The organism is Bacillus cihuensis (assembly GCF_000504145.1).
GTDB lineage: Bacteria > Bacillota > Bacilli > Bacillales > DSM-1321 > Peribacillus > Peribacillus huizhouensis.
In genome coordinates, this window is the sequence record NZ_KI632495.1 from 918714 (window position 1) to 1034056 (window position 115343).

A 115343-nucleotide genomic window follows, 5' to 3' on the forward strand; every position below is an offset into this window, starting at 1 on the left:
GCCCTCGTCAGCGCTTTCATCGGCACTTTCATCTACACTTTCTTCGGCACCTTCATATTCGCCCTCGTCGGCGCTTTCATCTACACTTTCTTCGGCACCTTCATACTCGCTCTCATCGGCACTTTCATACTCACTTTCGTCGGCACTTTCATACACGCTCTCGTTCAAACTTTCATCCCCACTTTCGTCTTCACTTTCGTCGGCACTTTCATACTCACTTTCGTCGGCACCTTCGTCGGCACTTTCGTCTCCGCTTTCGTCGGCACTTTCGTATTCACTTTCGTCGGCACCTTCGTCGGCACCTTCGTCGGCACTTTCGTCTCCGCTTTCGTCAGCACTTTCGTCTCCGCTTTCGTCGGCACTTTCGTCTCCGCTTTCGTCGGCACTTTCGTCAGCGCTTTCGTCGGCACTTTCGTCGGCACTTTCGTCTCCGCTTTCGTCGGCACCATCATCTCCACTATCCTCGGTACCTACATCCCCTTTATCGTCTAGTCCTTCATCTCCACTTTCGTTTAAGATCTCGTCTAAGATTTCGTCTTCAAGTACAGAATCTTCTACATCTAACTCTTGTGCTTCAGCTTTACTTTTAAATATATTTATTAGTTGCGAAAGTGCTCCTTCGTTAAATAAATTATTATCTATAGTAATCCTTTGTTCGAGAAATCTTTTTATTATTTCTTTCCTTTCAGCATTCATACTCATCCCTCCTTCTGTATTACAAAGTATTCAAAAATTGACTTCTTGTTATAATGAAATAGTGGATATTTACAAAGTTAGTTGACCTACATAAAAGTATGATAATTTCCTATTTATAGTTTATTTTACCTACGAATAAATACTACATCAGAGAACAAGAATTGAATCATTGAGGTTACTATCTCAATTACTATTCCATAAATATAAACAGCAAGTAATTGACCATGATTTGTCCACATTAAAGCTTCTTCCTCTATATTCACGTAACATACTCTTTTCCAACATTCTCAATTTGATGAACGAGCTTCCCCATAAAACTATTAATATTTTATATACATGCATAATCTGGTTCAATTAACAAAAAACTAACAGTATCTTAAATTTAATAGAAAGGATTATTTAGCATTTTAAAAAAACATAAAGGAGAATGTATCATGAATAAATTACTCATTGCTGTTTTGACCATTACTTTCGTAACCTTTAACTTTGAAATCACGGCATTAGCTGAGACCGATAAACAAGAACCACAAATAGTGTTTACCGAGAAACAGCAAGAAGAACTTGCAGTCTTGCATAAGGAAATACTGGAAAAGAAAAAAGAAATTGTACAAAAGTATGTAGAATATGGGGTAATTTCTAAAGAAAAAGCGGCAATGATTGTTAAACATATGGAGAGACATTATCAAAAAATTGAAGAAAACAAATTTCAACCATACCAACCTCATCACAAAAAAAAACCAGCAGAATAATACAATAGCATCATATTATGTCTTGCCACTTTTAGGGTCTTATCTCTAATAAAGCGGCAAGGCTTTCTTCAAGACGTCCTAATTCATTTTCCACTTCATTACAATTGATATTTTCACTAACAAACGATTAAGAAAAAGTTTCCTTGATATTTGTCGAATCAACAATCGCTTGTTAGAATTAGTTTCGTAGTGCAAAAAGAAAGGATGAATATATTGGGTAATAAAGGTATCTTAGCAGGAGATTTATTTGACTTAAAATCTGTCACCGATCCTCAGCTTTCGCCTGATGGTAGTATGGTCGCCTATATCGAGACCTCTGTGGATAAGGAAGATGAGAGATACATTTCAAATATATTTATATATAATTTTATAATGAAACAAACTATTCAATGGACATACGGACTTCATCGCCAGTTTTCACCAAGATGGTCACCTGACGGACTCCATCTTGCGTTTTTATCAAACCGTTCTGGAAAAAATCAAATATACATAATGAATACAACTGGTGGCGAAGCAAATCAGCTAACAGATTTTGCTCAAGGGGCTACAACGCCTATATGGGCGCCTGATTCACGTAAAATACTTACATCAACACGTATAAAAGCTGGATACACTATAGATGAGAAAGAAAACGAGCTGGTAAAAAAACGCGGAGAAGCAATTGAATATGACCGAATTAAATATAAATCAGACGGAAGCGGCTATTTAGATCAGTCATTTTCTCAGCTCATACTCTTAGATTTACCCTCCGGTAGGGCTGAACAATTGACTTCAGGGGAACAGTCCTATATCCCCTCATCATGGGCACCTAACAGCAAAGAATTTGCATATGTAAGCAATAACATAGAGGCTGCTGATTATAACCTCGCTTCCGATGTGTTTATTTTCCAATTAGAAGCTCGATCATCAAGAAAAATAACGGCAACTAATGGGCTTTTTTATCTTCCTAAATGGTCGCCTGATGGCAATTATTTAACCTTAATAGGGCATGAACGTGAATATGAAGGGGCAACAATATCAAAAATCTGGTTATACACACTAGCAACCAATTCCCTTACATGTCTAACTGCAGATTGGGATGTTGAAGTTAGTGATGTAGTAGCAAGCGATTTTCATATTGAAGCGGTCAATCCGGGGATCCTTTGGACAAATGACAGTCAAGGTTTTTATTTTTTAATAAGTGACCATGGTAACACTGGTGTATATTACGGAACTATTGAAGGGGCTATGTATCCGTCACTTCTTGAAAAACAGCATGTTTATGGATTAACTATTGATCCCCAAACACATATGGCTATTGTAGCGATCAGTACACCTACTCATCCTGGAGACTTATACTCCTTTAATTTAACAAATGGCGAAATTGAGCAAATTACATTTGTAAATGATGAATTTCTAAATGAGAAAACCTTATCTAAAGCTGAATCGATTACTTTTTCCTCCAAAGATGATCTCGAAATACATGGTTGGATTATGAAACCAATAAATCTTGAACTAGGTAAAAAATATCCATTGGTTCTTGAAATTCATGGCGGACCACATGCAATGTATGCTAATACGTATGTTCATGAGTTTCAAACACTTGTTGCACAAGGATATTCAATCCTATTCACAAATCCACGAGGAAGTGCAGGCTATGGGCAAGAATTCGCCAACTCTGTACGAGGAGATTATGGAGGCATGGATTATGAGGATTTAATGGCCGCAGTTGATTACGTTCTTTTAGAGTTTGATTTCGTTGATAAACAGCGTTTAGGTGTAACAGGTGGAAGCTACGGCGGTTTTATGACGAACTGGATTATTGGGCATACAGATCGTTTTAAAGCAGCTGTTACACAGCGCTGTATTTCAAATTGGCTCAGCTTCTATGGTGTGAGCGATATTGGCTATTCCTTTACTGAATGGGAATTAGGCGGCAACATTATTGAATCCCCTGAAAAACTGTGGGAGCACTCTCCTCTTAAATATGTAAAGAATATTACAACACCTTTGTTGTTATTGCATGGAGATAAAGATTATCGTTGTCCAATTGAACAAGCAGAACAATTATTCGTTGCATTAAAACGGCAGAAAAAAGAAGCCGTACTTGTTGTCTTTCCAAACCAGACCCATGAAGTATCAAGAAGCGGAGCTCCAAGGCTGCGCATGCAGCATACAGAGCAAATATGCAATTGGTTTGCCAAACATATTAATTAAGAAAAGAGCAAAAATCAGAATGTGCAAAAAGATCAAACCGTTATACTCTATACCGAATATTAATAGTATAGAGTATGACAGCTTTGACCCTTTCATTTAATAGTCTCTTATTTTATTTGTCTGTTTTATTATACTTTGCTGCTTTTAAATAATTTACACTACTATCTTGGGCTAATTCCGTTACAGGTACTCACTATTTGCGGGCGGTCTCAGGAGCCACCTCAGTGCTTAGCACGTACGGTATCTCCCTCAACGCACTTCTCTAATCAGGAGTCTCTCACCTTCCACTACAATCAACATCTGCTCGAATTGGTTTCTAGCTAAAAAAAACAATCTTTACGAAAAAAATCTTTTATTTTGACATTGATCCTTACCTTTGAATTCTTCAATGTTGAATATGTTGATTTTCCGATATTTCAGTAAGTGCATGTGCAGCAGCCATATTTGTGTCTTTATGAACGGCTAGATCTCCTAAGGAAACAACTCCGATGAGAGAATCTTGTTCAACAACGAATAGACGACGAATCTGTTTTTCTGCCATCAAATCCTCTGCTTCTGAGACTGAAGTTTCTGGTGATATCGTAATTGGTACTTTTGTCATCACATCGGTAATTTTCGTGGAACCTGGTTTCTTCCCAGCAACGCAACGGATTGCAATATCTCGATCGGTCAGAACACCGACTAATTTACTTTCCTGGCAAATCGGGATAGCCCCGACATCCCCTTCAGCCATTTTGACAGCTGCTTCATACACATTGTCAAGGGTTGTACAGTAATCTACATTAGTTGTCATGATTTCTCTAATAGATTTCAAAACAATCCCCCCTTACTCTGTTTTGTTTTCTTGATGATTGATCAGCTGATCTACCGTTCCGGAAAAGAAATGGTCACTCACTTGTTCATGGGTTTCTGCAAAGCCGGATGAAATTTGATCATTCTTCTCCATATCTTCAACTTGATAATGTCTACCGGCAATTTCTGATTGTTTTTTATTTTCGTTTGTCATCATGTGTACCCTCCCTATATTCTTATTACCCAAAAATAAGATTTGTAACTCCTTTTAATATAAGACTAACGGCTTGGAAAACATTTTTTTATTAGAATAATCATCCAAGCTTCACACTTCTATTGGTTAGTATTTACACCACACAATGAATTATGCCACCGAATATCGATCTAGTTTTTTTGCAGTCCAAAAAAACCAACAAGCTCGCTTGCTGGTTTAAATCGGTATTCTTTTAATAAACATCTTGACGGGTAAAAACAATGAATGAGAGAATTAACGCTACAGCCCACCAGACGAGGAGAACTAGCATAGAAGAAAGTAAAGTCATACCTTGAATCGGTGGTGAAATACCGTTTAAATAATTAGTCAATTTTAAGTTAACCATAAACAAATATTTGGCCGATTCCCATGAAGACACCATATTGTTTAAAATAGCTCCTGATATAAGCGAAGCAAGCATAACTCCCATACTTTGAGCTGTACTTCTTATTAATACAGAGAGCATAAACGTTAAAGTTCCAACTACAACAGCTACAAACCAAACAAGTCCAAAATCCATCAACAAAAACTTCCATTGACTAATTAATTTAATTCGACTTGTATCTACATTGCCTCCTTCTACAACAAAGCCTGTAATTATTGGTGCATTCCAACCATGATAGCCGAAGACAATCCCTGATAAAACGTACGATATCAGACCGGTCATTGCAACAATAAATGATGTGGCCAATAGTAAAGTTATATATTTACTTAGTAATATCCTCCATCGTTTTACAGGCCTTGTTAAAAGTAATTTTACCGAACCTAAAGTGTGCTCAGAAGAAACAAGATCGCTTGCTACAATCATGATTAGCAGTGGAATGAACAAATCAGTAGAATTTTCGATGAACATTCGAACAAAAGAAACGGCCCCTGGTTCGTTTGGGTTAATATCTTGATCTAGATAGAATTGCAATTGCTGAACACTTACTTGAATCTGTTCACGCCAGTCATCTGATATTCGGTTTGACCCAAGCCTGTTTTGCATATCAATAATTTGCTGTTGAAGAGAATCGCGCCAATCATCCGTCCCTAACCTTTCCCGCTGTGTTTGCACTTCCTTATACTGTGCAAAAGTAAACAAGATCACTAAGATTCCCACAATTGCCCCAATTACTATCAATCGCTTTCTCGCAACAAGCTTCATCATTTCGTTAGCAATTAGTTTATTCAATATGGGCACCTCCTGTATCCGTCAATTGCAGGAATAAATCCTCCAGTACAGGGGTCTTTCTATTTAGTTGAAGCACTTGTACTCCTGCATGAACCAAAGCAGCATTCCACTTAGGAATCTGGAAGGAATCATATACTGTTACGATACAACCATCATCTAGTGTAGTTACTTCAGTTAGACTTTCCAAGATTTCTTTTCCTTTAACGGACGGCTCGAGTTGCCAAATGGCTTGCTCCTGACTCGACAGCAAAGATTCGACTGTATCAACAGTAATGATGTTTCCTTTTGTAATAATAGCAACTCGATCGCATAATAACTGAATTTCACTTAATAAATGACTCGATACAAGTACACTTAATCCTTCATTTTCGGCAAGTTCACGAATAAAGACCCTCATTTCGCGAATTCCTGCAGGATCTAGTCCGTTTGTCGGTTCGTCTAAAACAAGTACCTTTGGTCGATTCAGTAAAGCTTGAGCAATGCCAAGCCTTTGTCTCATACCGAGCGAATATGTTTTCACCTTATCATCAATTCGTTCTGTTAACTTTACCATTTCAACAACTTCCGCAATTCGTTTGGCATCAATCGATGGAAGCATTCTTGCAAAATGAAGTAAATTTTCTCTGCCGCTTAAATAAGGATATAACTCAGGATTTTCAACAATACACCCAAGATTCTCCATCGCTTTGGTGAAATTTTTCTTCACATCATAGCCACATATTTCAATCGTCCCAGAAGTCGGTCTTATTAGGCCTACTAGCATCCGAATCGTCGTAGTCTTGCCTGCTCCATTTGGTCCTAGAAAGCCAAAAACCTCTCCCTCCTTTAAATCAAAGCTAATTCCTTTTATGATTTTGTGTCTTTTTATCGTCTTCGTTAAATTTCTGACAGAAAGAGTCGTAGCACTCATTTGCCTTCCCCCTCCCATTTAATGAACGGAGAAATTCTATTCGCTATTAATCGATACCCCTGTTGATTTGGATGGAATTTATCACTATATAAATAATCATTTACAAATAACTGAAAGATGTCAAAGGTAGGTACAAAGACAATTCTAGGATCGCTTGAGCTCATATCCTCAGCAGTTCGGTTCCAGTCATGTACAGTTGGACTCGTAACCCCTGTATGATCAGCTTCAAAAAAAGGATTATAAAGCCCGACAAAAAAGATAGGTGCATCCGAATTCACCTTACGAATATCGGCAAAAATTATTCTCATGTTGTCAATAAAATTCTGTTTAATGATTTTTATAGCAGCTGAATCAAAATTCTCCAATGTTCTCCCTTGCTGAAATAAATCATTTGCACCAATCGATAAGAAAATGGTATCTGCAAAAGCAAGCTGTCTTTGTATATTCTGTTGTTTAACTTGTTCTTTCAATTGACTTGATACTTGCCCATTAATGGCTAAATTATGGACAATGACATGACCATTAAATCGCTGTTTCAAATCATCGATTACATAGCCTACATAGCCTTTGCCAGAATCATCACCGGTCCCCCTTGTTAAAGAATCACCTAGTGCAACTATTGTAAAAGCCTGATCTTTATTTTCTATTGTTTTAGGATTGACCTGTTTTTTTATTTCATTGTTTGATGCACCCGCATAATAATTTTGAATGGCCCACCCAAAACTTAATAACCAAAGAATTGAAAAGGTCGTAGCAATAATCGTTATGTAACGTACACTTTTTTTGCCCAGTACAATCACACTCCTTCTCTTTTTCTTTCTATTAAATCACACTCTTTGTTCTTTTAAAAATCAGAAGGTTCAATATTAAAGAATAATTACACTTACCTAAAACATTCAAAAAAGCTTGGTTTCTTTTTTATTATAGAAACCAAGCTTTCTTTATTAATAATTAGGCTGTTTTAATTTATTTCTTCATCGACAATGAGTCGATTGGTGAATAGAACACCGATTCAAGTCAAATTCCGAAAAATAAATTCAAATTTAAACAGTAATAGCGGGAAGCTTTATGATAAATGTTGAACCTTTATTCACTTCACTATCTACTTCAATTTTTCCTTTATGACCTTCAATAATCTGATAGCTCACCATCAATCCCAATCCATTCCCCTTTTCTTTCGTTGTAAAAAATGGCTCTCCTAGGTGAGCCAGCTTATCAGCAGGAATTCCTATTCCAGTATCTCTAATGCGAATAATTACTTTGCCACCTCGCTGCATAACATTCACATACAAGGCTCCTCCAGATGGCATGGCTTCTATTCCGTTTTTCGCGAAGTTTAAAATCACTTGCTTCAAACGATTTTCATCACATTTCACTAAAATTTCTTGATTATTATTTTCAAAATGAACTTGTACATTTTTATTTTTTGCTTCGAAACCAATTAAAGAAAGTACATCTTGGACGATCGGGATGATGTTTTTCAATTCAAGATGAACTGTTTGCGGTTTCGCTAATACCATAAACTCTTCTACAATCGCATTCACTCGTTCTATTTCATCCAAAACAATATCAAAGTATTCCAATCTTTCTGGGTCCGTCTCATCCAATTGAAGAAATTCTGCAAAACCTCTGATTGATGTTAACGGATTTCGAATTTCATGAGCAACACCTGCAGCTAATTGACCAACCGCAGCTAGTTTATCCTGACGATGAAGTAACTGCTCAGATTGTTTTCGTTCTGTAATATCATTTCGGACGGAGACAAACTGGTAAGGTTTTCCCTTTTTATTAATAAAAGGTACAATTGTCGTTGAAACCCAATACAAGCTTCCATCCTTCGCTTGATTACATATTTCTCCTTTCCATGTCTTTCCTGATAGGATCGTATGCCACAAATCCTGAAAAAACTCTTTAGAATGATAGCCAGAATTAACGATTGAATGATTCTTCCCTAGTAGTTCCTCTTCCGTATACTGCGATATTTCCGTAAAATTCTCGTTCACATAAATGATCTTTCCTTTTGAATCCGTAACTGCCACTATGGAAGCTTGATCCAGTGCATATCGATAGTCTTGTAAATATTTATCACTATTTTGCAAACGTTTCGTAATAATGGAGCTTGAAGTAATCAGGCCACCAACAATTAATAAAAATACAAACAATACAAGAAAAGGTACAAAGGAAGTATCATAGACCAGTTCATTTACATTTTCAACCGATTGTTTAACAGGCAGTGCACGCACTAACATGAAGTGACCTTGGATAATCGCAGCAGAGACGATAAATGTACTCGTCGGCTTTAACCAGATGAGTGTTTCTTTTTGCCGATAATTCGAATAAAAAAATAACAAAAATGCGATAACAAAAATAACTAAAGTAATCATTACAGTAACGATTAACAAAACTGTATGAATCTTAATTGAAAGATTCAAGGCATATAAGCCAATTATATAGTTAGATAATAAGGAGACGGTCAAAAGTGTGCTGCAATGAACAATGTTAATAAATGAGAGCTTCTTAATCGTTAATGCAAGAAATCCCATCGATGCAAGTGCCACTCCAAGAACGATTGAGAGCACCATCACAGATAAATTGTAAGTAACTACGCTGTTCTTCTCAAAAGCCAAAATACCAAAAAAATTAAACGTCCATATCGCAATCCCCATTGAAAAGCTTCCGCCGAATAACAAAAACTTTTTGTGGTTTGCAGAGCTTCTAAGCAATGCTAGTAAATCTAAACTCGTATAAGCTGCCATAAAAGTCAATATTAATGCGACTAATAAAAGAATCGGATTTGATGATACTAAATATTGCTCCAATCCATGCACTTCCTTATCTAGAAAAAGTAATCTTAGTTATGTATTTATCTCACTTAACAGGGAGCAAGAACCCATCTCAAGATTCTGAACATGCAAAATTACATTAGTTAGGGGTCAACTGCCCATAAAGATTCGATAGGTCAGATACAGTGAAACTTACCGAAACTTACGCAGAGGATTAGCTGAAATCGAGCTCGTAGTGTCTCTTTATCTTTACTGCGCGAAGCTATTAGCGACACTAGAACGGGACTAACAATAAAAAAGTGTGAGACCCCTCCCCCTTATGAAAGTTTCACTTAATTATCAGTGTATAGTAATCAACTCATACAGAAAAGACATTTCTTAACTTTTCATGTCAATATATGAATAATGGATAGACTTCATACAATTTTTATCTATAAATAAATGCCGTAAAATCTTTTGCAATTATTAGATCCAATAGCTAGACAAGATAAATCTTCCTTTTGTATCTTCGTTCGTCATAACAGTTTTATCTTACTATTTATAAATAATGATGTTCAGCTCCAAAAATGTTACTTAAATCCCATTAGGTTTTTATAGTGAAACTTCAATCAGTAGAGGTCTTACTACCCGTTAAAGAAATATAAACTGTTTTTTTTGAAAATTTAATGAATAATAATATTTTTATGATTAAGTAGACTGTATAATAATTAATGAAGACTATACTATTTATGTCAAGTACGTATTTAGACAGAAAGAGAGGGGTCTCTATGTCAAACGAAACAGATTTAGTGACAGTTGAAACAATGATTAAGAAAACGAAGCATAAAAAGCTCACTCCGAGGCAAGTTCTTCAAAGGGGAATATTAATTACAATCGGAGCAATATTAATGAGTACTGGTTTGGAAGTATTCCTTGTTCCTAATAATGTTATCGACGGAGGAATAACAGGGATCTCAATTATGCTTTCTTTTCTATCAGACTGGAAATTAGGAGTATTTCTCTTCGTTCTAAACCTTCCGTTTTTCTTCTTAGGCTATAAACAGATTGGTAAAACATTTGCATTCTCTACACTTTACGGCATTGTCGTACTTTCTATCACATCCATATTTCTCCATCATGTTCCAGCGTTTACACAAGATATTTTACTTGCCTCGATCTTTGGCGGAATTATTGTCGGCATCGGCGTCGGAATCGTTATTCGATATGGCGGTTCTCTAGACGGTACAGAAATATTAGCGATACTTGCCAGCAAGAAGCTCCCTTTTTCAGTTGGGGAAATGATCATGTTTTTCAACTTATTCATCTTTGCTTGTGCTGGTTTTGTCTATACATGGGACCGGGCAATGTATTCCGTCCTTGCATATTATGTAGCCTTTAAAACAATGGATATCGTCATTGCTGGATTGGATGAATCAAAATTTGTTTGGATCATTAGTGATGAATTTCGCGAAATTGGTGATGCCATTTTAAACCGACTAGGGCGTGGTGTAACGTACTTAAGTGGAGAAGGAGCTTTTTCTGGAGATGACAAGAGAGTCATTTTCTGTGTAATCAACCGCCTTGAAGAAGCTAAGCTTAAGGAAATTGTAAAGGACTATGACTCATCTGCATTCTTAGCGGTAGGAGATATTGCAGAAGTGCGCGGGGGACGCTTTAAAAAGAAAGACATACACTAACAAAACAGAAATGTCGTTATAACACACCATTTACTATGAAGTATCTACAATGTAGTAAGCTACACTCGCCAAATCACAATAGTGGCGGTGCAGAGCTGGAAATTTAGATGCTTTCTAAGGTGAAGTTCGTATACTTGCTAAGTAGTAGGCTCATTTGTAAGCCTCGAAGACCCTTACCTATGGCCTTCATACAAAAAGAACTAGCCATCAGTGAGGTTAAAAATAACCTTCTAATGGGTAGTTCTTTTTCATAAAAGAATGTTAATAATTGCAGTCATGAAGTTGATTGAATAAAAATAATACACATTAGATGTGTAGTTCGCTTGTTGTTCTTATTTAAATCCTGGATTATCAATCGCTTGGAGCATCTTTGTCGTAGCAACCATATCACTACTGCATAAAGGACAGCTAGGCTGTTCACTCATGGTAAAATTCGCTCGAACCCATCCCTTACAAGTCGGAGATACACAATCCCAAATCTTTGTTTCTACCGGTTCCACTTCTTCTGTATTATTACGTCTATACAAAATAGCTCACTCCTCTGATTAAAATGGTTCGGTGCGGATTCCCCCAAAATTTGTTAACCATTAATGGTCGTTCTATTTCATTATACCATAAGAACAACATAAGCGCTTTGCAAAAGGAAAACTATCGTTACATTATGCTCTCTCCTATCTACCTTCTATCCTTTTTTAGGACTTACATCTAGAAGGGAAAATGATCTGTAGAAGCGAAATAATTTTACAATATAAAAAAGAAGCTGACTCAATGCAAAGGGACATACCCCGCAACCAAAACAGTATAAGATAAGTGTATGAAACACTAGATACTGATACAGAGCGCAAGGGCTGTCCCTTATGCAAGACCCTATTAAGATAAACACAATGATGACAGATTTTTCAATGTGTTTCGTAAAGCATGAGAGTAATTTCTGATCCAAACCTAAAACAATGAAAGCCCTACCTCTCTCCCATCACTACGGTTCCTAGACCGCGCCAGCGAGAATCAGATTTGACTGTAAGTACATGTTTATTAAAGGTAACTGTAGGAAATCCCTAGACACAAGGGTTCATTATCCAATGGAAAGAAAGAATAGAAGTGTGTTTACTTGAAGAATAAAAAAACTTGTGAGGAAAATACAAATGGGTTTCTTTACTAATAAGCCATTAGGCTTCATTACATACACGTTGTCGTACTTCTATGCTGCTAAAACATCACTGTTTTACCATGCTTTAATAAAAATGTTCTATTTAAAATTACCCTCTGTGTGATTCATAAGAAAAACACATAAGAAATATACTATATCATCGTTTAATAAACTTGTCAATGTCTTTTCCCATGAAGAAAGGGATTACTTTATAGGCAATCCCTTTACGACTTAACGATAAGCATTATACTCGTTTGTAATTTTCGGTAATTCCCTTATTTCTTCAACTAAATTGCTCCCACACATTGGACAAGTATTTTCTGCACTTGCAAAATCTTTTCTCATCCAGCCATTACAAGCGTCCGATTCACATGAATAGACGACTGTATCGACCATTTCTACAACGGGTTCCTCTGCATTCTTTTTACCAAAGTACATAAGAGTAACCTCCTTTATGGATAGTATACTCATAAATACCAGGATTTATTTATCAAAAAAACAGGTGGATGTAACTAATTCATCAACACCCTAAAACATCGTTAAAAGTAGCTTACATCCTCACTCTAATTCAATGGAAATAATAGACAAGATGATCATTAAATGATTTAGTTCAATAATCAACGTCTTAACTAATTTTGGTTATTAAGTATTCGCAGTAATTCCAAACAGTACTAAAAAAAACAGTAAAACAATAAGGTAAATGCCGATAAAAATAGCCATTAGTATCAATTGTGCCTTAGCAAAATTCCTCTTGTTCAAATTGGCGTCACCGCCGAATGCCCAAACAAACAATAAGATAATGTTAACGAACGGTATGATTAACAATGCTAAAGTGCCCAACCAACTTTTTACTGAAATTACATTCGTATTACTTGGGATATTCTTCTGTTGTTGAATTGGTGTATCACGATTCTCTTCCATCTGGCCCCTCCAAAAATCAATTTTTATACAACTACATTCATTTTACGTAGCCACGATTAAAAATTATCATTTTAGATGTCTAATGCTCTTTTTTTGATGACCATATAATATAAGTAAAGAAATAGGTTACCAACTTCTTAAATTAGTATACTCATAAAAATTGAATTTATTTATCCAAATTATGCATTCGTTTGTCCCATTTTCAATAAAGCTAATTTTATCATGAAATAAGATATATCTTCTGGTAAATTTTCTTTAATCGGCTTTAGTTTATCCGTACCTATGCTTTCAATAGCTTGATAGATCAACTCCAGTTTCTCCTTAGGAAGAAACATGTCCCACTCTATATTTAAACCCTCTTCCGCGCATGTAACAAGATGATTTTCAATCGTTATTTTACTTAAACCACGTATACTTGCAATTTCACCAGTGCTGTTTCCTTCTTTGTACAAACGGTAAGTTTCCAAATATGTAGCTTCTTTTTTTGTTTGTTTCTTACCTTCCATCACAATTGGTTTCTCCAATTCAGCTTCCGGGTTATCTTCTAGATATTTAGCAATTGTTTGAAGGAATCGATCACCGTAACGATCTTGCTTCTGCTCCCCAACACCTTTAACCGTTAGCATTTGTGAAACAGTTACCGGCAATTTAGCGGCCATGTCTTTTAATGTCGCATCGGAAAATATTATAAAAGGCGGAACCTTTTCATTCTGAGCAATTTCCTTTCGAGTTTGGCGGAGCATTTCGAACAAACCGCTATCTACTGTTGTAATAGTTTGTACCTGCTTCAATTCTTTTTTCATAACCTTACGCTTTCCAAGTAAAACTTCTTTGCCCGTGTCACTCACTTTTAGCACTGGATATTGGCCGCCGGTTATTTCAATGAATTGCTGGGCAGTTAAATAGTCGATAAAATCAGCGACATGCTTAGCTGATTTTGCTGAAAGAATGCCATAAGTCGTTAACTTCTGGAAACCAAATTCTTCTATTTTCTTCACCTTAGAACCTGTTAACACCTGACTAATTAATGTTTTTCCAAAACGTTCACCCATACGAATCATGCAGGACAAAACCATTTGTGATTCTGTCGTAACATCCATTTCAACACGATTGTCTTTACAATTCTCACAGTGCCCACAATCTTCAGGATTCTCTTCTCCGAAATAGCGAAGAATGAAGGCTTGTAGACATCCTTCTGTGAAACAATAATCTTTCATTTGATTCAACTTCTGTAATTCCTGATCCTTCCATTCATCTGTGCCTTGCGATTGATCAATGAAAAACCGTTGAATATGTAAATCCTGCGGCGAATAAAGTAAGACACATTCACTGTCAAGACCATCTCGACCGGCACGGCCCGCTTCTTGATAATAACTTTCCATATTTTTTGGTGTTTGATAATGTAAGACAAACCGCACATTCGATTTATCAATTCCCATCCCAAAGGCAGAAGTAGCCACCATAACCGTTATATCATCTTTTAAAAAACCCTCTTGTTGACGAGTACGTTCCTCCTCATTCATCCCAGCATGGTATCTACCTGCTTTAATCCCTGAATTCGTAAGTTTTTGCGAAATCCGGTCTACGTCTTTTCTTGTTGATGCATATATAATTCCAGACTCACTCTGATTTTTTTCCAAATATCTCATTAAAAATTGCGCTCTATTTTCATCCTTCAAAACGGAAAATGTTAAATTATTTCGGGCAAAACCAGTGGAAAATTGATGATCTAATTTGATATCTAGAGTTCGGCAAATATCTTCCTTGACGATTGGTGTAGCAGTAGCTGTTAGGGCGAGGACAACCGGATTCTGCGGAATTTCTTGTAGGAGTGTTTTGATTTTCAAATAACTCGGACGGAAATCATGCCCCCATTGTGATATACAGTGCGCCTCGTCAATGGCAACAAATGAAATGTCCAGCTCACTTAATTGATGCAAAAAATGAGGAAGTTCCAATCTTTCCGGAGCAATGTATACGAGTTTATATATTCCGGCTTTGATCCCAACCAATCGTTCTGCCGCTTCATTAGCACTAAGGGAACTATTAAGAAACGTAGCTGAAATGCCATTTTGATGTAAAGCATCCACCTGATCCTTCATCAAAGAGATGAGAGGGGAAATGACTAGCGTAATTCCGGAAAAAATTAGTGCTGGGATTTGATAACAAATTGATTTCCCTCCGCCAGTCGGCATAATTCCAGCAGTATGGTATCCCGCTAGAACCGATTCGATAATTTCTTCCTGACCAGATCGGAATGAATCATATCCGAAATAAGTTTGAAGCAACTGTTGATGCTCACTTTTCAACACGTTCACCCTTTCCATTCATTTTCAAAAATTGTACAAGCACTTTCATTATACGTAAAGAACGATATGAAGACAAATTGAATTATATTAGAAACTTGAATCGCTCAATGAGCAAAAATCAATATATGAATAACAACATAAAACCTTTTATTACAAAAGGTCGGACAATGCGTACAATCTCTAGTTAAATTAACGTAAAAAATAAATATAGTACGCTAAACAAAATAAAAAAAGGTGTTGCAAAAGAAGGGTCAGACCTCGCATCAACTAAATTCAGTATAAGGTAAATGTTTGATACTCTACCTACTGATTTAGAATGCGAGGTCTGACCCTACAAGACACCTTCCGTTTATGTAAAGCGTTTAGTTTAAAACTTTAACTTTCACATTTTTTCTGCCCCAATTTTTTGCATCTTGCAAATCAGGTACGAAGACATCAATTTTATTTCCTTTAATCGCGCCGCCCGTGTCTCCGGCTACTGCATATCCATATCCTTCAACATAGACTTTTGAACCTAATGGAATGACAGATGGATCAACTGATATTACCTTTGTATCTGGATTGTTTTTCAGATTAATTCCAGTCGCTGTAATTCCGCTACAACCATTGCAACTTGCCGTATATGCTGTTGCAGTAACAGTTATTTCCTTTTCAATACTTTCAGTATTAGCATCCGTTTTTGCAGCTTGTTTAACGACTGGTTTTGTTGCTGCCGTTGATGCTGATTGCTTTTTCGGCTGTGCCTCTGGAACTTCAGCGGTTCTTGGTTGTTGAATGGCTTCAGATTGAACTGGCGCCTGACTTATACTATCCAAAATAACAATCTGATTGTCTGGATAAATTAAATCACTTTCAATACCGTTCCACTCTTTAATATCATTGACTGTTACTCCGTTTGTTTTCGCTATATTCCATAATGTATCACCAGATTTAATCGTATAATATTTTTCATTCGAAACCTTTAGTATATCGCCCTTATGAATTCGAGCCGTTTCCAAACCGTTCCATGTCATAATGTCTTCTACAGATACTTGATGTGTTTGAGAAAGTCCCCATAATGTATCTCCATCTTTCACTTTCACATCCTGCGCATTTGCTTGTGACCCTAGACTAATGGACAATACTGCAACCGCAGCTAATGATAAGACTGATTTTTTCATATAATAGTTACCTCCCTGTTCGCTTGTTCAAGCTAACAATATTCATGTTAACACAGAATCTCCCCCTGCAAAGAACAAGCAGATGAAGATCTAGTAACAAACATAACAGCGGGATGACAAAGAGATAACGAGTAAACTGAATAGTCAAACAATTCCCGTGTGAATAAATGCTCAAGTAAAAACGAGCAAAACATTAATAGTACAATGCTCTCGCCACATAAATAGCTTGGTATTTGACGTCAAGAGGTAGATTGCATACTAATAATTTAGATTAAAAAATTATGTTATCTACATAAAGTGAAACTTTATTCAGTGGGAGTCTTGACTTCCTGTTATTGCTTGGTTAAAAAATAATTTAGCATCTATTCCTTTACAACAAGGCTCTGTTAAACTTGCCTATTGATTTCTTCTTAAGTGTTCGCTTTTCGCGGGCGATCCGTAAGCTTACTTGGGGCTGTACGCCTGCGGGGTCTTCACTTTGACTCGCTTTTCTAAGCAGGAGTCTCACACCATCCGCTCAAAACAACATAGTGCCAAAATTAACAACGACGTTTAACAAAGCCTATAACAAAAAAAAGGATGATGAACAGATTTCACAATATTAAAGTGAAAAACTTCATCAACCCTCAGCTTTATTTTCGATTTGAAGAATAGGTCCAGCCATCTTCTTGATAGACTTTATCTTCTTTCATTAGTTTCCCAAGTGCGCGTTTGAAAGCACCTTTGCTTAAGCCAAAATGGAATTTTACATCTTCCGGCAATGTTTTATCACCATATGGCATTGCTCCACCACGATTTAATAAATATTTATAAATAACAGCTGCGTCTTCTTCCATTTTATCTTGTTTGAAAGGTAAAAGGGATACATTTAACGTCCCATCCTCTTTCCGATCAATAACTCGCCCTTCCACATGCTCACCTAGACGAGGTTCTTCTACTCGTTCCGTTTCATGGATAAAGCAACGATACCCTTCTTGTGAGATGAAAAATGAGCCAACCAATAATAAACGGTATACGTTTCCTTTAACCGAAGCGTTACGAATTCCTTTTAGCGGGGCTTCAACTGATGTTTCCTGCATCACATCTTCTGTCGCAAGTTTTCCTAATAATCTTTCATGTTTGTCGGTTTTTAAAGAAATATACAAGGCATCTCCCACTTTTGGCCATAAATGACGTAAATTCGGTAGATCATCAACTGAAACCAAAATATCTTTACTAATACCGATATTTACAAATACGCCCATTTCTTTTTTTACGCTGACAACCTCAGCCCAGCCATAGGAATCAAAGCGTACTTCAGGGATTTTCATTGTGGCGGTCAAGCGCCCCGTTTTATCTAGATATACAAACACTTTTACTTTATCACCAATTGAAATTTGTGAATCAGATTGGATTTCACTGTTAGGGAGAAGTATACTATCCATCCCATCACCCATAAAATAACCATACTCAGCTTCTCGTTCTACTTCTAATTTGATGGCTATTCCAGCCTGTATTTTACTCATCTTTATACCTCCTGAAGCATATCACTACATGTACTTCTAATATTGTACCCGTTTTTATTATTTAGCGTATGTAAAAAAGAATAATTAATGTCGTCCACTAAATTCGAATGACCGTATACAGCATAAGTAGCTATGCATCTATTCTGTTTGCCATATTTGAATCTATCATTTTTCGAAAGAATTGTATATGTTAAATTAAAAAAACATCCTTGGGCATTTGATCTAAAGCCCAACGATGAAAAAGGTTCAGGTCCTCAATTTGCATTACCATATGAAGGTGGCGGTGCGGGACTAATTTTGCGAAGCCCCGCTCCTTTTCCACAGAAAAAAGACGGAATTACTGCAAGTAACTCACGGCTCCTTTTTCATCTATCTTAATATTATAAGAAAGCTGATTAAGCTTTGATATAATCGCTTGGTTAAAGTTTTCGTCCATGAATTGAGGTTGTCCTTTGACAATTTTCGCAGGCTTGAGCGAAGAAGAAATTTCTCCATTATCCAAGGTAACTTGGACAATCATCGTTTCTGAACCTTTTTTTGAAGCAGATTCTGTGAAGATGAAATTACCAAGACTATAATATATTGGACACCCTTTGTACTCTTCAATCCCCATCAATGAATGGCTGTGGGAACCAATAACGGCAGAAGCACCTGCATCAATGAATGCTTTCCCCATTTCTCGAGCATAGCTTTCCGGGTAATCTTGCCTTTCTCTATTCCAATGAATCATCACCATCAGATAATCCGACTGCTCAGCTGCTTTCTTTACATAGGACATCATCGGTTCATTTTGATAGCCACTTGCAATGCCAGGTTGATCCCCTTTTGCTGCCCAGGAGACCTCAGGCAGAACCCTACTTATCCCTATAATTGCAATTTTCTTACCATTCACTTCCTTATAATAGGCAGAAAAAGCCTCCTCTTCGTTATTCCCTGCACCTGTATAGGCAATATTGTACGATTTTAAATGATCAAATGTATCACGTAATGCGTCTATTCCATAATCTAGTGTATGATTATTTGCCAAGGAAACGACATCAACACCTGAGTTGACTACTCCTTGCAATGTCTTTGGATCCGATCGAAAGGTAAACTGCTTATCAGCTGGGATACCGCGTGTTGAGACAGATGTTTCAAGATTAATTGCCGTAATATCAGAGTTCCGGAGCGATTCGCCAACTTGTTTAAATGGGTAATCTACTCCATATACATCTATTAATTCCCCTACACTTCGATCTAATAAAACATCTCCGGTAAACGTTACTGTGATTGGTTTATGCATTTCCGATTGCTCGCGCTTATGTACGTCCGGTTCTTTTTCTAGAAAAGAGGATTCTGGAACTTTCTTAACAGCAACTTTCGTAACCTGGTTTTCTTTTGCAGAAAAAGCCGGTACAACCTGTTTTTCCATCGATTGCAGCTGAAAAAGATAGAATGCAACACTTATAAATAGACAGACAGATACTAATAATGTCGTTTGAATAAGCAGTTTCCTTGTTCTACGAGTTATTCTACCCATATACCTTCTCCGTTCCTATTTTATAGACTTTATCTATCTATTATACCAAAACTGGTAATTCTGTTAAACCTATCCAGGCGTTCCTACTAAAGATTTCAACATCACCTACATCTATCACAATAAATGTAAATTGATTATTCAGGCACTAAGATTTGACCTTGTTTCCCATTACTTAACAAAGTGTGCATAATCACTTTTGAAAGTTGACTTGGCTGGTAAGGCTTTACAAGATATTCTTGAGCACCTAAAGAATAACCTAGTTCTTTTTCATCTAGAGCTGTTGAAACAAAAATCGGTATATGTTGGAATCGTTCATTTCCCTTTAATTCTTTCATAATACTCCAGCCATCCAATTCATCTTCTTCAAGTAGAATATCTAGAACAATGGCGTCTGGGACAGCTTTTTTCATTTGCTCAAACGCTTGACTTCCACTGCTAAAGTAACTAACATGGAATCCGCTATCAAGTAATTCAAGTTTTAAAAGTTCAGCTAAACTTAAATCATCTTCAATGACAATGATATTGTAATTCAAATCTGATGAGATTCCTTCCGCTTGTTTCGTTAGCTCTCTTGTTATCACTCTTGGAAATTCAAGTTTAAAGACACTTCCCTTTCCGTATACAGATTCGACGAGTATTTTTCCACCACTAGCTTTTACAATTTCTTCAACAATTGCTAGTCCAAGCCCAGTTCCGCCAATTCTTCTGTGATCCGAATTGTCTACTCGATAAAACTTTTGGAATAAATGTGGAATAGCGTCATTAGGAATACCCAATCCTTCATCCTCAATTTCGATGAATACGGATTCAAGGTTCTCACTTATTCTTACTGTAATATTTCCCCCATTTGGCGAGTATTTTATTGAATTGCTAAGAAGATTCGTAAACACTTGTTCAAGCTTAGATTTATCGCCAAAAACAATGGACTGATGTACATCCGATTTAAGCGCAAAATGATGAAGGGTCGTATTCACTTTTTGGTGCTCGATTGCCGTTTCGATAATTGGATATAAATCCACATATTTCTTCTCATATGTTTGCTTACCTGACTCCATTCTTTGAACATCAAGGAAATCGTTAATTAATAGAGTTAACCGATTTGCTTCATTATAAATCGTCTGCAAATATTTCATTTTTCTTTCTGGCTTTAATTCTTTATTTAATAGAAGTTCCGTAAAACCTAGGACACTTGCTAGAGGAGTCCGTAATTCATGACTCACTGTGCTTACAAATTCAGATTTCATTTGATCAACTTCGTATTCTTTCGTTATATCGCGATGGACAAGCATTGTTCTTAGTGTATCATCCCCATGATAGATCGTTTTCGCATACACCTTAATTATTTGTTTTGTATCCTTTTTACAATAAACAAATGATTGCTCATCTTCTGCATTTACGGCTGATTCAATGACTTTTTTCAAATCGACGAGGAATTTATCCCCTTCAATTTGCTGAGCCATAAGCGAGCTCCATTGCGTCCATGTCAATCCTATCCAACCATTTATTAATGTTTTTTGATTAAAGATGGTATTTAGACGCTGATTTACTTGAATCGTTTTACCATCTTGATCAATCAACTGAATTCCTTCTTGAACTGCATTTAAAATATCTTGATTTAAATTACGATTACTCTCCGTTTCTTCATACATCCTGATTGTTTCAAGAGAAATTGCAATTTGTCTGGCTAAGGCTTCATATTCACTTAAATCCTTGTCTGAGAAATTGTGACCATATCGGCTGAACACCATGATTGCTTCAACTTTATCCAAAGATGATAGAACGGGTAAATACAAATCATAACAATAGTTTATATTCTCATGATATCCTTTTTCTGCAATTTCTTGTTCCCGTTTCAAGGTGAATGCTTGCTTTGTCTCAAACAGACGCTGTACCAACCCTATATCCATAAAACGAATAAATCGATCGATACCTTTTTGTGTTAGACCAAAGGCGGCATAAGCGTCTTCTTCTACTAGTTTAATGATTCCTCGATCTGCACCAATCAACTTACACATGTTTTGAACAACACTTTGCAGAACTTCTTTTTTATTTAAGGTACTAGAAATACTATGAATTAATTCATTTCTTCTAGAGAGTTTTTGCTCATGTGATCTAAGACTTTCTAATGTGGCTTCAAGTTCATGCTGCTGTGCATGTAATTCATCTTGTTGGGCGATTAACTCTTCATTTTGAGCAACTAATCCCTGTTCTTTTTCCTGAATACTTTCAACCATCTTCTGGAAAGCAACAGATAGCGTACCTAATTCGTCTTTTCTCTTAGGATCCACATGAATAATCGCTTCTCTACCAGCGGCAATTTCATTTGCGGCAAATGAGAAGTCAATCAGTGGTTTGCCAATATTTCTAAAAATCATTCGAATAATATATTGGACGAACAATAAGAAGAGAACAATAAAACCAATAAAGATTAGCTGTAAATTTGATTGATTTTTACTAAGTTCGACTACATTCTTCGCTAACTGATTATCAAGCGCTGAGCTTATGGCCTTCGTATCTTTTAGAAACCGCTCCACTTTCATGGTAGTCTCTGTATTTGCTATATCAAGAATTTCAGTATGATTACCATTTTCATAATTGGTAATCATATTTGACAACACATCACCAAAGTAATAATCTGAAAACTCAACCATTTCTCGGAAATTGGATATATCAGAAATAGTCACACTATCCCGTTCTAGTTCTGAAATTAACGCTCTTATCCCCTTTTCTTTGCCTCTTGCACGCTCCATCAATTGTTGGTTATTCAATGCAACATATCCTCTAATATCTAAAAAAACTGCGTTATATTCATCATAAATCGCATTAATCGTTTTCCGTTTTTCAACGAGGACCTTGCGATTCTCGATATATTGATGATTTAAGTTTTGTTGAAGAAAAAACAAAATGGCAGTACCTAAAAGACCAAATATGAAACAAGCACTGATGAGTAAAATAACCTGTCTGGACAGGCTGTTCCGAAAATAATTACTAAGCCTCATTTACAATTTCCTCAATTTTCTCTAAAAGTTTAAGAGGACTGAATGGTTTTTCCATAAAATAGTCCGCACCTGCTAACAGAATTCTTTCTTGTTCATAGGCTTGACTTTTTGCTGAAAGCATCAAAATTTTCGAATGTCCCAGTGTTTCGCCTGCCTTAATTTTTTCAATTAGCTCAAGACCTGTATATACCGGCATCATATAATCAAGAATTACAAGATCATATTTTTCCATTTTCAAATAATCAAGTGCTTCTTGGCCATCAGCCGCTTCGTCAACGATAAAATCTTCATCCTCAAGCGTGTCAACAATTAACATCCGTAACACCGCTTCATCTTCTGCCAATAAAATCCGTTTCATGTTTTTCCTCCTTGAATAAAATGAGTAGAAATCGAAAATAGCTGAATCACTCACATTATTTTTCTATCATATTCATACTTGTAAGTGATCTTCTAATAACACCCATTCTATATAGATCGGATTTTTTATCATTTTTTCTAGCATATCTGCATTATTTTTCTCGTTTTAGTAAACGTTCAATTCGCGCCTGAAGTTCAGGCACTGAAAAAGGTTTTGTAACATAATCATCTGCACCAAGCTTCAATGCTTGAGCAATATTTTCTTTGCTCTTTCGTCCAGTCAGCATTAATACCGAGAATTGGTTTGCATAAGGACCAGACTTCACTTTTTGTAAGACCTCAAGTCCATCCATGATTGGCATGACTCCATCAACAATCAAAAAATGATCCCGACCGTCATCTGCCCTTCCCGATTCAAAAAATAAAGGTCCATTTTCAAAGACCGCAATATTCAGTTCTAAATGACCCATGTCAATCGATTCGATTATTTTGTAGAGCATGGTTCGAATAATGATATCATCGTCAATGACTGACACATTGAGTATATTCTTTTTGTAAAAAAGGGACCTTCCAGAAGTCTCCACCCGCGCTCTCCCTAAACGCTTTGCCTCGTATAAAGCGTGATCTGCATACTTAAACGCTTCTTCAGGAGTTACGAATTCATCATCAACCGTATATAATCCAGCAGAAAATGTGACGGTAAAACTATTCTCTTTATATATAAACACTTTTTGGGAAAATTCATGAATAAGTTCCGTCAGCCTTTGTTGAGCATCTATATTCTTGGTTCCTGGAAATATAATGACAAACTCTTCTCCCCCATACCTGAAAATTAAATCAGAACTTCTAATGGATCTTTTAATAAATTGGGCAAATTCATTTAGCACTCTATCCCCAAACAAATGTCCGTATGTATCATTCACTTGCTTAAAGTAATCAATATCTACCACGCTGATTGAGAATGACTGTTTCGACCGTTTATATTCTTGAAAATATCGCGGAAGCGTTTCTTCCAAAAATCTTCTATTATAGATTTGAGTTAATTCATCTATTAAGACCGATTGATCAAACATTTTCTTCCTTTGTATATGTCGTTCTATCTTCACAATGAACTCTTCAATATCAATTGGCTTACCGATAAAGTCATCTGCACCAGATTGATAAGCTTTTATTCTTGTTTGCTTGTCATTTTGTATACTTATTATCATCTTAGGAATGAAATACTTTTCATTATGAGTCTGTATATCTTCTAAAACGTGAAAGCCGTCTTTCATAGGTAAATGTATATCTAGAATTAAAAGATCAGGCTGCATTTCGAAATATTGATTAACTGCTTTTTCAGGATCAGTATTTGTAATGACCATCCAACCTTTTTCTTCAAGCACATCTTTAAGTAGAATTAACATGGACACATCATCATCAATTATCTGGATTAGCGGTGCATTCGAAGGTCGGATTGTACTAGTTTTTATTGTTACATGTTCAAAATTTTCATATTCATAAGTTAACTCCATTAAATCAAATAAAAAGTTTCTTAGCTCATCAAGCTCCCAAACTTTTTGGCTATTTTCATCAAGGTCCAAAAGCAGCCGATCAGATACTTGCATCAGACCGCCAAGCTGAATGGTTCCAGCAGTTCCTTTGATGGAATGTAGAAAACGATAGACGTCTCTTTGAGGAATTCCTTCATTTTCTTTAGGTTCAAACCAATCCGTTAAAATCTTTTTTGTATTTTGTATTAAATGATTCTTATATTTTTCCAAATTCACAAATATCCCCCTATTACAAACTTACCTTCATCATAATACAATCAACTCACATTACATAGAAATTTTTCTGTGGTAAAGGACGGGGCTACTCACGATCAGCTCCGCACCACAACCTTCATTAGGTTATTTTAGTAGTTAGTTTAGGTGGGTAAGTTACTGGAATACTTTTCATTGTATTCATAATAGGTTTTGGAGTCGCATTAATACTCTTATAATGAGGAGACCTCTTATTGAGATCTTTGCGCTTCTTAACATTTCAACTGTTTAACAGTCATGCTTAAACAAAAGGGCTCCACTTCTATCGTTTGTGTTCTACAAACGATAGAAGTGGAGCCCCAACATGTATCCCTTTTGATTTACAGTCGTTATAGTATTACTCTATTTAACTCGTTAACTTTATATCGCTTTTATTTCCATTGGTTCTATCATTCATACTAGTATTTTTTGTAAGTGAACTTATAATAAACATTACCAAAATATTAGCAGCAAGAGCGATTATACCAATATTCAAATCTTGAATGACACTTGGAAGCGATGGAAATAACATAGCCATTGTCGTTTTAGTAAATGTGACATAGATAACAATCGATACACCAACCAGCATTCCGATTCCAGCACCATATTTAGTAATTCCATTATTCTTTCTTAAACTTAAATACAACGATGGAGCCATTTGGGTAATTAAACTAAATGATGTCAAATATAAAGTGGCTAATGTGCTACTTTCACTCATGGAGAAAAATGCACATACTATTGATAATAATATAACAAATCCTTTTGCCGAGAGCGCTTTGCTTTTATCAGAAACCCCTGGCTTTAAAGGTTCTATTACGTTGGTCGTAATCATTGTAGCTGCTGACATTAACATCATCGATCCAGGAACTAGTGTTGCAAGCAATCCTGTTGCACCTATAATTCCGACAAACCATGGATCAAACGACTTCATTGAAAGTTCTAACAATGCAAAGTCACCGTTTTCTAAGCCTGGAAGCTGGACAATTGCTGTAAATCCAACGAAGTAAACAAATAGTACCATAATAGCGTATATCGGTAGCAATACTGCATTTAAACGAAATGCTTTTGCATTTTTAGACGCAAATACTGTTGGTGCAACATGAGGCCACATGAAATACGCAAAGGAACTAATTGCAACAGTTGAGATAAACCATGAAACGCTCAACCCTTTCTCAGGAAGGGTTAACGCTTGAGGCTTAACCTCACTAACCGCTTGGAACAGCCCTTGAAAACTTCCGTGGTAATGCAATGGTAAATAAATTCCCAAAAATAAGATAACGAAGAATATTAAGAAATCTTTAATTGTAGAGGTCCACGCCGATCCATGGATTCCTGAAACCATTACATAACCTAATAGTGCAATCATCCCTACCCAAATGGCTACATTTGATGAAATAGCACCATATGATGTTGCTGCAACTAAAATCCCCATTGATTTAAACAGTATCGTGATATACGGAATCAGTGCCACTACACCAACTATTGCAACGAATACGCCAAGCCCTGTACTGTTATATTTCTTGGAGAAGAATTGCGATTGAGATACTACATTGTTTTCTTTCGCATATTTCCAAATGACTGGTAATAGCCAATAGGATGTTATTGTTCCTAAAGCAGTGAAAGCTAATAAATAAAAGGCTGCTGCACCATTATTAAATGCTAATCCACTCGTTCCTAGCAACGTAAAAACGGAATAAGTTTCACCAGCTAACAGGAGGAATACAAATACCCCGCCAAAACCCCGGCCGCCAATTGCCCATTGTTCCATACTCATATCTTTCCCACGTTTGGCTAAAAGCCCCATAACAATACTTATAATTAAAAATAGTGTGATAATTAACAATGCTATATTCATTCTTCATTCTCCTTATTAAGAGGATCCAAACGATAAATAACGAACATAATCACTGAGCATGATAATGCCCAAAATATGATCCAAAATAAGAAAAACGGTAAACCTAATACATAAGGTTCGACTTTGTTTACAAAAGGAGCTCCACCTAATATTGCAATAAAGGGTAATATCGCTAGTAAATAGTATAATTTCATATCTTCACCATGCCTTTCAAATGTTTTAAAGTACATCCTATTACTTGATTAAACATTTATGGAAATCAGATGGGGTTCTTCCCCATCTAATTGGAAGCTCCTACCTAAAGAAGCACGGACTTCACCTTAATACTTACATAGATATAGTTGCTTTTGCTGCTGATCCGGCAACAAATTTTCCGAATCCAGGTTTTTGAGTCACATTTTCTCCATCAAAAACTTCCTCACCACGTACAATTGTTGAAATAACTTTACCATTCAATTCCTGACCATCAAATGGAGTTAATTTCGAGAAGGATTTAAATGAATTTTGGTCAATAACTGTTTTTTGATTCGGATCAATTACAGTGAAGTCAGCATCAAATCCTACACTGATTTGCCCTTTTCCAGGGATATTAAATACTTCTGCTGGATGTGTAGACATTAAATTAGCAAAGTCATTCGGTGATAATTTTCCATTTGAAACGGTGCTGTTAAACATTAATGGTGTCATAATTTCAACGCCAGGCAACCCTGATGACGCAAGGAAAATATTTTCATTCCCTTTTACTTTTTGTTCAGCACTCCATGGAGCATGGTCAGAAGAGATTAAATCTATATTGCCTTCTTTGATATGCTCCCACAAACCTTGAACTTCCTCTTTTTCTCTTAATGGTGGGTTGTTTTTCGCAACTGGCCCGTATTTCTCGAGATCATCTACATCCATTAATAAATACGGATAGCATGTTTCACAAGTCACTTTAACCCCTTGGGCTTGGAATAGTTTAATCAAATCTATTGTTCTCGGATGACTAACATGAACAATATGAAGTTTCACATTCGTCCAATAGGCAAATTCCAATAACTTTAATACAGCGCTTGTTTCGGTAACTGGCGGCCGAGTTTCGTTATGCGCTTTTGGATAAACCTTTCCTTCTTTCTGATATTGTTCAATCATATCAACAATTATTTCATCGTTTTCTGAATGGAAAGCAGCTCGTAAACCTGTCTCTTCAATCAGTTTCATAGCTTTTAAGATTTCCGGATCTGGAATTCTCGGAAAACGATACTCATCTGTTTCAAAAGTAGACATCTTAAAAGCAATCGCTCCAGCTTCTGCTAAAGGAATAATTTGATCCGTTCCACCCTTCTTCGAAATGGTTCCCCATAAACAAATATCTACAACCGCTTCTTCTTCTAACTGCTTAACTTTCTTTTTGAATTGCTCAACATTATTAATTGGGTTTGGCAAATCATAAGGCATATCTAAGAAAGTTGTGATCCCACCTGCTGCTGCAGAAGAACTAGTTGTAACAAATCCTTCATTTGGATTACTAAAACAGTGCACATGAACATCAATCGTTCCCGGAAATACATATGCATCACCAAAATCTTTGATATTTTCGGACTCTAATTTTCCTGATCCTTCATGAATACTAACGATTTTACCTTCCTTAATTCCTACTTCACCGTGGATTACTGTATCTTTAGTAACAATATTCCCTTTAATAATTTGATCTACTTTAGTCATGAGGTAAAAACTCCCTTATAGTTGATTTTCAATTTTTTCTACAGCAGTTTTTATTGCCTGTACAATATCATTCTTCTCTTTTCTTTCCATTCTTTCTTTTGGGCCAGCAACACTCAAAGATGCAACTAGCTTTTTGTCGCTATCAAATATCGGCATACCATAAGAAATAACACCATCATCAATTTCACTTTCCGAATAAGAATACCCTTTTTGGCGAATTTCCTCTAAATGGTCTAACATGACATCCAAATCGAGAATCGTTTGATTCGTGTGTTTTTTTACAACTCCACTAAGATAAAGATCTTTAACAATTTGGTCGCCCATAAAGGCCAATAAAGCTTTGGAAGAAGCTCCTCCGTAGATAGGCACAATATTTCCTTGTTCAGATGAAACTTTAATTGGATGTCCAGAAGGAACGGCTGCTAAACAAACCGCTTGTAAATTGGAGGGCACTAATAATATAGAGCTTTCTCCTATTGATCGAGTTAATTCTCTCATTGCTACTTGAGAAACGACTGGTAGATCAATATCCATTTTTACAATCTTAGCTAATTTTAAAAAAACATATCCCAAGCTATACAATCCAGGTGAACTCTCAACAATGTACCCCTTTTCTTTAAGCACCCTCATATGTCTATATACTGAGCTTTGTGGTTGTTGGAGTTTAGCTGCTAGTTCTGGGACAGAAAGAGTTCTTGATTCAAAATCAAATTGTTCCAATATTTCTAAAGTTTTTTCTGCACTCACTACAATCCTCCGTTCTTAAGAATGTGAAATTGCAATCAACAATTTCATTACAATTATCATTTAATGATAATACATTATCTATATTTGATAATATATACTTAGTAATCATATTGCAAGCGCTTTTTTGAAAAGATAATATAATAAAAAGAACTATTCTTTCTATAAATAGATGAATAGTTCTTTTTTACATTTTGATCTACCTGATTTATCCCGCGTTAACGCGCAGTAAGACCCCCCACTGATTGAAGTTTCACTTTATTTTGAAAACTCTAGAACAGCATTTAACATAGCCTTTGCTCCTAAATATAAATCCTCTTTCTCTGCCCATTCTTCCGGACAATGACTTCTACCATCCTTACATGGTATAAATATCATCCCTACCGGAGCAAGCAATGACATTTGATTTGCATCATGACCAGCACCGCTTGGTAATTCAATGACACTATCTGTCACTTTTCTACATGAGTTATGTAATAATTGCTTAATTTCATCATTTACTACAATTGAACTTGATCTTGAGATATTTTCAATTTGTACATTTACATTCCTATCCCCTGCAATTGAATCAACATTTTCTAAAAAGTCATTTGCTACTTTGTCAATCACCTCTTCAGAAATACTACGAATTTCAACAGCGAATTCTACTTTTCCAGGTACCACATTTGATGCATTAGGAAAATTATTAAAAACGCCAACTGTTCCAACAACTGGTTGCTCAAATTCTCCATTTGCTGCTTTCTCTAAAGCAAGTGTCATTTCAGCAGCTGCTGTAAGAGCATCATTTCTCATATCCATCGGTGTTGTTCCTGCATGATTTGGTAATCCATCTACTGAAATTTTATATCGTTGAATTCCTACAATCCCTGTTACAACACCTAAATTCGCATTCTTTCTTAATAAAACTGGTCCTTGTTCAATATGCAATTCCAAATATAGAGCGATTGTACCTTTCTCTTTTTTACATTTAAATAGATTATTTGGGTCTCCCCCTGCGAATGTAATCGCAGCGGATAACGATTGTCCATCCGAATTCGTGTAAGTCAACATTTCTTTGGTTAAGTTACCAGACCATGCACGGCTACCAACTGTAGATAAACCGTATTCTGATGGTTCTTCTGCTGTAAAATCTACAATTTCAATTGTATGTTTGATTGCAATGTTATGTTCAACCAAAGACTTAACAATTTCTAATCCTACAAGTACACCAGCAATTCCATCAAATCTTCCTCCATTTGGAACAGTATCAGTATGAGATCCAATAACAATTGGAGGTAGGTTTGGTTCAGTACCAATCAATCGTCCAATTACATTAGCCCCTTCATCCTTTTTTACTTCTAAACCTATTTCACTCATTTCACTCATTAACCATTCTCGCCCTTGATTATATTTGGCAGTAAATGACCGTCTTGTCCATGGTTGATTCTCAATTGTGATATCAGCTAAATCATTTATTGTTTTCCATAATCGATCTTTATTTATCAATTCCATCTTTACACCCCATTAATAGTTTAATAATACTGACATATTATCAGCTGTTTTAATCACAGCTTTTGAAAGACTTTTGATTGTTTCTTCCGAAAATTTTTGACTAATTCCAAGGATGCTAACAGATCCTACTATTTTTCCAGATTTCGAGAATATGGGTGCAGCTACTGCACTAATTCCTAAATCTAACTCACCATGACTAACAGCAAATCCATTCTTTTTTATTTGTTTTAACTCCTGTTCAAGTATCTCTTTTGAAACGATTGTAGAATCAGTAAATTTCTCCAAAACCTCTTCACCCATAATCCTATCTATTTTCGCTTGAGGAATAAAAGCCAATACCGCTTTTCCAGAAGCAGCTGCATGTAAAGCTGAATATCTGCCAATAATATGGGTTACATGTACGGATTTGGGACTATCTATTTTATCAATGCATTCCACTTTTTCGTCCACAAGAGCCGAAAGAGTTACCGTCTCTGAACATTGACTCGATAATTTCTCCAATTCCGGTCGTAATGTGCGTTGCAGAGCTTCGTTTTTATCAAATCGATCCACAATAATATTAAATTCCTCAGGACGCAAACCATAATCACCATTATCTTGTTGAAAGACGAATCCTCTTCTTTGCAGCGTTTTTAATATTCTGAATAAAGTTGATTTATTTATCTTCATTATTTTAGATAATTCACCAATTGATATTGGTCTATTTATCATCGATAAATGCGATATAACTTGTAATCCTTTATCTAAGGTTAATAAAATTTCTGAACTATTTTTATTCATTCCTAACTGCCTTCACTTTCTGAACAATTAAATGTTGGGCGTTATAGCAAGTGCATGAATATTTACTTTCAATTTGAGCTACTAAATCCGAGTCATACCCATAGCAATCCATGATCACATACTTTGGATGATGTAATTCAATCTCTCTAATCATTTCTTCATGTACTGCTTCAGATTTTGGATGAACAGCTACAATATGTTTATTCCCTTCTACAATTGCCCATTTTATTTTCGCTGTTGCTATCTGTTCTTTGATTGGAACAAATATGATGGTAGTATCACCGTTTTTTATATTTCCTACCTTTTCTTTCAATTCTTTAATCGGATAAATTATTTCTGTTCGATTAGCTGTACACGTAAATTCACTCATGCATAACACTGCAATAACTTCAGAACTATCCTCATATTCTTTTATTACATCTTCAACCTTTTTTTCGATCGTGCCTTTGCTCATATTTGCCATTCCGTTTCTCAATACAACGTATAATTTTTCTTCTCCCGGTTGTTTTACTAATACATCTATTTCATTTTGCGAAACATGATCAAGTGCACCAACCAGTTGATAGTCACATATCCCCTCCCTTTTAAACGCTTTCAACAAGTCATCCCTAGGGGTCTGACCAATCGTTATTAAAGTAACCATCCTATACCTCCAATATTATTTGTCGTTTCAATTATAGAAACAATTATTTCTATAATAGGTATATCAGAAATATTACCTAATGGAATTTACGTTGTCAATTTACTTTCTGGAAATAAAAATAACTAAAACCCTAAATAAATTAAAGGATCTTAGCAATTGGTAAAACAAATAATTGAGAAAAAGAAGCTAGATTTTTTTAGAGTACTATAAAATTCTACTATGAAATCAATACTCAGATTAACTATATTATTGGTTCATTCTTACATGATATAATGACGATATTTGGTTTTAGGAGGAGAAAGTAATGACAACAAAACTATATTATGAAGATACTTCAATTAAAGCTTGGGATTCTGAAGTTCTAACAGCTACTGAAAATGACGGCCATTTCTACGTAACATTGTTTGAAACGGCATTCTATCCAGAAGGTGGTGGCCAGCCAGCTGATCGCGGAAGGATTGGTGGAATTGAGGTATTAGATGTGCAAGTTAAAAATGAGGCGATTGTTCATGTTTTAGCCAGTAAGCCAGAACTAGGTAAGGTTCATTGTGAACTCGACTGGAAGCGCCGTTTTGACCATATGCAGCATCACAGCGGCCAGCATCTACTATCTGCTGTATGCCGTGAGTTATTTGATGCAAACACATTAAGTTTTCACTTAGGTACAGATTATGTGACGATTGATGTGGACATTAAAGATATTTCTCACGATCAAATGAAAACAATCGAACAACTTGCGAATCAATATATTTACGAAAATAAAAAGTTACATACCTATTTCATTACTTCTGAACAGCTTAAAGAATTGCCCGTCGTGAAGCTACCTAAGGTTACCGAAAATATTCGTATTGTCGAAATGGAAGGAATCGAATATAACCCATGTGGTGGAACACATGTCCGACAAACGGGGGAAATCGGAATAATTAAACTACTGAAAACGGAAAAACACAAAGGCTTCACTCGCATTTATTTCAAATGCGGATTTCGGGCATTACAAGATTTCCAAGAAAGCTTAACGATTCTCACAGCATTATCTAGTAAGTACAGTGCAGGACGGGATGACATTCTTGACCGTGTAAATAAGTCTGAGCAAAACCAAAAGCATCTACTTGAGGCAAACGAAAAATTAAAAGAAGAATTGGCATTCATTGAAATGAAAGAAATCCTGTCTGAAAACAACGGGTTTCTTATCACTCGCGAGTTTCCCAATAAAACTCTGAAAGAGCTACAATTGCTTGCCACGAAGATTACATCTGAACGAGAAGCGGTGGTCCTTTTCGGCTCTGTTTCAGAAAATAAAGCGGTCCTTTATCAAAATGGGATAAATGAGGTTCAATGCGGACAATTTTTCAAACAGAACTTAGGAAGGCATAGTGGAAAAGGCGGAGGAAACGACAAATCAGCTCAAGCTGGATTTCCCGATTATGAATCGTTAGCCGGTTTTTTAACCTTTGCAAAATTAGAACTAAAGAAATTAACAGAAAAATAATAGAAATATCTTTCTATAATTAAAATACTTAATCAACCAAACAAAATGCACAGTCTGAACCTTCCTCCTATTAACAAAAAATTGGTATGAAAGTTGGTTCAGACTGATAAAGTGAAACTTCAATCGGTGGGGGTCTTACTGCCCGTTAATGCGGGATAAATAGATCGAGGGTTCACTTTATTAAAAAATCCTCTTCTGAATTACCGATAAAATACAAGCGATGTAATGGCCTTGTCATGACCACATAAAGAAGTTTGATATCTAATTCACGTTCACGCTCATATCTTTCGTTCAAGGAAATCGCAAACACCGCATCAAACTCCAGACCTTTGGCAAGATACGAAGGCAAAATAACCAAACGTTCCTTAGGTATAGAAGCTTGTTCTTCAAGCAAGCAAACTGATGAATCAATCTCACTCAAAATATTATACACTTCGCGGCAATCATCCATTGTTTTCGCAATCACGGCAAATGTCCGCAATCCTTGCTCTTTCATTTTAGTAGTCCGCTCAAGTAGTTCTTTGCCCCATTGATCATCTTTAATTTCTATAAATGACGGTTTCTCACCATGACGAACTACAGGCTCTACTTGAGGAAAACGATAAGGCAATAAATCCAATAGTTTATTTGCTTCATTCATAATTTCTACTGTTGTTCGATAGCTTTTTTGAAGTTCAGTGTAGGTAGCCCTGGGAAAGATGCTCCGATGGACTTCGTCCCATTCCTCTAATCCTCGATACGAATAAATTCCTTGAGCAAGATCTCCGACGAGTGTAAACATATCAGTGTCTGAAGCTGTTTTTAATGCCTGCAGCTGCATAAAACTATAATCTTGAGCTTCATCAATGACAATATTCTTCGCTCGCTTTTCTTTATCCACTCCAAAAAGATGGGAATAAAGATAAAGAATCGCTCCTAAATCTTCAACTTCGTACTGCTTTCTTTTAAAAAACTGCGATTGATATACACAAAGTCGCTCTGCTTCATGAATAGTGAAAGAATTTTTACTATATGTAACTAGTATTTCTGGATCAGAGAACACTTCTTGATAATACTCAAAAATCGTTTTTCGTTCAAATTGTTTAAAGTAGTTTTTAACAGAATTGCGCACTTCTTTCTTAATTTCATCCTGGCGTTCTGCTTTCTTATCAAGACATTTTGTCACATATTCTCGGCGAATAGTAGGATCAATATTTTTATATAAGGCTTTCTCAATTCGAGCATCGTAGAACACCATCACTCGCTCAAGCATTGCTTTTTTCTTAGATTTCACTTGACTTTGCAAGATTTGTTTTAATTTTTCAATCCTAGTGTATATCGGCATATACCAATATTCTTCCATTACTAACTTTTTGAATTTTTTAGCAGAATATAAGCGATACTTGTCACAATAAAAATCTTCAGTTGGAACAAATCGATTTATTATGTCCATGATAAATTGATCAAGAATTCGTTTAAATTGCGAAGAACCCTTGATATTAGACACCCAGATAGACTCTAATGTATCCTCATCATTTTTTTCAAGTAGATCGATTAGTTTTTTATCAGGAACAAGCTTTAATTCACAATCAATTGCTACTTGGACATATTCAGTAAACGTAAATTGTTTTGCTTTCTCGACTCCTAACTCAGGGAGCGCCTCCGAAATATAATCGATAAATAGACGACTTGGAGCAAGAATCATCATTTGTCTTGGGTCGAACAAATCTTTGTAGTGATAAATGAAGTATGAAATCCTATGCAAGGCGATCGTAGTTTTTCCACTTCCAGCTGCTCCTTGAACGATAATTGGTTTATTTAAATCTGCTCGAATAATCTTGTTCTGTTCTTCCTGAATCGTCGAGACAATTTCTGTCAGGCGATTACTCGAACTCTTAGAAAGCGATTCTTGAAGAAGTTCATCGGTTGTCGTTAAGTCAATGTCTCGGATCTCTTCTAATTTTCCGCTGTCAATCATTAATTGCCGTTTTAACGTTATATCTCCCGAGAACTTCTCCCCTTCAGCTTCATAAGTTATCGGTCCAATTCGCCCCTCGTAGTAAAGGTTTGCAATCGGCGAACGCCAATCCACAATAATCTGCTCCTGATTTTCTCGCTGGTATAAGGATGCCTTGCCAAAATACAGCATTTCCTTTAGGCCATTTTCGTCACGTGAAAAATCGACCCGAGCGAAATATGGTTTACTTTTTGCTTTTCTTAAGATTTCCAACTCAGATTTGGACATATCAAAAAAATTGGCCGTTGTTAGCAATTCTGAATACCTTCCCGACTCTTGCCAATCTTCATCTCCAAATGTCTCTTGCATAATCTTCTTAAATTGATCTTTACTCGTTGCCGCAGTCTTAATAACGACGTCGATATACCGCTTCGTAAACTCCAATCTTTCTTGTTCATGTTTAAAATCCGGATGCTGCTGCGATGTCATTTTGTTCTCCTTTCATCTCTTGAAATAAGCGTCTTGACAATCGTTTGCAGCGGTGAAATGGATATTTATATTATCAGAAAACTCCGTCGAATACAAGCATTAAACCTTTTTCATAAAAACATTGACGAACTTCACACCGAGCTTTTGTCTTCAATTTATTCAAATCACTATGCAACTATTTTCAAATCGATAGTCGAAATTATTCCAAGATGTTCACAATTTCTCCAATCTTAGTTTTTTCTAGTAGAAAGCAACATTTTGAAAATTTCCTTTTTGTTTTATTTTTGCTGATTATAAACTCTGATTATTGATTTTCTAAAACTGTTTTAACTGCCTTTTCGATTTCGGCATAACCTGTACAGCGGCAAATATTTGATCCAAGCCACTCTTTAATGGTTTTATCATCAGCATCTGGATGTTGATGAATGAGTGAATGGCAGTTCATAATAAAGCCTGGCGTACAGTAACCACATTGAAACGCAAAGTTGTCAACGAAAGCTTGCTGAATAGGTGTTTTTTTCAACCCCTCTATCGTCGTAATATTTTTGCCAATGGCTTCGACAGCGAGCATCAAACACGATTTCATTGGCCAATCGTCAACATTCACCGTACATGCGCCACAGTCGCCATTTAAACAACCTGGCTTTGCCCCTGTCAAACCAAGCTTTCCTCTTATTGTATATAGCAGTGTGTCTGCTGACCGTACCGTCACCGTGCGCAAATCACCATTTACATATAATTCAATTATTTGGGATTTCATGCCTATCACACCCTTTTTCAATCTAGTAATTTTTTATGAATATAAAAAAATTTAACTAGCTCCCAATACTTCTAAAACATCATGCAATAAATTCCGCAATACAAAGAGTCTGTATTCTGCTGATCCTTCCACATCGTTAAGGATTGGGCCCGGTAATTCCGATAAAGCACTATTGACCCTATCCTCAATTGGCCACTCCCGATTATTTAATAAGGTCTCTACTATCTTGGACCTAAAGGGAAATGGACATAAACCGCTCAATGCAACCCTCACTTCTTCACCGATTTTTAAAGCTGCGACCGTGATTAAAGGATAGCCAGTGTCCCATTGTTGTCGTCGTTTTATACTAACAAACGGGGCAGTAACAAACCTCTTAGCCGTTGCGACTTGGATGAGAAACTCGCCGGTTCCCAATTGAAGCTGTTCATGAAACAAATTATTGATCGGTGACACTTTGATACCACTAGGTCCGACAATTACAACTTGACTGTCAGCTAGTAAAAACGGAAGTACAGTCTCACGGTAAAAAATTTGTGCACAAATATTGCCTCCAAGGGTGATTTTTCCACGAGAAGTGTGGTCAGCTACTTCACTCGCCGTTTTTGTTAATAATGGAAAATGATTGGTTTCTTCAATTTTTGTAAGAGATAATGTACTTCCGATGACGAGATAATCCCCTTCAAACTGCATGACCTTGCATTCGGCAATATCTTTCAAATCAATAACCGCTTCAGTGTGAACAAGATTAATTCTTCCTAGAGTGATTAATTCCGTACCACCCGAAATAAACATTGGCTTTTTCCTATTTTTTGCTGCAGTTTGGTAAAGATCGATCGCTTCTTTCAATGATGCTGGCTTATAATACTCAAAATCAAACGGTAACATTAGCTCTTCGCCTCCTTCGTTTTCCAGATCAACTCTGGAATTAGAGGTAAATGATGAAGTGAAACTCCAGCAGCAACAGACAAGGCATTCCCTAATGCACCCGGCATCCCTAGAAGTCCATGCTCGCCAACCCCACGTGCCCCGTACGGTGCTTCAAGGTCAGGGGTATGAACAAAATCAACAAGATATTCAGGGTTTTCTCCATAATGAAGCGGTCGGTAAGTACGTAGTTGCGGATTCAAAACTCGACCAAGTTGATCAAAATAAAAGGTTTCTCGTCCAGCGAACGCTAAACCCATACTCATTGCACCCATCACTTGACCTAACGCTGCTTTTTTATTTAATACAGTACCAATATCAACAACCGTTGCCGCCTTCACTAGTTGATATGTAAAATCACGGCGATCAAACTCTATTTCAACCCCATACGCAGCAACCGTCCATTCTGGTCCAGGCTTCCCTGCCCCTGTTTCAGGATCCAAATGGGTAAGATGGCGCATAATAAAATTCCCTGTCCCGATAATTTGGCCACCGATTGAGTTTCCATTTGGATATTGATATCCATAGCAAATATCTTGAAAATGGAGCCCCATTAAAGGATTGTCACGCAAAAATACCCGACTATCAGCTATTTCAAGATCTTCCTTCGGTGCCCTAAGTACAATTGAAGCTATCTCCCGCAACTGATTGATGACATCTTCTGCAGCTTCTAATAAGGCTCTTCCAGCCATGTAGATGCCCCTACTTGCGACAGTCTTCCAATGTTCTGGTGTTGTTTGTGTATCTACTTCCATCTTGACATGAATGTTGTCCACAATCATCTTCAACCTTTCTGCAAGAATTTGAGCAAGTACGGTTTTTGTCCCTGTACCTATTTCTATGACTCCTGACATTAGATTTATACTGCCATCGCGATTAAACGTTAAAATCACACCTGAGGGGGCGTTTGGATCAATTGTTGAAGTTTTCCAACTGCAACTAATTCCTTTCACTCTGACCAAGTGGTTATTCATCTCCTTGACCTGTCCCTCATCCCAACTGATTAATTCTTTCAATCTAACAATACATTTCTGCAAGTCCCCAACATTACTTTGATTCAAAAGAACCCTTGTTGGCGTTGTATGGCCTTTCATAATCGCATTTCGATAACGAAGTTCTAGAGGATCAATTTGTAATTTTTGTGCTAATAAATCCATAGTTCTTTCGATAGCAAATGAAAGTTCTGAATGACTGAAACCGCGAAATGGGGCTGGATATGGATGATTTGTGTACATACAATAAGAATCACACCATAAATTCTCAATATTATAAGGACCCGTACAGTCAACTGCTCCAGCTCTCGTAAGGTCAATAGCTTTATCCGAGTAAGCACCGCTATCCCATAAATAGCGAATTTCAGCTACTTTGATAATCCCAAGGTGGTCAGCTCCGAATTTTATTTTTGCATCCAAGCCGATATGGCATGGGGACATTAAAATATCTTCTTCTCTTGAATTTAATATTTTCACCGGCAGCCCACCAACTGCTTTCGACCCTAAATAGGCAAGGATTTCAAGTTGTACCGATGCCTTGCCGCCAAATGCACCACCAACGAATGGTGTTTCCACGATTATTTTTCCAATATCTTCATTAAAGTATTTCGCAATTAATTGTTTAACCATAAATGGGGCTTGTGATGATGTCATGATTTTGATGGTTCCATCGGGCAATATCTCTGCAATGGAACATCTAGTCTCCATCGCAACATGATCGGAAGGTGGGAATGAAAAATCTGCTTCGACAGTCGTTACACTTTCAGTCCAGCCTTTTTCCATATTACCTTTTCGGATTTTAATATGTGTTGCTATGTTTGTTCCTGGAACAGGGTAGGTATGATTATCTTTTATATATTCCCCTAAGCGCTCATGCACTAATGGGGCGTCCTTTTGAAACGCTTGTATCGGCGAATGAACTACAGGCAGTAATTCATACTGGACCTTTATCCGGTCGGCTGCCTTTTTGGCCTGACCTGGTGTATCAGCAATAACAAGAGCAATCGCTTCTCCATGGTAGCGTACCTTATCTACAGCGAGCGGTGGTCTATCACGAATATCTTCACCAGTAAGCGGAAATTCTTCTCCAGCGAGGATCGCTTTAACGCCAGGCATATTCCTCGCCTCTATTGTGTCGATTTTGACAATCTTAGCATGGCCATATGGACTAATAACAACTTTCCCCGAGAGCATAGTATTTGAGTGGTGGTCATGTGTGTATCTCGCTCTTCCGGTCACTTTATCCTGAGACTCCTTACGAAGGATACTTCTTCCAATAACATCCAATTTCACCACTCCGTATTCTTCAAAGTTTGTATTTTACTAAGTTTCGATAATATATTCCTAGTTTACAAATATTCATTTTGTAAGTTTTAGCCGTCCGAAATTGCCAGGGCTGATCTACCATATATTAAGGCTTATCTATAAAGCTACTTATCTAACTTTTCTCCATCTGCTGTTTCAAAAGTTGGTATTCTTCTTCTGTGTCAATATCCCAAAAATGAAGATCACTTTTTATTTCAAGTTTTTTTCCTTGTTCTTTTATTTCCTCACGGATAATAGTTCGAGCTCCTTGATCACCTGTTAATTCACATAACATTGGAAAGAGACTCTTTGCAAAAAGTACTGGTGGCTTTACTATTCCTTCATGTGTGAAAGAAATATAAGAAACAATTTGTGAGATTTTAAATTCATCAACTAAGCGATTTATCATCTGGCTCGTTACAAAGGGCTGATCTGCTAGTAAGACAACCACGCCAGCAGCACCCAGTTCAGCCGCCACCCTTACCCCTGCTTTAAGTGAAGCACTTTGGCCTTGATTAGCTTTTAAGCATTCCAAATAACTCCAACCCTTGATTTTCGAAAAAGGAGCCAACCATTTAAGGGAATCTCCCTTTCGAGTAATAGCAATTGTGTAATCTAATTTCGACTCAAGCGCCGCCCTGAAAGCCATACTTCCTATGAATTGATTACCAACTGGTAAGTTAAGCTTAGCTCTGCCCATTCTGCTACTTTTACCTGCCGCTAGATAAATTCCCACTAAACCAGAATGATTCATACATACTCCACTCTTTTATGAACCGGTTTTCTCCATACTTCAATCATTTCAGCTAAAACACTAATTGCAATCTCAAATGGACCTTTAGCCCCAATCGGCAAGCCAATAGGCGAATGAATCCAATCTGGAAGGTTTTCACACTTAAGAAGCCGTTTTGTTCTTTCTTTTGGTCCTAAAATACCTAAGTACCTTATCTTTTTATCTATTAATGACAAAAGAATTTGTTGGTCCCGTTGAAAGTGATGCGACATAATAACAACAAAGGCATCAGAAGAAATCGAGATAGTTTTCATAAGTTCAGTTGGAAAGCCAACAAAAAGCTGATCCGCATCTGGAAAATTCCTTTTCTGACAGAACTCTTCCCGCCAATCACACACAGTTACAGAAAAACCAGCTTCTGCGGCTAGAGAAACGAGCGGTTTAGCATCAGGACCTGCACCGAACACAATTAAATGTGGTTTCGGCTGATAAGTATGTTGAAAAATTGGCTGATCTGCCATAACTCCGCTTTTTACATCAAAATTTATTTCAGGTATTTGACCTGACCACTTACCAAATGCCTTATCTTTACTTGGGATAAAGAGATACTCCCCTACTTCTGAATACTTTTTCAACAAGACTACTTTTTGATTGGAATTTAGCAATTGCTTTACTAATATGAAATCTTTTTGAACTTTTCCATTGACTGGCTCAAGCAATATATCAATTGTTCCATTACAGCCAGCCCCTTGGCCCCACGCTAAATCTGTTTCTTCGCTCATATCGTACTGAAGCAAAATAGCTTTTTGTTTTTTCAACACTTCTTGTGCTTGAATCGCTAAATCTGTTTCTAAGCAACCAGCACTTAACATGCCTATTTGAGTTCCGTCTTCAAAAATAAGCATCTGAGAACCTTCTTTTTTATAGGCCGATCCTGCAACACGAATAACGGTCGCCAATGCTTTATTCCTTGTATCGCCAATCATTTCTAATACTCGGTAAATATCTTCCATATAATTCCCCCATCTCATACAAAACTCCTATGGCGTTAAAACTCCACCATTTCCTTTGAAGGGTCCAGCCTGTACATACAAAAAGGGTCTAACCTATTTATATTCACGATTACCCTATTCCTAGAATGAATAGTTTTTTTCTTAACATGATCATATACATATAAAAAAAGACCTTGTAAAGGGAGGAAAAGCATGAAATTAAGAAAATTTGTAGATCCTCTGCCAATTCCGCCTGTATTAAAGCCGTCTAGGCGTTCAGAGAATTATACGTATTATGAAGTGTCCATGAAGGAATCAAAGCAAGCTATTCATCGTGACATGCCGGAAACGACCATTTGGGGTTATGAAGGCATGTATCCAGGGCCAACGATTGAAGTCGTCCAAGGCGAAAAGGTATATGTTAAGTGGATAAATGATTTACCGGTTCACCATCTTTTTCCGATTGATCACACCGTACATGGAGCTGAAAAAGAAATTCCTAATGTAAGAACAGTTGTCCACCTTCACGGCGGTCGAACAGAGCCGGATAGTGACGGTTATCCCGATGCATGGTTCTCAAAAGGATTCGACGAATTCGGTTCATTTTTTCAAAAAAGGGTTTATGAATATGATAATCAGCAAAGCTCTCGTGCACTTTGGTATCATGATCATGCGATCGGGTTAACACGATTAAATATTTATGCCGGTTTGGCAGGACTTTATTTAATCCGTGATTGGCATGAGGGATCGTTAAACCTTCCAAGTGGCAAATATGAGGTTCCTTTATTACTTCAGGATCGTTCATTTAAGGAAGATGGATCTTTAGCCTATCCAGAGCATCCTAAGGACAATGTTTCTGGGATATCCCCTTCAATAATCCCTTCTTTTTTTGGTGATTCAATAGTTGTAAATGGGAAAGTTTGGCCGTATCTTGAAGTGGAGCCACGTAAGTATCGATTTCGTTTATTAAATGCAGCGAACGCACGCTTCTTTCACTTAACATTGGATTCAGGTCAGTTATTTTACCAAATTGGCACGGATAGTGGCTTCCTTGAACATTCAATTGGGGTGAAATCATTGTTGCTTGCACCCGCAGAACGGTTAGATGTGATCATTGATTTTTCAAATCTTATCGGTAAAATGATTACACTAAAAAATGCTGCCCCCACTCATTTTCCAATTGGAGATCCTGTTGATCCAGATACAACAGGGATTATTATGCAATTTCAAGTTACAAAACCGCTTTCCAATATCGATACAAGCGTTATACCTTCCTTTATGGGTCCTATTAATTGGCTAGCTGAACATACTGCAAGAAATGATAGATATCTACAATTAAGTGAGGAGAAGGACCAGTACGGGAGACCCTTATTCCTTCTTGATCAAAAAAAATGGGATGATCCTATTACTGAAAATCCACATGTTGGTTCGACTGAGATTTGGAATTTTATTAATACGGACGAGGATGACCACCCCATCCACATCCATCTTGTTCAATTTCAATTGCTTGACCGACGCTCTTTCGATGTGAATCATTTTAAGCAAACAAAGCAAATCAAATACACGAGCCGCCCTTTTCCACCTCATCCCGGGGAACGAGGCTGGAAAGATACAATTCGTTGTCCACCTGGTCAGATTACCCGTGTTATCATTCCATTTTTCCCTTACACAGGTCAATATGTGTGGCATTGCCATATGCTCGAGCATGAAGATTATGAAATGATGCGGCCCTACCGCGTCCTTCCACCGAGTTAACCTTTGTTGCTAGGCAGCTGACCCAGTTTTTTCAATAAGCTTCTCGTTTCATAAAATAAAGAAATATGAAATTGCTGTTCTTCAAGATCAGCAGGAATAACAACCTTCAATGTTTCACCCTTTAGCCGAAATACTAAAGGAATTTCTTTTGTCTGAAATAAAGAAGTTACTGCTTTGATCTGGTCAGCCCATATAGATTGCTGAACTGGAGTTATTGTCCCAGCTTCAGACCAAGCTGTTAGTATCGCTACTATATTTGAGAGATAAGAATAACTTTGAGAAAGGTAATATATCCTTTGTTGGAAACTTTGCAGATCTTTCTTACTTCTTTTCGCGAATGGATTAAATGAAAGGCTATCTGCTGCAACTTTTATTAAATTCTTAGTTTGATGAAGCTCTTCGAGTATTCGATTTGTCTCTATTTGTATGGCATAGCCAATGTGTTTCTCAAGTCCAGACTCGGCCCACTCTGTTACTTTAGTAAAGGTTGCTGTTAAATGATCAACGAAATGATCGATACTTTTTGAAACCTGTTCTGTGTAATTCGGTGGGTATATGAGCATATGTAAAATAACAGCAACAAGCGCACCAATCAACGTATCACGGAAACGATCCATTGGATAATTACCAGATTTATGCCCTAAAACGAAGACGAGCAGCACCGTTAGCGCGACTTGATGGATAGTCGTTTCATCAGTTTTTAACCATTTAGCGACAAAACATGCGATAAGAATGAGTGCTCCAATTGTCCAGCCATTTACTTTTAAGTGTGGAGCAAAAAGGACGACAATTGAAATGCCAATAATCGTCCCGACCATTCGATGATAGGAAAAGCGAATGGACCGTTTAATCGTCGTTTGTAAACAAAGAATGACTGAAATAGGTGCCAAATAAGGATGATGTGATCCAGCTAATTTAGCAATCTCCCAAGACAGGGCGGAAGCAAGAGCCATTTTCAAAATAAGAAGTGCCTTGTTTTCCATTTGTTTTTTTAATTGTTCGTTATTTTTCATTAGAAATATGACCCCATTTTTCACCATAGTAGATGATTTGTAATTAAGGATACCCATTCATCCAGTTCTTTATTTTTTTATCTTGGCATATATAAACACTGTAAGAGGATAAGGAGGGTGCCATGTCAAACGAACATAAACAAGAAGCGCAAGATATTATCAACTGTAAAATTATAACAGTCAGTGATTCCAGAACAATTGATACGGATTACAGCGGCCAGTTAATGAAAGAAATGCTTTTAAAATACGACCATAATGTGACAGCTTATGAACTTGTTTCGGATGAAAAGGCGGAAATTATACAGGCGTTTCATTCCGGATGCAATGATCATAAGGTAGATGTAATTTTACTAAACGGTGGAACGGGACTTGCTAAAAGAGATGTAACGATTGAAAGTATTCAACCTTTATTAGATAAAGAAATGATCGGATTTGGTGAGATTTTCCGTATTATTAGCTATCTGGAAGATATCGGTTCTGCCGCTATCCTTTCACGGGCAATTGCCGGTGTCTCAAGCAATACAGCTATTTTTTGCACCCCTGGATCAATAGGTGCAGTTAAACTGGCAATGGAAAAGTTAATTCTTCCAGAACTCAGGCATGTGGTCCGTGAAATTAGAAAAGATTTATACACTTTCTAAAATGCTGATCAATTGAACATTTACCTAAAGCTAGTTTACATACTTTCTTTCATAATGGTTCCACTATTTACCAGTGTGTGTACCGAGAAACAAAATCAAGTCGAACTGACCATTTCGGTGGCGGCCAGTTTAAAAGATAGTATGGTAGTTATTAAGAAAGATTTCGAAAAGGAAAACCGAGGCATATCTCTTTGAGAGTGGAAGTTTATGGACCAGAATTATTTTTTTCCCATTCAATTATCGTTAATCGTTTCATTTTCAGCAGCTCTTGCTGTTTTTTTCAGTGGAGTATTAGTAGGTAAGTTGTTCACTATAAAATCATTTAAAGGAAAAATCATCCTTGAAACAATTCTAATGCTACCACTCTTTTTACCACCTTCTGTAATTGGTTTTTCATTATTTTTAATCTTTGGAGCAAACTCAGCTATTGGCCAAGTTTTTGAAACTTGGACAGGAAGTACAATCCTGTTCACCCCCTTTGCTGCAATAATAGCTGCAAGCGTCGTCGCGTTTCCACTCATGTTTCAATCAGCCAAAGCAGGGTTCACAATAGTTAATAAAGATATCGAAAATGCCGCAAAAGTAGATGGGGCTTCTAATTGGAGCGTTTTCACGAAAATTTCAATTCCTTTGTAGTAAATCCCTTGTTGCTGGCGGCGTTTTGAGCTTTACCAGTGCACTCGGTGAATTTGGGGCAACACTTATGTTCGCCGGCAATCTTCCCGGTAAAACGCAAACAATTCCCTACCGCGATTTATATTGCCGTAGAGTCCGGCGATACCAAACTTGCTGCCAGCTATGTTTTGGTTAGCATCACATTAGCTTTTATTTTACTTAGACTACTTCAAATACTTAACAAACGAAATGATTCATACTAGTGCCTATCTAATACAAAACGCTTAGCAATAATTAGCTAAGCGTTTTTTGACTGAAGGGACGATCCTTCGCAGGTAATTAATTTTGCCAAACTACTAAGCATAAAATCTAATTTTATCGAGAAAGTATCCAAAATCCTATTTTTGCAAAAATGATCATTATGGTAAGGCAAGTGTAGCGGCTTCATGGTAAAAAATATTTGTCCGTTATACAGGTTTTGTAAATTCATTTCTACTATAATCACCACTCTCACCGCCTGTCTTACTAACTAAAAATGTCGGTCCAATGATGATCCCTTTGTGAATAGATTTACACATATCATATACCGTTAAGGCACAAACGGAAGCTGCGGTGAGCACCTCCATTTCAACACCCGTGCTCCCCTTCGTTTTTGCAGAACATTTAATATTTAATCGGTAAGCATCTTCCACCCTTTCCCAGTGAAAAACTATATCGATGCTAGTTAAAGCAATCGGGTGGCACATCGGGATGATTTGGCTCGTTTGCTTCGCTGCCATAATTCCTGCAACTTGGGCTACGGCAAGAACGTCTCCTTTATCCATTGAGCCATTCGCAATTTTATTGTGTATTTCATTTGTTAATAATAGACTGGATTGGGCAATGGCTGTTCGACTCGTCTCATTTTTGTTGGTAATATCGACTATTTTAGCTCGACCCTGTTCATTGAAATGCGTAAATTCTATCATTCCACACTCCCTTTTTTCAAAAAGATCCATCATTGTATTCAGCCACCAATATATGACATCCCAATTTTCTTACGACTGATTGCCTGAAGATCGGTCCGTTCGTCTGAATAGCGATCTGTCCGGTTATTCCATACTTGCCAAATCGCATTAGACAGCTCGTTATTTGTCGCATTTTCTCGAAGAAGTTGCCGTAAATCATAACCGTTAGAGGCAAATAAACATGTATACAATTTTCCGTCCGATGATAAACGTGCACGTGTACAAGATGAGCAAAAAGATTTAGAGACAGACGGTATAAAACCGATTTCTGAATCACTATTTTCATAACGGTAACGCTCGGCCACTTCACCGAAATAATTAGCATCCACAGGAATTAATTGATATTGATTGAGCAATTCACTTAAAATTTCTTTTTTCGAAACTACTTTCTGAAAACTCCAGTCGTTATCATTGCCAACATCCATGAATTCAATAAACCGAAGCGTAATATGTTTTTCTTTAAAATAAGCGCTCATCGGAATAACTTCTTGTTCATTGACACCTCTTTGAACGACCATATTAACTTTTACTGAAAAGCCTAGACTTTTAACATACTCGATATTCTCAAGTATCAAACCTGGATTGATGCCACGCCCATTCATTTTGCTGAATATATCTTTGGACAATGCATCAAGGCTAATATTCAAGCGCCGCAGACCCGCCTCATAAAGAGCTTTTCCGTATTTATTCAAAAGCAATCCATTCGTTGTCAAGCCAATATCCTTTAGCCCTTCTAATTTCCTGAGCATTTTGATGAATTCTGGCAAACCGTTACGAAGCAGTGGTTCACCACCAGTCAGACGAATTTTTTTTACACCCATTTGAACAAAGATTGAAGCAAGTCTTGTCATTTCTTCAAAAGTTAATAATTCACTTTTTGGCAAAAACACATACTTATCACCAAACACTTCTTTCGGCATGCAGTACGTGCAGCGAAAATTGCAGCGATCAGTTACTGATATGCGTAAATCGCGCAAAGGCCTGCTTAAGGTATCTGTAAGCGGTTGTTTCATCATATCAGTCCTTTACGATTCTCTTTCATTTTACCCACCACTTACCGGAGGAATAAAAGCGACAATATCGCCCGGATTTATTTCTTCTGTTTCTAATACATATTCTTCATTTACTGCGACTTGCCATGAATAGTCTGTAAATCCTGGATAAGTCTCATCCGCCCATTTGATAAGCTCCGCAACTGTTCCCTCTGACCATAAAATCGTTTCTTCTATTTTTTGGGTCAACTCTTTGATTTGTGCAAAATAATAAAGTTGAATCATGGTACTCCACCTCACAACGGTTTATTCGTTTGCTCACCCACCCATTTTTCACCATCTTCCCAAATTTCTTTTTTCCAAATGGGGACGTGTTTTTTTATTTGTTCAATTGCAAATTCATTAGCTTTATATGCTATTTGTCGGTGCGGTGAAGATACAGCTATGATTACTGCAGTTTCAGAAATTTGCAATCTACCGATTCGATGGGCAATTGCAATACGAGTTCCCGGCCACTTCCTTTGAATATCAGCTCCAATTTCGGCAAGTATTTTCTCAGCCATTGGTACATAAGCTTCATATTCTAAAAACAGCGTTCGCTTTCCATTCGTCCACTCTCTAACAATACCGGAAAAGAGCGTTACTGCACCTACTTCTGCATGTGTTACGTATCGTAAATAACGATTAGGACTTAACACTTCTGAAGTAACTTCAAATGGATTCATACTTTCCTCCGTCTAAAGATTTTTTTGGATGGACAATCCAGAAATGTAAAGCACCTTACTCATGTATGAACCAGTTTTCTCCCCCTTCATCCAAACCAAGTAACAAGACATCCACTAATTCTCCTTTCTTATATCCCTCTGTTCCACCTGGGAGAACTATGAACGAATTGCCTCGTGCAATCGAAGTAACAGAGTTCGATTTATTAAAACCTGCAGGATAAACTATTACGCCTGTTGGACTTGATTCGTAGATGGCCCGGATAAATTGCGTAAACGAATTTGCTTGTAAATCTTCCTGTAAAACGGCTTTATTATAAGGTAAATATGGCTTGTTTGAACCGATCATAGCCAATAGCGCTGGTCGAACAAACAATTCAAAGCCGACAAAGCTGGAACTAGGATTTCCAGACAAGCCAAATAATAAACCATTATCCGTATGTGCAACAGTTGTCACACTACCTGGACGCATTTTTACTTTATTAAATAGAACTTCAGCCCCCATCCTTTCAAAAACAGCTGGTAAGTAATCAAAGTCTCCTACCGACACGCCCCCAGTTGTAATTACCGCATCGCAATCTTTTGCTGCTTGCTTAACTGATAAATAACAGGACTCTACATCATCATCTAATACACCTAGCCATCTAGGCTCGACACCAAGTCTTTTAAGCTGGGCGATTACCATCGGACCATTAGAATTTCGAATTTTCCCTGGTTTAAGCGGTGTTGAAACATCCAGTAATTCAGAGCCAGTAACTAGCAAACCAACAACAGGTCGTTTCGCCACTTTCACATGCGTATAGCCAAACGTCGCTAAAACAGCAATAACGCCTGGAGTAATATGAGATCCTTTTTCAATAATGACATCACCTTTTTTTGCATCTTCTCCTTTTAAGGATACATTTTCAAGTTGAGTAAACGACTTGCGAATTGTAAATGAATCTTCACTACTAACTGTTTCCTCGAGCATTACCACCGCATCCGATTCTTTCGGTAGTTCAGCACCCGTCATAATACGAACTGCTTTATTTTTGCCAAGCAGTGCGGTCGATACATCGCCTGCAGCAATGCGATCAATCACTGTAAAAGCTATTGGTGAATGACTGGCAGCACCTGTTGTATCTACAGAACGAACCGCATAACCGTCATAAATAGAACGGTTAAATGGCGGGACATCATGGATTGCCAATACAGGTTCTGCTAAAACACGCCCTGCCGCTTCAGATAGAGGAATAATTTCTATTTGAATTTTATCTACTTTTTTCATAATTTTTGAGATTGCTTCTTTTACCGTGATTGGATTCCTGTTTTCAATAATAGCTAATGACCCCCTCTCGAGAGAATAATGTGTAGATTCGATAAGAAACACTACTCCTTGTTAGAAAGTAGATTCGGTGCGAAATAATCATAAAAATTCACTCACTAGTCAGGTGAAGCATTGAAAGTTTCAACTATTCTACTTATATTCGGACATGTATTACAAAATGCCCCCATAATAATGATATAGTTTCAACCGAAAAATTGATGATACAATGATTTCGCTTCGTTCACATCTCGAATTCCATGTATGAGTATACGACCATTGGCAAATATCATTACACGACAGCCCTCAAATTCTATTTGAACGAAGTAAGGAGTTCGTTTTGACGGGAGTCTTTGTTTTTTTGCTACATTTTCACCATCATCAAGTGTGAGTGTTCGCCCATTAGCTGGAATAATTTGTACTGAATCACGGCCACAAAATGAAGCATATTTTGTTTGAGCTGATCGTTGAAGCGCAGGGTACATACGTTTTTCCCCACATGAAGGGCAATCAGACCGCTTCATATTTTCTATTCCAAATTGATGCTGTTGATTAGTCCAGACATCAAGCCAAACCAGCTTTTTTTTCATATTATCTTTATCACCGCATAAATATTTGAACACTTCAGCACATTGAAAAGCAGCCGTCATATAAACCGCAGGAGCAATCACTCCAACCGTGGAACAGGTATCGTTAGTAGCTGGTAAAGCGGGCAATAAACAGCGAAAACAGGCAGATGAATCTGAATAAAAGGACTTCACAACACTCGTGCTTCCCACACACGCACCGTAAATCCACGGAATTTGATGCTTCAAACTGGCGTCATTAACGATCAGCCTTGTTTCAAAATTATCAGTTCCATCGACAATAATATCGCTTCGTTTGGCAAATTGTTCAATCAGTTCAGCATCTGCATGATCAAATACCGTTTTGACTTGAACATGCTGATTTACTTGATTAATTCGTCTTTTTGCGGCTTCTACTTTGGGTATCATCTCATTAGCATCTTGTTCGGTGTACAGCGTTTGACGATGTAAATTAGATATTTCAACATAATCTCGATCTACAAGAATTAATGTTCCAATACCAGCTCGAGCGAGAATATCTGCCGCCGCTGATCCGAGCGCGCCGCAGCCAATAATAGTTACGCAAGCTTCCTGAAGCCTTTGCTGGCCTTCTGTACCAAGCATTTGAAATCGCTTCTGCTGTATAAATCGATCGTTCATTCCCTACACTCCCTACTTCGAATCCCTTTTTTCAGAATTAGCATGAAGTCTCAAAAACTTAATGAATTTTGAACTCTCCTGTTATTATCCTTTCGTCATTATGACCCCATTCCAGTTATTACAATTGGAAGCGAACCATACTACACAATCACTATCTACATTTTTCTCTATAAAAAATAATCATTTCATGTTTATGAACAATTATTAAAGGTAGCAAAAAAACGACCACTGTATATTCTTATACTTTTCTAAGGAAATTTTAACCTTCTTTTTCTTTTTCTATAAATTCCATTAGTTATGATAAAAATAAAAATAAAAAAATCATGGAGGTCTTAAAACCATGCAATTCATAACAAAACTAATAACCGGTGCCATCATCATAGGTGGGATTGGAGCAAGCGCTTATGCGATGACAAGTAATAAACCTACTACCCTACAGACAAATGAAACTTCACCAAAAAGCGTAATATCACAAAAGATTACTGAACAAAAAGCAAATCAACTTGCACTGATAGAAACAAAAGGTGGGATTGTAACGAATACTCATTTAGACGAAGATAACGAGGTAAAAAAATACGAAGTGATTATCATAAAACAAAATAAAAAATTTGAAATTGATATTGATGCCTTAACAGGAAAAGTTTTAGAAGTTGATCAAAACATTTTAGGAAAAAGCGATCTAAAGATTGAGGTAAATGAACTTCAAAACGTTTCGACAAATATATCTTTAATAGATGCAAAACAAATAGCTTTAAATAAAGTAAGAGGGACGATAACTGAGTCTGATTTAGATTACTATAACAATCGAATAGTCTACAAATTCGAAATAAGCACTGCCGATCATCGTGAATCTGAAGTGATTATAGATGCAAATAGTGGACAAGTAGTTAAAGTGGAAGAATACAAATAAAGTGAAACTTCAAACAGGGCGGTTTTCTTCATCCCCCACTGTTTGTTAGTCCCGTTCTAGAGTCGCTAATATCTCCGAGCAGCGTAGATAAATCGACTCTACGAACCCGAATCAATGAATCACAGACTAGTGCGCCGCGTCCTGCGGCAACGGCTGTGTGACCCACATCCTGTGGGCGCAAATTTTACCTCTGCTCACGCATCGGTAAGTTTCACTGTATCTCACCAATCGAGCTTTTACTTCAAAAAGTGAGGCGACGATGTAGGAACGTCTCCTAAGATCGCTCACGTCCTGTGAGCAACAGAGACTCCATCACATCTTGTGATAGTCCGACAAGTATAAGATGGAATACGGTGTGGCGTAGTTTGCCACAGAGTATTGCAGCTTATGACCTCGAGGGGCTAGGAGCCGCAACTAGATTAGGCAGTTGTCCCCCACCTATGCTTCTTCGAATTCCTCTAAGCCTTGAGTCGGGGCCTTACTGCCCGTTAATGCGGGACAACTAGTTTGCTCAAGGGTAATTCAAATGATAAGTAAACACAATTAATTATCATTTTGACTTAGTAAGTTGAATCTAATCAAAAGGTAATAAAATAAATGAAAATACATCCATGTAGTAGCAGGCAGAATCGAAAATTTTAAAGAATTTAGCAAGTTCAAAACCGTAAAAGAATTTAATAACAAGATCGAAATGTTCTTAGCTGATCATAAAAAAGATTTTACTAAAGGCGAATTAGTAGCGTTCAAACGCTTAGCCCGATGCTCTGTTAAATATGTTGGGGTTGCTAATGCAAAGATTGGTACTCTATTAAGAGCCATCAATGAAAAAATCAGTCATTAAAACAGGAATTAATACCTTAAAATAAACTAATTCTAGACATTATTCCTCTTTTTAAAAACCGTAAAACACACCGCAACAAAGATAGATCTCAAAGAGTGCTCAATGTCTGTTTCATTTGCGGTTTTACTTTGTTAAATCCCTGTTTGTATACGGGTTCGGATACTACGTGGACATAGCCGAGGTCTTCTGGTACTCTAAAGTTGTCGCCGGCCTAGAGTGAAGATGGATGAAGTAACAGGTAGGTTTATGTAAAAATGAAGTGATTATTTGAGGAATAAATTAGGAAATATAGATATATATGAAATGATTAAAAAATACGAATGATGTAAGATTGATAGGATGCTGTTCGCTAATTTATTTGTAGTGTTTTTTAGTTTCGAAGGCAGATCCGAAGGGTTCCGAAAGGGGGAAAAAAATGAAGAAAGCAATGCCTATATTTATGTGTATTTTATTATTAGTTGGGTGTGGATCGGGTGAAATAACTAATAGTAGTTCTGAAACTCCGGAAGATGAACGAAATAAAGTAGCAATATTAAACGATGTTCCACAGCAATTAAAGGAAGTGGACCAAGATAAATTGGATACAGCTATTCAATATTGGAGTCAATCTTATTTAGATTTATTGGATTCAACCTTTTTTGAAAAGAAAAATCGTGAATCTTTTCAACTAACGTCTCATCTCCTCTATCGTCCTGGTGATCAGTTTGAAATTGATGCTGATTCTTTACCGCGAGATGGTAGATTTGAAGTTAAATTTTTCAAATTTATAGAAGCCGAAAAAAAATTCGAAACAATCCTAGAAGAAACAGTTGATAGAAATAATACTGATTTCCTCATCGAAATCCCAGAACAAGAAAATATCACTTATTATCTTGAACAAATTGCATTAAATAGTAAAAATGAAGTTCTCAAGCAAGAATATCATCGTATTTTTGTCCCATACAATGAGGTAAATGCAAGAATCGATATTGATAAGACCTTGTATTCTTCTGGAGAAACTATGAAGATTACCTTAAAAAATTTGGGTACAGTTGAATTAGGAACTGGGTATGGAGTCCAGTTTGAGAAATGGGACGGCGAGCGCTGGGATCAATATGAATTTAAACAAATTGTAACGGCGCAGTTAATTATTTTAAGGACAGGACAATCTTTTTCCGAGGATGTTCAACTTAAAGAATTTGAAAAAGGAACCTATCGTGTTACTGAAGGGTTACCAGATGATCATAAAATTTCTGTAGCCTTTACATTGGATTAAATAGATTAACATAGGGTGTCCCAAAAGTTATACTTTTGGGGCACCTTCTGTTTGTTCTTAATGGGGTAGCGTCAGGAAAAAGCCATATATAACTAGTTGTAAATGGCTTTTTTGAACTAGAACCTTGTTAGAAACATTCGTTTGATAGATAACCTCTTACTAATTCCATACGGAACCTAATTATTGGACGGATGTAATTAATCATTAGAAGGCTTAAACACCTTTAGAACTGTTTATAATTCCGTTAATAACGCCTTTTTACAGGTGATAAATACAATCCAGAAAATCACTGAAATGCAACCACCCTATTAAATAAAGTTCACAACGCTTCGCTTTTGCAACCTCAATTTATAAGGAAGAACAAGGCCCTAAACACAACGTTCAGGATAAAGAGTATACTACCGTCACACTCAAAGCGTTGGCACGCTTGAGTTTGACTAGAATACCGGTTATGTTAAATCATACTACTATGGTGTTCAATCCCTTTGTTGGCAATGGTAGAACGAGAATACTCTAAGGTTCCAAACTTCCGATCCCGACCTCATTTACCATAACAACACTCTAATCTACAAATGCAACAACCAAACCCCAAAATAGCATAATACCCAAAATAAATAACAACCAAAAAACAAATCCATTTATGTCTTTGAAATAGTGCCTAATCAAAAACACCAAAGATATTCCAGCGATTTTAACAATAGAACTACTTATCCCGCCAAAAACATCAGATAACATTACACTATCCATAGCCCCCATTATTAAGCAACTCAAAGCAAAAAGGGATAAAAAACAAACAATCATTCTTGTCATAGTTAGCCTCCAGCAGTATCTATAAAGAAAAATCCTTTAATGTTTCATCGATTTCGTCTTGTGTAATCCCGATATAACGTTTGGTGATCGACGGTGCGGAGTGGTTAAAGATATTCTGCATGAATGCCAGATCTTTGGTTCTCCGATAATACGCATATCCGAATGTCTTGCGCATGGTATGGGTGCCAATGGCCATCCCGTCCTAGCACGTCTCTGGCCTTCACAAGCGCCCTGTATGCTTGCGTGGGCGTAATAGGTCGTATACCCCCTTCCGACTTGCAAACAAGTACACTCCGTCTCTCATCTGGGCTGTATTATCTTCGATTTCTTCCCGTAGCTTCACTGGCAACATAAATCGCTTCGTTTTATTCGTCTTTTACTCCCGAATCACCACATCACTTTTATCTCGTACATCGCCAACGGTCAACGGAACAATATCACTGACTCTAAGTCCCGTATTAATGCCAAAGACAAACAAAAAATAGTCCCGTTCGGATCCATAGCGCCGTAGCGCCCATTTCATATCCTCGATTTCTTTGTTTGTTCGCAACGGCTGCACGTTCTTTTCTTTCATGATTTTCCTCCGATATCATACATTTAACGTATGTATTAATAGTTTATCAATGTACCCAGTGATATCAATGAAATGAATGTACGAAAATATCTAAAATCATACATTCAGAAAGATCCTTTCTTCAACTAACCGACAGGTTAGTTGAAGAAATAATTGGGTGTTTATGGTAAAGTTGCTTTGTGATGGGGTGAGAATGTTGAATAAATCTAATGGAAATCAACAATTAAAAAATACAAAGAGGGAAATATTCTTGAAAGTTAAATTTATTTATATTCTTTTTCTATTTATTTTAACAGCTTGTACAACACCTACTCAAACTCCTATATCTGATGAAGTAGCATTTGTTGGGAAAGGGGACTATTGGAGTGCAAAATACATATTTAACCCTGATTTATATAATGAAAAACATATAAATTGGGTTGAATTAAAATATATCGGTGAGGAGCCTTTTCAATTAGACCTACGAGATATTGACATAAAGTTTAAAAGTACAGATGGTACTCTAACAGGTAATTTAGGAGAAATGAAAACAAAGGTGGAAAAAAATACTATATCATTTTTGGTTGGCACTATTAATATGGAAACTTACAAAGAGGATAAATACGAATTAACTATAAGCACGAATGATAAAAAGGATGTTATAAAATTAATGTTAAAAGATTGAAGGTGATGAATTTCAGCTAACGGATGCTTAATGAAAGAAAAATTTGCATAAAACATCCCTTTTTTATGCAGCTATCAGGCTTCTTCAGAAGCCGAAAATGTTGATTCATCAACAAACTATAAAATCATGTATAAACGATAAAAATGGACCATTCGGAACCCCTTGAGTACCAAGGGGTTTTTTAGTTCGGAAGTTCCGAAAATTTACTGTATAAATTATACATAGTTTTTTTATGATATGATTCTTAGAAAATAGGGCATTACCTCTGCTTATTATCACTTATATGGGGGCTATATATGGAATTTGTATATGAATTACACGGTCAATGCTGGGCAGTGGCTATATTGAGATTAATGAAAAAAAATGTGAGTTTGTCTGTAGTTATTTAAGTACTGGTATAAGTGAGTTGATAGAACGACTAAAACAACTTATAACGGACGATCAAGACATTAATCCAAACCCTATGTATTGGGAAGAAGAACCCAATGGAACTTACTGGACAGTAAAGAATGTTGATCAGGATCAATTGTTGGTTCAAATTGAATATGGAGATGTGTTTGAAGATAAACAAGAATTATTACTCCAGGAAACCGTTTTATTAAAAGATTTTGTGAAAATAATATTATCCGTAACTACTAAATTGCTACGACATCACGGTATCGTGGGTTATCGTCAGAGCTGGGGACATGAATTCCCATTTGCTGATTATTTACAATTAATAACTTTTTTTGAGGATAATCCTATAACTGTTGAACAAATTGATGTGGAAGGATACAAAGACTACGCAGATCACTACACAACTGTACTTTCAACGGAATTGAAGCTATTAGGGAATCTATAGAGATAAATTCGATCTGAAGTTTTAACTTCCGAGATTGGATTTTATGGCAATAAAAAGAGGATGAGTACTTTTTAGATACTCATCCCTTTTCATTTCCTATAATTGACTTTATGTTAACTAGGTTTGTATATGGTATTCATTCGATTCTTTGGGATCTTCTTCAACTAACAATGCAGGTTACTTGTATAAAGAATACTGTTTTGAGGAATATAAAATATATATTTTTCTTGTTTAAGGAGTTAATATGACACTGTTATTGCAATCCCTCGGATTTGGTATTTTATTTGGATTAGTTATGTTACTTGCAAATCATGATAAGCCGAGTAAACTTTTGATTTTACTTAAATACTTTTTAATAGGTACTGGCGGATACTTTTTGTATCATTGGATTATGAATCGTCTATTCAGCTAAACAGGAGCTTTAATTCAATAAAAAGCTAAAAGGATCTTCAAATCGAAGATCCTTTTGGTATTGCCGATAAGGGTGATTATGTAAACTCATCTTAAAATAAATTAAAAGGAGTTTTTTAATCTAGCTTATTAAGCTACGGGCAGGTTAGTGCAAGAAGGCTTTTAGACCGATATAATAGGCTAACAATACTATTAGGGGTCGAATGATATGGAAACTTTTATTTTGTTTTATAAAATACATCATAGTAATGTTAAACCAATTGATTATATTAATTGGGCTTTGAAGATGTTGGAAAGTGATCGTTCATCTTGTTCTTTGAATATCCTTTCTTCTCTAGGAGAACCTCTCAATATCTTTGAGGTGGAACATTATTTTAGAAAGGCTTTAAATGAGTTAGATATACAGGAACCATCATATAAAGAGTGTGCAGAATTTTACATTCAGCATTTATCAAAAAAGATAATAAAAGATGAAAATAATGCCATTGATATAGCTTATCAAATTTATGTCGTAGCTCGTGACCTAGATTATCCCGAAGATCTAGAAGAATGGTGCAATATTAGCGAAATGATAGATGATTTTAGATATGGAGATAATCAATCAAAATTAAGTAAGGTCTCCTTAATTGTAACTATCGTTAAAGAAGCAAAGAATCATATAAGAAGACACAGTAAGTGAAGGTTCTTCTTTCACAACGGGTGCTTCAACAACGTGACCACCAAATTGGTGGTCTTTTGAATGTACGAAAATAACGAAAATCATACATTCAAAGAAGATCGGGTTTTCAATGTACTGAAATAAAAAAGAGCTTCCAACCCAAGGTGGAAGCCTTCCTGCAATGTCCCCTTCGTTTTACTTCATCCAAAAAACTTTGATAGAAACCCTTTCTTCTCTTTCTTTTGACTGCTCAGTTGAGCCTGACAACCTAACGATTCTCAAATTGGATCACCTTATGAAGGTGGCGGTACGGAGGTGAATTTGCAAAGCCCCCGCCCCTTTACACAGAAAAGTCCTAATATTGCCACCGACTTTTAATCATTTAATACGCGGCTATGAATTCAACAATACTAATTTCTGACTAAAATATAGATTATTGAATATATTCTTATACTTGATTCGTCCTAATATGACCTCATCATTTCAATTGTATAGTTCGCCTTTCAATTCGAATTTTTGGACATCCGAGGTACTATGTATAGCAAGAGTTGGTTTATTTAAAGATATAACTTTTTAAGAATTGTGAAAGTACTTTTTATTCTTGTCCCTTTCTAAAGAAGTAAATAATTTAGCATTTATTAACCATAAAAAATGGTCGAACTATTTATGTCCTTTCGGATGAACAGTTCGACCATTTATTCTTTTTGATTATCCTCCAATTCTTTAAGGATTTCTGCATTGTGCTCTCTATAATTTTTGCACGCATCCTTGAAACAAGAAATCTTTACCCCTTTAGGAAGCTCATCTTTATATTTTTCATAACAATAGCATTTATCCATGAATGACAACCTTTCTGTACAGCCTCTAGTTGCATACGATGGCGAGCCATATTTTTTATAGAATTAGAACATTAATAAAATTCTACTTTGAATTATTATCCCAACTTTTAATAAAAAGGATGTTATATAATATCTTCTGTGACATAATTTATTTTCCAGCCATTTTTCTGGTGCACAACTTCAACTGACAGCTGCCCCGCTCTTTCATTTTTGCCAACGGAAAAAAACTCATATACGAAAATACCATTATCAGAATTAATCTCATGCTCTTTCAATTTCAGGTAATCTTTAGAACGAATGAAGTCGAATTTCAAATATTCCCCATTATCAAATATAATACCAGTTGGCTCGATACGAACATCTTCTGCCACTCTTTTCTTCAACTCGACTAAATCCTTCGTTTCGATTGCTTTCATAAAATGAAAAACATTTTCATTAATACTAGAAGCAGTTTGTTGATTCTTTTCAAGCATTGATAGATTTTCCTCTAATTCCGCTATTTTATCTTTTAATTGTAAGTTTTCATCTATGATCTTCATTTCCTGAAGATTTGCATCTTCCGTGCTGCTGACAGAAAAATAACTGCAGGAACTTAACAATATGATCGTGCTACATAAACCAACCAATATCGTATTTCTTGACACGAACATTCACCCCTACAATAATTTTGTATCTCTATATTATTAAACGTATTCAAGACCAAAAAAGTTTCAAATTTTTAATAAATTTTATTATTTCCCCTAAATTTCGTTCACTTTTACAAAAATTTGCTGGAATTGATGATTAATAACAAAGATTTGGAGATAAATTCACAGTTTAACTGAAAACATTTCTCCACGACTGTAATACATGGTATACTTTTATAGATATTGTCATTGGAGGTATGTAAGTAAATGATTACTGTTAATAATGTCGGCTTGCGCTATGGTGACCGTAAGTTATTTGATGAAGTTAATATAAAGTTCAACCCGGGCAACTGTTACGGTCTGATTGGGGCAAACGGAGCTGGAAAATCTACATTTCTAAAAATCCTTTCTGGTGAAATAGAAGCTCAAACAGGCGACGTTCACATGGGTCCAGGTGAACGCCTTGCTATTTTGAAACAAAACCATTTTGAATTTGAAGAACATGAAGTACTTAAAGTAGTAATTATGGGGCATGAAAAATTGTACCAAGTGATGCAAGAAAAAGATGCCATCTACATGAAAGAAAATTTCACAGACGAAGACGGCATGAAAGCAGCTGAACTCGAAGGCGAATTCGCTGATATGAATGGATGGGAAGCAGAATCTGAAGCGGCTATCCTTCTTAAAGGTCTAGGAATTGGTGAAGATCTTCACACAAAGAAAATGGCCGAATTATCAGGTGGAGATAAAGTAAAAGTATTACTTGCTCAAGCCCTATTCGGTAAACCCGATGTTCTTCTTCTAGATGAGCCTACCAACCACCTTGACTTAAAAGCAATTAAATGGTTAGAAGAATTCTTAATCAATTTTGAAAACACGGTCATTGTTGTTTCACATGATCGTTACTTCCTAAATAAAGTTTGTACTCATATCGCTGATCTTGATTTTGGCAAAATCAAAGTATACGTTGGTAACTATGATTTCTGGTATGAATCAAGTCAACTTGCACTTAAAATGGCTCAAGATGCAAACAAGAAAAAAGAAGAAAAAATTAAAGAATTACAAGCATTCGTTGCAAGATTTAGTGCTAATGCTTCGAAATCAAGCCAAGCAACTTCTCGTAAAAAATTGCTTGATAAAATTACTTTAGATGATATTCAGCCGTCATCCCGTCGTTATCCATATGTCGCGTTCACGCCGGAAAGAGAAATCGGCAATGATTTATTACGTGTGGAAGGCATCTCGAAAACAATTGACGGTGTTAAAGTACTAGATAATGTGAGCTTCATCATGAACAAAGATGATAAAATTGCTTTAGTTGGTAAAGACGAAATTGCTAAAACAACACTGTTTAAAATTTTAGCAGGCGAAATGGAACCAGATAGTGGTTCATTCAAATGGGGAGTTACTACTTCTCAAGCCTATTTCCCGAAAGACAACGCTGAATATTTTGAAGGTATTGATACTACATTAGTCGATTGGTTACGTCAATACTCACCAAACGATCAAACAGAAAACTTCCTACGTGGTTTCTTAGGTAGAATGCTATTCTCTGGTGAAGAGGTATTAAAGAAACCTAGTGTTCTTTCTGGTGGAGAAAAGGTGCGCTGCATGTTATCAAAAATGATGTTAAGTGGTTCAAATGTCCTTATGCTTGATGAACCAACATCCCACCTTGACTTAGAATCAATCACTGCTTTGAATAATGGTCTTATTAACTTTAAAGGCTCATTGATTTTTGCATCACACGATCATCAATTTACTCAAACGATTGCTAACCGTATTATTGAAATTACTCCAAATGGAACGGTAGATAAACAAGTAACTTATGATGAATATCTTGAAAATAGTGAACTTCAAAAACAAATTGCAGCGATGTATTAAGTAGTTTCATCCGAGGGTGACTCAATATGAGTCACCTTTTCTTTTTATGCTTAAAGCTTAGAACCCTATATTCTTAATTTAATCTATTCTTGATATAATCATGGCACACTATATTCTGACGAGGTAATTGTTAAAATGTAGAAATTTCTTCTCTATTATCCCCTTTAATTCTTCAATTATTCTACCGAGGTTTATGTTAGGGCTGTTTAGGCATAATGGAATTAAGGAGTGATGATTCATGAACGTATACGAAACTAAAGAATTTTTTGAAGAAGCTGGCCTTTTGTTTTTGTTTGAAAAATTCCAATATCAGTTTTATGTCACAAACTTACTCGGTAAATCAAACCCAGAAATATTACAGAGTTTTTTAAATTGCTATGAATTCAAAGAAAATGAACCAATTTTTTTTGACGAATTTGCTTTTCATTTTAGAATTTTTCAAAATATCTCCGTTAATAATAATTGGATTCATTGATAAAACGATATACTTTTGATATAAAATCCATCATACTAAACCCATGAAATAGTACTTTATTTGAATGGTGTGTTTACGTATGAATAAACGAATTAAAAAGCTGAAAAAAAGACGATTTGTAAAAATAAAGGAATTCATCGGAGAGTTAATCGGAGAAGGGATATTTTATTTACTTATTCAAATGATAAGTTTACCTTTCCGCGCTTTCTGGTGGGTATTAACGAAGATATTTGACCAATTTGATTGGAATTGATTCTTTAAAAGCAAATTTAAAGATTAAGACCCCGTAACTAAATAATTTGTATAGAATACGAGGTCTACTTGAAAATTCTCCTCATTTCGAGATCAATATACCGGATACCCCCCGTATGGATACTGGTAGGGATATGGATATGGATATGGACTAGGTCTAACACCATATCCGCCAAAGCTTCCACCTAATAACGCTCCTGCCGCAAGTCCTCCGAGCAAACCACCAGCTAACCCACTGCCAAAACCGCCAAAGCCAAAACCACCGAATCCGCCGGGTATTCCCCCAAATCCTGAACGACCACCATATATGGGACCTCTTAGATCATAACCATGAACATAATAAGGAAATTCTTGATTATTCATTATAATCCTCCTCGTTTTTTTCTTGATACCTATTCCTATTAGGTGTATGTTTCATCAAAATATTTGCATAGGCATTCATCTTTGGTTTTAAAATAACGGTACAAATCTGCTTATTTTGTGAAAAGAGGTAGCTTCGCACCTCATGGCTTCGAAGATGGTTGATTTTTTCCTTTAAAATACAAAGAGCCTGACCGCGAAACTCTAAAAACAGTAACAAAACACTATTTACTGTTTTTAGAGTTTGAGATCAGACCCTTTTAACATTCTATTAAGCCATTATTTTTCTTTTGTGTCTTTACTTACTGCCATTGTTAAGTTTGATTCAACGAGTTCAGTTTCTGCATGATTTCGGTCTATATAAGTATTTCTTTTACCAGCGAAACTTTCGAGTAAATCTTTCACATCAATTCCAGATGAAGCCTTAAGTGATTCCTGTAAAGTTGACATAAGGTTAGTTGCATAGCTAGTTACTTTGTTGGCGCCGCTGTTAGGGCCGTTACTGCCTGTGTCTACTACCGTAATCTTATCAATATTGCCTAATGGAGCTGCCACTTGTTTTGCATATTCAGGTAACATTTTCAGAATCATGTCCATAACAGCCGCTTGACCGAATTGTTCGAATGCTTCGGCGATTTTTTGTTTTGCCTCTGCTTCTGCCACCCCTTTTAATCGAATAATTTCAGCTTCAGTCGTTCCTTGGGCTTTCTGTGCTTCCGCTTTTGCCAGTCCATCAACTCTAATTTTTTCTGCTTCTGCTTTCGCCATTGCTTCAACACGGTATTTATTCGCATCTGTCTCAGCTATATCTTTCATTTTATTTGCTGAAGCGGCTTGCTCAACTGCATAGCGATCTGCATCTGCTTTTTTCTTTACTTCTGAATCATATTGTTTTTCACGACGCAGAATCTCTTTCTCCTCTAGTTCTATTAACTTTTGTCGTTCAATGATTTTAATTTGCATTTCCTGTTCCGTTACTTCTTGTTTCGAACGAGCCGTCTCCAAATCGTATGCTTGGTCAGCTCGGGCTTTGGCAATATCTTGTTCTCTGCGGAATTCTGCAATTTTCAATTTATTAATTTTTTCTGCTTCAGCAATTTCTGTTGCACGTTCTAGTTCTGCTTGCTGTGCTTCTTTCGATGCTTCAGCACGCTTAATTCTTGTTTCTTTATCTGCTTCAGCTGTAGCAATATCAGCATCACGTTTTACTTGAGCAATACGTGGTTTTCCAAGAGAGTCCAGATAACCGTTTTTATCACGAACGTCTTTAATCGTGAATGATACAATCACCAATCCCATTTTTGCAAGATCCTGTGAAGCAACCCGCTGAACTTCTTGTGAAAATTTTTCACGATTTTTATAAATTTCTTCTACTGTCATTGAACCAAGGATGGATCGCAAATGTCCTTCAAGCACTTCACGCGCCTCTTGTTCGCGGTCTTCCTTCGCTTTTCCTAAGAACTGTTCGGCAGCTGTGGCAATCTCATTGATAGTGCTGCCAATCTTTATGATGGAAACACCATCTGCCATTACTGGAACACCTTGCTCTGTGTAAACTTCTGGTGTGGAAACTTCTAATTTACTAGATAACAAGCTTAGCGGTTCTGCTTGTTGAAAAACAGGGAGTACGAATGCACCGCCGCCACGGACGATTTTAATTTTATTGCCCGATTCATCTGTGTGTACATTTCTACTTCCTAAATAACTTCCTGTAATAATTAAAGCCTCATCAGGCCCAGCAGTTCGGTATTTCGTAATAAAGACCCCAATAAGTGCTAATAATAAAACAACAACTACACCAATAATCCATAAATAATCAAGCATTCTAAGTATCCTCCTATTTAATTTCTAACTGTTGTTGTGACATAACATGTAATACGCCATTTTTCGCTTCAATCACTAATACAATCGATGCTTCTGAAATTGCTTTATTATCAAAGCTGACTGCCGGCTTAGCAATTGAGCCGCTCGCGCCTTCTATCAGTACTTCTCCATAACCATCGACTGGAATGGATGTTAGCACTTTTCCAGTTCTCCCCTTCAAATCCGATTCAGAAATGACTAATGATTCTTCTGCAGAAGACAATGGTATTAGAATGAAAATATTCAACATACTGACAATCAGGAACGCAATGAAGCCAGATATTACTGCAGATAAACCACTATGCAAAGTGGTTACCTTTTCAAAAAGATAACCTGAAGCACCGAAAACGGTGAGAAATGCGAGGATTAATACCGGATTTAAGTAATCGGGAGCTTCCATACCGGAAAGGATATCATTGAATAAAATTAATAATATGGTCAATGTACCAGAAATAATTAAGGTATATAAGTAGATCGTTTCAAGTGATAATCCAAATAACTCCATTGTCCTCATCCCTTTTATCTCGATTTTTAATTCTGGCTATACCTTTCATTTACATAGAAAATAAACACTCCTTTCTTATTTTTTTGTTGCTTACCTACTATACGGATTTGTTTTGCTTTGGTTTCGTTTTTTTGAAAATATTTGAATTCATGTTTGTATTCACTCTTTCGATAAGTTGTTAGTAATTAATAGATTGACAGTTAACATTTTTATGATTAAAATCATATTGTAAACCTGATTATTTTTTAAGTTAACAAAGGAGTGGAAGTCTTGCGCACAAATAGTCAAACTCGGTTAATAAATTTAATTATTATTGCTTTATTCTCTGCAATCATTGGAATTTTCTCACAAGTTATGATTCCAATTCCCCCTGTTCCGTTTACAGGGCAAACATTAGCTGTTGGCTTAGCAGCAACAATATTAGGAGCAAAAAGAGGAACTTATTCTGTACTTCTTTACTTATTACTCGGAGCAGTTGGCATACCTGTGTTTGCAGAAATGACAAGTGGTATCTCACGAATAGTTGGGCCAACTGGCGGCTATTTAATTGGTTTTATTCCAGCGGCTTTTTTCGTTGGCTTTTATCTTGAAAAAACGAAATTCACTGTGTTTCACGCAATAATTGCAAACATCATTTCTATGTTCTTTCCATTACTCATTGGTACAGCCTGGCTTAAAGTCGCAGCATCGTTGTCATGGACAGCTGCATTTGTTGGAGGTTTTTTCCCTTTCATCCTTGTCGGTATTGCCAAAGCCATCCTGGCTGGCTGGTTAGGAATTCTACTTCGTTCCAGATTAGAGTCAGCCAAAGTACTTCCTAAGAGCACTACAGCTTGATTATCAATAAACAAAAAAAGGAACAGCGCCGCTGCTCCTTTTTGTTTATTTTTTATTCTTAAATTCTTTTTTTGTACCATCATCAAAATGAACGTCTAATTCAAAATCCTGATATTTTTCATCAAGGTTAAACACTTGAAGTACTTCTTTAATGACTTCATTATCTGATGTATCTTTTGTAAAAGTTAGTTGATCAAATTTAGTGTTTAATTGTACCATCGCGTCGTCACCATAAATATTCTTCCCATTGATTTCATCTTCAATAGACGCTTCCATATCACCTAATGTGTCAAAATCAACACTAAACTCTTTATCGTTCGCATACTCCACATTAAGTTCAAATTCCTTAAATTTAGCTTTAGAAGCTAATTCTGTGTCCTGAATTTGACCCTGATCTACATTAGATTGTCCACTGGTTTGTCCGCCCTTTTCTTCCGCAGGGGGATTATCAACCACGTTTTTGTTTCCACAAGCAGCCAGCATAAATAAGGCTGCAAATGATACAAATAATACTTGTAATGACTTTTTCACAAAATTGGACCTCCTTATCCTTATTAGTTTATATATTTCCCTTTTAAAGAAATTTAAACCTTGTAAAAGAAATCTTCAAACTAAAATCACCAAGTTATTTATATCGTTGATTATTGTGTTTAATTCAATATCTCCCTAGTTGAAAATCAATATGGTTGACTCGTTACAAAATCTGAATTGGAAGTATATACAGTAATACAGCAAAAAAATGTGCAGCAGATCCGCCTAATACAAATAAATGCCATACTGCGTGATGGAATGGAAACCCCCGCCACACGTAGAATACGGCTCCGACTGTGTAAAGTAAACCACCTATCAGTAATAAATGGACACCCGTTGCAGGCAAAGTTGCTGAAATGGGTCCCCAAGCGATGACAATCATCCATCCCATTGCGATATACAAAAGGGTCGAGAGAAATAGAAATTTTTTCACAAAGAATGCTTTAAAAACAGTCCCTACTATAGCTACTGCCCAGACGATACTAAGAAGAGTCCAACCAAGCGTACCATGGACAGCAATAAGCATAATCGGCGTATATGTTCCTGCAATGAAAAAATAGATTGCTGAGTGATCGAAAATCTCAAAAACATCTTTCGCTTTTCCTTCTGGAAAACTATGTACCAAAGTTGAAGCTATAAACAAGGTGAGCATCGAAATACCATAAATTGTAGCAGCTGTCACATGCCAGGCATTTCCTTGCTGTGCTGAAAAAATGATTAAGAATACTAAAGCGGCAATACTAAGCAATACACCAATACCGTGTGTAATTGCATTGGCAACTTCTTCTTTCTTTGTATAAACATGAGTATTAGCCATTCATTCAGCTCCAATTTCCTGGTCATTATTCCCTATTATTAGAAATAACGACCTTTTTTTATTCGCTCCACCTATTATACTCCACTTCATTGTAGAATAAAAAAAAAAGGAGTGAAGGCATGTCTATCTCCTTCATCCTTTTTTTCATAAGTTTAAATAGCAAAATGATGCCCACCGATTATTTTCGTCACTTTTAGCGTTCTCATCCATTTACTGTCTGAGATGCTCGGATTATAAAAATATAATTGATCATACGTATAACCCTGAATCGCGAGTGCTTCATTAACAGCTTTTTTCGAATCTTCGTCAGCAGGTTGACGGATACTACCGTCATCTACCGGTGAAAACTGGTTGTTCTGATAAATGACTTTAGAAATCGTATCCGGAAAAGCATCATCATGAACCCTGTTCAAAACAACAGCAGCTACTGCAACCTTACCTTCATATGGCTCACCCTTCGCTTCCGCATGAACTAATCTGCTTAACAACTCTTTATCACGATCACTTATAATAGTAGGTATGATAAATGTTTCGCCGGGAATAACGACATTATTGTCATTATCATTAACTTCTTTTAACTTTTCAATTGGCACACCATACTGCTTTGCGATGTCCCAAATCGTTTCGCCTTGTTTAGCAATATGTTGTTTCTCTGCAGCATATACCACAGATGTATTGACAGGTAATTTATACCCAATTGATATTAAACTAAAAGTGATGATACATATCACGATACTTAAAAGTTTCATCCTGTAACCTCCTTGTTAAGCACTTCACAAGGATAACAAGTATTCAAGCCTTTTTCAGTGTTCAATTTTTGCCAAGGAAATCAAGGTAAAAAATAGATATTCCATGGATTGCTTAATTAAATTGCCGCTACAGTGTACCATATCAGTGTTTATACGAACATTATCTTTACCTTACATAATTTAGCCATTGAATAACATGGAAGCATTGCATGAACTTACATTAGAATTAATTTCACTTTATGGTATTTATTATAAAATAAACGAATACATTTTTCGCCTTACTCAATTAGATGAATTTTATTCAAGCTGTTTTATTACAAGTTCATTCATTCTAATTTAGGGAATTTCTATAATTATGTTTTATTGCTCTTTAACTCAGGATAGAAACTCTCTTTCTTAAAAGTAAATTCATGTTTATCATATATAAAGGCTGTTTTCACATACTTTGTTGCTTTTCAATCATTTTTCCACTAATAACCCGGGTTGATTTCCGTTGCAGAGGCGGTCTCAGAAGCCTCCTCAGTGCTTTGCACTTGCGGGGGTCTCCCTCAACACGCTTTTCCCGCAGGAGTCTCGCACCTGTAACGAAGATCAACATCTGTTCGAATTGGTTTCTTGCTAAAAACAACATTCTTTACGAAAAGAGCCGATATAAAAGATGACCCCTGAAGTGTTAAACTGAACACCATCGGTCATCTTTTAAAATTTGTTATACCGTTTTCTTTTTCCAAAGTCCAAGAATAATTCCAGTGACTAACGAGCCGATTAAGATCGCTAATATATAGAATAATGGGTGATTGACAAGAGGAACAACAAAAATTCCACCATGTGGAGCTGGCAAAGTTACCTTAAATAACATCGATAATCCCCCAGCTGTTGCTGCACCTATTACGCTACTTATAATCACACGTATCGGATCAGCTGCTGCAAATGGAATGGCTCCCTCTGTAATGAAGGATGCTCCCATGAAAATATTCGTAAACCCTGATTTCTTTTCTGTATCAGAAAATTTATGTTTAAACAGGATTGTTGCAAGGGCAATTCCGAGCGGAGGAACCATACCACCTGCCATAACTGCTGCGTGTGGACCAAAGCTTTGCGCTTCAATTGCCGCTATTCCAAATGTAAAGGCAGCTTTATTAATAGGACCGCCCATATCAATTGCCATCATTCCACCTAGCAATATACCAAGTAAGACTGCATTCGTACCTGACAAGCTTTGTAGCCAATTCGTAAGACCGCTGTTAATTGCTGAAACTGGCCCGTTTATAACAAACATCATAATAAGTCCAGTAATTAATATACCAAACACAGGATAAAGTAATACAGGTTTAATCCCTTCCAATGTTACTGGGAGAGTATTAAATAATTTTTTCAAGCCTAACACTACATAAGCAGCAAGGAACCCGGCAATCAAACCACCTAAAAATCCAGCACCTGCTTCTGCTGCTAAGTAACCACCGACAATACCAGGTGCAAATCCAGGTCGATCAGCAATACTGCTCGCGATGAAACCCGCAAGTATTGGCACTAGAAAGAAGAAGGCTCCTCCTCCACCAATATCACTTAAAGCCTTTGCAATCGGATTATAGCTTGGATCAGCAGGGTCATTTGCATGAATACCAAACATAAAGGATAGGGCAATCAGAATACCACCGCCAACTACGAACGGAAGCATGTTGCTGACACCACTCATTAAATGTTTATAAATTCCATTCCCCACTTTTTCTTTGCTTTCCGTCTTACTATTATCACCTTGATAAACAGGTGCGTCGCCATTTAATGCTCGCGTTATCAATTCGTCCGGTTTGCGTACTCCTTGTGCAACAGGTACAATTACTACTTTTTTACCCGCGAATCGATTCATTTCAACTTGTTTATCCGCTGCAACAATAATCGCATCCGCCTCTTCAATTTCTGCGGCTGTTAAGCCATTTTTAATCCCTGTCGAACCATTCGTTTCAACTTTGATATCAACACCCATTTCTTTCGCTTTTGCTTTAAGTGCATCGGCAGCCATATATGTGTGTGCAATACCAGTTGGACAAGCGGTAACGGCCAAGATTTTTTTATTTCCTGAAGAAGAAACCGGTTCATTTTTTTCTGCTTCTTCAGCCTCTGCGTTTTCTTGTTCTTTTTTGTCGATCAATGAAATGATCTCAGCTTCTGATGTAGCAGCTAGTAATTGGTCACGAAAGCTAGCATCCATTAACAAAGAAGACAATCTTGATAAGGTTTCCAAATGAGCATTGTTCGCTCCTTCACTTGCAGCTATCATAAAGAGTAAATGCGCCGGCATACCATCAAGTGATTCATAATCCACGCCTTGTGATGAGCGAGCAAACGCAATGCTCGGTGTTTTGACTGCTGCTGTTTTTGCATGAGGAATAGCTATTCCTTCCCCAATCCCCGTTGTACTTTGTTCTTCACGAGCTATTATGGCTTTTTTATATGCTACTTTATCATTCAAACGTTCAGCACTTGATAATTTTTCAATTAATTCATCAACGGCATCTAACTTCGTTGTTGCTTTTAAATCAATAATCACTGTCTCTTTTTTTAGTAAATCGGTGATTTTCATCCATTTATCCCCCTGTAATCTCACTAACTTCAATCTGTGGTACTAAACGTTCGATATCGGCTTTTTGACAAAGGTCAGCTGAAAACGCAGTCGCACTTCCTGAAGCAATACTAAATTTAAATGCTTCAAGTAGATTCCCTGTTTTTTTATACGTCCCTACAAAGCCTGCTACTAGCGAGTCACCCGCTCCAACTGAATTCACTACGGTTCCTTTTGGAACATTTGCTGTATAGATTTTGTCAGATGTGCATAAGACTGCACCATCACCTGCCATGGAAACAATCACATTTTTCGCACCTAATGCTACAAGCTTCTTACCGTATGTAGCAGCATCCTTGAGCGTATAAATCTCCGTATCAAAAATCTCTCCCAGCTCATGATGGTTCGGTTTAATAAATAACGGTTTATATTTCAGCACATTCAATAATGAAGGTCCGCTTGTATCAACAATTACGTCTATCCCTTTATGTTCACATTCCATTGAAACCGTTTCATAAAAGTCGACAGGCATATTGGGAGCTACATTACCCGCTAAGATAATCGTATCCCCCTTTTTTAATTGTTTGATTTTCTCCAAAATTTGTTCATATTTAATACTAGAAATATTCGGTCCCAAGCCATTGATCTCTGTCTCACTATCACTTTTCAATTTAACATTGATCCTTGTATCCTCTGCAACCTCAATGAAGTCCGTCTGAATTTGTTCATCCTTTAAAAAGTCACGAATGAATGAACCGGTAAATCCTCCCAAAAAACCAAGAGCAATTGAATCCACATTGATTCTTTTTAGAACACGAGAAACATTTATTCCTTTACCTCCAGGAAATTTTGAATCTTGCTTTGTTCGATTTAATTGATTTAATTTGAACTGATCAACTTCCACTATATAATCGATGGAAGGATTAAGTGTTACTGTATATATCATGTAGTCACAACCTTTACATTTGAATGTTTTTGTAATGAAAGTACCGCTTCTTCATCATTTACATCAGTTATGATCGTAGCCTCTTCAATGGCTGCAACTTTAGCAAATGTTGTTTCATAAAGTTTAGAACTATCTGCAAGAACATAAGATTTATTCGATAATTGAATCGCTCTCATTTTTAACAGAGCTTCATCAGGATCCGGTGTTGTCAATCCATAATCGGGATGAATCCCATTCATTCCTAAAAAACATTTATCAAACCGATAATCAGATAGAAACTGAACTGCTTGACTTCCCACAATTGCATTCGTTGCTACTTTCAATTTTCCTCCGACTAGAAATGTTTTTATATCAGCCTCCATTAACAATGGAATATGCATAAGTCCATTTGTGAGAACAGTCACGTTCTTTTCCTTAATAAAAGGGATCATTTCAAATACAGTCGTTCCGGCATCAAGATAAACACAGTCATCGTTGTCAATATAAGAAGCAGCTAATCTGCCAATTTGCTGTTTTTCTAAATGATTCGCATACCTTTTTTCATTTAATGAAGGTTCTATTCCTTTTTGCTTTAATAATGCTGCGCCACCATGTACTCGTTTTAACGCTTTCATTTCTTCTAATTGAACTAAATCACGTCTAATCGTTGATTCAGAAGCTTGGAGCTGCTCAACAAGGTCTTGAAGCTTAATTGTTCCTTGCTCTTTTAGCAAAGCTAAAATCAATTGATGCCTCTCAGTTGTTAACATAGTAATTACCTCCCTTGTTATAGTTGTATAATAAATGATTTTTCGTAAAATTTCAATCAAAATCATTCAAAATCATTCATATTATTATATTTATTTTCAAAATCATTCATTTTCATGGAAGATTACCGTAAGATTTTAAAAAAATCAAAGGCTGTTTTCACATACTTTGTTGCTTTTCAATCATTTTTACACTAATAACCCGGGTTGATTTCCGTTGTAGAGGCGGTCTCAGAAGCCTCCTCAGTGCTTTGCACTTGCGGGGTCTCCCTCAACACGCTTTTCCCGCAGGAGTCTCGCACCTGTAACGAAGATCAACATCTGTTCGAATTGGTTTCTTGCTAAAAACAACATTCTTTACGAAAAGAGCCAAATCAAAAAAAATCCCCGATCAGATAAAAATCTGATCGGGGATTTTTGCATCAACCTTGTAGTAATAGTTGTTCTGGATCTTCAAGTAATTCCTTAACAGTTACCAAGAATCCTACAGCTTCTTTTCCATCGACGATGCGGTGATCATAAGAAAGTGCTAAATACATCATTGGTCTGTTTTCAAAATTATCATTATCAATCGCTACAGGTCTTACTTGGATTTTGTGCATTCCAAGAATTCCGACTTGTGGTGCATTAAGAATTGGAGTAGACAGCAATGATCCAAATGTTCCGCCGTTTGTAATTGTGAACGTTCCACCTGAAAGATCTGAAAGCGCTAATTTATTGTTTCTTGCTTTAACAGCGAGATCGCTAATTGATTGTTCGATTTCAGCAAAACTTTTTCGATCTGCATCACGTACGACCGGTACAACTAAGCCTTCATCAGTCGATACAGCAACACCAATGTCATAGAATTTTTTCTTAAGAATTTCGTTCCCATTAATTTCTGCATTAAGTAAAGGATATTTCTTAAGAGCGCCAATTACTGCCTTTGTAAAGAATGACATGAAACCAAGCTTCACATCATTTTGTTTTACGAATGCATCTTTATGACGTTTCCGTAAATCCATAACAGCTGTCATGTCAACTTCGTTAAAAGTTGTCAACATGGCTGCTTCGTGCTGTACTTCTACTAAACGTTTCGCAATCGTTTGACGACGACGAGACATTTTCACGACTTCTACTCGATCATCACTTTCTGTGTGCGTTATTGTTGCAGATTTTGCTGGTACCGGCTCTTGGACACTTTTTTGTACCGGTGCATTCGCAGCTACTACATCTTGGATTCTTACTCGGCCAAGAGGATCAACAGCTGGGACTTGAGATAAATCAATCCCTTTTTCACGTGCAAGTTTGCGTGCTGCAGGTGAAGCAATCGTTCTTTGACTACCATTCTCAACTTGAGTAGTAGGTTCAGATTTAACTTCTTCTGCCTTTACTTCCTCTACAACAGGTGCTTCTGCTTTAGGTTTAGCCACTTCACCTGCTCCGCCTTCATTAACTACAGCAATAGCTTGTCCGACTTGAACGGTATCCCCTTCTGCTGCTAGTAATTCTGATAATGTACCATCATAATCGGAGATGATTTCAACATTTACTTTATCTGTTTCAAGTTCTAATAAATACTCTCCCTTTTCAACCGTTTCCCCTGGTTGTTTTAACCATTGTGCAATCGTTCCTTCTGAAATTGATTCTGCTAGTTCAGGCACTTTTACTTCAGCCATTTTAATTCTCCCCCTCGTTAGTACGCGTAATTGATTCAGTCATAATACGGTTCTGTTCTTGCTTGTGAACAAGTGGATCCCCTTCTGATGGACTTGATCTCCGTTTTCTGCCAATGTAAGTGATGGAAACCCCATCTGGAGCTGATGCATATAAGCGTGGCTCAACAAACGTCCATGCTCCCATATTCTTTGGTTCTTCTTGAAGCCATACAATTTCTTTTAAATTTGGATATTTTGCGAAAGCTTCCTTTACTTTCTTTAATGGGAATGGGTAAATTTCTTCAAGGCTGATGACTTGGAGCCAATCAGTATCTGATTCATTTGCAATCTTTTCACGTATCTCTACTGCTATTTTACCTGTACAAAGAATAATTCTCTCAATTGCACTCGGATTTTGACCTAAAGTAGCCGTTTCTATAAATGACTGGAATTCTCCATCCGTGAATTCAGCTAAAGAAGATGCCATCACTTGATTACGCAACATACTTTTTGGAGCCATAATCACTAACGGGCGAACTTGTTCCATTTCAAGAATTTTCGCTTGTCTTCTTAATAAATGGAAATATTGAGCTGCAGAACTTAAATTAGCAACTGTCCAGTTATTTTCCCCTGCCAGTTGAAGATAACGTTCTAGACGCGCGCTAGAATGTTCTGGACCTTGCCCTTCATACCCATGTGGTAATAGCATGACGAGTCCAGATTTCTGACCCCATTTAGCACGACCTGCAGCAATAAACTGGTCGAAGATTACTTGTGCCGTATTAGCAAAATCACCGAACTGCGCTTCCCAAAGTACAAGCGTTTCAGGTGCAAAAACATTATATCCGTATTCAAACGCAAGTACTGCGGTTTCTGTCAAAGGACTATTGTGAACAGCAAAAGATGCTTTAGCAGTCTCTAATGTATGAAGCGGTGAGTATGTTTTGCCATCTTCACTGTCATGTAATACAATGTTTCTTTGGGCAAAAGTTCCTCGTTCAGAGTCTTGCCCAGTTAATCGAATCGGTGTTCCATCTGAAAGTATTGAAGCAAATGCTAATGTTTCAGCATGGGCCCAATCAATTTTCCCGTCTTCTCCCAAAGAATCCAGACGACGAGAAAGAATACGACCTAACTTCTTATTGATCTGGAACCCTTCTGGCCATTTAACAAGACTCTCATTCATTCGAATTATATCTTCTGCTGCTACAGTAGTATCCAGTTTTGGAAATCCTTTTTCGATAGTCTGTGGCGGATCGAGTTCACATACAGCTTCTGGTTTGTTGCCAGAAATTCTGTCATAAGCTTTTTTCAATTTCTCTTCAACTTGCTCTGTTAGTGCATCCAGTTCTTCTTTATTGATTGCACTCGCTTCAAGCAATTTTTTTCCGTATAATTCTTTAACAGTTGGATGTTTTTGAATCAAACCATACATTTCCGGTTGAGTAACTAACGGTTCATCCATTTCGTTATGACCAAACCTTCTATAGCCGATTAAATCTATCAAGAAATCTTTCTTGAACTTTTCACGATATTGAATTGCAAGCGTAACAGCTGCAAGGCATGCTTCTGGGTCATCTGCGTTCACATGTACAATCGGTACTTCAAAGCCTTTTGCCGGATCACTTGCATATTTAGTAGAACGAGAGTCTTCGCTTTCAGTCGTAAATCCAATCATATTGTTTGCGATAATATGAATCGTACCACCTGTTTGGTACCCTTTTAAACGACTTAAATTAAGCGTTTCAGGAACAATGCCTTCCCCTGGAAATGCCGCATCACCATGTATAAGAATCGCCATTGAGCGAGAGATATCTTGTTTTGGGAAGCCAGCTTCTGTCCGATCTTCTTGTGCTGCTCGAGAATATCCTTCAACGACCGGACCTACCACCTCTAAATGAGACGGGTTATTAGCTAGTGTAATTCTTGCTTTTTGAGTATTTCCATTTGTGATGAGTGTATCTAATCCTAGATGATATTTAACGTCACCTGTCCAACCATAATTAATGCCTATTGACCCTTCAGAAGGAACTAAATCCTTATTAGGGCTATGCTGGAATTCAGAGAAAATGATTTCATACGGTTTACCAAGTACATGTGCTAATACATTCAAACGTCCACGGTGCGCCATGGCAATATTTACATTAGATGTGCCATTTTGTACAGTTTGAGATATTAAATGATCAAGAACCGGGACAAGCATATCTAGCCCTTCAATTGAAAAGCGCTTTTGCCCAACATACGTACGGTGAAGAAATTTCTCAAATCCTTCAACTTCCGCTAATCTTTTATATAAAATGGCTTTTCTCTCATTTGTAACCTCAGGAAAAATACTTCCTGATTCCACTGAATCAATAAGCCATTGTCTTTCTTCCAAATCATTCACTTGTGAAAATTCAAAAGCAATTGTTTTTGTATATAACTCCTTTAAATAACGAAATGCTTCATAACCATCTTTAATGGATTCAGGTGATTCAGGACAAATAAAGTCAGCTGGAATTTTACGCAAATCGTCAGCTGTTAAGCCATATTTCTCCAAATGGAGAAGTTCGTTATCTAACCCTTTGTTTAACGGATTAATATTCGCTGCTAAATGACCATATGAACGAATATTTTCTGTTAGTTTAACAGCAGATGTGATTTTCTTCATTGACAGTACATCCACTGTCGAAACCATAGCCGTATGATTTTCTACGACTGTTGTTTGACCTGCCACATTATTTACTGTAGGTGGTCCGGAAATTTCAAAAAAGTTTTTTAGCTCTTGATCGACTAAATCCGGATCTTGTTGAAATAGGTCGTATTGCTCCAAGACGTACCCAAGGTTTGGACCAGAAAAAGCTTTCCATGGGTCATATGCCTTAGCTTCCTTGATGGTCATTTTTTTTAACCCCCAAATTTAACTAATAATTTTTATTTCGTTTTACCCATCCCCGCTGATATTAGCTAACTTTTTAATAAGAACCTCTAAAAAAAAGTTATATTTTTATACTATTATCAATATTTAAAGGATAAAACGTTTTCAATAATTATACTACCATGTTTTTAACAAATATCCAAAGGTTAAACGTAGAAAAATAGAGGAAAAAACACAATCATCCTGACTTAATACAATAATATATGACTAACATCTTAAAATCCCTCCATAATTCAGCTTTTTTCTGCCTATTTCTTTTTTAACACTCTAGTAATTTATGTAATAGGATTAAGTTTACTAAGTTTTTATAAACGTAGAAAATTGGCTATACCATACATCGAATATTTGACTTTTCTTTTAATCCCGAAATTATTATACATAATAATCGGATTACTTTCATACATTTAAAGTTTTTAACAATAATTTTTTGAATAGACTTTCATAATGAAGCAGATTGTCCTTAAGGGTTAAATCACATACTAAATTGACAGTTAATTCTGATATATAACTACACTTGACTGTATATTTTGTAAGCATTTACTTTTAAATCTGTTTAGATAAATAGATTATCTATTTACACACTGTCTCAATCCCCTTTTTATTCTGCTATTTACAGATAATAAGACCCTAGGAATGTTTCTAAAAAATGAAGATAGGTGGGGGATAAGGCCCCCACTGATTTCACTTATCGAAATTGAACTTTTCCATTGTTTTCCGTTAACATTTCAAACTCGAAACCTTGATTTTTTAACCCGCTAATGATATCGGGTAATGCTTTAACAGTGTTTTTCATATCATCTATATCATGCAGTAAAATTACAGCTTGCTTATGCTTCTTAGCCCCTTTTAAAACGGATTGAGTGATTGTCTGTTGACTAATCATCGGACTAATGCCGTCCTTTGAGTCTACATTCCAGTCAAAATACGTATAGCCCCTTTTTTCAAGTTCTGAAATAATATCTGTACGAATTGATTTTTTATCATATCTTTGGATAAGCATGTTATTTGAACCACCTGGAAAGCGAATCAATTTTGTATTTATGGAATATTGATGATCTAGCAGCGATTCTAACTTTCCCATATCTTTAAAAAAATCCTCTTTCGATCTGTAAATCACTCGATAATCATGGGTATTCGAATGCAGGGCAATTGTATGACCGCGTCTAATCATTTCTTCATAAGCATGTTTCGCATAGCTTTGTCGATTTGCCATAACAAAAAAGGTAGCCTTAATATGGTACTTGTCTAATATATCGAGAATTGGAATTGTATTTTGTGACGGTCCGTCATCAAAGGTTAAATAAGCAACCTTTCGTTCTGCGAATTCTGATGTGTTGGTTAGTGGGGCTAATTCATCAGGAATGGGGATTGCATAAATAGTTATTCCACTTGTGAATGAATACATTGTGATAATTAGAAAGCTAAGAAGTACTCTCATCTTATGTCCAACCTTTCTTTTTTTATCCCGGTTTAACAGGATGTAATCCCCCTCAATTTACGTTTAGAATCAAGAAAAAATAGGGGGATAAACAGCCTGTTAATCCCTGATCGGTTTAAATTAACAATCTATGGTGGGAAGCTCCCCACTGATTGAAGTTTCACTTTATTATTAAGTTGCTCGTCCTAAGATTTTTTATGTTAAGAATCATGTAATAGACGTAAACAAAGGTTGAGTTTTTACCTTCAGAAAAAAAGAAGGTGTCCCAAAAGTAAATGGAAAAAAACCCACAACAGCTAAACAGTATAGAGTACGTGTTGAGACACTGCATACTGATTTAGAGTGTGAGGTTAGACCTTTATGGGATACCTTTTTTAGTTATTCCTCTGGATGCTGCGCAGCATATAATTGTTCTTCTAACTCAATGGTATATTGCTGTTTTTCCGTTTCTGTCCATTGAAAGATATCACTCATATAGTTTATCACTCCATCTTGCCAAGCTTTTGCTCCATCAATATTAAACAAGATCAAACCTGACCGTCTCATAAAAAAGTCAACAGGGGTTACAGTTCTTTCAAATTGAATCGCATAAACGAGCATGCCATAAATGTCTAATGGAAGTTGATATTTCATAGCTTCACTTTGTTTTCCATTAATAAGTGCAAAAACATCAGATGCATTAGAACCATACATTTTTGCAATTGCCAAGGCTTGATTAGAGTCTAGTCCAACTGCTTCTCCCTTTACTTTTTGAGATTTAACATATGCATGAAAGTTTTTCGATCCGCCCACTTCACCACCAGAGATTCGAATATCCTTAGTTTGGCATTTGTCAAATTTAATTCCGTAATCTATCTCGAAGCTTTTCGCAACTTTATCAAGTACTTGTTGGGACATTTTACGATATCCAGTTAATTTACCACCTGCGATTGTAACTAATCCTGAATCAGAGACCCAAATTTCATCTTTCCTAGAAATTTCTGATGGATCCTTTCCATCTTCATAAATAAGTGGACGAACACCAGCCCAACTGGATTCAACAATATCATGGCTAATAGTCACATCTGGAAACATGAATTTAATCGTTTCGAGAAGATAGTCACGATCTGCTATTGTCATTTTAGGATGAATTGGATCGTTTTCATAAAAAGTGTCGGTTGTCCCTATATATGCTTTGCCCGCACGTGGAATAGCAAAGATCATTCTCCCATCCGGTGCATCAAAGTAAACAGCTTGCTTCAAAGGAAAATTAGATTGGTCAATTACAATATGTACGCCCTTAGTTAATTGTAGTGTTTTACCTTGTTTTGAACGATCTTTTTGTAAAAGGGTCTCCACCCATGGACCTGAAGCATTAATGACTTTCTTCGCTTTTATAGTAAATGTTTGCTTAGTCAACATATTTTCCACGACCGCTCCTATCACTTTGCCAGTTTCATTAATAAAATCAACTACTTTCACATAATTTAGTAATTCAGCACCTAGCTCTGATGCCCTCTTTACCACTTCGATCGTTAATCGTGCATCATCTGTCCGGTATTCTACATAATAACCTCCTCCCACTAAGCCTTTTCGTTTTAGTAGAGGTTCTTTCATTAGTGTTTCTGTTACTGATAGCATTGTTCTTCGCTCATTTGTTTTTACTCCAGCTAAAAAATCATAAAACCGCAAACCAATTGAAGTTGAAAATTTGCCATATGTACCTCCTGAGTAAATAGGCAAAAGCATCCATTCTGGTATTGTTACGTGCGGCCCATTTTCATACACTACCGCCCGTTCCTTTCCTACTTCAGCAACTACACCAACTTCGAACTGTTTTAAATAACGAAGACCACCATGAACAAGTTTTGTGGAGCGGCTTGAAGTACCTGCTGCGAAATCTTGCATTTCCACTAATACTGTTTTCATACCTCGAGTAGTTGCATCAAGTGCGATGCCTGAACCTGTAATTCCCCCGCCGATCACTAATAAATCAAATTCTTGTTCTTGGATTTTTTGTATTCTCTCATTTCTATCCAAGCTTGAAAATTTCATCGCTTTTTTCCTCCTTTATAGTTGGAATGTTTGATACAAAACGAATATGGTGTTATAATGCCTCCATTTATTATGAGAATATATTAAGAAGCACGTTACACTCACCTATTCTAAATGGTGGCAGTGCGGAGCCGGAATTTTGGATGCTTTCTAAATCCGTAAATACCTGATAAATCGATTATCTTAGTCACGAAGCCCCGTCTCCCCTGTCCTACATACAAAAAGAGACCACAACGTACACAGCAATTGCTATGCATTTATGGTCTCTCAAAATCACCTAGCCGACTATTAACTTAACTTAATTATACAATATCTTCCTCATTTTAGAAAGGAGAATGTAAGATTAGAATCCATACTTTTCGCCTCGTCTAATATTTCTTTTAGGTTAAGAAACGAATTGCAGATTTAAGCTTGCATTTTTTTCGGTGTTGCTCGTTTACGCACTGTTTTCTTTTGTCTTGTCCCTTCTGGCTTCGTTTTGTCGATTGAAGCTTGCAGCGCTGCCATTAGATCGGTCACATTTGAGGTTTGTGGTGCTTTCATTTTTGAGGTAACTGTTTTTTGTCCAGACTTTTTTGATTCAATCAAATTCATTAAAGCTGTTCGATATTCGTCATGATATTTATCAGGATCAAAATCAGTCGTTAATTGATCAATTAATAAAATCGCTGTATCTAATTCTTTTTTTGTAACCTGCTCTTGTGCAGGGATATTCGGTACATCTATAGTAGACCTGACTTCATCAGGATAGTGAATCGTTTCCATCAAAAGAGTATTTTCTAATACCCGAATAACAGCCAATTGTTCTTTTGAACGAATAATAATCTTCGCTAGACCGACTTTTCCTGAAGTTTCTAACGCTTTTCTCAATAATGCATAAGCCTTCACTCCGCCTTCGTTTGGGCTCATATAATAACTTCGATTAAAATAAATAGGGTCAATTTCCTCAATTTTTACAAAATCAATTATTTCAACAGCTTTATCTTCATTTTCTTTTTTTAACTTTTCTAACTCTTCGTCTGGAAGGACAACAAATTTTCCTTTTGTGTATTCATAAGCACGAACTATATCATCTTTTCCTACTTCTTTATCACAAATAGGGCAAACTTTCTCATATTTTATTGGTGAATGACATTCTTTATGAAGAGTACGTAAAGAAATATCTTTGTCTTCTGTAGCAGCATGTAATTTAATTGGAATATTCACCAACCCAAAGCTAATGCTCCCTTTCCACATTGTATGCATAACAATCACCTTCTTTTTTACCGTTAGTGTTCCATACTTTTTGAGATTTTCCTGTGAAAACTTTTGCCAGTGTAAGAATTAGTTGATTGTTAAGAATAAAAGTAAATAATGTTTGGATTAAAAGGGGATGGATTTTAATGAAACCGATGCTTCCAACGTATCACCCACAAGCTCCTACCGGAAGTCAATGGAATTACGAGCCAAAGTATGATGGATTTCGGGGTCAGTTAACCATTAGAAAGTCCAGCATTTCGCTATTAAGTAGAAATGGCAAGGAATTACTCCCACAATTCCCTGAAATTGAAGACTTCATAGAAAACTTGCGACCATTATTACATGAACATTTACCTCTTGCGCTTGATGGCGAACTTGTTTGGCTTGAAAATCCGCTTAAGGCCAATTTTCAAGCTATTCAATGGAGAGGTAGATTACGGCGGACAAAAACCATTGAAGAAAGTGCCCAAGCTTCACCGTGCAGATATATAGCTTTTGATATTCTGATGCATAAAGGAATTTCACTAATCAACTTAGAGTATACGATCAGAAAACAGCAACTGCGGGAATTTTTTCGTAACATAGAATGTCCTTTATTCCCAAAACCAAATTCGAATCAACTTTTACAATATGCTCCCAACAGTCTTGATTTACCTTCAATTGCAGAGCAAATCCTATTACATGATGGTGAAGGTATAGTAGCAAAACAAATTAAATCAGTATGGTCTGAGGGAAAACGGTCTAGCGATTGGATTAAAACAAAAAATTGGAAAACAACTCACTGTTTCATTACTTCTTATCATGAAAATAACGGATATTTTTCATTAGGGGTATTTAACGATAAAACCATTTGTGAGATTGGACAAGTGAAGAATGGTTTTTCTGCAGAGGATTATCGCATTTTAGTAGAACTGGTGAAGAAGAATGCCCATATGCATTCTAGTCCTTCTTTTTATATCCACCCTTCTATTTGTATTGCTGTCCATTTTTTGCACGTTTATGAAGAAACTGAGTTGCGGGAACCACAATTTTCTCATTTTTTATTGGATAAAAGTCCTGAGGATTGTCTATGGGAAGATTTTATTATTTCCCAATTTACTTTTCCTGAAAAACTGGCCATTACATCACCTCTCAAACCGCTTTGGACTTTAGAAAATGGCTCTTTTACCAAACTTCAATACTTACAATACTTAAGAGAAGTTTCTTCTTGGATGCTTCCCTATTTAGAAAATCGCTTACTAACCAGTATTAGATATCCACATGGTGTAATTGCCAATGATAAATTTTTTCAAAAAAACGTTCCAGACTATGCACCAGATTTTGTTCATACATTCCCAGAAAATAATCATAACTACATTGTATGCAAAGACTTGCAAACACTAATTTGGCTTGGGAACCAGCTTGCGATTGAATTTCACACACCTTTTCAAGCTGCTGGAAATTCAATGCCGGACGAGCTTGTCCTTGATCTTGACCCTCCCTCTGAAGAGCAGTTCAACCTAGCTGCAAAGGCCGCATTGGAGATATATCAAATACTAAAGCCTCTTGGTATCTTTTCATTTATTAAGACTTCAGGAAATAAAGGACTTCAAGTGCATATACCATTACCTAGAGAGACTTTTTCGTACGAAGATACGAGGGTTTTCACTAAATTTCTTGGGGATTATTTAATAAGTACATTTCCTGATGAATTTACAATAGAACGCTTAAAAAAAAATCGATATCAGCGTTTGTATCTTGATTTCGTTCAACATCATGAAGGGAAAACAATCATTACACCTTATTCAACTCGCGGTAATAGTTTTGCTGGAGTGGCTACACCACTGTTTTGGGAGGAATTAAGCGAAGGTGTTCATATTAGAAATTACAACGTCTCAAATGTACCTAAACGAATAAAAAAACATGGTTGTCCGTTTAAAGAGTACAATTTTGTTCGGGTACAGCAACCATTTTCGGAAATTCTAGAATTTCTGAAACGGAAAAAAGAATAAAGTGTCTAAAAAAATGGTCTGACCTCACACTCAATACATCGTATATTGTACCATGTATACAAATATAAACGATTTTTAGTAGATGTGGGGCTGACCTTTTTGTTATGAGACAATCCCTCCAAATTGTTCCTACAATACAGTTTGTAAGTATGTCTTAACTTCACTTTGGAAAGCTGTATACAAAGCTGTTTCTTTGTCATACCGTACTTCATGAAGAAGCTTGAATTCTTCGCACTTATTAAGTTCTAATACAATGGATGCTTTATATTCATAAGTGCCATTTCCAATTAAGTCAATCCAGTTCTTTTTGGAATTTTCATGAAAATGAACCACGCATTTCACTTGCCCACCATTATTATAAACGGAAATTTCTCTTTCTGTTTCATTAAAACCATTCAAACAGGTCACAAGGCTTGCAGCTGACATCGCCGTTCCGCAAGCATTCGTAAATCCAACCCCACGCTCATACGTCCGGACAAAGATTGCACCAGTCTCTAATCGTTTTACAAAACTGACATTTACTCCATCTGGAAATAATTCATTTGGACTGTTTACAAATTGCGATAATTTTTCTTGAACATCGGAATCAAGAACATCTTGTTCAACAATCGAGACCAAATGTGGATTCGGGACTGCCAATGCTGTAAATTTTAATGTTTCGGATAGCTGCACAAGTGGTTCATTGATCAGTGTTTTTTGATTAATGGATAATGGCAATGACTCCACATTAAAAAGGACTGGAGAAATCTCAACTTTAAACGTTGGAATTCCTTGATATAAATCCGCTGTTTTTTCAACAGCTAAATCGGCTTTCATCGTTTCAATTAATAGTTGTTCTTTACCGAGTTTCTCGCAAACAAATCGTGCTACGCAACGTAACCCATTGCCACACATACTTGCTTCAGATCCATCTGCATTAAATACACGCATACGTGCGTCAGCTTTCTCACTTCTCAGTACAAATAAAATCCCATCTGCTCCAAGTAAACCCTCTCGCTTGCATAATGCTTGTGCCAGGCGTTTTCTATCAGCTTCTGTAAACAGATAATTTTTCGTAAGTTCATCTATCAATAAAAAATCATTACCAGATCCATGGCACTTTAAAATATCAATTATCATTGATAAACTCCTCTCAAACTAAAGAAAATCTGTATGTAAAATGGTTATATAATACTTCAGCCTCGTAGTAAAATGAAAGCATTATTCTATCCAAAGGTGCCCGATTTATAATCCAAGGTGACTAATTTCCACTGTGAAATATCGAGTGACTTACTGATGTATCAACTGATATTTATGTAGAAATCAGCCACCTAGTTAGTAGCCTATTTTTAACTAATTACTCCTATAACAAAGTAAACAAGAAATAAAGTTGCAATAAAATACATCGGCTTAGATACTTGTTTAGCTTTACCCGCAGCAATCTTTAATACAGGATATAAGATAAATCCAACAGCCATACCATCAGGAATACTAAGTGTATATGGAATCATGACAATAATCATTATGGCTGGGATACATTCTGAGAAATCAACAAAGTCAAGATGTTTAATATTCGAAAGCATTAATATACCAATAATGATTAATATTGGAGCGATTGCACTGTTTGGGATCACTTTAATGACAGGTACAAACAATAAAGAGAAAATAAACAGAATTCCTGTAACAATAGATGTAAATCCAGTACGTCCACCAGTTGCAATACCAGCAGCTGTTTCTACAGTTGCAACTGGCGGACTTGACCCGAATAATCCGGAAAGAAGCACAGAGATTCCAGTTGCTTGAAACGCTTTTTTGTATCGATCAGGCTGGCCAACGCTATTCACAAATCCATGAACAAGTCCAATATTCTCAAATACAAGCACCATAGTCATTGAAAAAACAGCAATCCAAAATTCGAAACGATGGATTTCTACAAAAGTAAGAGCAAAGAAAACTCCTTTATACTCGCTAACCTCTGGAACTGTGAAAGTAATGTCTGTCAGATTAATTGTTCCACAAATGTATGCAATCACGGTTCCAATTATAATTGTAAGTAGAAAATTGCCCGGTACATTGCGAATAAAAAGCACAAAAGCAAGGATGATTGTCAAAGTCGTCGCAATGACTTCAGCACTTCCAAAATTACCCACCTGAAGAAGTGTTGCGGACCCAGCTGTAATCAGCCCTCCTTTTTCCAATCCAAGAAAAAGGAGAAACAAGCCAAGTCCAATTGAAATCGCTTCTTTTAAAGAAGACGGGATACTTGCATTGATCACTTCTAAAAAACGTGAAAATGCAATAGCAACGAATATAAGTCCTGACACAGACACACAAGCGAGCGCTGATTGCCATGTTAGGCCCATTCCTTGCACCATCGTGTATGCAAACATTGCATTAATTCCCATGCCAGGTACAAGGATAATTGGCATATTTGCATACAGTCCCATGAAAATACAACCTATTGCAGAGACAAAGATTGTTGCAAGAATTGCTCCATTCAGAGGAATTCCCGCCTCTGAAAGAATCATTGAATTAACAACGATGATATAAACAATCGTGAAATAGCTAACAAGACCAGCCATTACTTCACGTTTTCCAGTTGTACCGCTTTTTGCAAACTTAAAGTAAGATTCTAAGATTGTTTTCTTCATTTTGCATCCTTTTAGTTATTTCCCTCGCCCACCCATTTGCAAATGTGACAAACTACACACTGTTAGTTTATCAAAAATTCACTAAGAAACGAATCATCTAATTATTGACATAAAATCAAAACTCTTCTCCCAATGGAACGTGCACTCCTAAACAATAAATTAAACTATTTCTTATTTATGTAGATCTATGTAACCATCTACTATTACATCTAACTTGCCTGTATCAGGTGCGATAACAAGACCATGTACTGCAATACCTTTTGGCATCAACGGATGGTTTTTAATAATATTAACACTGTTTTTTACACTTTCACTTACATCATCAAACCCACGCAACCATTTCTTTACATCAATTCCTGAGTTTTCAATTGTATTAAGTGTTTCAGTTGTAATGTCGCGTTCCTTCATTTCTTCAATCATTACATCTGCATTTATCGCTGCCATGCCGCAATCATGGTGTCCGACAACGAAAATTTCATCTGTTTTCAGTTCATAAACAGCAACAAGCATACTACGCATTACACTTCCAAATGGATGAGAAACTGTTGCACCTGCTGTTTTAACGAATTTCACATCGCCATTTTTTACATTCATCGATTTTGGTAATAACTCGACAAGACGAGTATCCATACAGCTAAGTATAAGTAATTTTTTGTCAGGAAATTTGTCTGTTGTGAATTTAACATATTCTTCCTCTTCGACGAATTTTTGATTAAAGGTAATAATTTCTTCTAATAAACTCATTATTTCACCGCTTTTTCTATAGAATTCTTAAATTATAACAAAACATTTGACCATTCGCATAAATAAAGTTTCAATTCCTACTATTTATTTGAGGGTCACCTCGTCAATTCGAAACATGGTGAAAGAGCGCGGATAATAAACCGAACGTCACAAGTTTACCTTCTAAATCTGCTTTTTCATGAAAAGTTAAAATGGGCATATTAGGGTTTTTAAATAGTTTACCCCATTCCCGAGGCATCCATCCTGTTTGAAATGAAGCAAGTTTTTTTCCATTGTCCACTTTCAAATGAAATGAGCTTAATCCTCCAATATTAATTGGAATCCATTCTGTTCCATCTGGTTTTGAAATCATCCCTGTTGTTTTAAGAAAAGCTACTTTCGCATTTTCTTTATAACGTCCAATTTCATTTCCTTCATGATCCTTCACTATCATATTGCTCCACAAACCTGACCCTGTCTGAAATTCAGCAAGTCGATTTCCTAAACAATCATATAACCCGAAACGTTTTGGCATAAACATCGATACTACATTTGGCAAAAGCCACTTGTACCAAGACATATCTTGATCTCTTATTTCCCCTACAACAGCACCATCTTTATTAAAAAACTGCATTCTTAAGCTCGGTGCCGGCAGAAAGGCAAGCAACAAATGCTCTGAGTCAAAAAGCTGCATGCTTTTAGACTGGATATATACTTGCGAATCTCTCATGTGCTTCTCATACAATCGAAAACGGATATAATAGTTCATACTAAGAAGAATAAAAGGCAAGGTTAGCCAAAGGATTTTCCCAGCCATTACTCCTGAAATATGCAACACAAAAAAGAGAATCGCAATGATTAGTGAGATCATGGCTGCATAAAAGGAAATTTTCGCTGATTTTTCGTAATACTTCTGAATATCCATTCTGTCCCTCCATGGGCTATGTTCATAATTGGAAAACGGCAATTTTTTTAAACGTACGCTAACTACTTGTCCAATTAGTTTATTCAAAAAACGATCTATTAGAATGAGATTTTTGGCTTAAACAGAGGTAAAACTAAAAAGGGAAAAATCGGAAAATGGTAACTGGACTTTTGCTTCAAAATTTGGATAATCCCATAAGTAGAAATAGGTAGTCTGCCCTCTTAGCTACTATTTACAGCAATGAATGTGTCGTAAACACACTAGAAACTGGAATTGAGTAAGAGGGCTGACCCTTATCGAAGTGTTTATAACAAACGAAATATGAATGGAATCTTATACTCAGTACCTTCATATGCTTTCACAGCGCCAATAATCGTAAAGATAAAGGCTGCAATAGCTACAACTGGAACTAACACAAAACCAATTAATATAAAAAACGTGAGCGAAGCAATAAATGTATAGATTGTATAAGAAATAAGGAAATTCAAATATTCCCTTCCATGATAATCTATAAATTTAGAAGAATCCTTTTTAATTAGCCAAATGATTAATGGACCAATAAAAACTGTAAAAAAACTAATTAAATAAATTAACATTGCCAAAAACTTTTCATCTTGATTCGGCATCAAAATCCCCTCCTCTTTTATCCTACTCTTAACGGGCAATATGCCCCTCACCTAAAAGTTTCTGTGGATGCAAAATTAATATTGGTGCGGGATTAACTGCCCATTAAGGTCCGATTGGTGAGATACAGTGAAACTTACCGCTATTATCTAAAGAGTTTAGTTGAGGCCCATAAGGTATGGGTCACTCAGACGAAAGACTAAAGGAAGCGGTGTACTTAGGCTATGTTCGTTGAACCTTTGTTCGTACTGTCGTTTGATCGAAGCAAAAGCGAAGTCTTAGCGACAGTAGAATGGGACTAACAATCATTAGGAAAACCTTCCTACTGATTGAAGTCTCACTTTATCCCCTCTCTATTTTATACGAATTTTCCCGAAAAAGTTTCACTTTGAATAAAAATTTTATTGAACATGTTCAATGTAGACAGGCATACATATTAAAGTAATGATTGTCTGTAGTGAACTAAAAGTGAGGTGAAGCTTTTGTTAAATGATATTCACGCTGTTATTCTCGGACTTATACAAGGTCTAACAGAGTTCCTTCCTATTTCAAGTACAGGTCATTTGTACTTAGGAAGGCATTTATTCCATTTAGATGAGGCTGGTATCTACCTTGATACAATGTTGCATATTGGCACTCTTTTAGCACTGCTCGTTGTTTATAAAGGTGAACTCAGTCGTTTAATTAAAAAGCCTTTTTCAAAATTAACTGCATTGCTCATTGTCGGTACGATACCTGCTGTCGTTGCAGGGGTTCTTCTCAATGAATTGTTTGACACATTATCCAAGACAGGTGTGACAGTTGGCTGGGAATTTCTTGCTACAGGATTTATTTTATGGATAGCTGACAATTCTCGTAGAGGCTCAAAAAACCTTGATGAAATTTCTATTCAAGATGCCTTTATTATCGGAACCTTTCAAGCTTGTGCCATTATGCCAGCTCTTTCTCGTTCTGGTTTAACGATAGCCGCAGGCCTTTTATGCAGGCTTGATCGCCCAACTGCTGCCTATTTTTCTTTTTTATTATCGATTCCAGCGATTAGCGGCGGAATCATCTTCCAATTGAAACCAGTCATCACAGGAGCAATAGACCCTTTACCGTTTTCAACACTATTTCTCGGCACACTCTCTTCCGCATTTTTCGGCTATTTAGCAGTGATGTGGATGATTAATTTTTTAAAGAGAAAATCTCTGAAAATCTTTTCTATTTATGTTTGGACATTAGGTGGGCTGATTTTATTTCTTCAATATACAGGAAAATTTTAGCCACTCGTTCAACAGCAAAATAGACTGAATTTGCTAAAAATGAACAACTAATTGTTGATAAAATTCTTTTTTTGATGAAGTAAGTTAATATCCCATAAAATTGTTGAAATTTGTTGAAAAAAAAACAGCAAAAACCTATTTTCTTTTTAAACTTTTTTTAGTATTATCTTTTTAGGATATTTTGTTTTTAATATTGCTGGAAAATAAAAATAGGGAAGGCAAATGGTGCGCCACCGGTTTCCGGTTCTAGTGGGTTCGATTCCCACCCCGAAATTTTTTGATGAATGACTAAAAAATTTCGAGGGTGAGAGCAGGTATACACTAGGACTGCCCTCAAACGGAGGGACGGAAATGTTAAAAAAGAGAGACTTTACTGATTGTTATCCTCTTTATGAAATTATGACGCATCCAGATGTCTTCCCTTTCGTGCGCCAAAAAGTAGATTCCTATGAAGAGTATCTATTCGTCACGAAACAAACGATGGAAGCAGAAGAAAAAGGCGAATTGATTTCAAGAACTATTATCGATGAATGGGGTACACCTATTGGTACTATTTCATTATTTGATATTGAAAATCAAGCTGGCTTTCTAGGAACATGGTTAGGGAAGCCTTTCCATGGTAAAGGCTATAATTCTATGGCAAAAGAAGCATTTTTTAATGAGGTTTTTTTTGAGCTTGGTATCGAAACTGTTTTCATGAGAATAAGAAAGCAAAATTTACGGTCCATTAAAGCTGCAGAAAAATTACCTTACGCATTAAAAGCGAATGAATCCCGTAAATATATATATGAGCAATTAAATATGCACGGTGATATATATGATCTTTATGAAATACCGAAAGATCTTTATAATCTTCATGTTCTACGACAGGATGAAGACGATACTCAACATTTATTAGAAGCATAATTTAAGTAAAAAAATCAGTGAAGAAATTGCATCTTTCGCCGATTTGTATAGTTACGCTTTGTAACTAGAAAAACAAGCATGGATGAGAATCCATGCTTGTTTTTCTTATTTTTCCGTTTCTATTACTACTTGATAAAGCGAAACTTCAATCAGTGGGGGGGTCTTCATCCCCCACTGATTGTTCAACTTATTACCGGATTGCGGCATATATACTTCATATTAGTAATTATTTTTGAAGCTGTAGGAGCAACTCAAACATCTCTGTTCCAGTTTTAAACGGACGTTTTTGATGCATTTTCGCTTTATATTGTGGTGATTCATCCACTAAATGATCAAGCGTGTCAGAAAAAGCCTGATATGTTAGACTTTCCTCTTGAATAACTTTGCAAAAACCTTGATTTTCAAAGCTTGCTGCATTTAAAATTTGATCCCCTCTTGAAGCGTTGGCACTAAGTGGAATGAGAAGCATCGGTATTTCAAGCCCAAGAAATTCATAAATAGAATTTGATCCCGCACGAGATACGACTACATCGGCACAAGCTAGCATATCGAATAATTCCTCATGAACATATTCAAATGGCTGATACCCTTTCCTTCGTAGATCTTCTTGAACATTTCCTTTGCCGCAAATGTGAATAATCTGGTAGAACCCTAATAAATCATCAAGATTTTCCGTTATAAGGTTATTAATTTTGACAGCACCCAGGCTTCCACCCATCACAAGCAAAACGGGCTTACTTTGATCAAAACCACTTCTCTCTCTGCCTCTTAGGGCATCCCCCTTAAAAATTCCATCTCTAAGAACAGCACCAATATAAATGGATTTTGATTTAGCAACATGTTTTTCTGTTTCTTCAAATGTCGTAAATATTTTCGAAGCAAATGGCATTGCCAGTTTATTCGCTAATCCAGGAGTATAATCGGATTCATGGATAAACACAGGGATTCTTAACATTTTTGCTGCTAATACGACAGGTACTGAAACGAAGCCACCTTTTGAAAATACGAATTCAGGGCTAATTTTTTTGAGAATTTTTCGTGCATCGAAGATTCCTTTTATAACTCGAAACGGATCTTTTAAATTCTCCAATGACATATATCTTCTCAACTTTCCAACTGAAACCGTTTGATAGCTGACGGTTGGAAATTCTTTTGCAATGATCTCTCTTTCGATTCCTTTTTCAGAGCCTATATATGTAACTTCCCAATTATTTTTCAAAAATTCAGGGATGATTGCTGTATTGACAGAAACATGTCCAGCAGATCCTCCACCTGTAAACACTATCTTCTTTTTCATATGATTCACCTTCCAAAGCCAAAAATTTCTACCCCTCATAATACCACATCTTCAGCTTATACACAGCGTAAATCTTTTCAATCTGAATAAAAACAGGCCAACAGCCCCAAACTTTTGTTTATAATATGATATTTTTTCTCATCCCTTTCAGGTACTGCAACTTATGTTATAATTCTATCATTGTGCAAAAAATTAATAAATCGAGGTAATATTATGCGAAAAACTAATACAACACATGGGAAAATCCGCCAGTTATTCATCATCTTATTCCCGCTTCTCATCACACAACTTAGTTTATACGCGATGTCCTTCTTCGATATAATGATGTCCGGAAGATACAGTACTGCTGATGTTGCAGGGGTTTCAATCGGCAGCTCATTGTGGATGCCCATTTACTCAGGATTAGGAGGAATACTACTAGCAATCCCACCTATTATTTCTCAACTAATTGGAGCAAAAGATATAAAAAAGGTACCTTTTAATATCATTCAAGCGATCTATTTGGCCCTCGCTATTGGAGTTGCTATTACAATAATCGGATTCATCTTACTTAACCCTATTTTAACAATGATGAATCTAGAACCTGCCGTGGAGCAAGTGGCTCATTCCTTTTTAGTAGGGCTCGGATATGGCATCTTGCCACTTTTTGTATTTAATGTTCTTCGTTCTTTCATGGATGGTCTTGGTCAAACGAGAATTTCAATGCTCATCACATTATCAGCGCTACCGATCAATATTACTTTTAATTATTTTTTAATTTATGGTAAATTCGGATTCCCTGAGCTAGGGGGAGTCGGTTCTGGTTATGCTACAGCCATCACCTATTGGCTGATTTTTATCATTGCCTTAATAGTAGTAGTGAAGGTAGAGCCTTTTGCGTCCTATCGAGTTTTTAAAAGGTTTTATCGATTATCTCTTAAAAGTTGGAAAACCCTCCTTGTCATCGGTTTACCGATTGGTTTTTCAATCTTTTTTGAAACGAGTATTTTTGCAGCCGTTACTTTGTTTATGAGTAGTTATGATACGATTACAATTGCTTCTCACCAAATTGCTATGAACTTTGCTTCATTTCTTTATATGGCTCCATTGAGTATCTCGATGGGATTAACAATTGTAGTAGCTTTTGAAGTTGGCGCAAAACGGTACAGTGACGCACGTGAATATAGTAAAATCGGCATCACTATTGCAGTTATATTGTCCTTAATCTGCTCTCTTGTCATTTTCTTTTTACGGGAGCAAGTTGCTTCAATTTATACAGATGATCAGGTTGTCATAAAATTGACAACTCACTTTTTAATCTATGCGATCTTTTTCCAAATTTCAGATGCTTTCCAAGCCCCAATCCAAGGAATTCTTCGCGGGTATAAAGATGTGAATTTTACATTCTTTATGTCATTAGTTTCTTACTGGGTTATCGGGCTTCCGTTTGGATATACACTTGCAAACTTTACGGATTTAGGCCCATTTGGATATTGGATTGGTCTTATTTCCGGCCTGGCAATAGGCGCAATTGGATTATTGGGTCGCCTGCTATACTTGCAAAAAGTTAAGTATCCATCGACACAGAAAAGTGTCTAAAAAGTTTTTCCTTCCCACTAATAATCTAGTTTTACTTCAAAGATTACTTACTTCGATGTTGTCTTTTTCAGACAACATCGACATAATTTATGCCCTTCACATCTACTCCAAAAAATGAATCTACTTCTTGAATGGACATTCCTAAACGTTACCCTAAAGAAGGCTTTGGCATATTATAACGTAAATCATTTGTTATTAAGTCTTGTGTGGTCCTTAACGGATAAGAAATGAGGTGTACAAATGTTTCCGTGGAGTTCCCTATTCTCTTTTCAGAAAAATAGTTCTGATAAAATCAAGCATTTGAATCCAAATGATATTCAATCGTTCATGAATCAAATCTTTTCACAAGCTATGCCAGATCAGATGCAACAGTTCATGAATCAACAAAACCAAAGCGCTGAATCTGAATCACGTACCCAACAGAACACTCCTTCAGATGGGAAACTACAAGCAGCGGTATTTGAAACACATTCAGATGTTTATGTTCGCATCAATATTAAAGATTCATCATGTATTAGACATTTAAAAATCTATCATACTTCAAATCAGCTTATGATTGATGGCATTCCAGGTTATGAAGAAAAATTTGTTACTACCCTGCCCTCCATCGTGAAGAAAAAAGGAACAACTGCGCAATACAAAAATGAAACACTAGAAATTCGGCTTGCAAAGCAACAAGATATTCAGTTTTCTGAAATAGACGTCTCAGAAATTTAATGAGACGTCCATTTCAGAAAAAATTCTGTGTTAAATTTCTTAGTTCCATACAAAACGAATATGGCGTTAAAACCCTGCCATTTACCATGATGGTCAAACCCTAGCACGATACACTTGCCTAATCACAATAATAGCGGTGCGAAGCAGGATTTTGAAGTACTTCCTCAAAGTAGAATGGCTTTATTAGTAGCGCGTATTCCCGTTCCCTGTCCTCCATACAAAAAAGCCTCCACCCCGCTTTGTGCTAGGTGGAAGCCTATTCTTAGCAAATTATGCTAAATTATTTTCCAATAAACATTTGTGTCCAATAGTTGCCTGCTTGTACATAGCCAACTCCGATATGTGTGTAGCTTGCATTTAAGATGTTAGCACGGTGTCCTTCACTGTTCATCCATGCTTGTACAACTTGCTGTGGAGTTGTTTGACCTTTTGCAATATTTTCACCAGCAGAAGAATAGCTGATACCAAATTGCTTCATCATATCAAATGGTGAACCATATGTTGGGCTAGTGTGATCAAAATAGTTACGGTCTTTCATATCTTGAGATTTTGCACGTGCAACTTTGCTTAACTCGGTATCGATTGTAAGAGCTTTTAAACCGTTTTTTGCGCGCTCAGCGTTTGTAAGCTCAACCACTTCTTTTTCAAATTGGCTAATTGTAGAACTTGTAGGCGTTCCAGAATTAGTCGGCTTTTGGGCAGGTGGTGTTTGAGTTTGTGTCGGAGCAGTCGGTGCTTGTACCGGTTTTTCAACTGGCTGTGCAACTGGTGCTTTTGCCGGTTGTTTGACTGGAGCTGCTGGTTTTGCAGTATATTGTTTAGCAACTGCATCAAACTGCTTATTAATGCTAATATTATAGTTTACTGGGATATTATATTTTGCAAGATATTGATCTAGTACTTTTTGTAAGTCTTCTTGGCTATTAACTTTATAAGCTACTGTTTGAATGTTTACATTTTTTATTGTAGAAGCATCAGCCTCTTTCACGCCAACTCCTGTGAAAATTAGGGCCGCTGCAGCCGCTGCTGTAAATAGTGATTTCTTTTTCATTATTAATTCCTCCCTGAAATTCAATGGTGTTTTCTTTCTGCCAAAATCATAACACGGCTTTTTTTGTAACATTCTTACCATGAATTACCTTGAGGGAAAATTAAATAATGAACAGCTAGATGGATTAAAAAATTTTAAGCGGATATTCTTTATAAACCTATAGTTAAATAGTTTTCTCGCAGATTACTTGCTAGATGAAATCTTCTATTTTTCGACTCTGTCAATGGTAGGTGCGCGCTTAACTACCAAATAAAACTAGTAATTTAGGATTGACAACTTTTTTCAAAGACTTTTAATGTAACATTCTTTACTTTTATATTACAAAATTAATTAATTAACACAAATTAGGATCTGAAAATTCAAAAAAAGGCATCCCATAAGAAGGGTTAGACCCTTATATGAGACACCTCTTTTTCTACTATTTATCATGATGGTTATGTTTAATATCATCATTCATCGATTTACTTGTACTCTTTTCTTCCGGTTCACTAGCAGTCCCAATTACAAATTCCTCTTTCGGCATATTATGCAAATCTTTAGCCGTAACATGAGCATAGACATAATAGGTACCTTCTTCTGAGAAGGTTTTCTCAAGTTGATATACCCCGTCTTTTAAATGTTTTACTTCAATCGTTTCATGGTTTTCGCTTTGTGATCGCCATATTTCAAATTTCACTTCATCCGCGTCCATTACTTCTTCGTCACCATATGTAACTTTTGCTTTAAAAGTAACAACATCATTCACTTCTGCCTGCTTAGGATTAATTGTCAAGTCTACATTAAGCATTTTGGGCTCAATATCTTTCTCCTGAAGGTTCGAACAAGCAACTAGAACAATCATCAAAACGATTACTAACATGCTTCCTACTTTTTTCCTCATTTTTCTTCCCCTTTATTATATATATATATATAACAAGATATCATAAATTTGGGAGTTAAATCAGTAATCATGTGACAAATTCCTGATAAAGTGAAACATTAATAAGTAGGGGTTTTCTTGATCTCCTACTTATTGTTTGTCCCGTTCTAGAGTCGCTAATATCTCCGCTCCGCTTCGATAAATCGACTCTACGAACCCGAATCAATGAATCACAGACTAAGTGCGCCGCGTCCTCATGTCTTCGTCTGTGTGACCCACATCCTGTGGGCCTCAACTAAACCGCTAAAAGAGCACATCGCTAAGTTTCACTGTATCTCACCAATCGGGATTTTACGGGGAGTTGTTATCCCCCACCTACACTTCGTTAATTCCTCTAAGCCTTGTGGTGGGAATTATACTGCCCGTTAATGCGGGATAATCACTATGGTGTCTGTGCTAATTTCTCCATTTCTTCAATATAAACTGAAAGCATCCTGCTCTTTTCTTCATCGTTTAAATTGGAATGATGAACTCTTTGTATGCATAAATAAAATTTCTCATACCGATTTTTCCTCGCTCTTGGATGACTGTTTTCATCAAGCAATTCAGCTTCTATTTTTTCGCGAAGCACATCATTTTCTTGACCACCGCTGTCTTCTACTATTCGATTCTTCCATAATTTCGAATAGATCTTCAATAGATATTTGTCGTTTTCTTCATTCATACTACTTCCCTCCATTGATTTACATAATTCCTTATATAAAGGTAATCCTAATGATAAATTATTTATGACATATTCTGTATACTAAAAAGAGAAGACAAATCAACTTAGACAACTGGATAAAGGAGTGATTCTATTGGCACAAGTTTACCGCTGCCCAAATTGCCGAACAAATAAATCTAGATTTAACCTCATTCAACAAGTCGCAACTTCTGTAAAAAAAGATCCTCAATCTGGAGAGGTTGTTCAAGAATACTCAAGTGATAATTTAGAGCCTTTTCATCTTCCATACCGCGGCCCAGAAGTAAGAGTCCAATGTGCTTCATGCGGCCTAATCGAAGACGAAAAAACCTTTGCTGCATTCGGCGAACGAAACTTGTAATTTTAATAAAGTAAAACTTCATTCAGTGGGGAGTTCTTTGTCCCCACTGATTGTTAGACCCATTCTAATATCATTAAATCACTGACAAAGCACACCGCATCTTCATGTCTATGTCTGTTGCCCACATCCTGTAAGCCTCAACTAAACACAAATGGATACTATTTTTCTTCCAAAGCTGTTAGCTGACTCCGGATTTCTTTTTCATTAAGTTGTTCACCAATAATAACTAGATTGAGTGGCATTTTTATTAATTCATTCATATAGATTGGCATACCATAGGAATACTGAAATAAGTATGGTTGCTCAGAGTTTGTAAAAGACACATAGCCCTTCATTCGATAAACTGTTGCTGGAAGAGCACGCAGCCATTCTTCGAAGGAGGTTTGATCCATAGCCTTTTTGAAGGTATGTACGATAGCTTGCAAATGCAAATGACTGTGTACGTTCAATTGACTATGTACATTTTTTTGGTTCATTTTCATTTTTTGTAAAGAAGAAAGTGATATTTTGGCATGTGTAGTTAGTAAACTTATTGCCTCAGGATTTATTGCTTGAATCGAATATACAAGCTGTCCAGCTTCTAGATCACTTACCAAGTCCTGTTTGTTTAAGAGGATAAAGTCTGCATGCTGTACCTGTTCTACCAAAAGCTGACGAAGCTGTGGTGACAATTCATTCCGATCTTTGAAACGAAGTAAATCAACTACTGTAATAATCCCACGATAATTTAATCTTTTAGCAAATAAAGGACTCATGATACTATCTAAAACCTCAACCGGATGAGCCGCTCCAGTTGTTTCTATATAAATCGCATCAAGTTCGTGCTCAGATAACAAACTATGTATTTGTACCTCCAACTTATCTTGTATAGTACAGCAAATACAGCCTCCTAGAAGCTCCTTGAAAGGAACATCAGCCCCTAGTGCTGCTGATTCGACAGATACACTGCCCAGTTCATTTAATAAAATTGCGGCTTTACGCCCTGCTTCATTTTCCTGTTGAATTATTTCCTTTAATAAAGTTGTTTTCCCACTGCCTAGAAAACCACCTAAAATGTATACCTCGGTCATTTTTTCCATTCTAAATATACTCCTGATTCAAATCGATTTAGTTTCACTAGCAGTGTACCATAAATAGACGTACAAAACATGAGATCTTGCTGTGTTATTCTATATACGACGAAACTTCAATAAAGAAAACCAGCAAAGTGTCCTGGTAAGGAGACTTTGCTGGTTTAGCTGTTATTTACTAGTATTTAACTGACTTTCCAGTACTTCCGATGCTTTTTTTAGCTGTGTATCGTTTGCTAGAATCTTTTCTCGCAAAACTTGCATAAGCTTTATCGTAGATTCTCCAGTAAGTACACCTGTTGCTTTAATACTGTGGTCTTTTTGGAATTGAGACACTGCATTTTCAGTTTCGTTGTCAAAGAATCCATCAATTTTGCCTGGTTTATATCCCGCTGCTTCTAACATCTTCTCGGCCGTTTTCACTTCGACACCTGACTCAGACACCTTCAATGCTTTATCAGGTGAAATATAAGTAAGACTTGCGTAATCTGGAAGCTTTACCAAAACATCTGGTTCAATTCCTTTGGTATGTATCCAGTTTCCATTAGGGGTCAACCATTTAGCCGTTGTATATTTAAAGTTAGAGCCGTCTTTAAAATCTGTTGCGGTTTGTACAGTTCCTTTACCGAATGATTTTTCCCCAATAAGCTTAATTCCTGCTGATTCGCTAACCGCAGCAGCTACAATTTCTGAGGCACTAGCACTGCCGCCATCAATTAACACGACTACAGGTTTTTCAAATATACCATTGTTTCTGGCGTTAGCCACCTGTTTCTCACCTGCTCGATTTTCCACTTGTAGGATAGGCTTGCCATCCGGGACAAAAATACTAGCTATTTCTTCAGCTTGGTCAAGAAGCCCACCTGGATTACCTCGCAAGTCTAGAATCATGCCTTTCATACCCTGTTTATCCATTTCCTCAATTGCTTGTTTTAAATCATTCGCAGTATCTGTGGAGAAACTTGTTACCTGAATTTTCGCAATATGATTGTCCAGCATTTCGGCATAAACTGTTTCAACTGGGATGGTATCACGTGTGATTGTAATTTCAATTGGTTTTTCAGATCCTTCTCGAGAAATTTCCAATTCAACTTTTGTACCTTTTTTCCCTCTTATCTTCATGACTGCTTCGGTTGAGCTTACACCTTCTAAACTGTCACCATTCACGCTTAAAATTAAGTCATTAGGCTTAATTCCTGCTTTCTCTGCAGGGGAACCCTTTATGGGAGAAACTACCATAATAAATGAGTTTGCCTGTTGAATTTCTGCTCCTATTCCTTCAAATGAAGAAGAAATACTTTCTTGAAAGCTTTTTGCTTCTTCTTGATTCATATAGGTAGAGTATGGATCATCAAGCGCTTTAATCATTCCATCAATAGCACCGTTTACAAGTTCCTTTTCATTTACATCTTTATAAAAATTATTCTTTAATGTGTCATAAGTAGAATAAAGTTTTGCGAATTCAGGATGTTCGCCAGTAGACATTTGAGTAGATAAAGACGATTCGACCTTATCTGTTCCAAAAGTTAACGCAATCGTAGTAATTCCTGCTGTTAAAAAAACAAGTAAAAATATCCCCATGATAAACGGAAACCTTCTCATTTTAACATATCTGGTCTTTTCTGGAGAATCTGTTTGTTTATTTTCTTCTTCCAATGCGTGTTCACCACTTTCAGGTTGTGCCTTCAAATTTTACTCGTGTTCATTAAATGAATCTACGTATTTTGTATGTAAAATTATTTTACCAGATTTATGTCTTTCCGAAAAATATTAATGTTTAGTATAAGTTAAAAATTATTGGGTATGTGTGAGGGATAGTATACCATATTTATTCAATCGACATACTTTCCCCAACATCATTTATAGAACATCTGGTTAACTAGCTATCTGTCCGAGAAGAATATTATGTTATTCTTGAACGGCTGCTTCTAAGGCAACTTCTATCATTTCATTGAATGTAGTTTGCCGTTCCTCTGAAGTCGTTTCTTCTCCAGTAAGAATATGATCACTAATTGTCAAAATAGACAAGGCTTTTCGACCAAACTTAGCAGCAAGCGTGTAAAGTGCAGCAGACTCCATTTCTACTGCAAGGATTTGGTATCTTGCCCATTTTTCTAAATCACTGTTGTCATTGTAAAAATGATCTGCTGTAAAGACATTTCCGGCCTTTAGTTGCAAACCTTTCGCAACGCCTACTTCATATGCTTTTCTTAATAAATCGAAATCTGCTGTTGGTGCATAATCAATACCACCAAATGTTAAACGATTCATTTGAGAATCTGTTGAAGCGCTCATAGCGAGAATAACATCACGTACCTTTACGTCTTTTTGGATGGCTCCGGCTGTTCCGACACGAATAAGGTTTTGAACATTATAGCTATTAATCAATTCATTAACATAGATAGAAATTGAAGGGACACCCATTCCCGTACCTTGAACAGAAATTCTTTTTCCTTTATAAGTGCCTGTATAGCCAAACATGTTTCTAACTTCATTGTATAGTGTAGCATTTTCTAAAAAAGTTTCTGCTATATATTTTGCACGAAGTGGATCTCCAGGTAACAAGACCGTTTCTGCAATTTCATTTTCTTTTGCACCAATATGTACACTCACTTTTGTTTCCTCCTCTAAAGCTTGATTAATAAATATCGCAAATAACTATACCACAACATCGTCCATAATTGAAAATGTGTACGGAATCTTCATTATAATTGATTTTTAGTAATAATGCATTTTATTCACAAGCATTGTCCGTTCATCTAAACGATTTTCGGCTAACGAAAGTGCTTTTAGATTCTAATGATAATATGCTCATCTGTACAATTTGAAATCTGGAAATACAAAGTTACCTTATTTCCCCTCTAGCGCATCAAAAAAAAGCATTGCTTTAGAAGTAACAATGCTTTGGTGTCCATGTATGTTTTTTGACAAAGTCACTATTTTAATACACCGTTAGCCTGACTTTTTTTAAGAAGTGAGGGGTTATCCGTTAAAGTGCGTATAACTGATGTGGGAAAATAAAATATTCCCTAGAGTTATTCCTCAGTATCTTCATCAATAATACATTTATCAAGCAAATAATCGAATGTGATGTCTGCAAGATCTTCTAACTCCTCTTCAGTCGGGATATAGCCCCGTTTCATTAACTCCTGATAGAAGAATTCCGCAATTTCTTCTGTATCAATAAATACTTCAATTTCTCGCATGTCATCGCCCCCTTATTAAAGATGTATGAGTCTGATAGATGAAATATGACTGCTTGATCTAATTCCTTTAATTCTTTAATTTTCCATCGCCTGCTGTATCTTCTACGGTCTTTTTTATTTTCAAAAGTGCTATTTTCATCACATGAAAATAATCTTCATCTCCGAACCATTTATACAATATTTGATAATCATTATAAAGATCGAGTAGGCTATCGATAATTTCCTTTTTATCACGACCTTGAACATGTGAGATTGATTCTGTTTTTTGTCCATTTTTTTTCAATGAATCGGCTGCTTTCGAAACTTTTTTCTGGTCCTCAATAAGACCTAATTTAGACATGATACTTTCCGCACGATCTGCATCAGCAATTAATGTGATTTCTTCCTCATGAGCTTCTAACCACTCTCCATCGGAAATCCTAGAAAGTTCATAAACAATATCTTCCCAAGCATCTTCTTTATAACGCCATATCTCAGTTCTGAAGCCAAGTATTCTAAAATAATCACGCTCATATCCATCAACTTGAACTAGATCACCGAACGTAAATTTATATTCAATATCTATGTGCTCTGTATCTGACACTAACTCACCTTCATATTCTTCAACACTTTGAAGTGTGTTTTCTAAATATAGCCCTTGACTATTATTCACTTCATACACAAAAGATCCATCCATAAATTTTACATCAGTAATTTTTCCCACTGTCCCATACATGGTAATGACTACTGTATCGCCTTTCTTAAATTTCGGCTGCTTCTTTTTCCCCATAAGAGACATCCCCTTATATTTCGGTCCAATATGTTTGATAATATAAAGTATATGCAGATTCTATTCTCTGCGTTAACCTGAATTCTCTAATGTTTTTTTGCTAAACCTATTAAAATCTCATAAAAAAAAGCCAGTCCTTTTTCAGTGATAAAAGGAACTGGTTGGTAAGGTATATTTATTAATTTGGTGAGTTCCTTAGAGGCACTCCTTTATCGAAATAGGCTCAGATCAAACAAAGAATGATATGAACTGTTTAGCTCTGCTCATTCAATATATACTCGTCCCAAGCTTCATCAAAAATTGCCATACTTCTAAGATAATGTCCATTCATTTCTAAATACCTGCTGAGTTCATCATAATTATTAGACTGCTTCGGAAACGTATGATCGTTAAATGCTTCATTGGCAAATTTCGTAATTTCATCTACTTCTTTCGGCTGGCGATATTTCATTAAGTACGTGTAAAAAGGCTTCATCATTAACCTCCAAAATAAAGTCAAACATCAATCAGGCTTTTACGGGCAGTTACCACCCACCTGCGCTTCTTCGATTCCTCCAAGGCTTGAGGTGGGGGCTACTGACCATTAAAGTCGGATAAAATAAATCTGATTTTAATATAATGGAGTTTTGTCTAATCGTCAAAAGAAGGTGTATCAAAACTAGCTGCCCATATACTTTATATACCGCAGTATTGACACGATAGATCGTGTAGATGCGTGAACTAAAGTCTATCGTTACAGGACAAACGTTCACAATTTGTTAATATTCCCCTCCATACACCCTCTTCTTGCTAACTTTTCGTCATTAAATGTATGACTAATTTACAAATTTGGAACAGAGTAAATCGTAGAAATTCACGAAAAATCAAAATAGTTTCGCTTAAGCAGTCGTTTCATCTTCATCAAATCTTGATAATCGACTGTCTTACTTAAATCCACCGTTGAAATTAAGAACAGTTGGTCTTCAATTTGTTTCACCGTTTCATCACTTTGATAAACAGCTCCACAGTTTTCACAAGTATAAGTAGGTGTATTTAAGATTTCAATCGCTTTTGTACCGTCAGGAAGTTCCCAAAAGACTGAGCCGGAACCAAGTACTACACCAGTTACTTCACACCAGGTGCATGTATCCATTTTAATCCCCCTTATCATGATCGCTCTTTGCAGATGACATTTTCTTCAGCTGTGACTGATATTTCTTTTCTTTTAAGATGTCACGCTTTTCACGTTGATCTTTTAATGTGCTATGGTCAGGGTTATTTTCATATGCTTCACGCCGATATAGACGTTCTAATCCTTCTGGGACCAAATTAAACTTACTTTCATTCAACAAACCGGCAATACCGATATTTGATCGTTTATTTCCTACTTCCGGATAAATACTTGAAAAGTATTCATCTGCTCGCCCTGGTGCGTAATCCTCTGGTTCAGGATACGTTGAAATAACACCTTCAAAATTCCGAAGTACTGTTTTCTCAGGTGATTGCGAAATGATATAGTTAGGCTGTAGTGTAATTTTTCCTCCGCCACCTGGTGCATCGACGACAAAGGTTGGAACCGCATATCCTGATGTATGTCCTCTGAGCCCTTCGATAATCTCAATTCCTTTTGATATCGGTGCCCTGAAATGACCGATTCCTTCAGACAAATCACACTGGTAAATATAATAAGGTCTGACGCGAATTTTCACGAGATCATGCATCAACTTTTTCATAATCGGGACACTGTCATTGATACCAGCGAGAATGACTGCTTGATTGCCTACAGGGACTCCAGCATCAGCAAGCATTTCACACGCTTTCTTTGCTTCTTCTGTAATTTCAATTGATGTATTGAAATGTGTATTGAGCCATACTGGATGATATTTCTTTAAAATCGCACATAAATTTTCGGTGATCCGATGTGGAAAAACAACAGGTGCACGGGTACCAATCCTGATAATTTCTACATGTGGAATTTCACGTAGATTTTTCAAAATATACTCCAGAATCGTGTCGTTAATCAATAGACCATCGCCGCCAGATAAGAGAACATCACGGACAACAGGTGTTTCCCTAATATATTGAATCGCCGCATCAAGTTGTTTTTTTGGAACCCCCATTCCAATCTGTCCGGAAAACCTTCTTCGTGTGCAATACCTGCAATACATCGAACATTGATTAGTCACTAAAAACAGAACTCGATCAGGATAACGATGGGTTAAGCCTGGTACTGGGGAATCTTCATCTTCATGAAGCGGATCTTCCATATCGTATTTCGTTTTATGCATTTCGCTTGATATCGGAACACTTTGCATTCGAATCGGACATCGTGGATCATCAGGATTCATTAATGAGGCATAATAGGGTGTTATATTTAGTGGAATGGTTTTCGTTGAAATTCGAACACCTTCTTCTTCATCTGGTGTTAAGTGAATCACTTTCTTCAAATCATCTAATGTTCGTATCGTATTCGTAAGCTGCCAAATCCAATCATTCCACTTTTCATCCGTAACATCTTGCCACAATTCAATATTTCTCCAGTGTCGATCAGGCTTATATAAATCGAATAACATAATGGTTCCCCCTTGCATCTTGATATTACTAGTTAATGCAAGATGCATGCCATAATAGACAAAAATCATGATTTTCATCAAAAAATAATGATCATCGATTCACTCTATTCGGTTTTATTCAGCTTATACTGAAGTGTTTGTCGCGGTATTTGAAGCAACTTAGCCGCTTGCAGAATATTTCCTTTGGTTTTCATTAAAGCATTGGTAATTAACTTCTCTTCGGTTTTCTTCAAAGTTTCTCTTAAAGGATGAATCTCTAGTATATGTGTATCCTTAATCTTAAGAAATGGAGGCAAGTCCTGAAAGTGAAGTAAGGTAGTCTCAGTAACATTCATCATATATTCAATCGTATGCTTAAGTTCCCTTACATTTCCTGGCCATTTATATGCGTGGAAAAACTTTAGTAAATCAGGTTCGATACCGCTTATATGCTTTTGCATTTTCGTATTAAAATAAGAAATAAAATGTTCAGAGAGTAGTTCGATGTCTTCTGGCCGCTGATTTAAAGGGGGTAATTCATAACTTAATACATTCAAACGGTAGTATAAGTCCGGCCGAAGCAATTGCTCTTGTAGAGCTTTTTCGGGATGCTTATTCATCGCCGCCATTATTCTTACGTCTACTCTACTATTCTTCGAACCTCCTATTCTTCTTATCAGTCCATCTTCAAGCACCCGCAATAATTTAGTTTGTAACTGAAGCGGCATTGATTGTAATTCATCTAGAAATAAAGTTCCACCGTGGGCTAATTCAAACAACCCCGCGCGCTCTACTGCACCAGTATAGCTACCTTTTGCTGTTCCAAATAATAAACTTTCTAGCAATGACTCTGGAAGCGCTGCACAGTTTTGAGCGATAAAGGGAGCATTTCTTCTAGATGAAGCAGCATGAATGCTTTGGACAAACAATTCCTTTCCTACCCCACTTTCACCATAAACAAGCACAGAAGAATTGGAATTTGCGGCTTTTTTTCCTTGATGAATCACCTGTAAAAACTCCGGATTCACCGTTAATAAATCAGAAAATGTATAGTGAACACTATTCGTTGCACCCTTATTCTTTTTCTGACTAGTATCGCTTTGCTTTAGGTCAAGCAATCGTTCCGATAAAGCTTTCAAAGTGGAATAATCTTTGGCAATTTCAATGGCTCCAATCAATTCTCCATTCATATGCAACGGCAAGGTCGTATTGATGGTTTCAATCATTTTTCCATGTATATTCATATAAGACTGTCGTTTATCTTTAATTGGTTCTCCTTTCTCTATGACCTTTAATAATGTAGATGTATGGCGATTTAGAGATGGAAAGGATTGTATGAGTGGTTCCCCTAGCACCTCTTCAACCTTCATCCGATCCCGTTCTGCTGCCACTTTATTGTAAAAAATCGTATCCCCTTTTGTATTGATAACATGAATGCCTTCATCAATGCTCGTTAAAATGGCTTCTAACACTTCTCTAGTCGTATAAAATTCCTGATTCACATTCATTCACCCCTTCAAGGCTTACTTAATAAAGTATATGAAAGAGTGCCTGAATCTTGTCAGATTACTGCTGATTTTTCAGCATTTACAATATGTTTTTCACCCAAATATTCATATCTTCTAGTTTATCGAAAATATAACAGTTATTCGCTAATCTACCACGGTACGTATAATCTAATGAATAAAAGGCAGCATTTATCCCATATGAAAGTGCTCTTGCAATAGAATACACACAAAAGATTTGCTGTGCAGCCAAGTATTTTTCTAGCTCGCAAATTAAGTGCTTCATTATTCCGAATTGCCGATGCTCCGGCAGTGTCGCACAATCGGTTATTTCAGCATTATGATAATGGCTGTTTACTTCTGCTGAGGCAGCACTAACAATTTTTTCTTTAAAAAGGCACACATAAAAGACAGCATCGTTTTCGATACATTTTTTCACATATTCTGGATCATTCATCGGAACAGGATAGATTTCAAAAACTCGTTGATATAAACGTGCTAATTCTTCTGCATCAGCTCTATTTGCTTTTCTTATCGTATAGCCTAAAGGAAGCTGTTTTCTTTGTTCAACGGAACTAAGGGATAATACTCGTGTTAAAATTTCGTCTTCTTCTTTCCAATTTATACTGTTTCGACGCTCATTTTGATAATATTTTGCAAAAAAACAACAATCACTACCCAAAAAATACTTATCGATACTTGCTTCGAAAACAAAACCAGCTAAAATCAGTTCTTTGAAATATTCCTGTCTTGCTTTAACAATCAGTTTCTCTGCACCGATTTTTAACATGGCTTCATCCGCCTCTTTTAAACAAAGCGTAATATTTCCTAAATGATCATCCATTCGCACCCGTTTATTAAAAGGATCGATAACTAGTTTTACATAATAGCCATCTCCATTTATCTCTTTTTCCATTGGTATATGATTCATTACCCTTCCCCTTTTACTTCATTTTGTATTTAGTGTACCAAAAAATCACGAAAGAGTCAGACCTCACATGCTCTCCCTTATATTTTTGGATAATTTTATCCGTAAATATTAGGGAGAGCAGTATATCGCCTAACCCATATGGACAAATCTCTTTGGTTTTCATTCTTCAGCAACTTCACACCAGTCAAGAATCGTAATCGCAATGATTTGAGCTGCTTCGATCATTTTTTCTATTTCAATATATTCATTGGCATCATGGGCTAATTCGGTTTTTCCTGGTCCAAACACAATGGTCGGGATCCCGCCGACTCCAGATAAATAACCACCATCCGTAGCCCATGGTGAAGCTTCCAATTTCGCTTCTCTGTTCATTTTTTCTTTATAAGCAGCTTGCATTGTTTGAAGAAACGGGTGATCTAAATCGATATATCCCGGCAACCATCGTGCTCCAAAAAATTCAAGTTCAACCGGTTTATTGCTAAACCAGTCAAATGAGGAATTTAATTCTTTAATACACGCTTTTAAGCTCTCTTTTGCATCTTCTACTGTTTCAAAAGGAGCAACGCCTAATCGACCTTCCAAAATGACTGTATCAGGAACAGATGACGGCCATTCACCGCCATGGATTTTTCCGAGATTGATGGGAATTGGGATGGAGATATTTTCGTACAGAGGATGTGTGAGTGCTTCGTTTCTTTTATTCTCTAAGTCTCTTATCGCTTCAATAACAAAAATGGATTGTTCAATGGCACTCACACCCTCATATCGTGTACCAGCGTGAGCTGATTTTCCTTTTACGATAAGTCTAAACCACATCGAACCTTGTTGTAGCGGAAAGATTTTCATATTTGTAGGCTCAGGAATAATCGCTCCGTCTGCACGATACCCTCGCAATACGGCTGCAAGTGTTCCTGCCCCACCGCTCTCCTCTTCAATTACACTTTGAAAAATCATATCTCCTTTTAAGTTGATTCCACTTGCCAAAATTGCTTCAATCGCCAACAATAATGATACATTGCCACCTTTCATATCTGTAGAGCCTCTACCATAGACTCTTCCATTCATAATTCTCCCGCTAAAAGGATCGATTTCCCAATCATTTTGATTCCCTTCAGGTACAACATCGATATGTCCATTCAAAAGAATAGACTTTCCTAACCCCTTCCCTTTTTTTATCGCGACAAGGTTTGGATTACCCATAAAATCACTACGATCACAGTGAAAGTGCGGGTGATTTTTTAATACATCATCACCAATCTCCCAAATATCCAATTCTAGACCGAGTTCTCGGCATTTTTCAATGATAATCGCTTGTGCACCTCCCTCATTCCCGCGCTTACTTGGTTCTTGTATCAGCTTTGACAATAATTTGACTCCTTTTGTATAATTCTCGTTAATCCAATCTATCACTTTATGTTTTTTATCCATCATAATCTCTACCTTTCTTTTATAATGCGAATATGATTGGCCCGCTTTACTTCAGTATCCGTTTTCGCTACAACATCATCAAATGTATAAGTCTCGAACAAGTCGGTTAACACTAGTCCTTCAAAAGTCACGGTAAAAACACCTAGCTCGGTAATGATCATATGTACACAGTTAGGAGCTGTCAGCGGCAATGTACAAGCTTTTACTAGCTTTGAAGCTCCGCTTTTGTCAAAATGATTCATTACAACGATGACCTTTTTTGCTTTGGCTGCTAAATCCATTGCACCACCCATCCCTGGAATTCGCTTCCCTGGAACAATCCAATTCGCAAGATCACCATTACCACTAACTTGCAACGCACCTAAAATCGTTAAATCAATCCGTTCTGACCGAATGATTCCAAAAGCCGTAGCACTATCGCAATACGAGCCTCCGGTCTGCAACGTGACAGGATGCCCCCCTGCGTTACAAAGGTTTCCATCTTCCTTTCCAGATTCAGGAGATGGTCCCATTCCAATGATTCCATTCTCAGCATGAAACATGACTGGGAAATTTTTTGGTAAAAAATCAGGAACTAGAGAAGGAATACCAATCCCAAGATTGACGAGCATGCCCTGCTTAATTTCTTGGGCAGCTCGCTTTGCTAGTTTCTTTCTTATTTCTGCTCCCATGCCCATTGCCAATTCACTCCTTTCGATTCCACAATATAATCGACAAAAACCCCTGGAGTGATAATTTCTTCTGGGTTCAATGTACCACAGGGGACAATTTCTAATGCTTCGACGATCGTTATTTTTCCAGCAGTTGCAACAAAAGGATTTGAATTTCTGGCACTTTTATCAAAAATTAAGTTTCCATAATCATCAGCCTTTTTTGCATAAACAATTGCAACGTCGCTCGTTATGGCTGGCTCAATTAAGTATTCTTTTTCTGCTACTTTTACTTTTTCTTTATTTCGGTTTACAATTTCAGCCTCAATGCCTATGTCAGATAAGATACCACCAAGCCCCATTCCACCTGCTCGAATACGTTCAATCAATGTTCCTTGTGGAGAAAATTCAATTTCAAGCTCGCCAGCATTCATATAGGCCCCTGCGTTGGGATTAGAACCAATATGAGAAACTATTAATTTTTTTGCTCGTTTTTTTGTAATGACTTTTCCGATCCCAATATCAGGAAAACCAGCATCTGTACCGATTAAAGTTAGATTCTTAATCCCAGTTTCTAAAATAAGATCTACCAATCCCGGCGGTGTACCAACTCCTCCAAAACCACCGAATAAGATGCTCATTCCATCTTTAAATAGCGGGGTTAAACTGGAACGATTCGTTACTTTCTTAAACATGTTTTCTGTCATCTTTCACACCGCCTATTAAATTTCCTCATTCACATTCAACAAATATTTTTCAGCCCATTCTTCCAATACAGTTTCGAAGCGGTTTATTAATTCATCGATTTCTTTTTCGGTGATTGTTAAAGGTGGTGCGACAATAATGGCAGCACCTGTGACCCCTTCTTCACCAGCTGCTGCAGGATATAATAGCAAGCCGTGCTCCATTGCAAGCTTAATCACTGTATTTGTTATAGAAGCGTCTAGCGGAAAAGGTTTTTTCGTTTTTTTATTTTGAACAAATTCAATACCAAGAAGGAGACCTTTTCCTCGAATATCACCTATAAAGGAATACTTCTGTTCCAATGAGTGCAACTTGTTTTTCAAATATACACCGGCGGTTGCTGCATGTTCAGCTATATCATGCTTGGTAAGATAATTGAGAACAGCAAGTGAGATCGCGCAAGATAATGGATTTGCGCTAAAGGTATGCCCCCCCATAATTATTTTTGAACCGTGTAGAATCGCCTGAATAATAGGATCCGAAACAAGAGTAGCTGCGATCGGCGTGTATCCCCCGCTCAAACCTTTTCCAAGTGTCACAATATCAGGCTTTACTCCCCAATGTTCTGAAGCAAGTAATTTCCCCGTACGCCCCATTCCTGTCATCACTTCATCAGCAATAAATAAGACATTGTATTTCTCGCAAATTTGCTTCAACTTTTGAAAATAGCCGTTAGGTGGTGTTATGGCCGCTCCCGCTGCTCCTATGACTGGTTCAGCAATGAAGGCGGCTACATGATTCTCCCCAATTCTTCTGATTGCTGCTTCAAGCTCATTCGCACAAGCAAGTCCGCATGATTTGCTATCCAGTTGCATCGGACAACGATAACAATATGGTGCAGAGATTGCCGGATACGATTCCAGAATTTCAGTAAATCGCTCTCGACGCACTGGATGTCCAGACATGGACAAGGCACCAAGCGTGATTCCGTGATAGCTCATCCACCTCGAGATGATTCGATTCTTTTGTGGTTTTCCTCTTTCCTGCCAATATTGAATAGCTAGCTTCATCGCTGTCTCTGTTGCTTCTGACCCACTATTCACGAAAAAACTCCAAGGATAGTCGCCGTGCGTTAAATCTGAAAGTTTTAATGCGAGCTGTTCTGCCGCTTCACTGGTAAACTGTGAACGATACACAAACGAAACCTTCTCAGCTTGTTCAATCATAGCTTTAGTAATTTCTTCTACTCCATGACCGATATTCGCTGTCACTGCTCCAGAGCATCCATCAAGATACTCTTTTCCAAAAGCATCGTAAAGAAACACTCCCTTCCCATGACTAATAACTGGATATTCCACATCGAGTACTGGTTTAATTAATGACGATTTCCCCATTTTGCAGCACTCCTTTTCACTTATCTTACGAACCGTATAATCTAATGTATGTCTTTTAAGTCGCAATCTTTCTTCCCGAAAATAAAATGTTATTGCTAACATAGTTGCTTCTTCATTTACTCTGATTCAGCTTCGATAGAAAGAACTTCGTTTTTTTCTTTTTTTTCAGTTTAAAAAAGGAAAAACCGACCTTATAATAAGGCCGGTTACTTTTTTTATTTCGTTAGCAACAGAAAGATGCACCAATGATGATTAATAGGATAAACAACACCACAATTAGGGCGAAACCGCCGGCGAAACCGCCGCCGCCGTATCCACAACATCCGCCACCATATCCGTAACCACCGTATCCGCCATATCCGTACATTACATTCACTCCTCTTTTTGATATCTCTTACATTTTTACAATATGCAACTGCGCCCGATTCGGTCTGTGCATTTGCCTATTTTTTTCGACCGCTCAATTTATCTAAAGACAGTTTCCTATAAAAAATGACTGTATGCACTTTTTATATTGCGAAGTTATTTGTAGAATAGGTTATACTATGAGGAGAATGAAGACAGGTGTATTCGAGAAGCCTCCAAGCTCCACTATAAAACAACTTATATTTTTATAAAAAAGGTTTGAGACATAATGAAAAGTAAAATTATTATGACATTTATCGCTTTATTCCTAACCACGAGTATACTGTTTGTATTTTTGCTTAATCAGAAAACTTATGGAAATGAAACTCTTCCAAATGTATACGAAAAGATAAAAACGAACAAACCGATTCGCTATTTAGTGATCGGCGATAGCATAGGCAGAGGTTCAGGAGCAGCAACTCCAGAAGAGCGCTGGTTTGTCCGTTTAGAGAATATGATGAAACAAAAAGAGAATATTAAGATATCAGGAGATTATATCGTTCAAAGTGGCGCTACTGCATTTGAAGGACTCTATAATTTTTCTCAAACAACAATAAAAGAACCACCTGATCTTGTCTTTATTGTTTTTGGAGAAAACGACCGAAAATACATGTCGGCAAACGATTTCGGAGAAATTTATGAGGCTTTAGTGAGAAAGGTAAAAACACGTTTTCCTAATGCTGAAATTTTTACCATAACCGAAAGCTCCCTTACTTTTTACGACTTTGCTGACGAAATCATGAAAATTTCTAGGCATTATGGAACCGCACATCTTGACATGCGTCCAGTCTTTGCCAAATCCGGCTTAAGCATGGAGCAACTTACAAAAGATTTTATTCACCCGAACGGAATAGGCTATCAGCTTTATGCTAATGAGATATATTCGCAATTACTTAGTCATACAATTGAAGATAAAGTAATTGCCCCTTTGTCTATTCCTCTATATAGGCAAAAGGACTTGAACCTGATTAAAATAAATAAGCCAAGCCGTATAAATGGTTTTAATCATTCCTCATTGGGCTTTGTCAGTGAATTAAAAGGTAATTATATCGAGTATGATTTTACTGGAACTATTCTAGGGGGGATTTTCTTAAGAACTCCCATCGGTGGAAAGCTTGATGTATTTATCGATGGGAATTATACGACTACGATCGACACATGGTGGCCTTTTTCAAAAGAACGATATCTCTATATCACAAATGGTTTATCCAACGGAATACATAAGGTTCGTTTTGAAACAAGTGGTACAAAATCATTAATGAATCTTACGGGTAAAGCCGATGTTCACATCATCAGTATTATTACAAATAAATAAAGGGTCAGACCTCACAACCTATACATCGTTTATAGGTTGTGAGGTCTGACCTTGTTGATATGGCTCAACCTCGTTATTTACTTAATCGTTACTTTAAAAAATTGAGTTTCCCCTCTAGTTAAAGATGTTTCAGTCGTTTTTACAATTGACTCCACATCATCGCTATTTGTAATAATTATTGGAATAATAGTACTTTTTGCTTTTTCTTTAATAATCGTTTGATTAAAGGAAATGAGTTTATCTCCCATTTTCACTTTATCCCCTGCACTAACAAAGGCTTCAAAGCCTTCACCATTTAATCCTACTGTTTCGAGGCCGATATGAATAAGAATTTCCGCTCCATTTAGAGCCTTAATCCCAACTGCATGCTTTGTCGGGAATACTTGTACAATTTCTCCATCAACAGGTGAATATACTGTATCTTCGCCCGGTTCTATTGCAAGGCCATCCCCCATCATTTTCTCTGCAAATACTGGATCAGGAACATCCTCCAAAGCTACCACGCTCCCATTCATTGGAGCGAATAAAACGATTTCTTTATTAACTGGAACGGACTCCTCCGTTTTCTTCCCAAATAATTTCTTAAACATATAAATCTCCTTCCCTATCTTACATGGTCGAACAACTTATTATAATACTAAATGCGATAGTTTTGTATCATCAAATTAATTATCGAAATAAGTCTTTATATTGCCCATAGCCTTCTTTATCAAGATCAGCAACTGGTATGAATCTGAGGGAAGCTGAATTAATGCAATATCTTAATCCTTCAGGTCCCGGTCCGTCATCAAATACGTGACCGAGATGGGAATCCCCTGTTTTACTTCTTACTTCTGTTCTTCGCATTCCATAGCTCGTATCAACCTTCTCAATGATTTCCTGGTTTAATAGTGGCTTTGTAAAGCTTGGCCAGCCGCAGCCTGAGTCGTATTTTTCCTTCGAAGTAAATAAAGGTTTTCCAGAGACGATATCTACATATAACCCTTCCGCTTTATTATCCCAATATTCATTTCTAAAAGGTGGCTCAGTGCCATTATTTTGCGTGACTTCGTATTGTATAGGCGTTAATTTTTGTTTTAAATCATGATTTTGATTAGTCATTTTACTGCCCCCAATTCTGTTCAATAAATGTTTGCCGCCCTGATCCGATTCGGTAACGATTATAATGAGCTGGGTTTTTCTTATAATAATCTTGGTGATATTCTTCGGCAAGATAAAACGGTTTAGCCGGTAAAATAGGTGTAACAATTGGCTGTTTAAATCTTCCGCTATTTTGTAATTTTTCCTTAGAAGCTTCAGCTATTTGCTTTTGTTGCTCTGTATGATAAAAAATTGCAGTTTGGTAGGAACCACCGCGGTCGAAAAATTGTCCGCCAGCGTCTGTTGGATCAATTTGCTGCCAAAATAATTCAACTAATTGCTCGTATGGATACACGTTCGGGTCGTATGTAATCTGTACAGCCTCATAATGTCCAGTTGTTTCAGAACAAACTTCTTTATAAGTTGGATTTTCTGTATGACCGCCCGTGTAACCGGATAGAACAGATTCAATCCCCGGCTGTTCAGCAAATGGTTTAACCATGCACCAAAAGCATCCTCCTGCAAATGTAGCTCTTTGTAAATGATTCACCAACACTAACCTCCATTCAGCATGTAGATCAAGTTAATCTGTTAGTATGCGTAAAAATCGTATTCAATAAATTTTAACGCTTTTTGCCAGCTGTGTAAAATGAAAAGCTGTTTTACTCACAATCAACACATTATCCATTTCTCTTTTTAATATATTTTTTCTTATTATTCATCTTCTACTACTTCTTTTTCCCTCAAGTAAGGTGAGTTCTTTACTTTTTATAAGATCGTAATTGCTACCATACTAGTATTACCATTTCTATCGTCTTTATCAAGAAACAAGCTTTAGTGAGACGACCATTCTCCGTTTCCATCTGTTGAAATCGAAGACTAAGAATCGAAAAGTATCATTACTTTGATGCACCAAAACCACTTATTACCACAAGTTTTTTCTACTTCATCATTCATTTTCATAACTCATGTGAATTTGTGAGAATGGACGTATTATGTGATTTTCATATTTTAATTCTTCCCTTTTTTGTGACACCAGCCTAATTAGAATTGCATATGCTGTTTACGAAAGCTTTGAAAAAAGGAGAATAAACCATGTCGAATTCTAAAAAAAGTCGAAAAAACTATTTTATAAAAGCTCAGAAGTATGATTTATTAGCCAGCCATTATAAATACATTGACCCAAACTTGCATGTTTATTATTACCACAAACATTTAACAGCTTTGAATAATGCTTTTGAGGTGATGCGTGCAGAAGATTTATATAGAAAGAGTCCAAGCAGAGTAAGAATTCTTCACGCAGCAACAAATGCAGGAAATGTCGATGTGTATGTAAATGAAACAAGAATATTGCAGAACAGTCCATATAAAACAATTAGTGACTATTTACCATTAATTGCGGGGAAATATCAAATAGATATCTATCCAACTGGTCAGCTTTCTTCA

Annotated in this window: 104 protein-coding genes and 2 pseudogenes (1 of these 106 only partly in view); 25 read left to right on the top strand and 81 right to left on the bottom strand. The window is 36.6% G+C overall.

Annotated features, from left to right (window positions below):
• Positions 1-696, bottom strand: a 696-nt coding sequence (locus V179_RS31700; protein WP_235179021.1) for a hypothetical protein, incomplete at its 3' end; no start/stop codon positions are given.
• A gap of 434 nt (positions 697-1130) precedes the next feature.
• Between V179_RS31700 and V179_RS0110310 the strand changes: the two genes are divergently transcribed.
• Together V179_RS0110310 and V179_RS0110315 are read left to right on the top strand one after the other, a co-directional pair.
• Positions 1131-1445: a DUF2680 domain-containing protein gene (locus V179_RS0110310; protein ID WP_051404920.1), complete on the top strand. Its 315-nt coding sequence runs from the start codon at positions 1131-1133 to the stop codon at positions 1443-1445.
• A 204-nt stretch (positions 1446-1649) separates the two neighbouring features.
• A complete protein-coding gene (locus V179_RS0110315) occupies positions 1650-3641 on the top strand; it encodes a S9 family peptidase (protein ID WP_028391367.1) in 1992 nt (663 codons plus the stop codon).
• 385 nt (positions 3642-4026) lie between these two features.
• Here the strand turns inward: V179_RS0110315 and V179_RS0110320 are convergent, their stop codons facing one another.
• From V179_RS0110320 to V179_RS0110345, 6 genes are all read right to left on the bottom strand, one after another.
• Positions 4027-4455, bottom strand: a complete 429-nt coding sequence (locus V179_RS0110320; RefSeq protein ID WP_028391368.1) for a CBS domain-containing protein — start codon at positions 4453-4455, stop codon at positions 4027-4029.
• Between the two features lie 12 nt (positions 4456-4467).
• Positions 4468-4647 carry a YozQ family protein gene (locus V179_RS0110325; RefSeq protein WP_084552413.1) on the bottom strand — a complete coding sequence of 60 codons (180 nt, stop codon included), beginning with the start codon at positions 4645-4647 and terminating at the stop codon, positions 4468-4470.
• A 232-nt stretch (positions 4648-4879) separates the two neighbouring features.
• A complete protein-coding gene (locus V179_RS0110330; protein WP_028391370.1) occupies positions 4880-5860 on the bottom strand; it encodes an ABC transporter permease in 981 nt (326 codons plus the stop codon).
• A complete protein-coding gene (locus tag V179_RS0110335; RefSeq protein ID WP_028391371.1) occupies positions 5853-6770 on the bottom strand; it encodes an ABC transporter ATP-binding protein in 918 nt (305 codons plus the stop codon). The genes V179_RS0110330 and V179_RS0110335 overlap by 8 nt, the downstream gene beginning before the upstream one ends.
• Positions 6767-7570, bottom strand: coding sequence for a GDSL-type esterase/lipase family protein (locus V179_RS0110340; protein WP_051404921.1), 804 nt, complete (start codon positions 7568-7570; stop codon positions 6767-6769). Before V179_RS0110340 ends, V179_RS0110335 begins: the two co-directional genes overlap by 4 nt.
• Positions 7571-7813: 243 nt before the next feature.
• Positions 7814-9589: an ATP-binding protein gene (locus tag V179_RS0110345; protein ID WP_028391373.1), complete on the bottom strand. Its 1776-nt coding sequence runs from the start codon at positions 9587-9589 to the stop codon at positions 7814-7816.
• Positions 9590-10356: 767 nt separating this feature from the next.
• Here V179_RS0110345 and V179_RS0110350 point away from each other — a divergent pair.
• On the top strand, positions 10357-11229 hold the full coding sequence (locus V179_RS0110350) for a YitT family protein (protein ID WP_034301526.1): 873 nt from the start codon (positions 10357-10359) through the stop codon (positions 11227-11229).
• Between the two features lie 332 nt (positions 11230-11561).
• On the opposite strand, the gene V179_RS0110355 is transcribed toward V179_RS0110350, so the two are convergent.
• From V179_RS0110355 to V179_RS0110435, 17 genes are all read right to left on the bottom strand, one after another.
• On the bottom strand, positions 11562-11756 hold the full coding sequence (locus tag V179_RS0110355) for a cold-inducible protein YdjO-related protein (protein ID WP_051404923.1): 195 nt from the start codon (positions 11754-11756) through the stop codon (positions 11562-11564).
• 851 nt (positions 11757-12607) lie between these two features.
• Positions 12608-12814: a cold-inducible protein YdjO-related protein gene (locus V179_RS0110360; protein WP_028391376.1), complete on the bottom strand. Its 207-nt coding sequence runs from the start codon at positions 12812-12814 to the stop codon at positions 12608-12610.
• A gap of 204 nt (positions 12815-13018) precedes the next feature.
• Positions 13019-13297: a hypothetical protein gene (locus V179_RS0110365; RefSeq protein WP_028391377.1), complete on the bottom strand. Its 279-nt coding sequence runs from the start codon at positions 13295-13297 to the stop codon at positions 13019-13021.
• A gap of 179 nt (positions 13298-13476) precedes the next feature.
• Entirely contained in the window at positions 13477-15624 is a 2148-nt protein-coding gene (recQ, locus tag V179_RS0110370) for a DNA helicase RecQ (RefSeq protein WP_051404924.1), read from the bottom strand.
• 344 nt (positions 15625-15968) lie between these two features.
• Positions 15969-16766, bottom strand: coding sequence for a LysM peptidoglycan-binding and 3D domain-containing protein (locus tag V179_RS0110375; protein ID WP_028391379.1), 798 nt, complete (start codon positions 16764-16766; stop codon positions 15969-15971).
• 632 nt (positions 16767-17398) lie between these two features.
• The gene (locus V179_RS0110380) at positions 17399-18271 is read right to left on the bottom strand and encodes a CvfB family protein (protein WP_028391380.1); all 873 of its coding nucleotides are present in this window, start codon (positions 18269-18271) and stop codon (positions 17399-17401) included.
• A 337-nt stretch (positions 18272-18608) separates the two neighbouring features.
• Complete coding sequence (locus V179_RS0110385) at positions 18609-19790, bottom strand: CapA family protein (RefSeq protein ID WP_152534722.1); 1182 nt, start codon at positions 19788-19790, stop codon at positions 18609-18611.
• A gap of 134 nt (positions 19791-19924) precedes the next feature.
• Entirely contained in the window at positions 19925-22789 is a 2865-nt protein-coding gene (locus tag V179_RS0110390) for an ATP-binding protein (protein ID WP_028391382.1), read from the bottom strand.
• The gene (locus tag V179_RS0110395) at positions 22779-23147 is read right to left on the bottom strand and encodes a response regulator (RefSeq protein WP_028391383.1); all 369 of its coding nucleotides are present in this window, start codon (positions 23145-23147) and stop codon (positions 22779-22781) included. Before V179_RS0110395 ends, V179_RS0110390 begins: the two co-directional genes overlap by 11 nt.
• A 151-nt stretch (positions 23148-23298) precedes the next feature.
• The gene (locus V179_RS0110400; RefSeq protein ID WP_235179023.1) at positions 23299-24915 is read right to left on the bottom strand and encodes a GGDEF domain-containing response regulator; all 1617 of its coding nucleotides are present in this window, start codon (positions 24913-24915) and stop codon (positions 23299-23301) included.
• A gap of 382 nt (positions 24916-25297) precedes the next feature.
• Positions 25298-26785 carry a sodium:solute symporter family protein gene (locus V179_RS0110405; protein ID WP_028391385.1) on the bottom strand — a complete coding sequence of 496 codons (1488 nt, stop codon included), beginning with the start codon at positions 26783-26785 and terminating at the stop codon, positions 25298-25300.
• A complete protein-coding gene (locus tag V179_RS0110410; protein ID WP_028391386.1) occupies positions 26782-26979 on the bottom strand; it encodes a DUF3311 domain-containing protein in 198 nt (65 codons plus the stop codon). The genes V179_RS0110405 and V179_RS0110410 overlap by 4 nt, the downstream gene beginning before the upstream one ends.
• A 133-nt stretch (positions 26980-27112) precedes the next feature.
• On the bottom strand, positions 27113-28489 hold the full coding sequence (locus V179_RS27755; protein WP_051404926.1) for a dihydroorotase: 1377 nt from the start codon (positions 28487-28489) through the stop codon (positions 27113-27115).
• A gap of 15 nt (positions 28490-28504) precedes the next feature.
• Positions 28505-29236: an IclR family transcriptional regulator gene (locus V179_RS0110420; RefSeq protein WP_028391387.1), complete on the bottom strand. Its 732-nt coding sequence runs from the start codon at positions 29234-29236 to the stop codon at positions 28505-28507.
• Positions 29237-29491: 255 nt separating this feature from the next.
• Positions 29492-30724, bottom strand: a complete 1233-nt coding sequence (locus V179_RS0110425; protein WP_028391388.1) for a M20 family metallo-hydrolase — start codon at positions 30722-30724, stop codon at positions 29492-29494.
• A gap of 12 nt (positions 30725-30736) precedes the next feature.
• On the bottom strand, positions 30737-31504 hold the full coding sequence (locus tag V179_RS0110430) for an IclR family transcriptional regulator (protein WP_028391389.1): 768 nt from the start codon (positions 31502-31504) through the stop codon (positions 30737-30739).
• The gene (locus V179_RS0110435) at positions 31497-32147 is read right to left on the bottom strand and encodes an AroM family protein (RefSeq protein ID WP_028391390.1); all 651 of its coding nucleotides are present in this window, start codon (positions 32145-32147) and stop codon (positions 31497-31499) included. Before V179_RS0110435 ends, V179_RS0110430 begins: the two co-directional genes overlap by 8 nt.
• Before the next feature lie 304 nt (positions 32148-32451).
• Between V179_RS0110435 and V179_RS0110440 the strand changes: the two genes are divergently transcribed.
• Entirely contained in the window at positions 32452-33636 is a 1185-nt protein-coding gene (locus V179_RS0110440; protein WP_028391391.1) for an alanyl-tRNA editing protein, read from the top strand.
• A 172-nt stretch (positions 33637-33808) separates the two neighbouring features.
• Here the strand turns inward: V179_RS0110440 and helD are convergent, their stop codons facing one another.
• The 6 genes from helD to V179_RS0110470 all read right to left on the bottom strand — a co-directional run bounded on the left by helD (position 33809) and on the right by V179_RS0110470 (position 41788).
• On the bottom strand, positions 33809-36061 hold the full coding sequence (helD, locus tag V179_RS0110445) for an RNA polymerase recycling motor HelD (RefSeq protein ID WP_028391392.1): 2253 nt from the start codon (positions 36059-36061) through the stop codon (positions 33809-33811).
• A 304-nt stretch (positions 36062-36365) separates the two neighbouring features.
• Positions 36366-36821 (bottom strand): (2Fe-2S)-binding protein, encoded by a 456-nt coding sequence (locus V179_RS0110450; protein ID WP_028391393.1) that lies wholly within the window; start codon positions 36819-36821, stop codon positions 36366-36368.
• A 51-nt stretch (positions 36822-36872) separates the two neighbouring features.
• Positions 36873-37706 carry an FAD binding domain-containing protein gene (locus tag V179_RS0110455; protein ID WP_028391394.1) on the bottom strand — a complete coding sequence of 278 codons (834 nt, stop codon included), beginning with the start codon at positions 37704-37706 and terminating at the stop codon, positions 36873-36875.
• A complete protein-coding gene (locus tag V179_RS0110460) occupies positions 37706-40024 on the bottom strand; it encodes a xanthine dehydrogenase family protein molybdopterin-binding subunit (protein ID WP_028391395.1) in 2319 nt (772 codons plus the stop codon). Before V179_RS0110460 ends, V179_RS0110455 begins: the two co-directional genes overlap by 1 nt.
• A gap of 151 nt (positions 40025-40175) precedes the next feature.
• Positions 40176-40796, bottom strand: coding sequence for a nucleotidyltransferase family protein (locus V179_RS0110465; protein ID WP_028391396.1), 621 nt, complete (start codon positions 40794-40796; stop codon positions 40176-40178).
• Positions 40793-41788, bottom strand: coding sequence for an XdhC family protein (locus V179_RS0110470; protein ID WP_028391397.1), 996 nt, complete (start codon positions 41786-41788; stop codon positions 40793-40795). Before V179_RS0110470 ends, V179_RS0110465 begins: the two co-directional genes overlap by 4 nt.
• Before the next feature lie 192 nt (positions 41789-41980).
• On the opposite strand from V179_RS0110470, the gene V179_RS0110475 reads away from it, so the two are divergent.
• Positions 41981-43522: a multicopper oxidase family protein gene (locus V179_RS0110475; protein WP_028391398.1), complete on the top strand. Its 1542-nt coding sequence runs from the start codon at positions 41981-41983 to the stop codon at positions 43520-43522.
• Here V179_RS0110475 and V179_RS27760 read toward each other — a convergent pair.
• Positions 43519-44535: an FUSC family protein gene (locus tag V179_RS27760; protein WP_051404927.1), complete on the bottom strand. Its 1017-nt coding sequence runs from the start codon at positions 44533-44535 to the stop codon at positions 43519-43521. The two genes, V179_RS0110475 and V179_RS27760, sit on opposite strands and share 4 nt — an antisense overlap.
• A 122-nt stretch (positions 44536-44657) precedes the next feature.
• Between V179_RS27760 and V179_RS0110485 the strand changes: the two genes are divergently transcribed.
• Positions 44658-45176, top strand: coding sequence for a MogA/MoaB family molybdenum cofactor biosynthesis protein (locus V179_RS0110485; RefSeq protein ID WP_028391399.1), 519 nt, complete (start codon positions 44658-44660; stop codon positions 45174-45176).
• A gap of 207 nt (positions 45177-45383) precedes the next feature.
• Positions 45384-46054: pseudogene (gene modB, locus V179_RS27765) on the top strand (molybdate ABC transporter permease subunit).
• Positions 46055-46258: 204 nt separating this feature from the next.
• Here modB and moaC read toward each other — a convergent pair.
• The 6 genes from moaC to V179_RS0110520 form a co-directional block, all read right to left on the bottom strand.
• Positions 46259-46759 carry a cyclic pyranopterin monophosphate synthase MoaC gene (moaC, locus tag V179_RS0110495; protein ID WP_028391400.1) on the bottom strand — a complete coding sequence of 167 codons (501 nt, stop codon included), beginning with the start codon at positions 46757-46759 and terminating at the stop codon, positions 46259-46261.
• Between the two features lie 38 nt (positions 46760-46797).
• A complete protein-coding gene (gene moaA / locus V179_RS0110500; RefSeq protein ID WP_028391401.1) occupies positions 46798-47814 on the bottom strand; it encodes a GTP 3',8-cyclase MoaA in 1017 nt (338 codons plus the stop codon).
• A 27-nt stretch (positions 47815-47841) separates the two neighbouring features.
• Positions 47842-48075 carry a MoaD/ThiS family protein gene (locus V179_RS0110505; protein WP_028391402.1) on the bottom strand — a complete coding sequence of 78 codons (234 nt, stop codon included), beginning with the start codon at positions 48073-48075 and terminating at the stop codon, positions 47842-47844.
• Positions 48076-48086: 11 nt separating this feature from the next.
• Complete coding sequence (locus tag V179_RS0110510) at positions 48087-48515, bottom strand: molybdenum cofactor biosynthesis protein MoaE (RefSeq protein WP_028391403.1); 429 nt, start codon at positions 48513-48515, stop codon at positions 48087-48089.
• A gap of 55 nt (positions 48516-48570) precedes the next feature.
• A complete protein-coding gene (locus V179_RS0110515) occupies positions 48571-49830 on the bottom strand; it encodes a molybdopterin molybdotransferase MoeA (protein WP_028391404.1) in 1260 nt (419 codons plus the stop codon).
• Positions 49831-50021: 191 nt separating this feature from the next.
• Positions 50022-51041 carry a ThiF family adenylyltransferase gene (locus V179_RS0110520; protein ID WP_028391405.1) on the bottom strand — a complete coding sequence of 340 codons (1020 nt, stop codon included), beginning with the start codon at positions 51039-51041 and terminating at the stop codon, positions 50022-50024.
• 340 nt (positions 51042-51381) lie between these two features.
• Here V179_RS0110520 and V179_RS0110525 point away from each other — a divergent pair, with 340 nt between their 5' ends.
• Both V179_RS0110525 and V179_RS0110530 read left to right on the top strand, forming a co-directional pair.
• Positions 51382-51951 (top strand): PepSY domain-containing protein, encoded by a 570-nt coding sequence (locus V179_RS0110525; protein ID WP_028391406.1) that lies wholly within the window; start codon positions 51382-51384, stop codon positions 51949-51951.
• A gap of 1256 nt (positions 51952-53207) precedes the next feature.
• On the top strand, positions 53208-54047 hold the full coding sequence (locus V179_RS0110530; RefSeq protein WP_028391407.1) for an immunoglobulin-like domain-containing protein: 840 nt from the start codon (positions 53208-53210) through the stop codon (positions 54045-54047).
• A gap of 561 nt (positions 54048-54608) precedes the next feature.
• Here the strand turns inward: V179_RS0110530 and V179_RS0110535 are convergent.
• Both V179_RS0110535 and V179_RS27770 read right to left on the bottom strand, forming a co-directional pair.
• Positions 54609-54857 (bottom strand): hypothetical protein, encoded by a 249-nt coding sequence (locus V179_RS0110535; RefSeq protein WP_028391408.1) that lies wholly within the window; start codon positions 54855-54857, stop codon positions 54609-54611.
• 19 nt (positions 54858-54876) lie between these two features.
• Positions 54877-55431, bottom strand: a pseudogene (locus V179_RS27770) (tyrosine-type recombinase/integrase).
• A gap of 196 nt (positions 55432-55627) precedes the next feature.
• On the opposite strand from V179_RS27770, the gene V179_RS0110545 reads away from it, so the two are divergent.
• The 4 genes from V179_RS0110545 (at position 55628) to V179_RS0110560 (ending at position 58026) form a co-directional block, all read left to right on the top strand.
• A complete protein-coding gene (locus V179_RS0110545; protein ID WP_152534723.1) occupies positions 55628-56095 on the top strand; it encodes a hypothetical protein in 468 nt (155 codons plus the stop codon).
• A 406-nt stretch (positions 56096-56501) separates the two neighbouring features.
• Positions 56502-56936 (top strand): hypothetical protein, encoded by a 435-nt coding sequence (locus tag V179_RS0110550; RefSeq protein ID WP_152534724.1) that lies wholly within the window; start codon positions 56502-56504, stop codon positions 56934-56936.
• A gap of 244 nt (positions 56937-57180) precedes the next feature.
• A complete protein-coding gene (locus V179_RS31025) occupies positions 57181-57348 on the top strand; it encodes a hypothetical protein (protein ID WP_154664001.1) in 168 nt (55 codons plus the stop codon).
• Positions 57349-57555: 207 nt separating this feature from the next.
• Complete coding sequence (locus V179_RS0110560) at positions 57556-58026, top strand: hypothetical protein (RefSeq protein WP_028391412.1); 471 nt, start codon at positions 57556-57558, stop codon at positions 58024-58026.
• Positions 58027-58966: 940 nt separating this feature from the next.
• On the opposite strand, the gene V179_RS0110570 is transcribed toward V179_RS0110560, so the two are convergent.
• Positions 58967-59488, bottom strand: a complete 522-nt coding sequence (locus tag V179_RS0110570) for a hypothetical protein (protein WP_028391413.1) — start codon at positions 59486-59488, stop codon at positions 58967-58969.
• 249 nt (positions 59489-59737) lie between these two features.
• Between V179_RS0110570 and V179_RS0110575 the strand changes: the two genes are divergently transcribed.
• From V179_RS0110575 to V179_RS31030, 3 genes are all read left to right on the top strand, one after another.
• A complete protein-coding gene (locus V179_RS0110575) occupies positions 59738-61354 on the top strand; it encodes an ABC-F family ATP-binding cassette domain-containing protein (protein ID WP_028391414.1) in 1617 nt (538 codons plus the stop codon).
• A 238-nt stretch (positions 61355-61592) separates the two neighbouring features.
• Positions 61593-61829: a hypothetical protein gene (locus tag V179_RS0110580; RefSeq protein WP_028391415.1), complete on the top strand. Its 237-nt coding sequence runs from the start codon at positions 61593-61595 to the stop codon at positions 61827-61829.
• 79 nt (positions 61830-61908) lie between these two features.
• Positions 61909-62082 (top strand): hypothetical protein, encoded by a 174-nt coding sequence (locus V179_RS31030; protein WP_154664002.1) that lies wholly within the window; start codon positions 61909-61911, stop codon positions 62080-62082.
• Positions 62083-62174: 92 nt separating this feature from the next.
• Here the strand turns inward: V179_RS31030 and V179_RS0110590 are convergent, their stop codons facing one another.
• The 3 genes from V179_RS0110590 to V179_RS0110600 all read right to left on the bottom strand — a co-directional run bounded on the left by V179_RS0110590 (position 62175) and on the right by V179_RS0110600 (position 64809).
• The gene (locus V179_RS0110590) at positions 62175-62444 is read right to left on the bottom strand and encodes a hypothetical protein (protein WP_034301011.1); all 270 of its coding nucleotides are present in this window, start codon (positions 62442-62444) and stop codon (positions 62175-62177) included.
• Positions 62445-62720: 276 nt separating this feature from the next.
• Positions 62721-64265 (bottom strand): flotillin family protein, encoded by a 1545-nt coding sequence (locus tag V179_RS0110595; RefSeq protein WP_028391417.1) that lies wholly within the window; start codon positions 64263-64265, stop codon positions 62721-62723.
• A 13-nt stretch (positions 64266-64278) separates the two neighbouring features.
• Positions 64279-64809, bottom strand: coding sequence for an NfeD family protein (locus V179_RS0110600; RefSeq protein ID WP_028391418.1), 531 nt, complete (start codon positions 64807-64809; stop codon positions 64279-64281).
• A gap of 270 nt (positions 64810-65079) precedes the next feature.
• Between V179_RS0110600 and V179_RS0110605 the strand changes: the two genes are divergently transcribed.
• The gene (locus V179_RS0110605; protein WP_028391419.1) at positions 65080-65646 is read left to right on the top strand and encodes a biotin transporter BioY; all 567 of its coding nucleotides are present in this window, start codon (positions 65080-65082) and stop codon (positions 65644-65646) included.
• 45 nt (positions 65647-65691) lie between these two features.
• Here V179_RS0110605 and V179_RS29110 read toward each other — a convergent pair whose 3' ends face one another.
• From V179_RS29110 to ku, 11 genes are all read right to left on the bottom strand, one after another.
• A complete protein-coding gene (locus V179_RS29110; RefSeq protein WP_051404928.1) occupies positions 65692-66177 on the bottom strand; it encodes a YusW family protein in 486 nt (161 codons plus the stop codon).
• Positions 66178-66340: 163 nt separating this feature from the next.
• Positions 66341-66994: a PAQR family membrane homeostasis protein TrhA gene (gene trhA, locus V179_RS0110615; RefSeq protein WP_028391420.1), complete on the bottom strand. Its 654-nt coding sequence runs from the start codon at positions 66992-66994 to the stop codon at positions 66341-66343.
• A gap of 152 nt (positions 66995-67146) precedes the next feature.
• Complete coding sequence (locus V179_RS0110620; protein ID WP_028391421.1) at positions 67147-67743, bottom strand: cell wall hydrolase; 597 nt, start codon at positions 67741-67743, stop codon at positions 67147-67149.
• A 709-nt stretch (positions 67744-68452) separates the two neighbouring features.
• The gene (locus V179_RS0110630; RefSeq protein WP_028391423.1) at positions 68453-70324 is read right to left on the bottom strand and encodes a PTS fructose transporter subunit IIABC; all 1872 of its coding nucleotides are present in this window, start codon (positions 70322-70324) and stop codon (positions 68453-68455) included.
• A 4-nt stretch (positions 70325-70328) separates the two neighbouring features.
• Positions 70329-71249 (bottom strand): 1-phosphofructokinase, encoded by a 921-nt coding sequence (pfkB, locus tag V179_RS0110635; RefSeq protein WP_028391424.1) that lies wholly within the window; start codon positions 71247-71249, stop codon positions 70329-70331.
• The gene (locus tag V179_RS0110640) at positions 71246-71998 is read right to left on the bottom strand and encodes a DeoR/GlpR family DNA-binding transcription regulator (protein WP_028391425.1); all 753 of its coding nucleotides are present in this window, start codon (positions 71996-71998) and stop codon (positions 71246-71248) included. Before V179_RS0110640 ends, pfkB begins: the two co-directional genes overlap by 4 nt.
• 419 nt (positions 71999-72417) lie before the next feature.
• On the bottom strand, positions 72418-73653 hold the full coding sequence (gene odhB / locus V179_RS0110645) for a 2-oxoglutarate dehydrogenase complex dihydrolipoyllysine-residue succinyltransferase (RefSeq protein ID WP_028391426.1): 1236 nt from the start codon (positions 73651-73653) through the stop codon (positions 72418-72420).
• Position 73654: 1 nt separating this feature from the next.
• The gene (locus tag V179_RS0110650) at positions 73655-76513 is read right to left on the bottom strand and encodes a 2-oxoglutarate dehydrogenase E1 component (RefSeq protein ID WP_028391427.1); all 2859 of its coding nucleotides are present in this window, start codon (positions 76511-76513) and stop codon (positions 73655-73657) included.
• Between the two features lie 721 nt (positions 76514-77234).
• Positions 77235-77987: a polysaccharide deacetylase family protein gene (locus V179_RS27780; RefSeq protein WP_051404929.1), complete on the bottom strand. Its 753-nt coding sequence runs from the start codon at positions 77985-77987 to the stop codon at positions 77235-77237.
• Positions 77988-78365: 378 nt separating this feature from the next.
• Complete coding sequence (locus V179_RS0110660; protein ID WP_028391428.1) at positions 78366-80021, bottom strand: glycerol-3-phosphate dehydrogenase/oxidase; 1656 nt, start codon at positions 80019-80021, stop codon at positions 78366-78368.
• A gap of 405 nt (positions 80022-80426) precedes the next feature.
• Positions 80427-81266 carry a non-homologous end joining protein Ku gene (gene ku, locus V179_RS0110665; protein WP_028391429.1) on the bottom strand — a complete coding sequence of 280 codons (840 nt, stop codon included), beginning with the start codon at positions 81264-81266 and terminating at the stop codon, positions 80427-80429.
• A gap of 137 nt (positions 81267-81403) precedes the next feature.
• Between ku and ligD the strand changes: the two genes are divergently transcribed.
• Positions 81404-83251, top strand: a complete 1848-nt coding sequence (gene ligD, locus V179_RS0110670; protein WP_028391430.1) for a DNA ligase D — start codon at positions 81404-81406, stop codon at positions 83249-83251.
• 129 nt (positions 83252-83380) lie between these two features.
• On the opposite strand, the gene dapF is transcribed toward ligD, so the two are convergent.
• The 5 genes from dapF to V179_RS0110695 form a co-directional block, all read right to left on the bottom strand.
• Entirely contained in the window at positions 83381-84370 is a 990-nt protein-coding gene (dapF, locus tag V179_RS0110675; protein WP_028391431.1) for a diaminopimelate epimerase, read from the bottom strand.
• A gap of 209 nt (positions 84371-84579) precedes the next feature.
• Positions 84580-85881, bottom strand: coding sequence for an NCS2 family permease (locus V179_RS0110680; RefSeq protein WP_028391432.1), 1302 nt, complete (start codon positions 85879-85881; stop codon positions 84580-84582).
• A 171-nt stretch (positions 85882-86052) separates the two neighbouring features.
• Positions 86053-86625: a beta-class carbonic anhydrase gene (locus V179_RS0110685; RefSeq protein WP_028391433.1), complete on the bottom strand. Its 573-nt coding sequence runs from the start codon at positions 86623-86625 to the stop codon at positions 86053-86055.
• Between the two features lie 103 nt (positions 86626-86728).
• Positions 86729-87529 carry a hypothetical protein gene (locus V179_RS0110690; RefSeq protein ID WP_028391434.1) on the bottom strand — a complete coding sequence of 267 codons (801 nt, stop codon included), beginning with the start codon at positions 87527-87529 and terminating at the stop codon, positions 86729-86731.
• A 305-nt stretch (positions 87530-87834) separates the two neighbouring features.
• A complete protein-coding gene (locus V179_RS0110695) occupies positions 87835-88155 on the bottom strand; it encodes a DUF4870 domain-containing protein (RefSeq protein ID WP_028391435.1) in 321 nt (106 codons plus the stop codon).
• A 480-nt stretch (positions 88156-88635) separates the two neighbouring features.
• On the opposite strand from V179_RS0110695, the gene V179_RS0110700 reads away from it, so the two are divergent.
• Together V179_RS0110700 and V179_RS0110705 are read left to right on the top strand one after the other, a co-directional pair.
• Positions 88636-89418: an undecaprenyl-diphosphate phosphatase gene (locus V179_RS0110700; protein ID WP_028391436.1), complete on the top strand. Its 783-nt coding sequence runs from the start codon at positions 88636-88638 to the stop codon at positions 89416-89418.
• Between the two features lie 351 nt (positions 89419-89769).
• Positions 89770-90324 carry a GNAT family N-acetyltransferase gene (locus V179_RS0110705; RefSeq protein ID WP_028391437.1) on the top strand — a complete coding sequence of 185 codons (555 nt, stop codon included), beginning with the start codon at positions 89770-89772 and terminating at the stop codon, positions 90322-90324.
• A gap of 226 nt (positions 90325-90550) precedes the next feature.
• Here V179_RS0110705 and V179_RS0110710 read toward each other — a convergent pair whose 3' ends face one another.
• Positions 90551-91621 (bottom strand): undecaprenyldiphospho-muramoylpentapeptide beta-N-acetylglucosaminyltransferase, encoded by a 1071-nt coding sequence (locus tag V179_RS0110710; RefSeq protein WP_028391438.1) that lies wholly within the window; start codon positions 91619-91621, stop codon positions 90551-90553.
• A 213-nt stretch (positions 91622-91834) separates the two neighbouring features.
• Here V179_RS0110710 and V179_RS0110715 point away from each other — a divergent pair, with 213 nt between their 5' ends.
• Together V179_RS0110715 and V179_RS0110720 are read left to right on the top strand one after the other, a co-directional pair.
• Entirely contained in the window at positions 91835-93199 is a 1365-nt protein-coding gene (locus tag V179_RS0110715) for an MATE family efflux transporter (protein ID WP_028391439.1), read from the top strand.
• A 240-nt stretch (positions 93200-93439) separates the two neighbouring features.
• Positions 93440-93916, top strand: a complete 477-nt coding sequence (locus V179_RS0110720) for a hypothetical protein (protein WP_028391440.1) — start codon at positions 93440-93442, stop codon at positions 93914-93916.
• A 280-nt stretch (positions 93917-94196) separates the two neighbouring features.
• Here V179_RS0110720 and V179_RS0110730 read toward each other — a convergent pair whose 3' ends face one another.
• The 3 genes from V179_RS0110730 to V179_RS0110740 all read right to left on the bottom strand — a co-directional run bounded on the left by V179_RS0110730 (position 94197) and on the right by V179_RS0110740 (position 96550).
• Complete coding sequence (locus tag V179_RS0110730) at positions 94197-94967, bottom strand: CAP domain-containing protein (RefSeq protein WP_028391441.1); 771 nt, start codon at positions 94965-94967, stop codon at positions 94197-94199.
• 418 nt (positions 94968-95385) lie between these two features.
• A complete protein-coding gene (locus tag V179_RS27785) occupies positions 95386-95847 on the bottom strand; it encodes a FixH family protein (RefSeq protein ID WP_034301015.1) in 462 nt (153 codons plus the stop codon).
• Positions 95848-96268: 421 nt separating this feature from the next.
• Complete coding sequence (locus V179_RS0110740; RefSeq protein WP_028391442.1) at positions 96269-96550, bottom strand: hypothetical protein; 282 nt, start codon at positions 96548-96550, stop codon at positions 96269-96271.
• Positions 96551-96683: 133 nt separating this feature from the next.
• Here V179_RS0110740 and V179_RS0110745 point away from each other — a divergent pair, with 133 nt between their 5' ends.
• Positions 96684-96929 carry a hypothetical protein gene (locus V179_RS0110745; RefSeq protein WP_028391443.1) on the top strand — a complete coding sequence of 82 codons (246 nt, stop codon included), beginning with the start codon at positions 96684-96686 and terminating at the stop codon, positions 96927-96929.
• A 158-nt stretch (positions 96930-97087) separates the two neighbouring features.
• On the opposite strand, the gene V179_RS0110750 is transcribed toward V179_RS0110745, so the two are convergent.
• The 15 genes from V179_RS0110750 to V179_RS30015 all read right to left on the bottom strand — a co-directional run bounded on the left by V179_RS0110750 (position 97088) and on the right by V179_RS30015 (position 111464).
• Positions 97088-98008 carry a CobW family GTP-binding protein gene (locus V179_RS0110750; RefSeq protein ID WP_028391444.1) on the bottom strand — a complete coding sequence of 307 codons (921 nt, stop codon included), beginning with the start codon at positions 98006-98008 and terminating at the stop codon, positions 97088-97090.
• Between the two features lie 162 nt (positions 98009-98170).
• Positions 98171-99688 carry a lmo1851 family serine protease gene (locus tag V179_RS0110755; RefSeq protein ID WP_312859686.1) on the bottom strand — a complete coding sequence of 506 codons (1518 nt, stop codon included), beginning with the start codon at positions 99686-99688 and terminating at the stop codon, positions 98171-98173.
• 219 nt (positions 99689-99907) lie between these two features.
• Positions 99908-100612, bottom strand: coding sequence for a purine-nucleoside phosphorylase (deoD, locus tag V179_RS0110760; protein ID WP_028391446.1), 705 nt, complete (start codon positions 100610-100612; stop codon positions 99908-99910).
• A gap of 422 nt (positions 100613-101034) precedes the next feature.
• Positions 101035-101205, bottom strand: coding sequence for a YozD family protein (locus V179_RS30010; RefSeq protein ID WP_084552308.1), 171 nt, complete (start codon positions 101203-101205; stop codon positions 101035-101037).
• Positions 101206-101272: 67 nt separating this feature from the next.
• Positions 101273-101974 (bottom strand): hypothetical protein, encoded by a 702-nt coding sequence (locus V179_RS27790; protein WP_034301017.1) that lies wholly within the window; start codon positions 101972-101974, stop codon positions 101273-101275.
• 253 nt (positions 101975-102227) lie between these two features.
• Positions 102228-102449 (bottom strand): YozE family protein, encoded by a 222-nt coding sequence (locus tag V179_RS0110775; protein WP_028391447.1) that lies wholly within the window; start codon positions 102447-102449, stop codon positions 102228-102230.
• Between the two features lie 378 nt (positions 102450-102827).
• Entirely contained in the window at positions 102828-103106 is a 279-nt protein-coding gene (locus tag V179_RS0110780) for a YokU family protein (protein WP_028391448.1), read from the bottom strand.
• Between the two features lies 1 nt (position 103107).
• Positions 103108-104526: a lysine 2,3-aminomutase gene (gene kamA, locus V179_RS0110785; protein ID WP_028391449.1), complete on the bottom strand. Its 1419-nt coding sequence runs from the start codon at positions 104524-104526 to the stop codon at positions 103108-103110.
• A gap of 104 nt (positions 104527-104630) precedes the next feature.
• On the bottom strand, positions 104631-106007 hold the full coding sequence (locus tag V179_RS0110790; protein ID WP_028391450.1) for a sigma-54 interaction domain-containing protein: 1377 nt from the start codon (positions 106005-106007) through the stop codon (positions 104631-104633).
• A gap of 85 nt (positions 106008-106092) precedes the next feature.
• Positions 106093-106941 (bottom strand): putative beta-lysine N-acetyltransferase, encoded by an 849-nt coding sequence (gene ablB, locus V179_RS0110795; protein WP_051404930.1) that lies wholly within the window; start codon positions 106939-106941, stop codon positions 106093-106095.
• Between the two features lie 159 nt (positions 106942-107100).
• Positions 107101-108372, bottom strand: coding sequence for a peptidase (locus tag V179_RS0110800; protein WP_028391452.1), 1272 nt, complete (start codon positions 108370-108372; stop codon positions 107101-107103).
• A 5-nt stretch (positions 108373-108377) separates the two neighbouring features.
• A complete protein-coding gene (locus tag V179_RS0110805; RefSeq protein ID WP_028391453.1) occupies positions 108378-109046 on the bottom strand; it encodes a 3-oxoacid CoA-transferase subunit B in 669 nt (222 codons plus the stop codon).
• A complete protein-coding gene (locus tag V179_RS0110810) occupies positions 109025-109726 on the bottom strand; it encodes a CoA transferase subunit A (protein WP_028391454.1) in 702 nt (233 codons plus the stop codon). Before V179_RS0110810 ends, V179_RS0110805 begins: the two co-directional genes overlap by 22 nt.
• A 15-nt stretch (positions 109727-109741) precedes the next feature.
• Positions 109742-111097 carry an aspartate aminotransferase family protein gene (locus V179_RS0110815; RefSeq protein ID WP_028391455.1) on the bottom strand — a complete coding sequence of 452 codons (1356 nt, stop codon included), beginning with the start codon at positions 111095-111097 and terminating at the stop codon, positions 109742-109744.
• A gap of 223 nt (positions 111098-111320) precedes the next feature.
• The gene (locus tag V179_RS30015) at positions 111321-111464 is read right to left on the bottom strand and encodes a YjcZ family sporulation protein (protein WP_084552310.1); all 144 of its coding nucleotides are present in this window, start codon (positions 111462-111464) and stop codon (positions 111321-111323) included.
• A gap of 267 nt (positions 111465-111731) precedes the next feature.
• Between V179_RS30015 and V179_RS0110825 the strand changes: the two genes are divergently transcribed.
• A complete protein-coding gene (locus V179_RS0110825) occupies positions 111732-112817 on the top strand; it encodes an SGNH/GDSL hydrolase family protein (protein ID WP_028391456.1) in 1086 nt (361 codons plus the stop codon).
• A gap of 77 nt (positions 112818-112894) precedes the next feature.
• On the opposite strand, the gene V179_RS0110830 is transcribed toward V179_RS0110825, so the two are convergent.
• From V179_RS0110830 to msrA, 3 genes are all read right to left on the bottom strand, one after another.
• Positions 112895-113407 (bottom strand): PTS sugar transporter subunit IIA, encoded by a 513-nt coding sequence (locus V179_RS0110830; RefSeq protein ID WP_028391457.1) that lies wholly within the window; start codon positions 113405-113407, stop codon positions 112895-112897.
• Positions 113408-113486: 79 nt separating this feature from the next.
• Positions 113487-113918 (bottom strand): peptide-methionine (R)-S-oxide reductase MsrB, encoded by a 432-nt coding sequence (msrB, locus tag V179_RS0110835; protein ID WP_028391458.1) that lies wholly within the window; start codon positions 113916-113918, stop codon positions 113487-113489.
• Between the two features lies 1 nt (position 113919).
• Entirely contained in the window at positions 113920-114399 is a 480-nt protein-coding gene (gene msrA, locus V179_RS0110840) for a peptide-methionine (S)-S-oxide reductase MsrA (RefSeq protein ID WP_051405017.1), read from the bottom strand.
• Positions 114400-114992: 593 nt separating this feature from the next.
• Between msrA and V179_RS0110845 the strand changes: the two genes are divergently transcribed.
• Positions 114993-115343, top strand: the start of a protein-coding gene (locus V179_RS0110845) for a DUF4397 domain-containing protein (RefSeq protein WP_034301028.1). 405 nt of this gene lie beyond the right edge of the window; 351 of the gene's 756 nt are visible here — the first part of the coding sequence; it begins with the start codon at positions 114993-114995; its stop codon lies beyond the right edge, outside the window.

Excerpts from the sequence above, each read along its gene's own strand:
- V179_RS0110720 (WP_028391440.1), top strand. The coding sequence starts at position 93,440 with ATGTTTCCGTGGAGTTCCCTATTCTCTTTTCAGAAAAATAGTTCTGAT.
- V179_RS0110510 (WP_028391403.1), bottom strand. The coding sequence starts at position 48,515 with ATGAATCCATTTGAAGTTACTTCAGAAGTGTTAAGTCCTAATCGTTAT.
- V179_RS0110560 (WP_028391412.1), top strand. The coding sequence starts at position 57,556 with ATGGAAACTTTTATTTTGTTTTATAAAATACATCATAGTAATGTTAAA.
- V179_RS0110620 (WP_028391421.1), bottom strand. The coding sequence starts at position 67,743 with ATGAAACTTTTAAGTATCGTGATATGTATCATCACTTTTAGTTTAATA.
- moaC (WP_028391400.1), bottom strand. The coding sequence starts at position 46,759 with ATGATAGAATTTACGCATTTCAATGAACAGGGTCGAGCTAAAATAGTC.
- V179_RS0110710 (WP_028391438.1), bottom strand. The coding sequence starts at position 91,621 with ATGAAAAAGAAGATAGTGTTTACAGGTGGAGGATCTGCTGGACATGTT.
- V179_RS31030 (WP_154664002.1), top strand. The coding sequence starts at position 61,909 with ATGAATAAACGAATTAAAAAGCTGAAAAAAAGACGATTTGTAAAAATA.
- V179_RS0110505 (WP_028391402.1), bottom strand. The coding sequence starts at position 48,075 with ATGATTCAACTTTATTATTTTGCACAAATCAAAGAGTTGACCCAAAAA.
- V179_RS0110730 (WP_028391441.1), bottom strand. The coding sequence starts at position 94,967 with ATGAAAAAGAAATCACTATTTACAGCAGCGGCTGCAGCGGCCCTAATT.
- trhA (WP_028391420.1), bottom strand. The coding sequence starts at position 66,994 with ATGGCTAATACTCATGTTTATACAAAGAAAGAAGAAGTTGCCAATGCA.
- V179_RS0110525 (WP_028391406.1), top strand. The coding sequence starts at position 51,382 with ATGCAATTCATAACAAAACTAATAACCGGTGCCATCATCATAGGTGGG.
- V179_RS0110810 (WP_028391454.1), bottom strand. The coding sequence starts at position 109,726 with ATGACAGAAAACATGTTTAAGAAAGTAACGAATCGTTCCAGTTTAACC.
- msrA (WP_051405017.1), bottom strand. The coding sequence starts at position 114,399 with ATGGTTAAACCATTTGCTGAACAGCCGGGGATTGAATCTGTTCTATCC.
- V179_RS0110715 (WP_028391439.1), top strand. The coding sequence starts at position 91,835 with ATGCGAAAAACTAATACAACACATGGGAAAATCCGCCAGTTATTCATC.
- V179_RS0110485 (WP_028391399.1), top strand. The coding sequence starts at position 44,658 with ATGTCAAACGAACATAAACAAGAAGCGCAAGATATTATCAACTGTAAA.
- V179_RS0110660 (WP_028391428.1), bottom strand. The coding sequence starts at position 80,021 with ATGAAATTTTCAAGCTTGGATAGAAATGAGAGAATACAAAAAATCCAA.
- V179_RS0110830 (WP_028391457.1), bottom strand. The coding sequence starts at position 113,407 with ATGTTTAAGAAATTATTTGGGAAGAAAACGGAGGAGTCCGTTCCAGTT.
- V179_RS0110690 (WP_028391434.1), bottom strand. The coding sequence starts at position 87,529 with ATGGATATTCAGAAGTATTACGAAAAATCAGCGAAAATTTCCTTTTAT.
- V179_RS0110380 (WP_028391380.1), bottom strand. The coding sequence starts at position 18,271 with ATGAGTAAAATACAGGCTGGAATAGCCATCAAATTAGAAGTAGAACGA.
- V179_RS0110530 (WP_028391407.1), top strand. The coding sequence starts at position 53,208 with ATGAAGAAAGCAATGCCTATATTTATGTGTATTTTATTATTAGTTGGG.
- V179_RS0110815 (WP_028391455.1), bottom strand. The coding sequence starts at position 111,097 with ATGGGGAAATCGTCATTAATTAAACCAGTACTCGATGTGGAATATCCA.
- V179_RS27755 (WP_051404926.1), bottom strand. The coding sequence starts at position 28,489 with ATGACTAAAGTAGATCAAATTATTAAAGGGAATATTGTTACTAAAGAT.
- V179_RS0110805 (WP_028391453.1), bottom strand. The coding sequence starts at position 109,046 with ATGGGCATGGGAGCAGAAATAAGAAAGAAACTAGCAAAGCGAGCTGCC.
- V179_RS0110590 (WP_034301011.1), bottom strand. The coding sequence starts at position 62,444 with ATGAATAATCAAGAATTTCCTTATTATGTTCATGGTTATGATCTAAGA.
- ku (WP_028391429.1), bottom strand. The coding sequence starts at position 81,266 with ATGCATACAATGTGGAAAGGGAGCATTAGCTTTGGGTTGGTGAATATT.
- V179_RS0110410 (WP_028391386.1), bottom strand. The coding sequence starts at position 26,979 with ATGAAATTATACTATTTACTAGCGATATTACCCTTTATTGCAATATTA.
- V179_RS0110325 (WP_084552413.1), bottom strand. The coding sequence starts at position 4,647 with ATGACAAACGAAAATAAAAAACAATCAGAAATTGCCGGTAGACATTAT.
- V179_RS0110680 (WP_028391432.1), bottom strand. The coding sequence starts at position 85,881 with ATGAAGAAAACAATCTTAGAATCTTACTTTAAGTTTGCAAAAAGCGGT.
- pfkB (WP_028391424.1), bottom strand. The coding sequence starts at position 71,249 with ATGATATATACAGTAACACTTAATCCTTCCATCGATTATATAGTGGAA.
- V179_RS0110535 (WP_028391408.1), bottom strand. The coding sequence starts at position 54,857 with ATGACAAGAATGATTGTTTGTTTTTTATCCCTTTTTGCTTTGAGTTGC.
- V179_RS0110360 (WP_028391376.1), bottom strand. The coding sequence starts at position 12,814 with ATGTACTTTGGTAAAAAGAATGCAGAGGAACCCGTTGTAGAAATGGTC.
- V179_RS0110455 (WP_028391394.1), bottom strand. The coding sequence starts at position 37,706 with ATGTTACCGTTTGATTTTGAGTATTATAAGCCAGCATCATTGAAAGAA.
- ligD (WP_028391430.1), top strand. The coding sequence starts at position 81,404 with ATGAAACCGATGCTTCCAACGTATCACCCACAAGCTCCTACCGGAAGT.
- V179_RS30015 (WP_084552310.1), bottom strand. The coding sequence starts at position 111,464 with ATGTACGGATATGGCGGATACGGTGGTTACGGATATGGTGGCGGATGT.
- V179_RS0110695 (WP_028391435.1), bottom strand. The coding sequence starts at position 88,155 with ATGCCGAATCAAGATGAAAAGTTTTTGGCAATGTTAATTTATTTAATT.
- V179_RS0110775 (WP_028391447.1), bottom strand. The coding sequence starts at position 102,449 with ATGAAGCCTTTTTACACGTACTTAATGAAATATCGCCAGCCGAAAGAA.
- V179_RS0110425 (WP_028391388.1), bottom strand. The coding sequence starts at position 30,724 with ATGGAATTGATAAATAAAGATCGATTATGGAAAACAATAAATGATTTA.
- helD (WP_028391392.1), bottom strand. The coding sequence starts at position 36,061 with ATGACATCGCAGCAGCATCCGGATTTTAAACATGAACAAGAAAGATTG.
- V179_RS0110580 (WP_028391415.1), top strand. The coding sequence starts at position 61,593 with ATGAACGTATACGAAACTAAAGAATTTTTTGAAGAAGCTGGCCTTTTG.
- V179_RS0110390 (WP_028391382.1), bottom strand. The coding sequence starts at position 22,789 with ATGAGGCTTAGTAATTATTTTCGGAACAGCCTGTCCAGACAGGTTATT.
- V179_RS0110780 (WP_028391448.1), bottom strand. The coding sequence starts at position 103,106 with ATGGATACATGCACCTGGTGTGAAGTAACTGGTGTAGTACTTGGTTCC.
- V179_RS31025 (WP_154664001.1), top strand. The coding sequence starts at position 57,181 with ATGACACTGTTATTGCAATCCCTCGGATTTGGTATTTTATTTGGATTA.
- V179_RS0110595 (WP_028391417.1), bottom strand. The coding sequence starts at position 64,265 with ATGCTTGATTATTTATGGATTATTGGTGTAGTTGTTGTTTTATTATTA.
- V179_RS0110465 (WP_028391396.1), bottom strand. The coding sequence starts at position 40,796 with ATGAATCATTCTGGTTTAGTGGGAATTTATCTAGCGGCAGGTAAAAGT.
- dapF (WP_028391431.1), bottom strand. The coding sequence starts at position 84,370 with ATGATAATTGATATTTTAAAGTGCCATGGATCTGGTAATGATTTTTTA.
- msrB (WP_028391458.1), bottom strand. The coding sequence starts at position 113,918 with ATGACTAATCAAAATCATGATTTAAAACAAAAATTAACGCCTATACAA.
- V179_RS27780 (WP_051404929.1), bottom strand. The coding sequence starts at position 77,987 with ATGAGAGTACTTCTTAGCTTTCTAATTATCACAATGTATTCATTCACA.
- V179_RS0110430 (WP_028391389.1), bottom strand. The coding sequence starts at position 31,504 with ATGAATAAAAATAGTTCAGAAATTTTATTAACCTTAGATAAAGGATTA.
- V179_RS0110450 (WP_028391393.1), bottom strand. The coding sequence starts at position 36,821 with ATGAAATCCCAAATAATTGAATTATATGTAAATGGTGATTTGCGCACG.
- V179_RS0110310 (WP_051404920.1), top strand. The coding sequence starts at position 1,131 with ATGAATAAATTACTCATTGCTGTTTTGACCATTACTTTCGTAACCTTT.
- recQ (WP_051404924.1), bottom strand. The coding sequence starts at position 15,624 with ATGGAAAGGGTGAACGTGTTGAAAAGTGAGCATCAACAGTTGCTTCAA.
- V179_RS0110395 (WP_028391383.1), bottom strand. The coding sequence starts at position 23,147 with ATGAAACGGATTTTATTGGCAGAAGATGAAGCGGTGTTACGGATGTTA.
- V179_RS0110740 (WP_028391442.1), bottom strand. The coding sequence starts at position 96,550 with ATGAATGAAGAAAACGACAAATATCTATTGAAGATCTATTCGAAATTA.
- V179_RS0110440 (WP_028391391.1), top strand. The coding sequence starts at position 32,452 with ATGACAACAAAACTATATTATGAAGATACTTCAATTAAAGCTTGGGAT.
- V179_RS0110705 (WP_028391437.1), top strand. The coding sequence starts at position 89,770 with ATGTTAAAAAAGAGAGACTTTACTGATTGTTATCCTCTTTATGAAATT.
- V179_RS27790 (WP_034301017.1), bottom strand. The coding sequence starts at position 101,974 with ATGGGGAAAAAGAAGCAGCCGAAATTTAAGAAAGGCGATACAGTAGTC.
- ablB (WP_051404930.1), bottom strand. The coding sequence starts at position 106,941 with ATGAATCATATACCAATGGAAAAAGAGATAAATGGAGATGGCTATTAT.
- V179_RS0110630 (WP_028391423.1), bottom strand. The coding sequence starts at position 70,324 with ATGAAAATCACCGATTTACTAAAAAAAGAGACAGTGATTATTGATTTA.
- V179_RS0110435 (WP_028391390.1), bottom strand. The coding sequence starts at position 32,147 with ATGGTTACTTTAATAACGATTGGTCAGACCCCTAGGGATGACTTGTTG.
- V179_RS0110520 (WP_028391405.1), bottom strand. The coding sequence starts at position 51,041 with ATGAACGATCGATTTATACAGCAGAAGCGATTTCAAATGCTTGGTACA.
- kamA (WP_028391449.1), bottom strand. The coding sequence starts at position 104,526 with ATGTTATTCGATTTATATAAGCCTGATCGACACTGGAGAAATATTGAA.
- moaA (WP_028391401.1), bottom strand. The coding sequence starts at position 47,814 with ATGATGAAACAACCGCTTACAGATACCTTAAGCAGGCCTTTGCGCGAT.
- V179_RS0110365 (WP_028391377.1), bottom strand. The coding sequence starts at position 13,297 with ATGGAAGAGAATCGTGATACACCAATTCAACAACAGAAGAATATCCCA.
- V179_RS0110375 (WP_028391379.1), bottom strand. The coding sequence starts at position 16,766 with ATGAAAAAATCAGTCTTATCATTAGCTGCGGTTGCAGTATTGTCCATT.
- V179_RS0110385 (WP_152534722.1), bottom strand. The coding sequence starts at position 19,790 with ATGGGTAGAATAACTCGTAGAACAAGGAAACTGCTTATTCAAACGACA.
- V179_RS0110685 (WP_028391433.1), bottom strand. The coding sequence starts at position 86,625 with ATGAGTTTATTAGAAGAAATTATTACCTTTAATCAAAAATTCGTCGAA.
- V179_RS0110650 (WP_028391427.1), bottom strand. The coding sequence starts at position 76,513 with ATGACCATCAAGGAAGCTAAGGCATATGACCCATGGAAAGCTTTTTCT.
- V179_RS0110475 (WP_028391398.1), top strand. The coding sequence starts at position 41,981 with ATGAAATTAAGAAAATTTGTAGATCCTCTGCCAATTCCGCCTGTATTA.
- V179_RS30010 (WP_084552308.1), bottom strand. The coding sequence starts at position 101,205 with ATGCGAGAAATTGAAGTATTTATTGATACAGAAGAAATTGCGGAATTC.
- V179_RS0110405 (WP_028391385.1), bottom strand. The coding sequence starts at position 26,785 with ATGAATATAGCATTGTTAATTATCACACTATTTTTAATTATAAGTATT.
- odhB (WP_028391426.1), bottom strand. The coding sequence starts at position 73,653 with ATGGCTGAAGTAAAAGTGCCTGAACTAGCAGAATCAATTTCAGAAGGA.
- V179_RS27785 (WP_034301015.1), bottom strand. The coding sequence starts at position 95,847 with ATGAGGAAAAAAGTAGGAAGCATGTTAGTAATCGTTTTGATGATTGTT.
- V179_RS0110750 (WP_028391444.1), bottom strand. The coding sequence starts at position 98,008 with ATGGAAAAAATGACCGAGGTATACATTTTAGGTGGTTTTCTAGGCAGT.
- V179_RS0110470 (WP_028391397.1), bottom strand. The coding sequence starts at position 41,788 with ATGGAAGATATTTACCGAGTATTAGAAATGATTGGCGATACAAGGAAT.
- V179_RS0110335 (WP_028391371.1), bottom strand. The coding sequence starts at position 6,770 with ATGAGTGCTACGACTCTTTCTGTCAGAAATTTAACGAAGACGATAAAA.
- V179_RS0110600 (WP_028391418.1), bottom strand. The coding sequence starts at position 64,809 with ATGGAGTTATTTGGATTATCACTTGAAACGATCTACTTATATACCTTA.
- V179_RS0110575 (WP_028391414.1), top strand. The coding sequence starts at position 59,738 with ATGATTACTGTTAATAATGTCGGCTTGCGCTATGGTGACCGTAAGTTA.
- V179_RS0110825 (WP_028391456.1), top strand. The coding sequence starts at position 111,732 with ATGAAAAGTAAAATTATTATGACATTTATCGCTTTATTCCTAACCACG.
- V179_RS0110350 (WP_034301526.1), top strand. The coding sequence starts at position 10,357 with ATGATTAAGAAAACGAAGCATAAAAAGCTCACTCCGAGGCAAGTTCTT.
- V179_RS0110800 (WP_028391452.1), bottom strand. The coding sequence starts at position 108,372 with ATGATGGATAAAAAACATAAAGTGATAGATTGGATTAACGAGAATTAT.
- V179_RS0110640 (WP_028391425.1), bottom strand. The coding sequence starts at position 71,998 with ATGTTAACAACTGAGAGGCATCAATTGATTTTAGCTTTGCTAAAAGAG.
- V179_RS27760 (WP_051404927.1), bottom strand. The coding sequence starts at position 44,535 with ATGAAAAATAACGAACAATTAAAAAAACAAATGGAAAACAAGGCACTT.
- V179_RS0110315 (WP_028391367.1), top strand. The coding sequence starts at position 1,650 with ATGAATATATTGGGTAATAAAGGTATCTTAGCAGGAGATTTATTTGAC.